We start from the raw sequence: 113237 nt of genomic DNA, 5'->3' as shown, positions 1-113237 counted from the left end.
TTAGCGTCGAACATAGCACTACCGTACGCCAGTGGCTGAAAAATGCCTCTATCCCGGTGATGGAGATGGGCGCGATTCGCAGCGATCCTATTGATATGAATATCGGTATTGATAACGTTGCGGCAATGTATGAGCTGACGGAAATGCTGATTCAGCGCGGTTATCAGAATATCGGGCTGCTATGCGCCAATCAGGAGCAGTGGATTTTTCAGCAACATCTGCACGGCTGGTACAAAGCGATGCTTCGCCACCATATGTCGCCAAACCGGGTGATTAATGCCGCCTTGCCGCCCAATTTTTCTACCGGCGCGTCGCAACTGCCGGAGTTTTTACTGGCGTGGCCGGAGCTGGACGCGCTGGTATGCGTATCGGATGAGCTGGCCTGCGGCGCGTTATACGAGTGCCAACGACGGCGGATCAAAGTTCCGGACGATTTAGCGGTGGTCGGGTTTGGCGATAGCGATGTCAGCCGGGTCTGCCAGCCGCCGTTAACCACCATGGCCGTACCGCACCGTAAGATTGGCAGTGAAGCCGGACGGGCGCTGTTGGAAAGGTTAAATCAGGGAAACTGGAGCGATCGAAAATCCATCGCCTCCAGTTTATGTATGCGGGAAAGCTGCTAAAACGCTTATTCCGTCTCTTCCGGTTTCTCCTGGAGCGCGGCTTCGTTTTTGGCGTTGCGGGTCATCCACAGCGCCAGCGCTTTGAGCGAGTCCGGCGTAAATTCATCACAGCGCGCGGTGATCTCCTCCGGAGTCAGCCAACACACTTCGCTGACTTCATCTTCCTGAAGCGCGAAAGGCCCGTGGGAAACGCAGCTAAACAGCGCGCCCCAAACCCGGCAATGTTGGTCTTCAAAGTAAAACAGACCGTGTTCGGCAAACGGCACGCCTGCAATACCCAACTCTTCTTCCGCTTCGCGGCGGGCAGATTCCAGTAGCTGCTCATCAGCCTGGACCACGCCGCCTGCGGTAGCATCTAACATACCGGGCAAAAAATCTTTTGTTTCGGTACGACGCTGCACCAGAATTTTACCCATACCATCATGAACGACGATATACGTCGCACGATGCCGTAAGCGTTGCGCACGCATCTGTTCCCGGCTGGACTGTGCAATGACTTCATTGTCTTCATTCACAATATCCACCCATTCCGTACTTGCCAAACGACGCTGTTCCACCATCAGGAAACCTTCTTATTTCTGGCGCTCTTACGGCGCATTTACGTTTGTGAGGTAAATTACGAGTTAATTGCAACCTGCGCAATGATACTTTGATCATTGAGTGCGATTACGCTCAACACATTATCATCCAGAATACCGTAGCTTGCCGCATACCCGCCTTTCGGGATGCTCACTGACCCAGGATTAAAGTGATACAGTCCTTCCTGCTGTTGCGCCACCGGCAGATGCGTATGACCATAGACCAACACATCGCCAGTATGCAGAGCGGGCAGATTCGTCGGCCCGAAGAGGTGCCCATGCGTTAAAAATAGCCGCCTCTCTTGCGTCAATATTTGCTGCCACGGCGCAGTTATCGGGAAATGCAGCAGCATCTGATCCACTTCGCTATCGCAGTTGCCGCGCACGGCAATGATTTGCGTCGCCACCGCGTTCAGGCGTTCGGCGACCTGGGCGGGCGCATAGCCTTCAGGCAGCGCATTTCGCGGCCCGTGGTTAAGGACGTCGCCTAATATCACCAGCCAACGCGCGCCGCTTTGCGCGAACCGCTCAAGCACGCGTTCCGTGGCGGGTAAAGAACCATGAATGTCCGATGCGAACATCAGTTTCATCGCTCACTCCTCGTTGTGAAAAACGGCGTTATGATACTGGAATATGAATAGATTTTCAGCCTGAACGCTTCGAGGAAAGCGCAATAAAACGCTGTACGGAAGCACGCTGCCACTGGAATGTCGCATACGCCGCCAGCGATGCCGGCACGTCATCGCCATGCAGCGCCAGACGATTGATCATCAATGCCAGATCGGTATCGGCAATGCACCATTCACCAAATAAATTTTGCGTCCCCTGCCCCAATAGCGCTTCAGCCGTCGCAAACAGTTTTGCCGCGCTGGCTTTTCCAGCCTCGCTTAGCGGCGCTTTTTTCGCCCCGGCAAACACCACGTCGGTAGGCCGTTCTTCGCGAAGCGGCAGTAAATCGCTGCGTAGCCACGCCTGAATCTGTCGCGCGCGGGCGCGTTTTTGTAAATCGTGCGGGTAGATACGCTCCCACTGCGGCGGCGCGAAACGCTCCTCCAGGTATTCCGCAATAGCGGACGACTCGCTCAGCTCAAAATTGTCGGCCTCAAGCACCGGTACGCGCTGCGTCAGCGCATATCCCCGCCAGCCAGGTTGCAGATGTTCTCCCTGGTCCAGATCGCGGGTTTTCAGAGTAAAGGAAAGCCCTTTTTCTTGTAATGCCACCCAGGCGGACAAGACGTAGGGAGAGAAAAAGTTCGCATCCGACCACAGCACAATAACAGGCTTACTCATAATGTCCTCTTGAGGGCGTATTAGGTTTCTTCCCAAAATATAGCGTCTTTCGCCTGCTGTCACCTGATGAAAACTCACACACATCAGGAGGCTTTCTATACTTAATTCAGCCCAGACTCTTTACGCACATGCAGGAGCCAAAATGATTGACCTTTACTACGCCCCCACGCCCAACGGGCATAAAATAACGCTGTTTCTGGAAGAGGCGGAGCTGGCGTATCGTTTGCTAAAAGTAGATATCAGCAAGGGCAATCAGTTTCGCCCTGATTTTTTGGCTATCTCTCCCAATAATAAAATTCCTGCCATCGTCGATCACGCCCCGGCAGACGGCGGTCAACCGCTTAGTCTTTTTGAATCCGGTGAAATTCTTCTCTACCTGGCGGAAAAAAGCGGCAAACTGCTTAGCGGGGAGCTGCGTGAACGCCATACCACGCTGCAATGGCTGTTCTGGCAGGTCGGCGGGTTAGGGCCGATGCTGGGCCAGAATCATCACTTTAACCACTTTGCGCCGCAGGCCATCCCCTATGCAATTGAACGCTATCAGGTTGAAACGCAACGCTTATACAACGTCCTGAATAAACGCCTGGAAACCTCCCCGTGGCTGGGCGGCGACCACTACAGTATTGCGGATATCGCCAGTTGGCCGTGGGTTAACGCACATCAGCGTCAGCGAATCGATCTTGATACCTACCCGGCGGTGTATAACTGGTTTGAACGCATTCGCACGCGTCCTGCGACAGCGCGCGCACTGTTACAAGCGCAACTGCACTGTAACAGTACGAAAGCGTAACGCGGTAGCATACATCATGTATGATGTAGAGGTGTATACACGGAAAAAACCTGCGTCCGGCACCCTTATTCGTATTAAAAACCTGACATTAGGGAAGAGGAAATCCTCCCTACTCTGGAGGTCATATGCAGATTCTGATTACCGGCGGTACGGGCCTGATAGGGCGTCATCTCATTCCCCGGCTGTTAACACTGGGGCACCAGGTGACGGTCGTTACGCGCAATCCCGATAACGCGCGTCAGATTCTCGATTCCAGAGTGACATTATGGAAAGGGCTGGCGGAACGTGAGCACCTCAATGAGATTGATGCCATCATCAATCTGGCGGGCGAACCGATTGCCGACAAGCGCTGGACGTCGCAACAAAAAGAACGGTTGTGCCAAAGCCGCTGGGCTATCACACAAAAGTTGGTGGATTTAATTCATGCCAGCGCAACGCCGCCCTCGGTGTTGATATCCGGCTCCGCCACGGGCTATTACGGCGATCTGGGTGACGTTGTCGTCACTGAAGACGAACCGCCGCACAACGAATTTACGCATAAACTTTGCGCCCGCTGGGAACAGATTGCCTGTCGTGCGCAGAGCGACCAGACCCGCGTCTGCCTGCTGCGTACCGGCGTTGTCCTGGCGCCGCAAGGCGGGATTCTGGGGAAAATGGTTCCGCCGTTTCGCCTCGGACTCGGCGGTCCGGTGGGTAATGGTCGGCAATATCTGGCCTGGATTCACATCGACGATATGGTCAACGGCATTCTGTGGCTGCTGGATAACGATCTTCGCGGTCCCTTCAATATGGTCTCGCCGTATCCCGTCCATAATGAGCATTTTGCTCATGCGCTGGGTCGCGCGCTGCGCCGTCCGGCGATTATTCGCATTCCGGCGACGGCAATTCGCTTATTGATGGGAGAGTCGTCAGTGCTGGTATTGGGCGGACAGCGGGCGCTGCCAAAACGGCTTGAAGCCGCCGGATTCGCATTTCGCTGGTATGATTTAGAAGAGGCGCTGGCGGATGTGATTCGCTAGTTCCTAAAGCGCCGTATCCTGCCCGGTAAGCGATGCGCCGCCGGGCTTCTTTTATTTCAGCGAGCCTTTCAGGAATTGCTGTAAACGCGGGCTTTGCGGATTGCCGAACACCTGCTCCGGATCGCCCTCTTCTTCAATTTTCCCCTGATGCAGAAAAATAACGTGCGAAGAGACATGGCGGGCGAAGCCCATTTCATGCGTGACCACCACCATCGTTTTGCCTTCTTCCGCCAGTTGTTGCATGATGCGCAACACTTCGCCGACCAGTTCAGGATCGAGCGCCGATGTGGGTTCATCGAACAGTAAAACGTCAGGTTCCATCGCCAGCGCGCGCGCAATAGAAACGCGCTGCTGTTGGCCGCCGGAGAGATGGACGGGATATTTGCCCTGAGCGCGCTCATCAATCCCCACCTTCGCCAGATATTTCAACGCCCGCTCGCGCGCGTCGTGCTTGCTTAATCCCAGTACCTGAATCGGCGCTTCCATCACATTTTCCAGCACCGTCATGTGGCTCCAGAGGTTAAAGTGCTGAAACACCATCGTCAGGCGGGTACGCAACAAGCGTAGCTGATTTTTATCCGCCACTTTGAGCTGCCCGTCTTTGTCGCGCACCAGATTAATGTTCTGACCGTTCACGATAATCGCGCCTTCGCTCGGTTTTTCGAGGAAGTTAATACAGCGCAAAAAAGTACTTTTACCGGAGCCGGACGAGCCGATAATGCTAATCACATCTCCGGCGCGGGCCTGCAGCGATACCCCTTTCAGCACTTCATGACCGCCGTAGCGTTTGTGCAAATCGATAACGTGTAATTTATTTTCTGACATCATGTTACTCGAATTATTTAGAGGATACGTGCTGCAACCAGCGTCTTTCCGCCCGACGGAACAGGCTTATCAGGACATACGAAATGAGTAAATACAACACGGCGGCAATGCCAAACGCGGTAAACGGCTGGTAAGTCGCTGAGTTAATATCGCGGGCGATTTTCAACAAATCCGGCACCGTCGCGGTAAACGCCAGCGCCGTAGAGTGCAGCATTAAAATCACTTCGTTGCTGTAGGCAGGCAAGGCGATGCGTAATGCCGACGGCAAAATAATGCAGCGATACATTTTAAATGACGAGAAGCCATAGGCCCGTGCCGCTTCAATTTCACCGTGCGGCACCGAGCGAATCGCCCCGGCGAAAATTTCCGTGGTGTACGCGCAGGTATTCAGTGTCAGCGCCAGTACGGTACAGTTCAGTCCGCTGCGGAAAAACGCGTTAAGAAGATCGGTGCCTTTGACTATCTCCAGCGTATACATCCCCGAATAGAACACCAGTAGCTGTACGTACAGCGGCGTGCCGCGAAAAATATACGTAAACAGCCAGATGGGAAAACGGATGAATTTATTACTGGAAACGCGACCTACCGCCAGAATCACCGCCAGAAGACCGCCCATCACCACCGATGAAATTAACAGCCACAGCGTAATCGCCACGCCGGTAAAACGATAGCCATCCGTCCACAGCAGGGATTTCCAGTACTCCTGAATGATCTCAATCACAAATCGGCCCTCTTCACGCCCACAGAATAGCGACGCTCAAGCAAGAGCAGCACACCATTGGAAACGGTGGTAAATACCAGGTAGATAAGTCCACAGACCACGGCAAAATAGAAAGGCTCCCAGGTGCTTTTACCGGCAAGCTGCGTGGCTTTGACGACATCTTCCAGGCCCAGCAGCGACACCAGCGCCGTCGCTTTGAGTATCACCTGCCAGTTATTGCCGATCCCCGGCAGGGCGTAACGCATCATCGCCGGGAACATAATCCGCCGGAAGGTTTGCCCGTGGGTAAAACCAAAAGCCGTCGCCGCCTCGATATGGCCTTTCGGCACCGCCATAAACGCGCCGCGAAAGGTTTCGGTAAAATAGGCGCCGTAGATGAAACCAAGGGTGATAATACCGGCCACCATCGGATCAATATCTATCTGGTCGATACCCAGCGAATCGGTCACCACGTTAAGCGCGATTTGCAATCCGTAAAATATCAGCAGCATTAAAACCAGATCCGGCACCCCGCGAATCAGGGTGGTGTATCCTTCAAAAATAAGCCCCGTTACCCGGTTTTGCGAAAGCTTCGCCCCCGCGCCGACAAGACCGATAAGCACGGCCAGCACCACGGAACTGAGCGCCAGTTCCAGCGTGACGATCGCGCCCTGTAAAATTACGCCTGAAAACCCGTACAACATGCAGCCTGTCCTGTTGTGTGTGGTGAAGTAAGAAGCCTCTTTTGCATTTTTGCCTCACATCACGCCGGATGGCGGCTGTGCCTTGCCCGGCCTACGATGCTCCGTAGGCCTGACACGCACAGCGCCATCAGGCAATGCAGACAGTCAACATTCTTTGGGCTTTATCTGCACCGACGGTGATTAACCGCCATAAACATCAAAATCAAAGTACTTTTTCGCCAGCTTTTCGTAAGTACCGTCAGCACGCATTTCAGCAAAGGCTTTGTTCAGCGCTTCGCGCAGCTCGTTATCCTCTTTGCGCAGCCCCATACCGGTTCCTACGCCGAATAACTTCTCATCTTTCACCGCCGGGCCGCCGAATTTATAGTCTTTTCCGACGGGCTGTTTAAGGAAACCTTCGCTGGCCGCGACCTCGTCCTGGAACGCTGCATCAATACGGCCAGCCGTCAGATCGGAATAAATGTTGTCCTGCCCCTGGTAAGAGACGATCTCAATCCCTTTCGGTGCCCAGTGCTCATTGCCGAAGGTCTCCTGCGTCGTCCCCTGTAGCACGCCGACGCGCTTGCCTTTCAGCGACGCGATGGTCGGCTGAATATCAGAGTTCTTCGCCACCACCAGACGGGAATCAGCGGCGTAAAGCTTGTCGGTAAACGCGATTTCCTGCTGGCGCTTTTCAGTGATGGACAGCGAGGACATGATGGCATCAATTTTCTTCGCTTTTAAAGACGGAATCAGCGCATCCAGCGGGTTTTCCACGAACGTACACTGTGTGTTGATACGTTTGCACAGCTCTTTGGCCAGATCGATATCAAAGCCGACCAATTCACCTTGTGCATTTTTGGATTCAAACGGTGCGTATGTAGGATCGGTACCGATACGAATCTTTTGTGGAATAGCGGCAAATGCTGCGGTGGCGCTGGAAAATGCCAGCACCAGAGAAAGGGATAACGCCAGTTTTTTCATAACTATCCTCAACAGACTGTCTTTCCAGGAGATCTTTACAGATCCGATGCGACTATCGTGCCATTAATCAGGCCGACAAGGCAAAGCATTCTACCTTGTCAGCCGGTTTATTTTGCATAAAAATCGATTAAGTATGCATTTATGCGCCTGTTCCGCAACGGCTTATGCACCAAAAAGGTGCAAAACATCTATTTTGCACCGTGATAGTTCCCCAGCGCGGCGCGTTATCCCCTTCCCTCAATCGCCGTAGACATTAAAATCGAAGTACTTTTTGGCCATTTTGTCGTAAGTTCCGTCCTGGCGCAGTTCGGTCAGCGCTTTATCAAACGCGGCTTTTAGCTCGGTATCGTCTTTGCGCAGCCCAACCCCCGTCCCGTCGCCAAAATATTTTTTATCCTTCACGGAAGGACCGGCAAACGCATACTCTTTGCCCGCTGGCTGCTTCAGGAAACCTTCGCTGGCGGCAACTTCATCCTGCAATGCGGCATCCAGACGACCGGCAGTTAAATCGGAATAGATAAGATCCTGGTTGGCATAAGCCACCACATCCACACCTTTAGTGCGCCAGTTATCATTGGCGTAAGCCTCTTGCGTGGACCCTTGCAGCACGCCGACATGCTTGCCTTTCAGCGATTCCAGCGTCGGCTGAATGGGAGACCCTTTTGCCGCAATCAGGCGTGAATCCGCCGCGTAAAGTTTGTCGGAAAACGCAATTTCTTGCTGGCGTTTATCGGTGATAGAGAGCGATGAAATAATGGCATCAATTTTTTTCGCTTTTAGTGAGGGAATAAGCGCATCAAAGTCGCTGGCGACCCAGGTACATTTCACCTGCATACGCTTACACATTTCATTACCGAGATCGATATCAAAGCCAATAAAGTCGCCTTTGGCATCTTTCGATGAGAAAGGCGCGTAGGTGGTATCTGTTCCAATACGAACCGTTTGCGGGAGCGCGGCGTAACTGGCCGCCGTCGCGCCCAGACCTATCAGCAAAGACAAAGCGAGAACGGTCTTCTTCATACATACCCCTCAAGTGGCGTCATTTTCTTATGTTTTACGTGGTGTTGTGTGTTTGCAGACTTTTTCATGCAGGTCTTATGCCATTTTCACGTCAGCAAAACGATTCGACGTTAAATTTGTTAATAAAACGTTGCAATATTGTCCTGATGTTGAAGATAGCAGGTATGACGGTTGAACCGCAGCGTTTCGGCGGCTTTTAACGAATTAAATGTTGAGGATATGATCGCGGTTACAAAATTGCCCTGAAACAGGGCAACAGGGACAATAATGCACGCTAAACAGACAACGCTATGCGCCCTGCCAGCGAACAAAAAGATCGTGCGGAAGGGGGATGTCAAACTGATCCAGTACTCGATTAACCGTTTGATTTATAACATCATCTAACGTCTGAGGAAGGTGATAAAAAGCCGGAACCGGCGGCATAATCACCGCGCCTATCTCAGCGGCCTGGGTCATTAAACGCAAATGCCCGATATGCAGCGGCGTTTCGCGCACACACAGCACCAGAGGTCGCCGCTCTTTTAATATCACATCCGCCGCGCGGGTAAGCAGTCCGTCAGTATAACTGTGGACAATCCCCGACAGCGTTTTAATCGAACAGGGCAGGATAACCATTCCCGCCGTCGGGTAAGAGCCCGAAGAAATGCTGGCGGCAATGTCGCGCGCATCGTGCGTCACATCGGCCAGCGCCTGCACCTCGCGCAGCGAAAAATGGGTCTCCAGCGCCAGCGTTTGCCGGGCCGCCTGGCTCATCACCAGATGCGTTTCCACGCTATCGACATCGCGCAAAATTTGTAATAAGCGCACGCCATAAATCGCTCCGCTGGCGCCGCTAATACCTACAATGAGTCGTTTCATGTTCTCTTACCGTTTACGAGCGCCGTTCATCCCACTGTGTTACGTAACCGGCTCAAAGTGGGTCTGAAGAGATACCATGACAAAAGAATCCCTATCATAAAAGCCAGCTCAACCAACATTATCACTACCCCCTGCTCACTAAACCAGGTGCCGACCATAATGGCAAAATTGGTGATAATGACAAATCGGGCCGTCCAGGGGAAAAGCGGCGATCGATAGCGTAGCAAATCGCTGGCGTACGTTCCATTACGCACCGATTGTCGGAAACGATACTGGCACCATCCGATGGTTATCCATGCCAGGCAACCCACCTGCCCGGTACTGGCGATCAGATATAAATAAAATTGCTGTGCGGGAATATAGCGGGTCAGCAACGACACCAACGCCAACAAGGCCGTGATTAAAATAGCATACACCGGCACGCCGCCGCCGTTCGTTTTACCAAAGCAGGCTGGCGCAAAGCGATCGCCCGCCATAGACCACAGCATACGCGAACTGGCGTAAATGGCCGAGTTAGCGGCAGAAACCGCGGCGGAAAAGATCACCAGCGTCATCAGCGTATCCGCCCCCGGAATGCCCGCGTGGGAGAATACCCATACAAAGGGACTTTGTCCATTTGGCGTCAGTTCATGCGGATAGACCAGCGCCAGCACCGCAATCGCCAGGCCGTAAAACAAAATGATTCTGAGACCGATCCCCAGGATCACTTTCGGTAAAATAATGTGCGGCGATTCGGTCTCCCCTGCCGCATTTCCTACCAGTTCCACCCCCTGGAAGGAGTAAATCACGATCGTCATACAGACCACAATTTGCTCCCAACCGTGGGGAAACCACATTCCGTCTGTTTTTAACGTCGGGTGCCAGTCACTATGGCCCATTAGCGAGTAGATCATGACCCCGCCCGCGCAGATAAACAGCACGATCGCGAAGACCTTAATGGCCGAAAGCCAGTATTCGCATTCGCCAAAACTTTTTGCGGAGGTAAGATTGATGGCCGTCAGGATGAGCAGAATCGCCAGGCAGAACATATATACCGGAACCGCGGGGAAAAACTGGTGAGCAATAAACCCTGCGGCAGTGAGGTCGGCTGCCAGGGAAAAGACCCAGCTAAACCAGTAAAGCCAGCCAATGGTATAGCTCCAGCAAGGTGACGGCATAAACATCAGCGCGTAATGTTGAAATGAACCGGAGTGAGGAAAGGCGCATGATAATTCGCCAAGACACATCATCGTCGCCAGCATAATGGTTCCGGCAAACAGATAGGCCAGTAAGGTTCCCGCCGGCCCGACGCTGCTTAACGGTTCGGCAATGCCGATAAATAAGCCGGTGCCAATCGTGCCGCCCAGCGACATCATCAGCAGGTGCCGCTTCTTCAGGTTACGCCGCAGACCGCCTTCAGGCTCTGCTGGCGGAGATTGTTGCAGGGTATCCATCGTTACTCCCTGTCTTTCGTGAGGTCAAAGATGCCGCCGCGACATAGCCGCGGCGGTTATGCGTTAACGCGTAAACCTCCAGGCGACGCCTTTGGTCTGGCAGGCCATTAACAGGCCCGTATAATCCAGCTCAAAGCGAACCACATCGCCTACTTTTAGCGACTGACGACAATCTTCAATATCCACCAGCGTATGATCGCTGGTTTGCCCTAAGATAGTGATAGCGTCGTCGCATGGCACACAGTTATCCGACGGCACATCCTGACGACCAAACGCCAGCAATGCGCGTCGGCGTATGCCACGATCGACAAAGGTTTTACTTTGCAAAAAGGCATCGACGCCCAGCTCCCCGACCGGGACGGTCGGTTTACTGTTCAGTTCGATGATTTCCGCTTCCAGGATATACATATCGGAACAGGCTTTATCGACCGGTTTTGCGGAGTGGTGAAATTCATTCAGGTATTTCATGTCCACATATTCAATGCCGAATTCATGCAGGCCGCCGATGCGCAGATGATTCAGCCCCTGCGGCCAGATACCTTTATCCAGCAGGTGATAGCTGGTGCAGTTTCCCGCAGAAAGCCGCCGGACAGGGATACCGCTGTCAGCTTCCAGCCGGGCGGCCAGCGCCAGAAAATCCTCGCCATTTTTTACCGTTGGCAACACGGTGCCGTAACAATTAAAGTTGGTGCCCAGTCCATATAATTCCAGACCGGGCAGACCAGTAATCAGAGTCACGGTCTCAAGAATGCGTTGATATTCACCAAACCAGATACCCTCGCGTAAATCGCCCATATCCACCATCAGTAATACCTGATGCGTTTTCCCCTGGCGTTGGGCTTCTTGCGATAATGCCCGTAATACCACCGGCTCGCTATTTAAACTAATATCCGCGTAGCGCACCACATCTTCGATTTCACTCAGACACGGGCTGCGTAACAGGCAAGTCGTACATCCTGTCTCGCGTATTTTTTTCAAATTATAGGTTCGTGATTCAGCAATAACGGTAATTCCGCCGTTGAACACCGCCTGTGCAGTTTCCACGCAGCCGTCAAAAACTTTATTGACAGCCATCACGTCAATACCGCTGCTTGCCAGCAGAGCTTTTTCCGTGCGGGCGTTTTCTTCCAGCTTGCGTAGATTTATTTCCAGAACTGGCATATACATTTTATTTTCCTCCCGCCATGCTTAAACGGGCATTACGTTTCTGCGCCCGATGGTAAATGTACTCCGCGACGACAACCGCCAGCACGGCTCCGCCAATAATTTTCCCGGCGTACTGGAAATATCCGCCCATATCAATTTGAGAAGGCGGAATAAATAACAGCGCAACGGCAAAGGCGATAGAAAGAAAGCCCAGCGCAGGTAAAATAGCCGGTAAAACCTTGCCCGGAATTTTAAAACTTCTTGGCGTATCCGGCTGAGTCTTACGTAAACGCCAGAACGCCGGGAACATCACCAGGTAAGGAATAAAATAGGTGATGGTCGTTAGCGCCGTTAACATCCAGTAAGCCGCCGCAACGCTTGGCGAAATAAAAGTCGAAAAACACAGGACCGTGACAATAATCGCCTGTACAGTCAAGGCAAAGGCGGGCGTTTTCCACACCGGATGTAATTTGCCGATTCGGTCCCCCAGCAGATTATCTTCACGCGAGGCTTCCTGGAGCATATAAATCGGCCCCACCAGCCAGGAGTTAATCTGCCCGAGAGCGCCAAAAAACATACAGATGGCCATAACAGGAATTAACCACGGCATATGCAGCGTATCCGCAGCAGCATGCATAGCCTGCATGACGCCTGCCACAATGTCGGTTTTCCCGGCGGGTAAAAGCGTGTTTAGCGCCCAGGTGCCGACCATATAGATCCCAACGATAACGGCGGCGGAGACGGCCATCGCTCGCGGAAAATCACGCTGTGGATTACGGGTACGCCCGGCAATCATCGGGGCGACCTCCAGTCCGGCAAACGCAAACATCATGCTGGATAAGAAAACGATCGTATCCCAGTGTCCGAGATCCGGAATCCAGTTTTTCGCTGTAGTGTAGTCCGTCTGCATCTGGTGTCCGGTACATAGCCATACCACCGCCAGTAAAATGAGGATGGCGGAGGGAATAAATACGCCGCACCAGGCGCTGATGCTATTAATAATTTTTGTCCATTCCATCCCGCGGATATTCATCAGCGTTAATAGCCAGAAAATTACCGCGGAACCAATACCGATAAATGCTTTATTTTCCGCCAGGCCGCCGCCGATCATATAGCCCAACGCGGTAAAGCCGAATTGCAGCATTAATGGGAAAAACAGTACGCAGGAAAAGAGAAAACAAACCACAACAATCCATGCAATACGTTTACCAAATGCCTCTTTAATCCAGACAAATATCCCGCCATCTTTCGGCCAGCCGGTTGACAGCTCGCCGCATACCATCGCTAAAGGAAAAAACAAGCAGAATGCGGCTATCACCCATAACAACATGGCCGATGCCCCGTAAGGCGCCACGTTAGGGATTTGCCGCAAACTCAGAATAGCGATGACATTCATAAAGACAATGTCTTTGATGCCAAGTAAGCCAGAATTCGTGTTACTCATGGCCATCTCCTGTTATGCATTCAGGCATCACTGCCCTCTTCTTATCATCTGACGACGGGCTTCAGCATGAAACTGAAGCCCAAAACAGTATTAATAAATGTCGTACTTGACCATATCTTCGTAACTGTCTTCCCGACGAATCAGACGCGTCTCACCATTTTTATCGATCATCACCACGCCCGTGCGCGGACGGTTGTTATAAACGGTTTGACTTTCAATGGTGTATGCCCCGGCATCAAGAAACGCGACAATATCGCCAACATGAGTCTCCTTCGGCAGTAAAAACTCTTCGCCTTTCACTCCCATGTGGAAATAATCCCCGCCATCACACAGCGGCCCGGCTAATTTTATCCAGGCGTCGTGCGCTGCCGTCATGCGAGAGGCGTTATAGACATAAAAGAACCAGTCAAAATGCTGGCTGTCAGAAAGTACGCTGTAACCAGCGTCGACAAATTTCCATTCAACGTGGCATTCCACATTGCCGTTAAGATCGTAATTTGTTTTACGTTTTTCGCAGGAGACTTCCGTCAGTAAAACCGCCGCCGACCCGGTCACTTTACGTCCCGGTTCAATACATATTTCCACATCGGTACGCCATTTATGCACTTCGCGAATGACCGCATCGGCAAAATCCTGGGCGGTAATACCGGCATACATATTATCTTTTAACGGGTCGCCATTCTCGTCGTCATATTTATAGGGAACCGGAATTCCGCCGCCCACGTTAATCAAATCAAATTTAATACCGAGCACCTCTTCCAGGCGACGGGATTCATCCACCAGCACTTTAGTCGCTTTTGCGAAAGGCTCTGACTCCGGCACCTGATCGCCTACATGCATATGCAAGCCGCGCAAATGCACATAAGGCATTGCCAGAATGCGGCGGCAGGTTTCTTCCGCCTGTTCCAGGTCGAGACCCGACTTCGCATGGAAAGCGGTAACCAGTTCCGCATGCGTCGCCGAGGGAACATTCGGCTCTACGCGGACGCAAACATTGGCGACTTTCTTCAGCTTGCGAGAGATGGCATCAATATGTTCCAGCTCATACAGGCTATCAACATTAATAAGATACAGATCGTTGGCGATAGCATATTCCAGATCGGCAGGCTTTTTCACCACGCCGTTGAAGACGATCTGATCGCCGCGAAAGCCTATCTCCAGACACTTGCGAACCTCATATTGTGAGTTTGCCTCCGCGCAAATTCCGGCGTCACGAATGGCTTTCAACACCCCCATGACCGAGCAGGTTTTTGACGCAAAGAAGGTTTTGGTATTTTTATGCGCCGCAAATGCCCGCTGGATTTCATGAATGTTACGAATAATCTCCGGCTCAGAAAACACATAGAACGGCGTGGGGTACTGGCGCGCCAGTGCGTCCAGATCGACCCCTTCAAAACACAAATGACCGTCTTTGTGCTGGAAACGGCGATCGCCGTTGATTACCTGCTCACGTAGCTGGTTGTAATTCTGCATAATCGAGTCAGTCATAACGCCCTCTGCTTAATGTTTATGGTAAAAATCCGCATTCTTTACAGGGATAAAGCAAAAGGCATGCCACTATTTTTTATCAAAATAATCAATTACTTATAAAAATAAGCTATTTCTCATTTTCGTCATTGAGTTTGCTATTCATCACAACGACGAAAATTCGTCACTTTTATAATGGCAATATGAACAATAGATATGAGGAATGCATGTATGGCATCCACCAATCAGGAACTGGCCTCGGCGCTCAGGATGTTTTCCCGCTTTTTCGATTTGATTCATCAGCCGTTGGCCGTCATTAATGAGCGTGGTGAATACGTTTACTACAATCAGGAAAGCGCGGATCTGGACGGCTACAGCATTGAACGGGCAATGGGAAAACATATGCTCGATGTCTATCCGGGCATGAAAGAGACGCAAAGTACGATGCTTTCATCGTTAAAAAAAGGCGTGGAATACATTGGCCATTATCAAATTTATTACAATGCGCGAGGCCAGGCCGTTGACTATCAGCACACCACCGCGCCGCTCTATGCAAGCGATGGCGGCATGGTCGGCGTTATCGAAATCGGCAGGAATATGTCCGGCGTCAGGCGGCTCCAGGAGCAGGTGGTAGAACTGAACCAACTGCTGTATGCCGATCGCCATGAGAAGCACCATGCCATTATTACCGAAAATCCGGAAATGCTCAGTAATATCGCCAAAGCCAAACGGCTGGCCGCCAGTAATATTCCGGTGACGATTGTCGGGGAGACGGGAACGGGTAAGGAGCTATTTTCCCGCCTGATACATCAATGCAGCAAGCGGGCGAATAAGCCATTTATCGCCCTGAACTGCGGCGCTCTACCGCCTACGCTTATCGAAAGTACGCTTTTCGGCACCGTGCGCGGCGCCTATACCGGCGCGGAAAATAGCCAGGGCTATCTGGAACTGGCAAACGGGGGAACGCTCTTTCTTGATGAGCTGAACGCCATGCCGATAGAGATGCAAAGTAAGCTGCTGCGATTCTTGCAGGATAAAACCTTCTGGCGGCTCGGCGGACAACAGCAACTCCACTCTGATGTCAGGATCGTTGCCGCCATGAACGAAGCGCCCGTCAAATTAATTCAACAAGAACGCCTGCGGGCGGATCTTTTTTATCGGTTGAGCGTCGGAATGTTGACGTTACCGCCGCTGCGCGCCCGCCCGGAAGATATTCCCTTACTGGCAAATTATTTTATTGATAAATACCGTAATGATGTGCCGCAGGACATTCACGGACTAAGCGAGACGGCGCGTGCTGATCTGCTCAATCACGCCTGGCCGGGTAATGTCAGGATGCTGGAAAACGCGATTGTACGCAGCATGATCATGCAGGAAAAAGACGGGCTGCTGAAACACATCATTTTTGAACAGGACGAGTTAAATTTAGGCGTACCGGAAACCGCGCCGGAAAATCCCCTTCCCTCGTCACCCGATCCGCAGTATGAAGGGTCGCTGGAGGCACGGGTTGCCAACTACGAAAGGCATTTAATAGAAACCGCGCTGGATACGCATCAGGGGAATATTGCCGCCGCGGCCCGTAGCCTTAACGTATCCCGCACCACGTTACAGTACAAAGTACAAAAATACGCTATTCGCTTCGGCGTGGTGCGTAATTGACATCGGCCAGCGGCATCGCGCCGCTGGCAAAGCCATTAGCCTTCGTTATGCATTTCCAGGTTTTCCATTTCGTTCTGGAACAGCACCGCTTTGGCGTCGTCATTACGTAATGAATCCAGGAAGTCGAGGTATTGCTGGTCTACGTCTTTGGTGACATATACCCCGTTAAATACCGAACATTCAAACTGCTGGATATCCGGGTTTTCCGCGCGTACGGCTTCGATCAGATCATTCAGATCCTGGAAGATAAGCCCGTCTGCGCCGATAATCTGCCGAATCTCATCCACCTCGCGACCATGCGCGATCAGCTCATTGGCGGTCGGCATATCAATGCCATAGACGTTGGGGAAACGAATTTCCGGCGCGGCGGACGCCAGATAAACCTTCTTCGCGCCGGCTTCCCGGGCCATCTCGATGATCTGCTCTGATGTGGTGCCACGCACGATGGAATCATCCACCAGCAGGACGTTCTTATCGCGGAATTCCGCGCGATTAGCATTGAGCTTACGGCGCACGGATTTACGGCGTAGCTGTTGGCCCGGCATGATAAAGGTACGTCCCACGTAACGATTTTTGACAAATCCCTGGCGGTACGGCTTGCCGAGAATACGGGCAATTTCCAGTGCGATATCGCAGGAGGTTTCCGGGATAGGGATCACGACGTCGATGTCCAGATCTTCCCATTCACGAGCGATTTTTTCGCCAAGTTTGGTGCCCATATTCACACGAGCGCTGTAGACGGAGATCTTGTCGATAAAGGAGTCCGGGCGAGCAAAGTAAACGTACTCGAACAGACAGGGATTACTGACCGGATTATCCGCGCACTGGCGCGTGAACAGTTGCCCCTTTTCGGTAATATAGATAGCTTCGCCCGGCGCGACATCGCGCAGAAACTCAAAGCCCAGCGTATCCAGCGCCACGCTTTCAGAAGCGACCATATACTCCGTACGACCATCGCCAACGTCACGCTTGCCCAGCACTAACGGGCGAATGCCGTGCGGATCGCGAAAAGCCACCATGCCGTGGCCGATAATCATCGCCACGCAGGCATAGGCGCCGCGGATTTGACGGTTAGTCGCGGCAATCGCGGCAAAAATATTGTCGGCTTCCAGCGGATAGTGACGGAAGTTGTCGAGCTCGCTGGCGAAAATATTGAGCAGGATTTCGGAATCGGAGGTGGTGTTGATATGACGGCGCTTTTCTTCAAACAGCTTTTTACGTAGCTCGTGCGCATTAGTCAGGTTGCCATTATGGGCCAACGTGATGCCATACGGCGAGTTAACGTAAAAAGGTTGCGCTTCGGAAGCGCTGGAGCTGCCTGCGGTAGGGTAGCGTACATGGCCGATCCCCATGTTGCCCTGCAAACGCTGCATGTGGCGAGCTTCAAAAATATCGTTCACCAGCCCGTTTGCCTTACGCAAGCGGAAGCAGTTATTCGCATCAATGGTGATGATACCGGCAGCATCCTGACCACGATGCTGGAGCACTGTTAACGCGTCATAAATCGACTGGTTGACCGGCATAACACCGGCGATACCGACAATACCGCACATACGTCATTTTCCTCGTTAAGCCACATCTCAGAACCTGTTACGTCCTGGGCAAGAAACTCGACGAGCTTTGCAGATAGTCAAAGAACCATCTGATGATGAAGCTGAACTGCGGGATGAGCTGCGATTTGCTCCAGTCTTCGCTTTTCGACAAGCCGGTAAAGGTATCAAGGAAGAACAGAATGGCGGCGACAATCAGCGCGCCTCGCAGTGCGCCGAAACAGATCCCCAACACCCGGTCAGTTCCCGACAGGCCGGTCTTTTCTACTAGCTGACCTATCACAAAATTCACGATAGCGCCGACGATAAGCGTCGCGATAAACAGTACCGCGATAGCAATCCCATTACGAACCAGTTCGTCTTCAAAGCCCGTAAACCAGACAGACAGGTAAGTGTAGTAGTGACTGGCGACAAAGAAAGCACAACCCCACGTCACCAGCGATAACGCTTCACGAACAAAGCCGCGGATCAGGCTAACCAGACAGGAAAAAGCAATCACCGCGATAATGGCGTAATCAATCCAGACCATAGATGTCCCACGATTTTACGCCCTGTCGTCCTGTTCGGGGCGCATTCTAACAGAAAAAGAAAACGTTTGCGTAGGGATTTCCTTCCCACGCGTAAATAAAAATGGCGCTGAAAAAATATTCAACGCCATCACACTTTTTATCTCTTCGGGCACGACCAGAAGAGCTGCCATCGGCCTGATAAGCGCAGGATACCAGGTTTATTCCTTCTGCCGGATGGCGACGTAAACGCCTTATCCTGCCTACAGAACTTCGGCTATTTACCAGGTGAACACCGTAGGCCTTAACGCTGCGCGCTCAGGCAAAACGCGCCTTAGTTCGGGCTATATCCCATCACCACGCCGCTTAACCCGGAAATCTGCTTGAGCTCGCCAAGCGATCCTTTCATCTTATCTTTCGACGCATCCGGCCCGACGAGAATACGGGTTATTTTACCCTGTACCGGCGTTGAGGGGGAAGTATAAACCCGGAACCCGGCGGAACGAAGCTTGCCGACTATCTCGTTGACTTTATCCGCATTTTTCAGCGCACCCAACTGTACGACATAGGCTTTGCCGGTCGGCGCAGGTTTATCGTCGGTAGCCGGTTGCGGCGCGGGCGTCGGCGTGGAAGCGGCGACAACCGGCTGTTGCGGTTTAGGCTGCGGCTTCGGCTTTTCAACCGGCTTCGGTTTAGGCGTCTCCACCGGTATCGGATCAAGCTCGACATTGTTAGACGCCATGCGCGACGGGTCCAGCGACGGCGCGGCCGCATCTCCCGCCCGCACCTCTTCAGCCGCCCCTTCCGGCGGCTGTGTCGGCAGCGCCTGCGTTGCGGCAGGCATCATATCCGGCTCATCACGGTCGCCAGGCTTCGGTACTAGTGGAATCGCAGCAAATTCATCCTGATAATGCTTTTTCTGTCCGTCCAACAGACCGGGAAGCACAATAACCCCCAGCGCGACTAACACAATCGTGCCGACTAAACGATTCTGAAACTTACTCGCCACCGATTCTCCCCGCGTCTATCACTTCCATAACATGTGCGACGGTGTGGAACGATCCGCACACCAGCACGGTATCTTCTGGCTGCGCCGCGTCGATAGCGGCCTGCCATGCCTGCGCGACGCTATCATAGACATTCCCTTTCCCCAGATGTTCCAGAAGTTGTTCCGCCGTCGCGCCGCGCGGCCCCTCTAACGGAGCACAATACCAGTCGTCAACCACGCTTTTCAACCAGGCTAACGTGCCGGCGATATCTTTATCATGCAGCATACCAATCACCGCAAGCACGCGCCCGCGTTTCGGCAACATTTTCAGACGACCCGTCAGGTATTCCGCCGCGTGGGGATTATGGGCGACATCAAAGATAACGCGCGGCGACTCACTCACGATTTGAAAACGTCCCGGCAAGGTAGCCTGCGCAATACCGTCGCGAATCGCCTGCTCATCAATGTTCAACCTGCTGGCGCGCAGCGCGGCCAGAGCGGTGGCGGCATTCGGCTGAGGAACCTGCGGCAACGGCAGTCCGGCAAGCGTGCCGTCACCATCGGTAAACGCCCAGTGGGTCGCTGTCACCTCATAACGCCAGTCAACGCCACGACGCCGCAACAGCGCGCCGGTCTCCTGCGCGACATCCGCGATGGTTGCCGGCATTTCCGGTTCGCCGACGATAGCGGGTTTTTCCGCGCGAAAAATCCCGGCCTTCTCGCGGCCGATACTTTCGCGATCCGGCCCCAGCCAGTCAGTATGGTCAAGCGCGATGCTGGTAATTACCGCTACATCGGCATCCACAATGTTCGTGGCGTCCAGGCGGCCGCCCAACCCGACCTCCAGAATCACCACGTCAAGGTTAGCCTGTTTAAACAGCCACAATGCCGACAACGTGCCATATTCAAAATAGGTCAATGAAATATCGCCGCGTGCCGCTTCTATTTCCGCAAAGGACGCGGTATGCGCGGATTCCGCTAATTCTTTCCCCTGCACGCGCACGCGCTCGGTGTAACGTACCAGATGAGGCGAACTATAGACGCCCACACGGTATCCCGCCGCGATTAACACCGACTCCAGCGTGCGACAGGTCGTACCTTTGCCGTTGGTTCCCGCAACGGTAAAAACGAACGGCGCAGGCTTGAGGATGTCCAGACGCGCTGCCACCTGGCTTACGCGCTCAAGGCCTAAATCGATACTCTTGCTGTGCAGGTTTTCCAGATAAGAAAGCCACGAGGCCAGGGGCGACGCAGCTTGAGGTATAGATTTGTTTTTCATTGTTTCCGCTGCTTCTTTACGGTGAAAAGCAAAAGGGCAGAGCCTGCGGCCCTGCCCTTTTCAGTTATCAGGCCTCAGACTCCTGATCCGGCGCCGGAGGCACCACCACGCCTTCACGCGGGGCGTCCGGGTTCGGCGCGGGCAGATTCATCAGCTTCGCCAGAATGCTCGCCAGCTTCAGGCGCATTTCCGGGCGGCGGACTATCATATCAATAGCGCCTTTTTCGATCAGGAACTCACTGCGCTGGAATCCTGGCGGCAGTTTTTCGCGAACGGTCTGTTCGATAACGCGCGGGCCGGCGAAGCCAATCAGAGCTTTTGGCTCGGCGATGTTGAGATCGCCCAGCATCGCAAAACTGGCGGAAACGCCGCCCATTGTCGGATCGGTCAATACCGAAATGTAGGGCAGACCACGTTCCTGCATTTTAGCCAGCGCCGCCGAGGTTTTCGCCATCTGCATCAGCGACATCAGCGCTTCTTGCATACGCGCGCCGCCGGAAGCAGAGAAACACACTAACGGACAGTTGTCTTCCAGCGCCTGTTCAACGGCGCGAACGAAGCGTGCGCCAACGACAGACCCCATTGAGCCGCCCATGAACGCGAATTCAAACGCGGCGGCGACAACCGGCATACCGTGAAGCGTCCCTTTCATGACCACCAGCGCGTCTTTCTCGCCGGTTTCTTTCTGCGCGGACGCCAGTCTGTCTTTATATTTTTTGGAGTCGCGGAACTTGAGCACGTCTTTTGGCTCCAGCTCGCTACCCAACTCCACAAGGGAACCTTCATCTAACAGGCTATGCAGGCGATTGCGCGCCGACATGCGCATATGATGGTCACACTTAGGACAGACCTCAAGATTACGTTCCAGCTCAGCGCGGTATAAAACCTGACCGCAGCTATCACACTTGGTCCACACCCCTTCAGGAATGCTAGCCTTGCGGGTGGGAGTAATGTTGCTTTTAATTCGTTCAATCCAGCTCATTGGTGACCTTTCTGCCTGAACCTTAGTCAGCTTTATTATAAGGGGCGCATAATGCCATTTTTGCCCCCAACAGACCATGAATGTTGCACATTAAAACATAACAGCCCGAAACTTTGGATAAAAAAGTGGTCGAACCGCTGAGTTACTTTCTATTTTGCGGCACGCGACGCAGCGCGCTTATGCCGGACAATCTCAATGACGCCAGGTAATATCGAAACCACGATAATCCCCACAATCAGCAGCTTAAGGTTATCCTGAATCAACGGTATCGTACCGAAGAAATAACCGGCGTAGGTAAAGAGCAGCACCCACAGCAGCGCGCCGATGACGTTATAAGCGGCAAAATGCCGATAGGACATGTGCCCCATCCCTGCCACAAACGGCGCAAAGGTTCTGACGATCGGCACGAAGCGAGCGAGAATGATAGTTTTACCGCCGTGTTTTTCATAAAACTGGTGGGTTTTATCCAGATAACTGCGGCGGAAAATTTTCGAATTCGGATTACTGAACAGTTTTTCGCCGAACAGTCGACCAATCGTGTAATTTACCGCATCGCCGACAATTGCGGCGATCAGCATTAACGCCACCATGACATGCACATTGAGATCGTTGGTTTCCAGCGAAGCCAGCGCCCCGGCGACAAACAGCAGCGAGTCGCCCGGCAGGAACGGCGTGACGACCAGGCCGGTTTCACAAAACAGAATCAAAAACAAAATAGCGTACACCCAGACGCCGTACTCCGCGACCAGCTCCGCCAGATGCACATCGATGTGCAGAATAAAATCAATAATAAAGTAGATCAGGTCCATATTTGTCTTTGCCTTTCTACCCGACACGTTTCGGGTGTGCGATTCGGATTAGTCCGCCAGAAATAGCGGGCCCATTGGCGGTTTTGGAAGGTCAAACCGGTCAGGGTAATCCACCGCAACCAAATATAGCCCTTCCGCCTTCGCCGTTGCCGCCGCCAGCGTTCTGTCCCTGGCCGCTAACAGCTCTGCGATCCAGCTCTCCGGCTGGTTGTGAGCGCCTACTTCCAGCAGGCTGCCGACAATATTCCTGACCATATGATGAACAAAGGCATTCGCTTTGATATCGACCACCACATAAGGGCCGTGGCGGGTAACGTTGATGTGCATCACATTACGCCACGGCGTGCGCGACTGGCACTGCACCGCGCGAAACGAGGTAAAATCATTTTCGCCAAGCAGACACTGCGCCGCGCGATGCATCCGCTCTGCATCCAGCGGCTCATAGTAATGCGTCACGCCTTTTGCTAACACCGCAGGACGCAGTCGATGATTGTAGATGATATAGCGATAACGGCGAGCCGTAGCGCTAAATCGCGCGTGAAAATCATCCGGTACAGTTTTCACCCAGCGCACGGCAATGTCACCAGGCAAATTCGCATTTACCCCCAGCGTCCATGCCGCATCTTTGCGCAATGCGGTCGTTTCGAAATGGACAACCTGCCCGGTGCCGTGAACGCCGGCATCGGTACGCCCGGCGCAGAACACGTTAATAGGTTCATTTGCCACCTGCGAGAGCGCTTTTTCCAGCTTTTCCTGCACGCTGCGCACTTCATTCTGACGCTGCCAGCCATAATACTTGCTGCCGTCGTACTCAATACCCAGCGCAATTTTATAGACCGGCGATGATTGCTGTCCGGACATCAGTACAGATACTCCTGCACCAGCTTCTCCGCAATTTTAACGGCCATCAGCGCGCCGCCGAAACGCACGTTGTCCGCCACTGACCAGAACTGAATTTGTTCCGGCATACCGTAATCATTATGCACACAGCCAATAGAAAGCTGTGGATTGCCGGAAGCGTCGCCCACCTGCGTCGGGTAATCCGTCTCTTCTGATAGTACGATATCTTCACCGCGGGAAAACGCCTCGCGCGCCTCTTCCGCCGCCAGCGGACGGAGCGCTTCAAAGCTCACCATCTGCGCATGGCCATAGAACACTGGCGACTGCACGACACTGGCGGAGATCATCACGCCATCGTCCTGCAAAATTTTACGCACTTCATCGACGATACGACGTTCCTGGCGCACGCTGCCTTCCCGATCCGGCAGCAGCGGCAGCATATTGAACGCCAACTGGCGGCCAAAGAAATCATCTTCATCAATCGGTATGCCGTTAAGCAACTTCGCACTCTGTCCGGCCAGCGCATCGACCGCTTTTTTCCCCTGTGCGGACGCTGATAACATACTGATGACGGCGATGCGCGACAGTCCCCCCTGATCGATTAACGGCTTGAGCGCCGCCAGCAGTTGACTGGTCAGACTATCGGCGACCGCAATCACATTACGGTTACGGTAATCCGCCAGTACATACGGGTTAACTTCCGGCACGACCAGCGGCACATCAGGCTCCAGCGCGAACAGACCGCTGGAATCTATCACCAGGCAACCTGCATTGGTCGCGTCGTCTATCCAGGCAGCCGATGCCTCTGCGCCGGCAACGAAAAACGCCAACTGCGCCTGCGTCCAGTCAAAGTCCGCCGCATCCTGGACAATGACCGACTTGCCACCAAAACGGAGGTGCTCGCCCGCGCTTTCATGACGCGCTAACGCATAAATTTCACCGACCGGGAACTGGCGTTCAGCCAGTGTTTCAAGCAGGGCTTCGCCTACGGCGCCCGTTGCGCCCAGAATGGCAATGTTCCAGCCTTCAGACATGGTGATTTACTCCAGAAATACATAAGCGTCCCTGTCGCATTATTCGACAGGGAGCATTAAGAAGACATTAATGTGCCGGGTGATGAACAGCGTTAAAACCTAGCTTACACAGCAAGGCGGCTGCCGTTTCGTCGTCACACATCACGTATAAAGACGACCATTCACGGCGCTCAAGATAATTTTTACGCAATTTATCAAATTCACCCGGAATTCCAGCGACTTTACGCAGCGGCGCATCGTCGCGGCGCACATCATACACCAAATGCGCCAGTCTTTTCAGCGTCGGTTGATCCAGCGGGCCATGAAGCGTAATACGACCAAACTCAGGCGCAGGCAGTAATGTCTCCAGCGCGACATGCTGCTCGCGACCGATAAACGCGCTATACGCCTCAAAGACCTGGGTGGTGCCGCGCGCTTTGCCTTCCAGCGTATAGCCGGCGATATGCGATGTGCCGATATCCACGGCCTCCAGTAGCGCGACGTTAAGATCCGGTTCGCCCTCCCACACATCAAGCACCACGCTCAGCGGCTGCCCGGCATTAAGTCGCGCCAGCAACGCAGCGTTATCCACCACCGGACCGCGGCAGGCGTTAATGAGAATGGCGCCGGGTTTCAGTCGACGGATCAGCGTCTCATCGGCCAGATGCAGCGTTTTATACGGTCCGTCTTTATAGAGCGGCGTATGGAAAGTCAGGACATCCGCTTCCTGCACCAGCTCATCCAGCGTACGAAAATCACCCTCGTCCCCGCGTGCGGCGCGTGGCGGATCGCACAGCAACGTACGGATACCCAACGCTTCAAGCCTGGTCTGTAGCCGGCTTCCAACGTTACCCACGCCGACAATCCCTATAGTGCGATCGCGTAACGAAAAGCCGTCACGTTCGGCCAGCATCAACAGCGCGGAAAACACATACTCCACCACGGCGATAGCATTACAGCCGGGCGCGGCTGAAAAACCGATGCCCGCCTGCTTCAGCCATGCCTCATCCACATGATCGGTGCCTGCCGTAGCAGTACCAACGAAGTTAATCGGCGTGCCGCTCAGCAGCGATTCATTCACTTTCGTGACCGAACGCACCATTAACGCATCGGCATGGTTCAATTCTTCAACGGGGATCGGGCGACCCGGCACTGCCTTTACCTCACCCAGGCGGCTAAATAATTCGCGGGCGTAAGGCATATTTTCATCAACGAGAATTTTCACGACTGTCGTACCTGTTTGAGAACGAGAGTTAACCGGACAAGTGTGCCATAATCTGGCCGCCAGGCATATATTGCTCAGATTTATGGTTAAAGGATAATTAATTATGCATCCCATCTCCGGCGCCCCTGCACAGCCTCCAGGCGAAGGGCGTAATCCTCTTTCCGCTGCGAGCGAGCAGCCGCTTTCCATGCAACAGCGTACGGTACTGGAAAGGCTGATCACGCGCCTGATTTCACTGACCCAGCAGCAAAGCGCGGAAGTATGGGCCGGAATGAAACACGATCTGGGGATAAAAAATGACGCGCCGCTACTGTCGCGCCACTTCCCCGCCGCTGAACAGAATCTTACCCAGCGTCTGGGCGTAGCGCAGCAAAATCATGCCAATCGTCAGGTGCTTTCACAGCTAACAGAGCTGCTTGGCGTCGGGAATAATCGTCAGGCCGTCAGCGATTTTATCCGTCAGCAATACGGTCAAACCGCGCTTAGCCAGCTTACGCCCGATCAACTCAAAAACGTGCTGACGCTCCTGCAACAGGGGCAGCTTTCCATTCCGCAGCCGCAGCAACGTCCGGCAACGGATCGGCCATTATTGCCTGCTGAACATAATACGTTGAATCAGTTGGTGACGAAGCTGGCGGCCGCGACCGGCGAGTCAAACAAACTTATCTGGCAATCAATGCTGGAACTCTCCGGCGTGAAAAGCGGCGAGCTCATTCCGGCAAAACAGTTTACCCATCTGGCGACATGGCTACAGGCGCGGCAGACGCTGTCACTACAACACGCGCCTACGCTACATACGCTGCAGGCTGCGTTAAAACAACCGCTGGAACCGGACGAACTCACAGCGATCAAAGAGTATGCCCAACACACTTATCAAATTCAGCCGCAAACGGTGCTGACCACCGCCCAGGTGCAGGATTTACTTAACCATATTTTCCTGCGTCGCGTAGAGCGGGAGACTGATGAGCTGGAACCGCTCTCTATTCAACCCATCTACCGCCCGTTTGCGCCGATGATTGAAACCGTGAAAAATCTGTCTGCGCGGCCAGGCCTGTTGTTTATCGCGCTAATAATTGTACTGGCGCTTTTCTGGCTGGTTTCTTAACCGCGCCGGAACGATAATATCGTCACCAGGATGCCAACCACCGCGGAGATCGCTCCCGCGAGGAATACGGAAGGATAGCCGTATGACGTGGCCAGCATGCCCGCCAGCGGGCCGGTAACGCCGTAGGAGATATCCTGAAACGCGGCGTAGCCGCCGAGCGCCGTACCGCGTACCTGTGCAGGTACGCGTTTCACAACCTCCACGCCCAGCGCCGGGAAAATCAGTGAACACCCTGCCCCGGTGAGCGCCGCGCCTACCAGCGCTATCCAGGCCGTCGGCGCCAGCCACAAGAGCAGCAACCCTGCCGTCTCAACCAGCAATGAGACAACGGCGACCTTCACGCCGCCAAAGCGGTCCGGCATCCAACCGAACAATATGCGCATCAGTACAAACGCACCGCCAAACGCGGTCAGGGTGAATCCCGCCATCGTCCAGCCATTGCTGACAAAATAAAGTGAAATAAACGTACCGATGACGGCAAAGCCCACGCCCTGCAATGCCAGGCCCAGGCCCGGTTTCCAGATAAGCCCGACCACGCTCCACAGTGAAGGTCGCTCCCCCGTATACGCAGGCACTTTACGCACGGTGCCGTTGAATGCCCAGGCCAGCAGCGGTAAAACCATCGTCGTCCCCGCCAGCGCCGCGAAGCCAAAGTGGCTATGGATCAGCAAGCCCAACGGCGCACCGGCCGCCAGCGCGCCGTAAATCGCCATCCCGTTCCACGACATCACCTTACCGGAACGCGTTGGGCCAACCAGCCCCAGTCCCCAGGTCAGGGTTCCGGTCAGCAGCTGGCTTTCGCCAAATCCGAGGATCAAACGCCCGACAATAAGCAGCGCGAATTTTATCGGCGCGGAAACCGGCAACAGCGCGGCCAGGAGCCAGGCGGCGCCCGCCAGCCCGCAGGCAAACATCCCCTGTAACGCCGATCGTTTAGCGCCATATTGATCCGCCAGCCGTCCGGCATAGCCGCGCGTCAGTACCGTCGCAAAAAACTGAATGCCCACGGCGATCCCAACCATCGTATTGCTATAGCCCAGTTCGTGATGAACAAAAAGCGGGATGACGGGTAACGGCAGGCCGACCGTCATATAGGTCAGGAAAACCGCAAAGGCGATGCGGAACAGCGAAAAATTCGCAGACGGGGTCGTTGTTTTTTGGCTAACTGCTGTCATGCATTACTCCAGAATGCAGAGTAAGGCGGGGAAATGCCACGCCCCCCCTCTACCTGAACGTCAGGATTAAGGTGCGTTGGATAACGTTAAACGCTTACGCATTATCGGAAGGATAATGTAGAGAGTGAAGTCTGCCTGTGAGACGCGAAACTTGTCAACCTTGAAATTGCAGCCAGGGTATCAACGTGGCGGCGTGTCATCAAACAGAAAGGGAAAGACCGCTTTCATCCCTCTCACCTTAAACCGTCCGGTCACCTGCTTGCGCTGTTCTGGCGTCAGTAACCTGAACATCATCTCCCAGATATCTTCAGGCTCCGCTTCCTGTAAGGAAATGGGTTCTGGCGTAGGTTCCTCTCCGCTGTCGTCCAGATAACGATGAACATAAAGAGGGAAAACAGATATATGAAACTCCTCGGCCTTTGATTTAACACGCTTACGCCTGACACCCTCTTTCCCTTCGCTGTACTTATACAAACGTTCGCGAACCGCAGGCTCGCTTCCCGGAAACCCCGGTAAGCCAAGACATTCCTTAACCGTGAACCATTCCTTTGCCATCGGTTTCTTTCCTTTCCCCTGATGAAATAAAAATATTTCTTCTTTTTCGCGAAATTTTGCTTTCTTTCTGGCACTATTCTTAGCGTGAAAAAGAAAGTAACTTCCTTTTCCATGCGATAATTTTCATCTTAAAAATATCGGCGCCGATAACACATCTTCTTAGGATTACAGAATGGAACCAAAAAGCCAAGACTGGCATCGTGCAGATATTAAAAGTGCACTGGAAAAAAGAGGTATTACGCTCAGAGATCTTTCTCGTCAGGCCGGTTTATCACCTGATTCACTGCGCAATGTCTTTACCCGTTCCTGGCCGAGAGCCGAACGGATTATTGCGGACGCGCTGGGCATCACGCCGCAGGAGATCTGGCCGTCGCGCTATGGCGATATGCAAATAAAAAATGATGCCGATATCGCAGAATAATAGTTAATGCTGAATAAATTGGCTTTAACTTATCAATCTCAACAATTAATAAATATTTAAACTTATTATATTGAAAATAGTAATGGCACGATCTGTCATGCTTCCCGAATCAAATACTGTTAAAGCATTACGTAATTGCTATTACGTATTTTATTAACAGGAATCATTATGAGTTGGGATAAAAGAGTGGCGGTTAATTATGCCAAAACGCATGCAGGTTCTCATTCTCAAGGCCGGTGTGCGGAATTTACCCGAAAGGCAATTCAGGCGGGCGGTATCACGCTGGGGCATACATATCATGCGAAAGATTATGGCCCAATGTTAAGAAGCGCCGGATTCACCGCTATTGGTACCTATGAAATGCCGCGCGAGGGTGACGTCATTATTATTCAACCTTACGCTGGCGGAAACCCGAGCGGTCACATGGCGATATACGATGGCACAGAGTGGTATTCAGATTTTAAACAACGCGATATGTGGGCCGGCCCGGGCTACCGGGCAGCCAGGCCCTCATATACCATCTACAGGAAGAATTAATGAAAACGTTCTCCCTTGTCGCGCTTATCCTGTTGCTTTGTAGTTGCTCTGCGCCTCATCACGACAGTACGCAGGCCGTGAAGCAGTTCTATACCTCATGGATGACGACGTTCACGAACGATGTGAATACCCCTGACGACACCACCGCCTTAATGCAACGTTACGTTGCTAAAGAGGTTATTCATCGCCTGGCGCTAATACAGTCCCTTTATGAACAGGAGATTGTGGGGGCAGATTATTTTATGTATGCGCAGGACTATGCGCCAGAGTGGATTCTACAGTTACGGGTTGGGAAGGCACACCCTTTCCTCGGCGGAGAAAAAGTGGATGTTCTGTTGGGCACAGAGTCAACGCCCATCCACCTGGAAGTTTATACCCGTTGGGAAGAGGGACGCTGGAAAATTTACCGCGTTCGGGATGCTGACAGGGGTTATGAACAGCCGATTTATGACGCAGGCGCCATCACCCAGGCTGAGGCCTGGTCAGCAAAAGTCGCGCCGGAATATAAGAAGCATTAAAAAAGGGAATCGCCATCGGTCTCTTGTTCGTACCGGAGAGGTTAAAGCGCCTATTTCATCAGGCTCTTATTCCGTCGCTGAAAACAGTAAGCCGAAAACAACCCAGGCATTATTTAAAATATGAAGTATTATCGGTATCATTAGCCCACGACTTCTCATTCGAACAACGCATAATATCGATGAAAAAACAAATAGATAAACAAAAGTCACCGCAAAGAGATATTGTGTATGCATAAATGCAAAAGCGAGTGAAGTAATAATAATACCGGAAACTCTTGAGTACCGACCCCAACCGATACTGCTGTTTAATAAAAACCCTCTGAATATAATTTCCTCCGCCACAGGAGCCAGAAAGCACATCGCCAGCGTGTTAAGAAATTTATGAAGAAAAAATTGCCTTGATAACTCGGCCATCCAGGGTTCCGGGCCACTAAAAACATTGTAGAGAACGGTAAGGCACACCAGGGCCAGCGCCGGAACAAAACACTCCACGAATGATAAGCGACCCAATGATAAAAACGGGTAATACTTTGAATAAATACTCCAGGCGGCAATCGCATAGACAAAAACAATACTATATATAAAAGGCGCAGCCAGACCTCCCAAATAAAGCCAGGCATAGGAAGGCGAAAATGAGGCAAAAACAAAAATGCCGAACAAACCAAATAAAACAGCCACACAACTCAAACTATGCCTAATTTTATCTAATGTATTAGTTGGCATTTATATAATATCCATATAATTTGTTGTTCCCTGAATGAAAAAACAGGTCGCATTAGCGACCTGTTTCATTGTTGATACTACAACGTAATAGTCAGGCTTACAACTTACGCATCACCAGCGTGGCGTTGGTGCCGCCAAAACCGAAGCTGTTAGACATTACGGTAGTCAGTTCACGCTCGGTCGTTTCGGTCACGATGTTCAGACCCGCAGCCTGCTCATCCAGCTCTTCGATGTTGATGCTCGGCGCGATAAAACCGTGCTCCAGCATCAGCAGAGAGTAGATGGCTTCCTGCACGCCAGCCGCACCCAGCGAGTGGCCGGTCATCGCTTTGGTCGCGGAGATAGCCGGGCTGTTATCGCCAAACACTTCACGGATTGCACCAAGTTCTTTCACGTCGCCTACCGGAGTAGAGGTACCGTGAGAGTTCAGGTAGTCGATCGGCGTGTCTACGCCGTGCATCGCCATCTGCATGCAACGTACTGCGCCTTCACCAGACGGAGCAACCATGTCTGCGCCATCGGATGTTGCGCCATAGCCGACGATTTCCGCATAGATATGCGCGCCGCGCGCCAGAGCGTGCTCCAGCTCTTCGACAACAACCATACCGCCACCGCCCGCGATGACAAACCCATCACGGTGCGCATCATAGGTACGGGACGCTTTTTCAGGCGTATCGTTATATTTGGTGGACAGTGCGCCCATCGCATCGAACTCACAGGCCATTTCCCAGCACAGCTCTTCGCCGCCGCCAGCAAAAACGATGTCCTGTTTGCCCAGTTGGATCTGTTCAACCGCATTGCCGATACAGTGTGCGGAGGTCGCGCAAGCGGAGCTAATGGAGTAGTTCACACCATAAATTTTAAACGGCGTAGCGAGGCAGGCGGAAACGCCGGATGCCATTGCTTTCGTCACCACATACGGGCCCACGGCTTTCAGACCACGCGGACTACGCATGGCGTCTGCGCCAAAGACCTGGAATTTCGGGGAGCCGCCGCCGGAACCTGCAATCAGGCCGACACGCGGGTTATTCTGATAGACTTCCGGCGCCAGACCGGCGTCGGCCACTGCCTGCTCCATAGACAGATAAGCATAGATGGAGGCGTCGCTCATAAAGCGCACGACTTTGCGGTCAATGAGGCCAGTGGTATCCAGTTTTACGTTGCCCCATACCTGGCTACGCATGCCGGCGTCCTTCAGCTCCTGAGAGAAAGTGATCCCTGAACGTCCTTCACGCAGAGATGCCAGGACTTCCTGCTGGTTATTACCGATGCTGGAAACGATGCCCAGGCCAGTAATCACTGCACGTTTCATTCAATACCTCTGTAATTCGCACTATTTTTAAGTTTCGATTGGCACAATAGCGTACACTTGTACGCCGAACAAGTCCGATCAGCCATTTAGTACGGAAATTTGCGCCATCAGGCACACATCGTTAAGATCGCGATACCGCCCGTCAGACGAGTAACTTACGTGAAACAATACGCCATACAACCCGCCACACTCGAATTTAACGCTGAGGGTACACCTGTTTCCCGAGATTTTGATGATGTCTATTTTTCTAATGACAATGGACTCGAAGAGACACGCTACGTTTTTCTTGGCGGCAATCGTCTTGCGGAGCGATTTCCCGTACATTCACATCCATTATTTATAGTCGCGGAAAGCGGTTTTGGCACCGGACTCAACTTCCTGACGCTGTGGCAGGCGTTTGACAGCTTTCGTTCTGCGCACCCACAAGCGACGCTGCAAAGGTTACATTTCATCAGTTTTGAGAAATTCCCGTTAACGCGCGACGATCTGGCGCTGGCGCACCAACACTGGCCGGAGCTCGCGCCCTGGGCAGAGCAGCTGCAGGCGCAATGGCCGCTGCCGCTCCCGGGGTGCCACCGCCTATTGCTGGATCGGGGCCGGGTGACGCTGGATTTGTGGTTTGGCGATATTAATGAACTGACCGACCAACTGGACGCCACGCTGAATCAAACAGTCGACGCCTGGTTCCTCGACGGTTTTGCCCCGGCGAAAAATCCGGATATGTGGACGCCAAACCTGTTTAACGCGATGGCGCGGCTGGCGCGGCCCGGCGCAACGCTGGCGACGTTTACCTCGGCGGGCTTCGTTCGTCGGGGATTACAGGAAGCCGGTTTTACCATGCAAAAACGCAAAGGCTTCGGACGTAAACGCGAGATGCTTTGCGGAGTGATGGAACAACACCTCATGCCGACCCTTTCCGCGCCCTGGTTTTACCGCAGCGGAAGCGAAAAACGTGAAACGGCAATCATTGGCGGCGGCATCGCCAGCGCGCTGTTATCACTGGCGTTACTGCGTCGCGGCTGGCAGGTGACGCTCTATTGCGCGGACGACCAGCCCGCCCAGGGCGCCTCCGGTAATCGACAGGGCGCGCTTTATCCGCTCCTTAGCAAACATGACGCCGCCATTAATCGCTTTTTCCCGACCGCATTCACCTTTGCCCGTCGCCTGTATGATGCCCTGCCCGTCTCTTTTGATCATGACTGGTGCGGCGTGACGCAGCTCGGATGGGATGAGAAAAGCCAGCAGAAAATCGCCCAGATGCTGTCCCTGGCGCTGCCCGCCGGACTGGCCTCGGCGCTCAATGCCGAAGAGGCGGAACAGGCGGTTGGCGTGACGACACGCTACGGAGGAATTACCTATCCGGCAGGCGGCTGGCTGTGCCCGGAACAATTAACTCGCGCAGTCATCGCACTGGCGACCGAACAGGGTTTACAAACGCGCTTTTGCCATACGCTCACGTCGCTCGTTGCGCAGGAGTCGCGCTGGCAACTGCGCTTTACGTCAGGTGAAACCGCCAGCCATGAGACCGTCGTTCTGGCGAACGGCCATCAGATTAACCGTTTTGATCAGACCCGGCCGCTACCGGTGTATGCCGTCGGGGGGCAGGTCAGTCATATTCCCACCACCCCCGCCCTCTCGGCGTTGCGTCAGGTGTTATGCTACGACGGCTATCTGACGCCGCAAAATCCGCATAATCAGCAGCACTGTATTGGTGCCAGCTATCACCGGGGCGACGAAAGCACCGTCTGGCGCGAAGAAGATCAGCGTCAGAACCGACAGCGTCTGCTTGACTGTTTTCCGGATGCGAAATGGGCCACAGAGGTTGACGTTAGCGGCAACAGCGCCCGTTGCGGCGTGCGTTGCGCCACCCGCGACCATCTGCCGATGGTGGGCAATGTCCCGGATTACCATGCCACGCTGACGCATTACGCCGATTTAGCCGATAATAAAACGTCGGCGGCGCCTGCGCCTGTGTATCCGGGTTTATTTATGCTCGGCGCGCTGGGATCGCGCGGTTTGTGCTCAGCGCCATTATGCGCAGAAATTCTGGCGGCGCAGATGAGTAACGAGCCGATTCCACTGGATGCCAGTACGCTGGCGGCGTTAAATCCGAATCGGTTATGGGTGAGAAAGTTATTGAAGGGAAAAGCGGTGAAGTAATGGGTCAATAACGGAAGGCGGCAAGCGTCGCCTTCCGGCCCACGGCGTTATTGTTTTGCCTTGTCGAACAAATTGTCCCACATCGCTTTGACTAACGCCTGATCGCGCGGCGACAGTTCGCCGGCGCCGATCGCTTTTTCCAGACTTTGGCTAACGTTGGCATAGACCGCCTCAACGGAGTGGTCATCACCGCTCTCCAGCTCGGCAATGGCTAACGTCAGGTGGCCACGCAGGTATCCACTGGCAAAAAGCTCATCGTCGCTGGCGTGCTCTACCATATCGTCAATTAATGCCAGAATGCGTGATTCAAACTCCGCGATCATCTTCTTTCCTCATTGTAAACGTGGCGCTGGCTTTAATTAAGCGCTTCCGGCCACGGGAACTGTTCCGCCTTAAGTTCGGGCGTGTGATAGTAATTCTGTAGCGCTTTGATGAAGCGGGCCGGACGTTCAGGAATGCCCTGCTCCAGATACGCCATTACCTGCGCATGAACCCGGCGCTGAAACGCCACGCGATCCGGCTCAATATCGCCTTCCAGATTGTCGCAACTGACGTTAAAGGGATACCCCGCCGCCACGCAAAACAACCAGTCGAAAGCCTGTGGCTTCACCTCGACGTCTTCAAATTGACTTTGGGTCTGCGCGTCGCGTCCATCCGGGCAGTACCAGTAACCAAAGTCAACCAGTTCGCGGCGCGCCTTACCGGCGATACACCAGTGAGAAATCTCATGCAGCGCGCTGGCGTAAAACCCATGCGCAAAGACGATGCGGTGGTACGGTACCTGCGCGTCAGCAGGAAGATAGATCGGTTCGTCGTCGCCTTTAATCAGACGGGTATTAAATTCTTCGGCAAAGCAGCCGTTAAAAATCTCAATTAACTGTTCGTAATGGTGCGTATTGTTCATTAATTCATCCCCAACCAGTGGAGGATCTCCTGTCCGTGGCTATCATAAAGTAACCTGGCGCTCATTACCGCCGAGACAATAACGATCATCGGTCTGATAAGCTTTTGGCCTTTGCTCAACACCAGACGCGACCCCATTCGCGCCCCTAAAAACTGACCAACCAGCATCACGAAGCCCGTCGCCCAGATCACTTTGCCGCCGATGATAAATAACAGCAGGCCGCCAACGTTGGAAGTAGCGTTAAGCACTTTGGCATGTGCCGTGGATTTCGCCAGGTTATAGCCACATAAGGTGACAAACGCCAGAGCGTAAAACGACCCGGCGGCAGGCCCGAAAAAGCCGTCGTAAAACCCGACGCATCCCCCGGCTATCAGCGCGAACGGTAATCCATACAGGCGGCGCTGGCGATCTTCCTCGCCCAGCTTCGGCATCAATAAAAAATAGAGGCCGATGAAAATCACCAGGATAGGCAAGATCTGGCGCAAAATATCCGCCTGCACGTGCTGCACCAGCAGCGCGCCGCTCATCGAGCCAATGAACGTCATCAGAATATTGAGCTTTTGCTCGGCCAGGTTTACCACTTTACGGCGAATAAAATAGAGCGAAGACGAGAGGGAGCCGCCGCACGCCTGTAATTTATTGGTCGCCAGCGCGTTTGCCGGCGACATCCCGGCGGCCATCAGCGCAGGGATAGTGAGCAGCCCTCCGCCCCCGGCGATAGAATCGATAAATCCTGCCAGTACGGCGACAAAAAACAGCACCACCAGCAGCAGCGGGGAGACCATAAACAGATCATAAAAATTGTCCATCAGAGTACATGCTCATCCAGTAGCGCCTGGCAGGAAGGCGGCAACGGCGGCGGTGTCTTCTTCTCAGGCTTTGTGGTGCCAGGTTTTGGCGGTTCGAACCAGCTTTGCAGTTCAGCGTCGCATCCATCGCCCGGCGGGGGTAAAGGTTGATCTTCGCACTCCAGGCTGTCGGCAGGGCAGCGTAAACGCACGTGCATATGCGCGCGATGCTGGAACCAGGGGCGTACTTTACGTAGCCAGTCACGATCGTTTCCGGCATCGAGGCAAAGCTGTTGTTTAATAGCCGGATTGACGAAAATACGGGTGACGTCATTGTCTTGTGCCGCCAGTTTGATCAGACTGGCGATATCCGACGACCAGCGCGACGGCACGACGTGTTTACCGTCGCGGGACACCAGATCTAACGCCTGCGGGCGCAATAGCTGCGCCTGGCTCCAGCGCGTTTTCGGCAACTGCAAGAAAATATCCACATCAAGCCCGGTCTGATGACTGGCGTGTCCGCCATTAAAGCGGCCTCCGGCAGGCATCCCCATGTCGCCTATCAGGACGGTTCCGAGCCCCCGTTGCTGCGCCTGATGACTCAACCGCTGGATAAACATGACCAGATCCGGGTGGCCGAAATAACGGCGCTGATCGGTGCGCATCACCTGATAATTATCGGACTGTACCGGCAACGTGTCGGCGCCGATGATACATCCGTTGGCAAAGCTACCGATAGACTGGGCGGCGCCGGGGACAGGATGGGTTATTTTCTGCCACGGCGTCGCCGCCAGGCTGGCGCTACTGACAAACCATGCCAGCAGCGCAATCGCGGTTTTTTTCATTTCTTACCAGCGTGGAATCTCTGTCTTTACATCCGCATTCTGTGCCCGATGGCGCAGCAGGTGATCCATCAGCACGATCGCCAGCATGGCTTCTGCGATCGGCACTGCGCGAATCCCCACACACGGATCGTGGCGCCCTTTGGTGATCATCTCGACTTCTTCGCCCATCCGGTTGATCGTACGTCCCGGCACGGTAATGCTGGAGGTAGGTTTCAGCGCCATATGCGCCACAATGTGTTGCCCGCTACTGATGCCACCGAGGATGCCGCCAGCGTGGTTGCTCTGAAAACCCTGCGCCGTGATTTCATCTCGATTCTGGCTGCCGCGCAGCGCCACCACGTTAAATCCTTCGCCGATCTCCACGCCTTTCACCGCATTGATGCTCATCAGCGCATGGGCGATGTCCGCATCCAGTCGGTCAAATACCGGTTCGCCAAGCCCTGCCGGCACGCCGCTCGCCATCACCGTCACTTTCGCGCCGATGGAGTCACCCTCTTTTTTCAGCGCGCGCATCAGTTCGTCCAGCGCGTCAAGTTTGTCCGCATCGGGGCAAAAGAACGGATTAAGCTCAACCTGACGCCAGTCTTTAATCTCCAGCGGAATGTCGCCCATCTGGGTCAGGCAACCGCGGATTTCGATGCCGAACTTTTCCGCCAGGTATTTCTTGGCGATCGCCCCTGCCGCTACGCGCATCGCGGTTTCACGCGCGGAAGAACGTCCACCGCCACGGTAATCGCGCAGGCCGTATTTCTGCTCATAGGTGTAATCCGCGTGTCCCGGACGAAAAACATCTTTAATCGCGCTGTAGTCCTGCGAGCGCTGATCGGTGTTTTCAATCAGTAGGCCAATGCTGGTGCCGGTCGTCACGCCATCAAACACGCCGGAGAGAATTTTTACCTGGTCCGGTTCGCGGCGCTGAGTAGTATAGCGCGAGGTGCCAGGGCGGCGTCTGTCGAGATCGTGCTGCAGATCGGCCTCCGTCAACGGGATGCCGGGCGGCACGCCATCGACGATACACCCAAGCGCCAGCCCGTGTGATTCGCCGAAAGTGGTTACGCGAAAGAGTTGTCCAATTGTGTTTCCTGCCATCACGGCTCCGTTATCGTTGTTGTCGTTTGCGTGTTTTAATCTTTATAAATATTGAAATGTTCACGGGCCGCGAGCAACTGCGCTTTGGTCAACATAAAGACGCCATCGCCGCCGTTGTCAAACTCCAGCCAGGTGAACGGCACATCCGGATACTGCTCCATCAGATGTACCATGCTGTTTCCGACTTCACAAATCAGAACGCCATCATCGGACAGATAATCCGGCGCATTTCCCAGGATACGACGAGTCAATTTGAGGCCGTCAGTGCCGGACGCCAGCCCCAGCTCAGGTTCGTGGCGATATTCGTTCGGCAGATCGGACATATCCTCCGCATCGACATAAGGCGGGTTAGTGACTATCAGATCGTACTGAACTTTCGGCAGATCGCGGAACAGATCGGAACGGATTGGCGTCACGTGATGGATAAGACCGTGTTCTTCAATGTTATGCTCGGCGACAGCCAGCGCATCCGGCGAAATATCGACCGCATCAACCTCTGCGTCCGGGAAAGCATAAGCACAGGCGATGGCGATGCAGCCGCTGCCGGTACACATATCCAGAATATATTTCGGCTGTTGGCTAATAAGGCCGGCGAAGTGGTTATTAATCAGCTCGCCAATGGGCGAACGCGGCACCAGCACGCGCTCATCGACATAAAATTCGTGGCCGCAGAACCAGGCTTTATTGGTCAGGTAGGCGACCGGGATACGCTCGTTAATGCGACGAATCACTCGCTCGACAATGCGGTGTTTTTCGCTGGACGTCAGCCGCGCGGTCCGCATATCCTCCGGAATATCCAGCGGCAGATAAAGAGACGGCAACACCAGTTGTACCGCTTCATCCCACGGGTTATCGGTACCGTGTCCATACCAGATATTCGCCGCGCTAAAGCGGCTTACCGCCCAGCGCAACATGTCCTGAATGGTATGCAGTTCACTTACTGCTTCATCGACGAAAATTTTATCCACGTATTCCTCCAGGGCATGCTCGCATTAAATTCGGCGGCTAGTTTGCCACGAAGACAGGGATAAATCAGCATTGACGCGGCGGGAGAATACGAAAAATCCGTTTTGACCGTTCGGATATCCTCCGGGTCGGGTAAACTAAGGCAAAAGATCAGACGAGACCCACGAATGAAAAAGAAAACATCGCTCAGCGAGGAGGACCAGGCGCTGTTCCGTCAGCTGATGGTCGGCACCCGAAAGATTAAACAGGATACTATCGTCCATCGGCCACTGCGCAAGAAAATCACGGAAGTCCCTACCCGAAGGTTAATTCAGGAACAGGCGGACGCCAGCCACTATTTTTCCGATGAGTTCCAGCCGCTGCTCAATACGGAAGGGCCGGTAAAGTATGTCCGTGAAGATGTCAGCCATTTCGAGCTAAAAAAAATGCGCCGCGGCGACTATTCGCCGGAACTGTTTCTGGATTTACACGGCTTAACGCAGCTTCAGGCCAAGCAGGAACTGGGAGCGCTGATTGCCGCCTGCCGTCGGGAACATATTTTTTGCGCCTGCGTCATGCATGGACACGGTAAACATATTCTGAAACAGCAAACGCCGTTATGGCTGGCGCAGCATCCGCATGTGATGGCCTTTCATCAGGCGCCGAAAGAGTACGGCGGCGACGCCGCGCTGCTGGTGTTGATCGAAGTGGAAGAGTGGCAACCGCCCGAATTACCCTGATGCAGAATTGCCGGATGGCGGCGCAAGCGCCTTATCCAGCCTACGAACAGCCAACGCTGTCATAGGCCTGATAAGCGAAGCGCCATCAAGCAGCAAAGATTAAATCGCTTTCGCCATTTTCAGATTGCAGGGACTCATTTGCCAGTTGAATGTCCCCTTGCCGCTTTCATCAAGCGTAACGTTGGCAATTGCGGACGTCGTGAACATCGGCGGCGTTTCGCCCGGACAAAGCTCAGATACCAGGTATCCGACCAGAGGTAAGTGAGAAATCACCAGCACCGATCCGATCTCTTCATTGGCCAGCGCCTGGAGGTAGGCGCTGACCAGACCGACATCGCCACAGGGCGTTAGCTCCGGCAGGACATCCACCTGAGCCGGCAGATTCATACAATCGCCGACCACATCTAACGTCTGTTCGGCCCGAAGAAACGGACTCACCAGAACACGTTCGATATCCACTTTTTGACCTTTCAGCCAGTTCGCCATCAGGCGAGACTCGTCACACCCACAAGGGGTCAAGGGACGAACCGAATCACTGGCGGCATCGAGGGCTGCGTCGCCGTGACGCATGATAAAAACTTGCATATTGCACCGCTTTTGTTAACCAGTTTCACCAACACGCTTACCACATGCCCCTATTGGCTGCGGCAAAAATGCGGTGGCCGGCATTGTGCCTTATCCATTCACTGAATGAAACGCTGTTTTTTACCTCAATGGCGTAAGTATAGTCAATCCTTGATTATTATTTCGCCACTAAGGAGGCATTCAGTGCGGATTCATATTCTCTTTGACCTCAATTTCCCTGGTCAGTTTCCCTATTCGTCCAGAAATGCTCCCTGCGCTCCGCCATGCGCACTAATTGTTCGCAAGGCGCGTAACGAGGACCGTAAAGTGCGGCCAGGCGCTGTAATGTCGCCACCATTTCACCCGGCCCGAGAGCATCCATATAGCGGAACGGGCCACCGAGAAACGGCGGAAAACCGATACCAAACACGGCGCCGATATCGCCATCGCGCGCGCTGCGAATCACTTTTTCGTCGAAACAGCGCGCCGCTTCGTTAAGCATTAACATGACACAGCGCTCTGCCACCTGCTGCGCAGACAGTCGACTCTGCCCTTGCACGCCAATAAGCTTATAAATAGCAGGGTCAACCTGTTTTTTGCTTTTACGCCCTTTTTCGCCATAAAGATAGAAACCGCGACCATTTTTTCTACCTTTGCGATCGTCATTCAAAATTGAAGCGACAACATTTGCAGGCGCGCTAAAACGTTCTCCATACGCCGCCTCAAGCACAGGAATAATTTTAGTGCCCGTGTCGATTCCTACCTCATCCAAAAGTTGGATTGGCCCCACCGGAAAACCAAATTTTACCAGGGCGGCGTCAATATGTTCGACGCGTTCGCCTTCAGTCAGCATCCGAATCGCCTCATTGATATATGGCGCAAGAATTCGGTTAACATAAAACCCGGCTTTATCACTGACGACTATCGGGGTTTTACCCTGTTTCTTCGCCAGCTTAACGGTCGTGGCGATGGTCTGCGCGGAAGTAGACGCGTGAGGAATGACCTCAACCAGCGGCATTTTTTCGACCGGGCTAAAAAAGTGCAATCCAATCACCTGTTCCGGTCTGGCCGCATTCGCCGCAATATCGCCAATCGGCAGGGAAGAAGTATTGGAGGCAAAAATGGTGTGAGCAGCGCAATTTTGCTCCACTTCCGCCACCATCTGTTGTTTTAACGGCAGATCTTCAAACACCGCTTCAATGACCACATCACGATGACTGAAACCACGGTAATCGGTCGAACCTGATATCAATGCCAACTGTTTATCGCGTTCGTTGGCTTTGATATGGCGGCGGCGTACTTTTGTTTCAAGCAGATCCCAGCTGTACTTCAGAGCATGATTGATTCCCTGAGTATTTATATCCTTAATTCGTACTGGCAAGCCGCCTTTACAGGCCGTAACCCAGGCGATACCGCCGCCCATTAACCCGCCGCCTAAGATGCCCACGCTGTTCAGCGGGCCGGGCGGCGCATCGCTACCGGGATCTTTTTTCACCTCGGTACTGGCAAAGAAAATAGCGCGCAGCGCCTGCGATTGAGGCGTCATCGCCAGCTCGCCGAAAGCGCGCGCTTCCGCGTCATAGCCGCTACTGCTGCCCTGCGCCAGTCCGGTTTCAATCACATCAATGATCCGCTCCGTCGCCGGATAATTACCCTGCGTTTTTTGCGCCGTCTTTTTACGCACCAGGCGAAATAACAGCGCGCGTCCCAGCGGCCCCGCCAGGATACGTTCCCGGACCGGCAATGTCCGTTGCGCCAGGCGTTCTTTTTTAGCCAGCTCGACAGCCGCTTCCAGTAAAATGGTTTGCGGCACCACATCATCAACCAGCCCGGCTTTAAGCGCCTGTCTGGCGCGAAGCTGTTTACCTGTCAGGATCATATCCAGCGCGGTACTGACCCCCACCAGCCGCGGAAGTCGCTGCGTTCCGCCCGATCCCGGTAAAAGCCCTAACTGTACCTCCGGCAGTCCGAGAACGGTTTTAACGTCGTCGGTACAGATGCGCCGATGGCAGGCCAGCGCCATTTCAAGGCCGCCCCCCAGACAGGCGCCGTGAATGGCGGCGATAACCGGAACAGGCAACGCCTGGATCTCCGCCATCAGTTGCTGTCCCTGACGCGCCAGCGTTTCCGCTTCCTGCGCGTTTTGGCAGTGACCTATCATGTTGATATCAGCGCCAGCAATAAAGTTATCTGCTTTGGCTGAGATAAAAACAACGCCCTGCAACGCTTTGTTTTCCCGGATCTGCTTCAGGATGGCGCGTACCTGCGTGGCAAACTCCGCTTTCAGGGTGTTCACCTTTTCTCCAGGGACATCAATAGCGACAACCGCGACATTATCCAGACGCACGTTAAGCATAAAAGCTGATGTGGTAGTCATTATTCCGCCTCCAGAACCATCGCCGCGCCAAGACCGCCAGCCGCGCAGGCCGTGACCAGGCCAAAACCTCCGCCCCGACGCCGTAATTCATGCAACGTTTGGGTTATCATCCGCGCGCCCGTTGCGGCAAAAGGATGCCCGTAGGCGATTGAGCCGCCGAGCACGTTGAATTTAGCGTCATCCACCTCCCCTGTCGCCTGCGCACGACCAAGCACCTCACGGGCAAATCGTTCGCTGCCCAGCAGTTGTAAGTTCGCCAGAGTCTGGGCGGCAAACGCTTCATGCATGTCAAAAAGCGTCAGATCGGCCATCGTCAACCCGGCCCGCTCCAGCGCCAGCGGCGTTGACCAGGCCGGCCCCAATAGCATGTCCTGCCAGACATCAATAGCGGTAAAGGCGTAGCTGCGCAGATAACCAAGCGGGTGCAGCCCCAGCTCTTTAGCGCGGGATTCGGTCATCAGAATAACGGCGGCAGCGCCGTCGGTCAGCGGTGTACTATTGGCGGCGGTCACAGAGCCATGTTTTCGGTCAAAAGCGGGACGCAGTTTGGCGTAGTCCGCCAGCGTGGAGGTGCCGCGAATGTTGTTGTCTTCTGCAAAGGGGTTTTTATACGGCGGCACATAGGTCGTCATCACTTCTTCCGCCAGTTTGCCCTCCGCCCATGCCTGCGCGGCGCGCTGATGTGAACGATGCGCCAGCGCGTCCTGCTGTTCACGCGTAATACCATACGTTTTCGCCATCTGTTCGGCGGTATCGCCCATGCGCAGACCGGTGGAATACTCAGCAACGGCGGGAGGAACGGGCAGCAGGTCGCGTAAGCGCAGACGAGAAAAAAGCGTCAGCCGTTGGCGGGTCGTCCGGGCTTTATTGACATCAACCAGTACCCGCGCCAGGGCTTTACTCACGCTTATTGGCAGTACCGACGACGAATCTGCGCCGCCAGCGATACCCGCGCGTATCGTGCCGGCCATCAGGCTTTCCGCCACATTCGCTACCGCCTGAAAACTGGTGGCGCAGGCGCGGCTTACGCTATAGGCATCGGTATGAACATTCATTCCCGTACCCAGCACAATTTCGCGCGCAATATTGGGGGCTTCCGGCATTTGTACTACCTGACCAAAAACCAGTTGCTCAATGGCATCGGCTGGAATTTCACTGCGCGCCAGCAGCTCGCCTACCACCATCTTGCCGAGATCAACAGCGGGAATACCATGAAATGCAGTGGCCTGACGAGCGAAGGGGGTTCGTAACCCACTGACAATAGCAATGCGATCGCCCTGGCGGGTGACCAACGGTAAAGCCTGACGCATAGTACTCCCCTGTAAAAAAATAAATTAGTGGTCTGACCTGATCACAGTCTTAACCAATTTTTTACATTTAGCCAAGCAGAGAGAAAAGAAAGTGGGAGCTAAGGCACAGTGAAGGGAAGCGACAAAAAAAGAAAACGCCTCCGCCAGATGATGACGGAGGCGTCGTGAATGAACGGATTAACGCAGGCCGAGCTGGAAGATCAGCGTTTCTGCTTCGCAGGCGAAAACAAAATCAATATCCAGACGAACGCCTTCGGATTCCTCGGTAAAGGTTGGCGTAATTTGGCAAGGTTCAGACTCCACGCTACGCGCTTTTTCGGTTAACGCCGCCAGCGTCTCTTCAGCCTCTGCGCGGGTAGCGAATACGCGGCTGTATGACGCGGTGCAATCGGAGTTGTCCATGATGGTTCCAACGTCCATACAGCAGCAAACCGGGGTTTCATCAGCACTGCATTTACTCATTGTAGATTTCCTCTGTATTTGCACCCAGGGTGCCAGATAAACGATGGGGATATTTTACGCTCCCGGCATTCGCCTCTCCAGTCGTTAATGGTGGGAAACGCGTTAAGTGACCGAAATCACACTTAAAAATGATCTAAAACAAAAATCGCGCGATCGGGTGACCGTTAAGCCCGCCGATTTTGCCAGCCAGATCTCGTTTCTAAGATCACAATTGAAAAAACTTATAAACATACTTGCAACATTCTAGCTGGTCAGACCTATACTCTCGCCACTGGTCTGATTTCTAAGTCGTACCGCAGACCCTACACTTCGCGCTCCTGTTACAGCATGTAACATAGTTTGTATAAAAATAATCAATGAGGTTATGGTCATGAGCCAGAAAACCCTGTTTACAAAGTCTGCTCTCGCAGTCGCAGTGGCAATCATCTCCACCCAGGCCTGGTCTGCAGGCTTTCAGTTAAACGAATTTTCTTCCTCTGGCCTTGGCCGGGCCTATTCGGGTGAAGGCGCAATCGCAGATGATGCGGGTAACGTTAGCCGCAACCCGGCGTTAATTACCATGTTTGACCGCCCGACGTTTTCAGCGGGCGCGGTTTATATTGATCCTGATGTTAATATTAGCGGGACATCGCCATCTCGTCGGACGTTAGATGCGGATAACATCGCGCCGACGGCCTGGGTGCCGAACGTCCATTTTGTCGCCCCGATTAACGATCAGTTTGGCTGGGGGGCTTCTATTACCTCTAACTATGGTCTGGCGACAGAGTTTAACGACACATACGCCGGCGGCTCGGTTGGCGGTACGACCGATCTCGAAACCATGAACCTGAATTTAAGCGGCGCTTATCGCTTAAATGAGGCCTGGAGCTTCGGCCTCGGCTTTGATGCGGTATACGCGCGTGCAAAAATCGAACGTTTTGCGGGCGATTTAGGCCAGTTGGTCGCGGCTCAGAATCCGGCGCTGGCGCCGGTTGCAGGTCAGATTCCCAGCGACACCAAGATTGCCCACCTGAACGGTAATCAGTGGGGCTTTGGCTGGAATGCCGGTATCCTTTATGAACTGGATAAAAATAACCGCTACGCGCTGACCTACCGCTCGGAAGTCAAAATTGACTTTAAAGGCAACTACAGTAGCGATCTTCCCATCGCTATAAACCGATTTAACCTGCCTATCCCAACGGCAACCGGCGGCGCGACGCAGTCAGGCTACCTGACGCTGAATCTGCCGGAAATGTGGGAAGTGTCCGGTTATAACCGTGTGGCGCCACAGTGGGCCATCCACTATAGCCTGGCCTATACCAGCTGGAGTCAGTTCCAGGAATTGAAGGCAAAATCGACCGCCGGCGATACGCTCTTTGAGAAGCATGAAGGCTTTAAAGACGCTTACCGCATTGCGTTGGGTACCACCTATTACTACGATGACAACTGGACGTTCCGTACCGGTATCGCCTTCGATGACAGCCCGGTACCAGCGCAAAACCGTTCTATCTCTATTCCGGACCAGGACCGTTTCTGGCTGAGCGCCGGTACGACTTACGCCTTTAACAAAGATGCGTCTGTCGACGTTGGCGTCTCTTATATGCATGGTCAGAGCGTGAAAATTAATGAAGGCCCTTATCAGTTTGAATCTGAAGGGAAAGCCTGGCTGTTCGGTACTAACTTTAACTACGCGTTCTAATCTCTTTCTGAAACGGATCAAAAAGGTGAGCATTGCGCTCACCTTTTTATTTACTGCCGTTTATTCCGAGTCGATCTCTTTGAGTTCGTCCTGAATCGCCTGCGCGTTCGGGTTTTCCTGCGGCTTGAGTTTTCCGCCATTGGCGATAAAGTCATGACGCTGGAAGTACGCCTCGCGCACCATAATATAAGGATCGGAAGACTGGCGCAGCAAACCATCGGAGTCCAGCAACTGCGCGCGGGTTTCTATCCCTTCGATAGTCCATTTTCCTATGGACATTGGCCAGGTCAACCACGAGAGCACCGGATACAAGGTATCCGCCATATCCCCGCCATCTTCACGCAGCGTGAAGCTGCCGTAGAACGGAAGTTGCATATAAGGCCCATACCCCACGCCATAATGGCCCAGGGTACTGCCAAAGCGATGCGGTTCAACGCGCTGCAGCTTAGGATTCGCCATTCCCGCGACGTCAATAAAGCCACCCATCCCTAATAAGGTATTCAGGAAGAAACGGGTGAAATGCACCATACCCTGATAAGGATCGCCCTGCAGGAAATAGTTCACCATGATCGCCGGTTCTTCGAGGTTGCCGGTGAAATTACTTAAACCGTTACGCGCAGGCTGTGGAACATAATCACGCCAGGCGACCGCGACCGGCCGAACAACATACGGGTCCAGCACATTAAAGTTGAAGTTGTACATGGTGCGGTTAAACCCTTCAAATGGGTCTGAACGCCCCTGCTGTTCCGTACCGGAACTCGCACACCCGACCAGCAGTGTGGTTCCCAGCGCCAGCGCCGACAGGCGAAGCTTCATAGATGTCTCCCTGTGAATTATGGCTATCGCTGATTGCCATCCATGACGGAACGCTACCGTATCCGCCTGTTTAGGTGTGAGCGATTTTAACAGCACGTCAAACGATGTCTATATGCGCGATCTCATTGCTTTGAGCATAGCCTGGTAACGCAACAACGTGACGGCCCTATTCTAACGAAACAGATAAAAACGAGCGTGATCATTTTTATTTTTTCGGAGAATGCCCCGGCCTGGGTAAATGAAAAACCGCTACGCTTTATTAATATGTGTTAATCAGCAAGGATCATCATGGATAGCCTTAACGACGATAAAATTAACCGGCACAGCAGTGACCTGGAAGTTGAAAGCGAAGAAAAACAAAGCGGTAAAGAGATTGAAGTGGATGAAGATCGTCTTCCTTCCCGCGCCATGGCGATTCATGAACATATTCGCCAGGATGGTGAAAAAGAGATGGAACGCGATGCGATGGCTTTGCTCTGGTCAGCCATTGCCGCAGGACTTTCTATGGGGGCATCACTCCTGGCGAAAGGGATTTTCCACGTGCAGCTTGAAGGCGTTCCCGGCGGCTTTTTACTGGAAAATCTCGGCTATACCTTTGGTTTTATCATTGTCATCATGGCCCGCCAGCAATTATTTACTGAAAATACCGTTACCGCCGTATTGCCGGTAATGCAAAATCCCACTCTGAGTAACGTTGGCCTGCTGATGCGCTTATGGGGCGTAGTCTTATTGGGCAACCTTATTGGCACCGGGGTTGCGGCGTGGGCATTTGAATATATGCCTATATTTGATGAAGAGACCCGCGACGCCTTTGTCAAAATTGGTATGGAGGTCATGAAAAATAGCCCAACGGAGATGTTTGCCAACGCGATTATCTCTGGCTGGATCATCGCCACAATGGTATGGATGTTTCCTGCAGCAGGCGGGGCAAAGATTGTGGTCATTATTTTGATGACCTGGCTTATCGCGCTGGGCGATACCACCCATATTGTCGTCGGTTCCGTTGAAATTTTGTATTTGGTTTTCAACGGCACGCTGCCCTGGAGCGACTTTCTCTGGCCCTTCGCCCTTCCCACACTTGCCGGAAATATCTGCGGCGGCACCTTTATTTTCGCATTGATGAGCCACGCGCAGATCCGCAACGATATGAGCAATAAGCGTAAGGAAGAAGCGAGGCTACGCGGCGAGCGCCTGGAACGGGAGCGGAAAAAAGCGGAAAAACAGCGCTGAGTGGCGACGGTTTAACCAGTCAGGCGGCGCTACACTTACTCCGGCGAATAAAAAACGCTATACTGGCGCCGCGTTGTCCCCTTAGTTAAATGGATATAACGAGCCCCTCCTAAGGGCTAGTTGCAGGTTCGATTCCTGCAGGGGACACCATTGATACCCAGGACATTCTCTTCTTGCTGCATAGTCTTTCGAGCGGTTCCCCTTTCATGTTGCTTTTATTGCCCCTATGCAATATCACCGGACATGCCATACGTTCAGCAAAAAGTCGTCATCGGCCGGTTATGACCGATGACATCCCGATGTGGTCTAGAAGCGGTACTGCAACCCCGCGGTAACCGTATAGTTATTATTAGCTATACCTGCGGCATCGCCACCAAAATACGCCGTATCACCGCTGGTTTTATCTATGATTTGCGTACCGCCCTTACCTTCTTCATATTTACTGTAAGCAAACTCAGCAAAGATTTTTGCATTACTGGTAATATAATATCCGGCGTCAATAGAAGCGCCATAATATCGTGAATTTTCCGTTTTTTCACGGAAGGTAAGTTTGCGCATGTAGTGTTCGTCATTATCATGCGCATTTACCCAGTCGCTGTATTTAAACAGTACATTACACTCAAAGTCATTAATACGATAATCACCCGCCAGCCCGATATAGGGCATTTCGAAACGCTGGCTATAACCTATGCCGCGCACGCCATGAGGAAAGTTACCAATATATCGACCATTATCATAAATATAAGACCCGCCTCTTGCCGTCCAGCTAAAACGGGTTTCCTGATAGCCCGCTGTTACGCCCGCCTTGTAGTTATCGCCCTGCAATAACCAACCTTTCACGTTCAAATCGTATTCATTAGCATAGTTGACGCTGGTGTCCGGATGAATTGAACGATCGGTCCAGCCTGGCTGCTCACTGCTCATCCAGTCATGGTCAACCATATGACCCGATCCCGACGCCAAAGACGTCCAGCCGCGGGCGTCCAGCGTCATGAACGAATAGGGTTCCCATGATAAATCCCCCTGCAACGTGGCGACATTTTTTATTTTCCAGTCCAGTTGACTCAGCTTCCGCCCGGTGTCGGTATCATAAACCAGCTCCCTGGATTTACCATTTAACACACCCACGGAAAGGGATGTCGTGACACTATCAGGAGAGACGTCCGGAATAAATAAGGTAGACTCCGCATAAACCGACTCAGAAAATACGGCGATCATCATTACTGCAATAGCATGTTTTTTCATTTCTCTTGTCCTCATATTCAGATGTAATCTGGAGAGGTGATGAAGTTTTCATCTTGTCAAATCGTCGGACAAGAGTACATTTATTACGCCAGAGAACTTGACGCATTTTTACCTTATATTGAAGTTAAGAAATAGAATTTGATGCTCAGGTGAATAATAAGCAATCTATAATCATGATGGAATGATTTACCATTACGGTGATGTGACGTTATCTGGCTAACGACATCGTTGCTGTTGTTGTCAGCCAGATTGAAAGTAACTGTAATATCAGAATTTATAATGCTCTTTACTTAGACCATATTTTTTCATGCGCAGATAAAGTTTTTTACGGGGAATTTGCAGATACTCCGCCACTTCATTAATTCGTCCCTGATGAATATTTAATGCTTCGGTAATAATTTGTCGCTCATACTCTTCAACGCGCCGGTCAAGCGGGCTCGGCTCCTGAAGAAGCAACTGCGGGTTGACCGTTTCCGCCAGCGGCAGCACGCCAACAGCAAAAAGCTCTGCCGCATTAGCCAGTTCGCGCACATTGCTTGGCCAGGCGCGTCGCATTATTCCTTTCAGTAATTCCCCCGCTATTTCCGGCACTGGATGATTGAGTCGCAGGCAGGCTTTTCGAAGATAATGGCGAAATAACGGCTCGATATCATCCGGTCGCTGAGAAAGAGACTGGCAGGCGATTTGGGTCATGGCGAAACAGTAGTACAGCTCGGCCGCAATCTGGTTAGCTGCCGCCTGCTCCACCAGCGAAGCGCTGCCAACGCCCACCAAACGAAAAGGCCGATGCTCCAGGCTTTGTAAACGCGCCAGATGGTGCTGCTGTTCGCGTGTCAGATATTCGGGATGGCTCAACACCAGCGTACCTCCTTGCGCCTGGTCGATGAATGTCTCCAACTGCCCGGCATTCTCCGGCGTAAGTTCATAGCGTACAAACGGCCCTTTCGCGTTACGCCCCAGTTGATGGAGATAACGGGCGCCAGTCATACGTCCAGTGCCATGCTCACCGTAAAACCATACGGCAATGTCCGTTTCCGCCAGTTGTTGTAACCGTTGTCGAAACTGATTCATCCACTCGCTGCGCCCAATCAGTTCAACCTGTAACGTCTGCTGGCAATATTGCCGCCGTGCAATGACCGACCGGCGCTGGCGTAGCGCGTCTTCAATTAATATCAACAGCTTGCCCGGATCGACGGGTTTTTGCAGAAAATCCCAGGCGCCCTTTTTCACCGCATCAACCGCCATCGGTACATCGCCATGTCCGGTAATCAATAAGATTGGCAGTTGATCGTCATCCTGATGAAACAGCGTCATCAGATCGATACCGGAACACCCCGGCATACATACATCGCTCAAAACGATCCCCTCCCAATCCGCTTCTACCCACTCTTTGGCCTCGAAAGGATGGGTAAAGCCACGCACGCGGTAGCCTGCCTGCTCAAGCATTTGGGTGTAGGCGTCAAGTACATCAACGTCATCATCAATCAGCAAAATAGAACATTCATCATTCAACATCATCGACATCCGTTACCGAGAATTGCAGCACCACGCAAGCGTTACGCGTCAGCGTCGACGCCAGACGCAGGTCGCCCTTCATTTGCGCCATCAGCGACACGCTAATCGACAGCCCAATACCCAACCCGACAGCTTTACTGGTGGTAAACGGCTTGAGTAAAGAGGGCAACAGCGCCACAGGCCAGCCAGGGCCGTTATCTGCAATATAAACCTCCAGCGCCTCTCCCTGCGTCTGCCACGTCACCGCGATCGCCGCATCATGCGAACAGGCGTCAAGCGCATTCGCCAGCACATTCACCAGAACCTGCTGAATACGCACTTCATCGCCGCTAACCCATACGGTGTCGGTTGGCAGTGAAAGCGCTCCCTGCCGGGATTGGTGGCGCATGGCTAATAACTCCCATGCCGCCACGAAGGTTTGGCGCAGATCAACGGGATACAATGGCGTTTCCAGCTCCGCCCGGCGGGTAAACTGCCGCAGCGAACGGATAATGGCGTCAATCCGGTTAATGAGCCCTTCCGCTTTGGTGAGCGTATTTCTCGCCTGTCCGCTCTGACCTTGTTCAATCGCGCGTCCCGCCGTAAATAAATACATTGAAAGCGCATTCAGCGGCTGGTTAATTTCATGCGCCAGCGTGGTCATGGTCTGGCCGACTACCGCCAGTTTCGCCGTCTGAATCAACTCATCCTGCATGGCGCGCAGGTCGGCTTCTATCTCTTTGCGTTCGGCGACCTCTTGTTCAAGCTGCCTGCGTTGCATATTGAGCTGGCCCAGCGTATGACGTAGCAAACGGGCTATCCGTCCTAGCTCATCGCGCCCGTAAACCGGGATAGTCGAGTCGGTTCTCCCCAGCCCTATCTGTACCACAGCCTGATTAAGCGCGGTAAAACGCTTCACCAGTCGGGAACGGATAAAATAGTGGTTGAGTCCCCAGGCCAGTAGCAACGCCAGGAGCGTCGCCACTAAAATAAGCCCGCCGCTAACGCGAACAATCTGTTCCAGGCGTTGATTGAACGTCTGCATTTGCTGGTGACTACTACCTAACTGCGCCTCAAGCAGCGTGCGAAAGCGCCCTAGCGTAGCCTCTCTGGCGCGGCTGGCGTCCAGTAAGGCTTTTTGCGCCGCAACATAATCGCGCATGGTATCGGGCATCTTATTTTTTACCATCCCGATTTCCAATAGTTCGTCGATGGTTTGCCGCAGCGTGATCGTACTGGGCCAGTCATCCAGCGCACGAATATTCTCATCCGCCGTTTTTTTTAGGTTTTCCAGATAGCGAATATGGGTCTCCACCAGCATCCCGTCATTATTGCCGGACTTGAGCTCATTCAATCTGTCGCGCAGGTCGTCAACAATCTGATTTTCAATTCGCGCCAGGGTATATACCTGCTGCTGCTCGTTCTGCACCTCGCGCGAACGTTGCAAATACTGCGCTGCATCGCCCTGATTCGCCTCAATTTGATCGAGCAGCGTCCCCTGCTGCCAGGTAAAATCCTGTACCAGCGAATTTAGCTCCGTGGTGAAATCATCATGGAGCCAGTCAATGCGAGCGGAAAGCTCGCTAACTTTCTCCCGCACCAAAAACATGTTGTAGAGGGCATTGTCCAGCTCCGCCAGCAAGGTCCGGCTATCCTGTAAAATGACGGCCAGTTGCCGGCGCTCAGCAAGCTGAAGCCCCTGACTGAGACGCTCAATCTTATCCAGATGCTGAATAATCTGCGTACGTAACTGCAAACGTACCGTCGTGTTCGGCGCCAGCAAAAATTCATTGAGTTGATCCACGGCCAGATTCAGGTTCCCCTCAATTAAAAAAGCGGAGTGGATGCGAGGAAAATATTCATCAAGCGAATAGCGAACCTGCGAACTTTGCTCATGCCAGGAATAAAGGCTGACCATACTGACAATCAGCGTCAGTAATGCGCCCGTTAAAAATGCGCCCCGTAAACTGTTGCTGATACTGAGCTGACGAAGCCGTTGCAATAATCTCCCCTTCATTTCAGCTCTTCCAGTTTGTGAATCGCCAGCCGCTGATTGTTCAGAAACCAGATCTGCCACTCCATCATTTTTTGTTCGGCAAAGCTTTTATTATCAAACTGCGCCAGCCAGGTTTCATCTTCGCTGCTTGCCGCATCCACCGGGACGCTGGTCAATAAGGCTCTGATTTCAGGTAAGGGGCGTTTAAGCCGCGTTTCTGCGCTGTGCAACGCTCGCCATGCATCTTTAAGCTGCGCGAGACGAAAACTGATCGCGGTATCAAACATGCGTTGTACCAGTTGTTGACGCTTCAGGATCAGACGATAGTTCAACGGCGGCTGGGCCATCAAACGCTGTTGTTGCGCGGCGCGAGGATTATCGGCGCTAAGCGGTGCGACGGGATACTTACCGGTATTCGCGTCAGCCAGTATCCTTTGCCCTTTCGGACTTAATAAGTAATGAATAAAAGCACGCGCTTCGTCTGCATGACGACTGTTTTTCAACACCGCGACGTAAGTGGGCGACACCGCAGAATATGGGAAATAGGTAAAAGCAAGATTAGGATCGTTAAGTAGCAAATTAGCATAGTTATCAATGACCGGCCCGGCAACGCCAAGCCCGCTTTTGATTTTATCCGCTACGCCGAAACTGCGAGAGGAAATCGTGACCAGATTACCCGAGATTGCCAGCAGCGTCGCCCATCCTGCCGTCCAGCCTTTTTGCTGCAACAGCGACTCCACCATCAAATGATTGGTGTCTGAACGTGACGGACTGCTCATTAATAGAGCGCCCTGGTAACTGGGCAGGCCCATATCCTGCCAGTCGGCAGGCGGCGGAAGATGGCGCGCAGCGAGCGCTGAACGATTGATCAATAGCCCAAATCCGGATACCGCTACCGCCACTGAAGTTGAGCGGATAGAACGCGGCACCAGCTTCTGGCTGGCGGCAGGCGCGCTATCCAATAGCGCCAGCTTTTGGTGCTCCTGAAGGTGTTGCAACAGCATGGGGGATGACGTCAGGATCAGATCGACATTTTCCGCATTCGCCGTATCAAGTAATTGCTCTAAAGAACCGCTGGTACGGTTGAGCGTACGAATCATGACGGAACCCGGCTCCGTCTGCCAGCGCTGGATAATCCAGGCGGTCGCGCTGGGTGAAAAGGTCGTTGCCATCACCAGCTCGCGGCTGTACGCCTGGCAAGAACCGAACATTGCCGCCAGCCATAGCGTAAAAGCGCCCACTCTGGCGAAACGACTACAGCATGAGAAAAGTCGATTTGTGATCCCGTTCATAAATATCGATATCACATAAAGAAAATATTGAGACAAAACTTACCCTTTTATTTCTGTTGGCATCCAGAACAACGTTATTTGAATAATAACGGGTCCGTCGCCCGAAAACATCAATAAAGCGTATCAGATCACTGGCAGCAAATTTGTTAATATCCGCACATGCTAACGATAAAACGGCCATGCCAATAATTAAAGTTTCACCACACCCTTCAGGATGGGTCAAAAATAACCTTTAAATTCACCCAATTGAGTCAATTTTGACACATTTCTTCGACTTGAATTTTATTGTCACTCCTTTCACTCTACCGACAAAACCTCCTGATGTTCATCTCACTATAAAATACAGGTGACTCCATGTTAACAATATTAAAAACAGGGCAATCGGCGCATAAAGTCCCACCGGAAAAAGTCCAGGCTACGTATGGTCGATATCGTATACAGGCATTGTTAAGCGTATTTCTGGGATATCTCGCTTACTATATAGTCAGAAACAACTTCACATTATCGACGCCTTATTTAAAAGAGCAATTGGATCTCAGCGCTACGCAAATCGGCCTGCTGAGTAGCTGTATGCTTATTGCTTACGGAATCAGTAAAGGCGTAATGAGCAGTCTGGCGGATAAAGCCAGCCCAAAAGTCTTCATGGCGTGCGGTCTGGTACTCTGCGCGATTGTTAACGTTGGGCTGGGATTCAGTAGCGCATTCTGGATATTTGCCGCTCTGGTGGTCTTCAATGGCCTTTTTCAGGGCATGGGCGTCGGCCCCTCGTTTATTACCATTGCAAACTGGTTCCCTCGTCGGGAGCGCGGACGCGTAGGCGCCTTCTGGAATATCTCGCATAACGTTGGCGGCGGGATCGTCGCGCCTATCGTCGGTGCGGCTTTTGCGATATTGGGCAGCGAACACTGGCAAAGCGCCAGTTATATCGTTCCGGCCTGCGTCGCCGTCATTTTTGCCTTAATTGTTCTGGTCTTGGGAAAAGGTTCGCCGCGCGAAGAAGGTCTTCCCTCCCTGGAACAGATGATGCCGGAAGAAAAAGTCATACTGAAAACGAAGAATACGGCAAAAGCGCCGGAAAATATGAGCGCATGGCAAATCTTCTGTACTTATGTGCTGCGCAATAAAAATGCCTGGTATATTTCGCTGGTCGATGTCTTCGTCTATATGGTGCGGTTTGGCATGATTAGCTGGTTGCCTATCTATCTGTTGACAGTAAAACACTTTTCAAAAGAACAGATGAGCGTCGCGTTTCTCTTTTTCGAGTGGGCGGCGATTCCCTCCACGCTACTGGCAGGCTGGCTGTCAGATAAACTGTTTAAGGGCCGCAGAATGCCGTTAGCCATGATTTGCATGGCGCTGATTTTTGTCTGTCTGATCGGATACTGGAAAAGTGAATCTTTGCTGATGGTAACGATTTTCGCCGCCATTGTAGGTTGTCTGATTTACGTCCCACAGTTCCTCGCGTCCGTACAGACAATGGAGATAGTCCCCAGCTTTGCCGTAGGTTCCGCCGTCGGATTACGTGGGTTCATGAGCTATATTTTCGGCGCCTCGTTGGGCACCAGCCTGTTTGGCGTCATGGTGGATAAACTGGGCTGGTACGGCGGATTTTATCTTCTGATGGGCGGCATCGTGTGCTGCATTCTATTCTGTTACCTCTCCCATCGCGGCGCGCTGGAACTGGAACGCCAGCGCCAGAATGCGTTACATAATCAGGACTCACTGCAGCTTGCGGACGCGCAATAAACGATTAGCCTTCCCGGGGAACAGAAGCGCCGACATTGTCGGCGCTATCTATTCGCTGACATCGTGTATACCCAAAATAATTCGAGTTGCTTAAAAGCGGCAAGGGAGTGAGTCCCCAGGAGCATAGATAACGATGTGACTGGGGTGAGCGACAAATCTGCCGGGAACAGATTTGAACGTCGCGTGCGACGGCCGTCAGGGCGAGGCCCATCGATGGGCCGAGTAATCCGTCGCCAACACATCAGCAACTTGAAGTATGAAGGGTATGTACTGACTAACGCTTACCGTATCCCACCATAAAGCGAATAATTAACCCACATGCCGGTGCGAGAAAAAGCAATAATCCGCTAACGATGTCATCGCCATCCTGCAACCATACATTGAGTAAATAAATCAGCGCGGCAAGGATAACCATTCCCGTAAAAGAAGAAACCGCAGAAAAAGCCCCCATCACCTGACCGATATAGCCACTCACGGCAAGTATACTTATTGCAAGAAATGTCCATAAATAGATCATCTATAATACCTCCTGTCTATGGCAAGGCTTCCATATAGCCTTACGGTCCCTCTCACTTCTCCTTTAAGATAAACCTTATCAGCCCGTCATTTCCATAACATTTATCTCACATTTTATTTTTTTAATCATTTTTCAATGACCTTCGTCTGAAATAAAATTATCACTGTAAAAACAATGCATTAAAAATAATGATTAGCTTATTTTTGCTACGGGAGAAATATTTACGCTTCTTGATAAAGAATTTCTGGGCGCGAGTAAATAACTGGTGGTACATTAGCCTGCCTGGCGTTCATGCCCTCGTGGTTTAGTACTGACTTAGTTTTACACTCCTTACGGGAACCATTGTCGTACATGATGGCCTAACTATACGTAAATCATTCAAGTTACCCTGATGAGCTTACTCAAGTAAGTGCTTCGGATAAGCGAACGCAACTTGAAGGATGATGCGTATTTCAGAGTGTACCGCTGCGGATAATGACTCTTCTGCGATACATTATTTTCGTATCTACAGAAGGTATTTTATGTTTCCTCAAAGCAAATTTTCACGCGCGTTTTTGCACCCGCGCTACTGGCTGACGTGGTTTGGCGTTGGCGTCCTCTGGTTACTGGTGCAGCTTCCCTACCCGGTTTTGCGTTTTCTGGGCACCCGCACCGGTAAACTGGCGCGCCCCTTCCTGAAGCGACGTGAGTCAATCGCCCAGAAAAATATTGAACTCTGTTTTCCGACCCTCTCCCGGGAAGAAAGGGAAAAACTGATCGCCGAGAATTTCCACTCTCTTGGCATGGCGCTGCTTGAAACGGGCATGGCCTGGTTCTGGCCTGATAACCGGGTTCGCAAATGGTTTGATGTGGACGGGCTGGACAACCTTACCCGTGCGCAGGCGCAAAATCGCGGCGTAATGGTCGTTGGCGTGCATTTTATGTCGCTGGAATTGGGAGGCCGGGTAATGGGTCTCTGCCAGCCGATGATGGCGACCTATCGTCCGCATAACAATCCGCTCATGGAGTGGGTGCAGACGCGCGGTCGTATGCGCTCAAATAAAGCGATGATCGGCAGAAACAATCTGCGCGGCATTGTGGGCGCGCTAAAAAAAGGGGAAGCCGTTTGGTTTGCTCCCGACCAGGACTACGGCCCTAAAGGCAGCTCCTTTGCGCCATTTTTCGCGGTTGAAAACGTCGCCACCACCAACGGCACCTATGTACTGTCCAGGCTGTCTGGCGCCGCCATGTTGACCGTTACAATGGTCAGGAAATCCGATAACTCGGGTTATCGTCTGTATATTACCCCTGAAATGGAAGGTTACCCGGCAGATGAAAATCAAGCCGCTGCCTATATGAATAAAATTATTGAGAAAGAGATCATGCGCGCCCCGGAGCAATATCTCTGGATCCATCGCCGTTTCAAGACTCGCCCGTTGGGGGAAGCGTCACTCTACATCTGAAAAAGGCCGCAAGGCCTTTTATTTTGGCATTTCGCATTGCCATAATATTCATATCGTAAATTACTCATTCCTGCTTTTAGCGATAAGTCTCCTGTTTACAGGCGATTTTTTACTGTGTCGGCGGCGTCGCTCAATAGCGATTCATCACTGTCAGAAATTAAACTGTCGCCGATTCCCGACACTTGTAAGTTACTAAAAGTAAATAAGAAAATGCCTCTTGTTTCACCTCATTTTTAGGCGTACATTAGCGCCGTCTGGAGCGATGACGCGCAGAATTCTGAGGTGATGCAGGCGGTCGAAACACGAATAATTCTCAATTTCGTATTGTCCGGCATCAACTCTCTATAATCAGGTAAGTGTAAGTTCATTTAGGCGTACGACAGGTACGCGGAGAGATGAAACGTGAAATATTTCTTTATGGGCATTTCATTTATGGTCATCGTTTGGGCCGGTACTTTCGCCCTGATGATTTAAAAGTACAATGCAAAGAAAAACAGGAGCCATGGGGCTCCTGTTTGCTTTTCTACTCCGTGCTCGCTTCAACGGGTTTTGGATGTGACGGCAGCACGCCATCGGCGCGGAACATCGCTTTAATCCCTCTGACGGCCTGGCGAATGCGGTCGCGATTCTCTATTAATGCAAAGCGTACATGGGTGTCGCCATAATCACCAAAGCCTATCCCTGGAGAAACGCAAACCTTCGCCTCATTCAGCAGCTTCTTGGCAAACTCAAGCGATCCCATCGCCGCATATTGCTCCGGGATTTTCGCCCAGACGTACATTGAGGCTTTCGGCATTTCAACCATCCAGCCCGCCTCATGCAACCCCTTCACCAGCACATCGCGACGACGTTTATACTGCTCGGCAATATCGCGCACGCACTGCTGATCACCTTCCAGAGCGGCGATAGCCGCCACCTGAAGCGGGGTAAAGGTGCCATAATCGTGATAACTTTTAATGCGCGCCAGCGCGCTGACCAGGGTTTTATTACCCACCATAAACCCAATACGCCAGCCCGCCATATTATAGCTTTTCGACAGCGTGAAAAATTCAACCGCCACGTCGCGCGCGCCGGGCACCTGCATAATGGATGGCGCTTTCCAGCCGTCGTACACGATATCGGCATACGCCAGATCGTGCACCACCAGCACATCATAACGTTTAGCCAGAGCGACCACTTTTTCAAAAAATTCCAGTTCGACGCACTGGGCCGTAGGGTTAGACGGAAAACCCAAAATCATCATTTTCGGTTTCGGATAACTTTCGCGAATAGCGCGCTCCAGCTCGTTGAAGAAATCCACCCCCTCTACCAATGGAACCGAACGCACCTGCGCCCCGGCGATAACGGCGCCATAGATATGAATTGGGTAACTGGGGTTCGGCACCAGAACCGTATCGCCATGATCCAGCGTTGCCAGCATTAAATGCGCCAGTCCCTCTTTGGAACCGATGGTCACAATCGCTTCGGTTTCCGGATCGATATCGACATCATAACGTTCCTGATACCAGTGAGAAATCGCGCGGCGTAAACGCGGTATGCCGCGGGACGTGGAATAACCGTGCGTATCCGGACGCTGCGCGACGGTGCAAAGTTTTTCGACAATGTGGGGAGGGGTTGCGCCATCAGGATTACCCATACTGAAATCAATAATATCTTCGCCGCGCCGACGCGCAGCCATTTTGAGTTCAGCGGTGATGTTAAAAACATAGGGCGGAAGGCGATCGATACGCGTAAAGCGACGTTCAGGGCGGAAGTCAGCCATAATATCCTCAGATTAACGTTAGCGCCCGGACCGTCCGAGCGACGCTGCCACGATGGTGGCTCCTTTAGAAAATAGCCTGAAAATTTTCTTCCTGTCGAGAGGCTAATGAAAATATTTTTTAGCGACGAAAAAAGAGGAACAAGCGTAAAAATTTACCTTTTAAGCATGTCAGTTATAGCATCAAACAAATCATATTATTAACAAATTGATATCATTGAATTTACGTAACGTGACGCAGCCGACGATAATTTCCTGTCAATAAACCTTATCTCAAATAATCCCCTTTTGATTTTGTGGTTTTTCCTCTTTAACCAAAATCCTTACTAATGATAATGGTATTCGATCATGTCATATTGCGGTATTTTTCAGGGACATTTCCCCGAAAATGAGGATCCTTTCCAGCAAGATGCCGCGATGAAACCGTAAATAAGGCAGCGAACCGGATACGTATAGTAAAATAAATCCCTGTTTTCGCCTGACTAACCGCCATGACATGATGACTCAACGCGCTGGTGTTTGACCTTTCGCTCAGCAAGAGTAAAGTGAAATAATTCAGACAGTTGAAGCATTCATGCACAGGAAAGGCAATGAAAAAAACCGCGTGAGGCAGGCGGTTTGAGACTGACAAGAGAATGTTTAATTGCCTGATGACGCTGCGCTCATCAGGCCTACAGATGACACACTTTTGTAGGCCGGATAAGGCGTTTATGCCGCCATCTGACTTATAGAATATGGCCTAATGTCTGGCGCAGATGCGCGCCGGAGCCTAACAAGCCAGGATTATCATGGACAATCAGATAGACCGGAATACCGTGTACATAATCTTTAAAGCGGCCTTTATCTTCAAAGCCACCACGGAAGCCGGACGCTTTAAAAAATTCCAGGAAGCGCGGGACAATACCGCCAGCGATATAAACACCGCCAAATGTCCCCATGGTTAACGCCAGATCGCCGCCAAATCGCCCCATGATGACGCAAAAGAGCGACAACGCGCGGCGACAATCGATACAGCTATCCGCCAGGGCGCGTTCGGTAATATCTTTCGGGCGCAGATTTTCCGGCAGACGGTTGTCGGACTTAACAATCGCCCGGTAAAGATTCACCAGCCCCGGGCCAGACAGCACGCGCTCGGCGGAAACGTGGCCAATTTCGGCGCGCAATATTTCCAGAATCATAGCTTCTTCTTCGCTATTAGGCGCAAAATCGACATGCCCGCCTTCGCCCGGAAGGCTAATCCAACGCTTATCCACATGCACCAGATGCGCCACGCCCAAGCCGGTTCCCGCGCCATACACCGCAATAGGTTTGCCGTCTACCGGTTCGCCGCCGCCGAACTGAATTAAATGCTCTTTTTTCAGCATCGGGATCGCCATCGACACGGCGGTGAAATCGTTGATGATTTCCAGATGGCTAAAGCCGAGATTTTTTTTCATTTCCGCAATAGAAAAAGCCCAGGTATGGTTAGTCATCGCTACCCAGTCACCGGTAATCGGGCAGGCTATGGCGATACAACCATCTTCCACGCTGACGCTATGCTCATCGAGATAAACGCGCACCACGGCCTCAAGACTGGGATAATCCAGGCCGGAATACGTTTTGGCCTGCGAGATTTCTCCACTGGCGATATCACACAGGGCAAGACGCGCATTCGTGCCGCCTACATCTCCTACTAAAGCATACTTTGTCATTCTTCTACTGCTCCGCTAAAGTCAAAATAAGTCTTTGTCACACTGTAAATTCATGGGGGCATAACAACAACGGCCATCAGGCTGACTGCCTATAAATATAGATCTTCATCACAGAATTACTTTCTTGTTTCAGCACCAATTGCAGCAATGCCGTCGGGCAGGCTGTGCAAAATAGGTATACGACCCCGTGTAAGGAAGAGATTATGTTCCACCCGCGTGCCCGAACGATGCTGCTGCTGTCGCTCCCCGCGCTGATTATTGGCGTAGCGTCAAGCCTGGTTTTAATCGCTGCGATGAAAGTCGCGTCGGTTTTTCAGCAATTTCTTTGGCAACGACTGCCCACCAGCATCGGCATCGCTTATGATTCGCCGTTCTGGATAGTGGGTATGCTCACGCTAACCGGGATCGTGGTGGGTTTGATTATCCGTTACAGTCCCGGACACGCTGGCCCCGATCCGGCCATCGAACCGTTAATCAGTATGCCGGTCTCGCCATCTGCGCTACCCGGGCTGCTTCTCGCCTTAATCATCGGCCTTGCTGGTGGGGTAAGTTTGGGGCCAGAGCATCCGATAATGACAATAAATATCGCGCTGGCGGCGGCTTTCGGCTCCCGCCTGTTTCCGCGTATCACGGCGTTAGACTGGACGATTCTGGCCTCTGCGGGCACCATCGGCGCGCTGTTCGGCACGCCCGTCGCCGCAGCGCTGATTTTTTCGCAAACGCTTAGCGGCTCTAACGATATTCCCATGTGGGATCGCCTGTTTGCGCCGTTAATGGCGGCAGCGGCGGGGTCACTCACCACCAGCCTGTTCTTTCATCCGCATTTTTCGTTACCCATCGCCCATTACACGCAGATGCGGCTGGTGGACATTGCCAGCGGAGCGATCGTCGCGGCGATCGCCATTGCCGCCGGGATGGTCGCCGTCTGGTGCCTTCCGCGTCTGCATGAGTTGCTGCACCGACTGAAAAATCCGGTCCTGATTCTCGGCATTGGCGGTTTTATACTGGGCATCCTGGGCGTCATTGGCGGGCCGCTTACCCTGTTTAAAGGCCTGGACGAAATGCAACAAATGGCGTTTAGCCAGACGTTGGGCGCGGGAGATTATTTTACCTTAGCCGTCGTCAAACTCGCCGCGCTGGTCATCGCGGCGGCGAGCGGCTTTCGCGGAGGGCGCATTTTTCCGGCTGTGTTTATCGGCGCGGCGCTGGGGCTCATGCTCCATGCCCATGTTGAGGCCGTACCCGCGGCGATTACCGTCTCCTGCGCGATTCTTGGCTTAGTGCTGGTAGTGACGCGCGACGGCTGGCTCAGTCTGTTTATGGCGGCAGTCGTCGTACCGGATACCAATCTGCTGCCGCTGCTCTGCATTGTGATGCTCCCCGCCTGGCTATTGCTGGCGGGAAAACCGTTGCTGGCCGCCAACCGTCACGAACCCTAATCCGGCGCAGCGGGGGCCATTATCCCCCGTTGCGGGCTTCCAGCGCCCGGGTGACGGTACGCAGTAATTCCGGCAGATCGGCTTTTGGCAACATCACTTCAATAAATGACAGACGTTGTGGGCGCGCCAACCGTTCGAGGACCTCCGCCAGTTGGATAGCCTGCGTCACCCGCCAGCACTCCGCCTGTTGCGCCGCGTTTAGCGCCGGTGGTATCTGCGTCCAGTTCCAGCTCGCGATGTCGTTATACCGCTGGGCCGCGCCGTGAATGGCGCGCTCTACGGTATAGCCGTCATTGTTGAGCAGCAGGATGACCGGCGCCTGCCCGTCGCGTAACATCGAGCCCATCTCCTGAATCGTGAGCTGCGCCGCGCCATCGCCGATAATCAGAATCACCCGCCGATCGGGACAGGCGGTTTGCGCGCCAAACGCGGCGGGCAAGGAATAGCCGATAGACCCCCACAGCGGCTGTACCACAACTTCCGCGCCGTCAGGAAGCGACAGCGCGGCAGCGCCAAAAGCTGCAGTCCCCTGGTCGACAAGGATAATATCGCCGGGTTTGAGATACTGCTGTAAGGTTTGCCAGAAGCTTTCCTGGGTCAGTTCTCCTTTATCAATCCGCACTGGCTGTCCGGCGGAACGCGTCGGCGGCGGCGCAAAAGCGCATTCCAGGCACAGTTCGCGCAGCGTAGACACCGCCTGCGCCATCGGGAGGTTGAACCAGGTTTCGCCGATGCGCGACGCGTAAGGCTGAATCTCCAGCGTGCGTTCCGCCGGTAATTGTTGGGTAAATCCGGCCGTAAGGGTATCGACAAAACGGGTGCCGACGCAGATAACCCTATCGGCGTCCTCTATGGCCTGACGCACTTCTTTGCTGCTGGCGCCAGCGCTATAGGTGCCAACGAAGTTCGGGTGCTGTTCATCAAAAAGCCCCTTCCCCATCAGTAGTGTCGCATGAGCGATGGGCGTTTCCGCCATCCAGCGCTGCAACAGTGGTCGTAAACCAAAACGCCCGGCAAGAAAGTCGGCCAATAGCGCAATACGCCGACTGTTCATCAGGCACTGACGGGCGTGGTAACGAAAAGCCGTCTCCACGCCGCTTTGCGCTTCATGCACGGGCAACGCCAGCGCCTGCGTAGGCGGGATGGCCGTTTTTTTCGCCACGTCGGCGGGCAACATGATGTATCCTGGCCTGCGTGCGGCAAGCATTTCACCCAATACGCGGTCAATCTCAAAGCAGGCGTTCTGTTCATCCAATATTGCGCTGGCAGCGGATATCGCCTGACTCATGCGATAAAAATGACGAAAATCGCCGTCACCGAGGGTATGGTGCATCAATTCGCCACGCTGCTGCGCAGCGCTACAGGGCGCGCCGACGATATGCAAGACCGGGACATATTCCGCGTAACTGCCCGCGATACCGTTAATAGCGCTAAGTTCTCCCACGCCAAAGGTGGTGAGTAGCGCTCCAGCGCCCGACATGCGCGCATAACCGTCCGCGGCATAAGCGGCGTTCAGCTCATTGGCGCATCCCACCCAACGCAAGGTCGGGTGGTCAATCACATGGTCAAGAAACTGCAAGTTATAATCGCCCGGTACGCCAAAAAGATGGCCAATGCCGCATCCTGCCAGTCTGTCCAGCAAATAGTCGGCCACGGTATAGGGGTTTTGCATGACAGCTTTCCTTCTGACGTTGACATTATGTTGAGTATTAAGGAATGCCGATGGCTGTCCAGCACGGCGGGGATGAAAGCCTGGAAAACAATGTTTACAGCGGCAAACAGTAAAAGCCGGATACCGCCTGGCGAGTGTAACCGTATACACTATTTATTCACGCCACAGGGGGAAAGGTCATGATTTATCAGCCCGATGAGAATCGTTATCACACAATGGAGTATCGCCGCTGCGGGCGCAGCGGCGTCAAACTTCCCGCCATTTCGCTGGGGTTATGGCACAACTTCGGCGATGCGACACGGGTAGAAAATAGCCGGGCGCTGCTGCAACGCGCGTTCGATCTGGGCATTACCCACTTTGATCTCGCCAATAATTATGGGCCGCCGCCGGGCTCCGCAGAATGCAATTTTGGCCGCATTCTGCAGGAAGATTTTTTACCGTGGCGTGATGAATTGATCATCTCCACCAAAGCGGGCTACACCATGTGGGATGGCCCTTATGGCGACTGGGGGTCACGGAAATACCTTATTGCCAGCCTCGATCAAAGCCTGAAACGTATGGGGCTGGAGTATGTCGATATCTTTTATCACCATCGTCCCGATCCCGAAACGCCGCTTAAAGAGACGATGAAAGCGTTAGATCACCTTGTGCGCCAGGGCAAAGCGTTGTACGTGGGGATCTCTAACTATCCTGCCGATCTGGCCAGACAGGCTATCGATATTCTGGAGGATCTCGGCACGCCTTGCCTGATTCATCAGCCTAAATATTCGCTTTTTGAGCGTTGGGTAGAGGACGGGCTGCTGGCGCTGTTGCAGGAAAAAGGCGTCGGCAGTATTGCCTTCTCGCCGCTGGCGGGCGGGCAGCTCACTGACCGTTATCTGAATGGCATTCCGGAAGATTCCCGCGCGGCGAGCGGAAGCCGTTTCCTTAAACCAGAACAGATTACCGCCGACAAACTGGAAAAAGTTCGCCGGTTGAATGAACTGGCTGCGCGACGGGGCCAAAAATTGTCTCAGATGGCGCTCGCCTGGGTGCTGCGTAACGATAACGTTACCTCGGTGCTGATTGGCGCCAGCAAACCGTCGCAAATCGAAGATGCCGTAGGAATGCTGGCCAATCGCCGTTTTTCAGCGGCGGAATGTGCAGAAATTGACGCTATTCTGGAGGGCCGTTTTTAGCAAAAAATGCTCTCCTTCATGATTTAAGAGTTAAGGCGATGAAACAAATCTTTACTGCTTTGTAATATTGCATTAACAGGCCGGCGACGGCTCGATCGTGAAGGAGAGAAAGTATGTTCAGGTCACTGATTCTGGCGGCAGCCTTGCTGGCTTTTACACCGCTTGCCGCGAATGCGGGCGAAATCACCCTGTTGCCCTCAATTAAATTACAGATTGGCGATCGCGATGATTACGGTAACTACTGGGACGGTGGTCGCTGGCGCGACCGGGATTACTGGCACAACCATTATGAATGGCGTAAAAATCGCTGGTGGCGCCATGACAACGGCTATCATCGCGGCTGGGATAAGCGTAAAGCGTATGAACGCGGTTATCGGGAAGGCTGGCGCGATCGCGACGATCATCGCGGGCGAGGCCGGGGTCACAAACATCATCACTAAGCCTCCTGCTGAATAACAGCCCGATGACGCCCACGCATCGGGCCTGCTATCTTTCTGTCTTTATGACAACCCCATCACCGTTCCAACCAGCAACCAAATATTCAGGGCGACGACCAGCACGACAATTATCCAGCCAATCTGTTTTACCCGCCGCGTGTTCACCAGCTCGCCCATTAGCGTAGCGTTACTGGTGAAAATCAGGAGCGGCACCAGCGCCAGCGCAATACCAAAACTCAGCAGCACCTGGCTCATCACCAGAATTCGGGTAGGGTCCAGCCCCATCAAAATCACAATAAATGAGGGCAGCATGGTAATGGTGCGCCGTACCCACAGCGGAATGTGAAAACGGACAAACCCTTGCATCACCACCTGCCCCGCCAGAGTCCCTACCACAGTGGAGGAAAGCCCTGCCGCTACCAGACTAAGACCAAACACCGTTGCCGCCGCATGGCTTAGTAACGGTTCCAGCGTCAGGTATGCCTGATCGAGATCGGCTATGCCGGTATGGCCGCTAAAATGAAACGCCGCAGCGGCGGTCGCCATCATTGCCAGATTGACAAAACCGGCAATCGTCATAGCAATAGCGACATCCCATTTCGTTGCTGAGTACCGTTGTTGCCGCGTTCCGCCGTGCAGATGCTGTGTTAATGACGAGTGCAGATAAATCACGTGCGGCATAATCGTCGCGCCAAGCACGCCGGCGGCTAAGAATACGGCTTCCGGGTTCGGTAGCGCCGGGATAACCATTCCTTTTCCGAGCTGCGCCATATCAGGCTGAGAGAAAAACAGCTCCACAATGTAAGCAGCGGCGACAAAAAGCAGTAAACCGCCGATGACTTTTTCAAGCGGTTTTTGACCGCGGCGCTGTAACATTAAAATCAGAAACGTCGCGATACCGGTCAATACCGCGCCCTGTAATAAAGAGACGCCCAGGATCAGCTTAAAACCTATTGCCGCGCCGATAAATTCAGCTAAATCGGTGGCCATCGCGATGATTTCCGCCTGTACCCAGTAAAACCAGACTACCGGGCGCGGATAATGGTCGCGAATTTGCTCCGCCAGGTTCTTGCCCGTGGCGATTCCGAGTTTTGCCGAGAGGATTTGAATCAGCATCGCCATCAGGTTCGCCCAGACCACCACCCAGAGTAGCTGGTAGCCAAAGCTGGCGCCAGCCTGAATATTGGTCGCGAAGTTACCAGGATCGATATAACCAATCGCGGCAATGAACGCAGGTCCCATTAATGCGAGCCTTAGCTTGCGCGCCGCCCGTCCGCTGCTATTCTCTACGCGATTGTCAGTCATCTTTTGCCTCAAAAACATAGCCTTTGCTATGTTTCATGCTATGTTTATTGATAATGATTATCAAGTGCATTTCAATGGGTACGGGTGATTACTTTGATAGTGTGAAACGATAGACCGATACGATGACGACCTGTATCAGAACAGTTTGGCTTAACATTACAAGATTAGCACACTGATATAACTTTTCATTTTCATATTCAGTACAGTAAAAGTGTATTACAGATCACTAATTTTGAATCTCGTCACAGGTCCTTATTATAGTGTGTGTTGGATCTCGTTTTCTTTACGGTTGTTGCATAGAATGTGCACGAAAATTAAACCTGCCTCATATTTGGAGCAAATATGGACCGCGTCCTTCATTTTGTCCTGGCGCTTGCCGTTGTTGCGGTACTCGCACTGCTGGTTAGCAGTGACCGTAAAAAAATTCGCATTCGTTATGTCATTCAGTTACTTGTTATCGAAGTGCTACTGGCCTGGTTCTTCCTGAACTCTGATGTTGGCCTTGGCTTCGTAAAAGGTTTCTCCGAGATGTTTGAAAAACTGCTCGGATTTGCCAACGAAGGGACAAACTTCGTCTTCGGCAGTATGAACGATCAAGGTTTGGCGTTCTTCTTCCTGAAAGTATTGTGCCCGATTGTCTTTATTTCCGCGTTGATCGGTATTCTCCAGCATATCCGTGTTCTGCCAGTGGTCATCCGCGCTATTGGTTTCCTGCTGTCCAAAGTAAACGGCATGGGCAAACTGGAATCTTTTAACGCCGTCAGCTCGCTGATCCTCGGCCAGTCTGAGAACTTTATCGCTTATAAAGATATCCTCGGCAAAATGTCCCGTAACCGCATGTACACCATGGCTGCAACGGCGATGTCGACCGTTTCCATGTCTATTGTGGGCGCGTATATGACCATGCTGGACCCTAAATATGTGGTCGCAGCGCTAGTTCTGAACATGTTCAGCACCTTTATCGTTCTATCGCTGATCAACCCCTATACCGTTGATGCCAGCGAAGAAAATATTCAGATGTCGAACCTGCATGAAGGCCAAAGTTTCTTCGAAATGCTGGGCGAGTACATTCTGGCAGGTTTTAAAGTGGCGATTATCGTCGCGGCGATGCTGATCGGTTTCATCGCGCTGATCGCGGCGCTGAACGCGCTGTTCGCAACGGTTACCGGTTGGTTCGGCTACAGCATCTCCTTCCAGGGCATTCTGGGTTACATCTTCTACCCGGTCGCATGGGTAATGGGCGTACCGTCCAGTGAAGCGCTGCAGGTAGGAAGTATCATGGCGACCAAACTGGTTTCCAACGAATTCGTGGCGATGATGGATCTGCAGAAAATCGCCTCTACCCTCTCTCCACGCGCTGAAGGCATTATCTCCGTCTTCCTGGTGTCCTTCGCGAACTTCTCTTCCATCGGTATTATTGCGGGCGCGATTAAAGGCCTGAACGAAGAGCAAGGCAACGTGGTTTCCCGTTTTGGTCTGAAACTGGTTTACGGTTCTACGCTGGTGAGCGTACTGTCCGCCTCTATCGCGGCGCTGGTACTGTAAGTCTGCGTTTAATGTAGAAACCGGGGAGCTATCCCCGGTTTTTTTATGCCGCTTATTTACCTAACGGGCGCGGGCGGCCAATCAGATATCCCTGCAAACTGTGTACGCCAAGCTGCAATAGCAGATCGCGCTGCGCAGGCGTTTCAACAAACTCAGCCACGACGCTCAACGATTTCGCTTTCGCTAAATCAGTGATGGATTTCACGATCATCGCATCCAGGGAGTCCGTCAGAATATCTTTTACGAAACAGCCGTCGATTTTAATGATGTCCGCCTTGAGGCGTTTTAGCCGTTCATAGTTTGCATAGCCGGTGCCGAAATCATCAATGGCGATTTTTAGACCAAACTTACGCAGCTGGTTGATATTGTGCATACTGATTTCGGAATGAGAGAAGGCCTGTTCTTCAGTAATTTCGATGATGACCGAAGCAGGCGGGACGCCATAGCGTTTAAAAAGCTGCATAATGCGCGACGCCGTCTCTTTTTGCAGCAGCGTCAGCGGCATCAAATTAACCGAGAAACGCGCCCCCTGCTCCGCCGAAGGATGCGCGGACAACCATTGCAGTAGCGCTTCCATCACCTGCATATCAAACCGTACGCTCAGGTTAAACTGGGCGATAAGCGGAATGAACTGATTCGGCATCATGATACCGTCGTCGCACCGAAGCCGCGTCAGAATCTCGTCATACCCTTTTCCCTGCGCGTCACGAATGGGTTGCGCATACAAAACCAGCGCGCCGCGCTCCAGCGCCTGACGGATTTTCTGCAACCGCAGCACCCGTTCCGTCGTCTGCCCGGAAGCGGCTTCAATACTCTGGGTCAGTGCAAGCACCCGACGGTGCGAACAGGATTGCTCCGCCAGCCAGCTTAATTGCCCCAACAGCGGTTGCAAGGTTTCCTGGCGACCATCGAATGTTCCCCACGATGCGCCGTATTCCATGTCCAGACCGGTATTGTTCCAGTAAATTTTGCGGTTATTAAGCACGTTGAGCATATATTGCAGGCGGGCTTCCGTCTCCGGTCCTGTCAGCACCAGCAATAATTCACTGCCCGGCAGATGGAAAATTTTCTCCTTTTCCAGCAGCAGCGGCTGCAACATGCGAAACACCTCGCGTTCGCAATGCACGCGCATCTGCATACCGTAATGACGGCTCAGAAATTCCAGGTTTTCCATGCGTAAATAACACACGCTTTGCCCGGCATCCTGTAAAAGAAACTGCTCCAGCGCACGCAGGTTAGGCAGTTGCGTCAACGGATCGGTCAATGCCTGCGAGTGCCATTGTCGATTCAACCATTCGCTACGCTGATTAATCCGCGCCATGTACAACAAACAAATACTAAAAGAAATGAGAACTGAAAGGATAAATGCCAGCGAATATTCTGAACCCACGCCCTGCAGAAAATTGCGGTTATAGCTAAGCAGGAATAGCGCAGTGAGAGCCCAACTAAAATTCAACAGCGGATAACTGATTTTCCCCACGCCGATGGTAAATCCAATGAACAGGACTGGCACCAGATAGCCAGCAATATACTTTGTCTCGAAAGGCGTACACAGCACCGCTAATAGCGTCGCCAGAGTGGCAAACCAGAGAAGCGTAAACAGGCGTTTTTCTTTGGCGAGATAAGGAGCGACATCCCTCCGCCAGAAAATACGAATATAATGAGGGCTGACTATCATCCGCAGCGGATAATAGAAAAAGAGGGTAAAAATAAGCGCGGCAGAAATCAGACTCAATAAATCAACAATCGAGAAAATAGCGGTGCCGGTGCCAAAGAAGGTAGAGATGGTCACCGGGAAAGCCAAGTAGTGCCCCGCCAGATGCATACTGATTTTTATGCCAAACGGCGTCATTAACCCTAACCAGAAAACGCGTAGCCAGATGCCTTGGTTGGGTATTCCGTAGCGCCAGCGCGCGCCCAACTGCCAGCGTACGATAGCGCAAACCAGCAACACGGGAAACGTCTGGCAAAATAGCAGCACCATCGCCTGTGGCAGAGGTAAATGAAAATTCCATTCATTAGTCAACATCATTCCGCCTACCATCGGCGCGACGCCACGGCGGCCAAATAAGAACAGCACGGCAAACATGACGCAGAGCGGTAGCCAGGCCAGAAAGATATAGCTGGAATCAATTGTGGCGCGGGGAGAAATGAGACGAGATAGCAGAATAGCCGGAACGGTCAGGCAGAAGGCCAGTAAGAATATTTTTATATTTTTTAATACGTTACACTTATCCGGCATTGCTTTAATGCTCACATCATTATATAAGGCGCATGAATAATAAGTATATTCGCATTATGAAGCAATCTAACAAAAGCTCATATTGACCGCAAAAGCAGCGGCAAACAAACGCACCTGAAGAGCAGATCAGAGGCCATAAATTTTGTGACAAAAAGCAAAAACCCCCGCTTTTCAGCGAGGGTTTGAATGTTGGTGGAGCTAAGCGGGATCGAACCGCTGACCTCTTGCATGCCATGCAAGCGCTCTCCCAGCTGAGCTATAGCCCCATAGTGCTTTTACGTATACGCCAAATTTATCGGGAGTAAATTTGGTGGAGCTAAGCGGGATCGAACCGCTGACCTCTTGCATGCCATGCAAGCGCTCTCCCAGCTGAGCTATAGCCCCACTACGTAAAGCTTGTCGAGTTGACGGGCGGCATCATATGAATTCCCTCGGCATGTGTCAACGGCAAAATGAACTTGCCGAATTCAATCGCTGAAAAAGCATTCAAATAAAGGACATTGCGGCACAACTCGCATTCAGTAGTTAAACACGTCACGGTTTCGACTAAAATGGTGCTATAAAATGAACCACTAATTAACCCCACGACTATTCAGGGAATCGTTATGTTCAAGGAACGGATGACGCCAGAAGAACTCGCTAATCTCACCGGTTACAGCCGACAAACCATCAATAAATGGGTACGGAAAGAAGGCTGGGCAACATCGCCCAAACCTGGCGTCCAGGGCGGTAAAGCCCGTCTGGTTCATGTAAACGAACAGGTTCGTGAATATATCCGCAGCGCTGAACGTTCAGTTGACCATCACGCAGACACATTCACGCCTGCCAGCAACGCATCGCTTGAAGCGCTGCTCATGACGCTCGCCAAAGAGATGACCTCATCCGAGCAGAAACAGTTTACCTCTCTCCTCGTGCGTGAAGGGATTACCGGTTTGTTACAACGCTTAGGGATACGCGATAGCAAATAATATGAAAAGATTACGCAGTAAAATGACCACTGAAGAGCTGGCTGAATGCCTCGGCGTGGCCAGACAAACCGTCAATCGCTGGATCAGAGAACAACACTGGAAAACCGAAAAATTTCCCGGCGTCAAAGGCGGACGCGCAAGACTCATCCATATTGATGCCAGCGTGCGGGAGTTTATTCTCAATATTCCGGCTTTTCGCAAACTGCCTGCGTTTTATCAGGCGGAAGAGGCTTTCGCAGAATATGCGAACGCGGCGCACAGTCATGCTTATCGACAAATTATTGATGCCGTTGAAAATATGTCTGCTCAGGAACAGGAAAAACTGGCGCTGTTTTTATCGCGGGAAGGTATTCGCGGATTTCTGACGCGTTTAGGTATCAATGAGGCGGACTAACAAATAATAAACGGCAGGCGTCTGCCCTGCCGTTTATTCTGTTTCAGCTGGCGTTACTGCTGACTTTCACGCTCGGCGATAAAGCCCAGCGCTTTGTTGATGCGCTCAATGCTGCGGGTTTTACCAATCGCATGTACGGTGACATCCAGCGCAGGCGACTGCCCGGCACCGGTCACAGCCACACGCAGCGGCATCCCCACTTTACCCATCCCCACTTCCAGCTCATCCGCCGTGGCCTGAATCGCGTGGTGGACGTTTTCTGCTGACCAGTCCGTAATCGCCGACAGCTTGTCGCGCACCACTTCCAGCGGCTGACGCGCCACCGGGCGGAGGTGTTTTTTCGCCGCATCGGCGTCAAACTCGCTGAAGTCTTCATAGAAGTAGCGGCAGCTCTGCGCCATCTCTTTCAGAGTCTTGCAGCGTTCGCCCAGCAACTTCACCAGCTCAGCAAGCTGCGGGCCGTTACGGGTGTCGATATTTTCCTGCTCGATATGCCACTGCAAATGCGTCGCCACATATTCCGGCGCCAGCGTATTGATATAGTGGTGGTTCAGCCACAGCAGTTTATCGGTGTTGAACGCGCTCGCAGACTTGCTCACCGCACCGAGGGAGAACAGCTTGATCATCTCTTCGCGGGTGAAGATTTCCTGATCGCCGCTGGACCAGCCCAGACGCACCAGATAGTTCAGCAACGCTTCCGGCAGATAACCGTCATCGCGATACTGCATCACGCTCACCGCACCGTGACGTTTAGACAGCTTTTTACCGTCGTCGCCGTTAATCATCGACACATGCGCGTACATCGGCACCGGCGCGTTTAACGCTTTCAGAATGTTAATCTGGCGCGGAGTATTGTTGATATGGTCTTCGCCACGAATCACATGGGTAATTTCCATATCCCAGTCGTCCACCACCACACAGAAGTTGTAGGTTGGGGAACCGTCGGTACGACGAATGATCAGATCGTCCAGCTCCTGATTGCTGAATTCGATCGGGCCACGGATCTGATCATCAAAAATAACGGAACCGTCCTGCGGGTTGGCAAAGCGCACCACGCATGGCTCATCGTCGGCATGATGTTCGTGGCTGTGACGGCAACGCCCGTCATAACGCGGCTTCTCGCCTTTCGCCATCTGATCTTCACGCAGTTGCTCCAGACGCTCTTTAGAGCAGTAGCATTTATAGGCTGTTCCCGCCTCCAGCATCTCGTCAATCACCGCGTTATAGCGATCAAAACGTTTGGTCTGGAAATAGGGGCCTTCGTCCCATTCCAGGTTCAGCCAGTTCATACCATCCATGATGGCCTCAATGGCTTCCGGCGTGGAACGCTCAAGATCGGTGTCTTCAATACGCAGCACGAATTCACCGCCGTGGTGACGTGCGAAAAGCCAGGAATAAAGAGCAGTACGCGCGCCGCCGACGTGCAGATAACCTGTCGGGCTAGGCGCGAAGCGAGTTTTGATTTTCATGAAATGGCCTTACGTTTATAAAGATGCCGACAACCGGCAAATCCTGGAAAGATGAATAGCCTTGTATTCTATCACTGTGGCTTGATTCCTCAATGTTGATCCGGTCAGAACGCTGCGCTTTGCTATTTCCGTATAGAAATCATGCAGCGCGGGGTAATTCACGATCGTTTTGTTTAATTTTACGACGAACAAACAAAAACTTTAGAAAATGCGTTGACTCATTTTCAACTCTCCCTATAATGCGACTCCACACAGCGGGGGTGATTAGCTCAGCTGGGAGAGCACCTCCCTTACAAGGAGGGGGTCGGCGGTTCGATCCCGTCATCACCCACCAACTACTTTATGTAGTCTCCGCCGTGTAGATAAGAAATTGAGAAGTGGGTGATTAGCTCAGCTGGGAGAGCACCTCCCTTACAAGGAGGGGGTCGGCGGTTCGATCCCGTCATCACCCACCACTTTCTCGCCAGCTAAATTTCTTATTGTGAAGTACCGAAGTGGGTGATTAGCTCAGCTGGGAGAGCACCTCCCTTACAAGGAGGGGGTCGGCGGTTCGATCCCGTCATCACCCACCACTTCGGGTCGTTAGCTCAGTTGGTAGAGCAGTTGACTTTTAATCAATTGGTCGCAGGTTCGAATCCTGCACGACCCACCAATGTAAAAAAGCGCCCTAAAGGCGCTTTTTTGCTATCTGCGATTTATAAGATTCGAACCTGCCGCAGGTTCGGGTCTTGCCTGATGCGCTGCGCTTATCAGGCCTACAGACAACACCGCACACGTAGGCCGGATAAGACGTTAGTCGCCATCCGGCACAGACGACACCGCACACGTAGGCCGGATAAGACGTTAGTCGCCATCCGGCGCAGACGACACCGCACGCGTAGGCCGGATAAGGCGAAGCCGCCACTCGGCATAAATACCGCAGCAACGCTACCGGCTCACTTACCGTCTATAGCTGATACAGCGGATCTTTCGCCCTCGCGGCGGTTAATTCGCTGGCCTGAGTACGCACCACGTCCCACAACGCCTGCGCCGCCGTGGAGAGCGATCGGTTTTTTCGCCGCGCCAGCATGAGCTGCCTTTCAACTACGGGCGTCAGCCGTTTAACCTGTAAGTGGCTGCCCTGCGGGAGCGGTAACGCCAGCGCGGGCAGCACGCTGATGCCGATTCCCGCTTCCACCATTGGAAACAGCGTGGCCGGGTGACCAATCTCCTGCACGATATCCGCCTCAATAGCAAAATGGGCCAGCGCCGCATCAATCAGCGGTCGACTGCCGGAAGCATAATCCTGTAAGACCAGCGAGGCCTGTTTAAGATCCTGCCAGCTCACCCATTCCTGATGCGCCAGCGGATGATCCTGGCGACACAACAGTAAAAAAGGCTCTGATAAGATGGCTTCACACTGTAAATCCACCGCTGCGCCGGGATCGATAACGATGCCAAAATCCACTTCACCCTGGCGGATGCTCTCCAGCACCCACTGCTGCGGACGATCGTGCAATACAAAATCAATAGCGGGATAAAGTGAATTACTTTGGGCAATGCATTGCGGAATAAGATGCGCAGAAATGGTTTGGCTCGCGGCAACGCGCACGGTGCCGGTTAATTGTGTCCCTACTCTGCCTGCATCGCGCAGTATGCTGTTCAGTTCATCAAGCACCCGCTCCAGACGCGTCGCCAGCTGTTGCCCCGCCTCGGTCAGCACCACCTCACGCGTGGTGCGATCCAACAGTCTGACGCCGGTTTGCCGCTCCAGCTCTTTTACGCTATGACTGACCGCAGACTGGCTCAGTCCAATCCTGTCCCCTGCCCGACTAAAACTTTTGGCCTGGGCGACGGTAATAAAAATCCGCAGTTGACGCAGTGAATAGTTCATCGACTAGATTCATATATAGATGCAATAAATCAATTTTATTTCTCAAAGCGAAAAACGCAAAATGGCAGCACCGACTTTCAGGAGTTTTTATGAAACTTTTTCGTATTCTTGACCCTTTCACGCTGACACTTATCACCGTGGTGCTACTGGCCTCTTTTTTCCCGGCGGAAGGTGGCTTTGTGCCTGTCGTTGAAGGCATTACGACAGCGGCTATCGCTCTGCTGTTTTTTATGCATGGCGCGAAGCTTTCGCGTGAAGCGATCATCGCTGGCGGCAGCCACTGGCGGTTGCATCTGTGGGTCATGTGTAGCACTTTTGTGCTCTTTCCTGTCCTCGGCGTACTGTTTGCCTGGTGGGCGCCTGTCAATGTCGACCCTATGCTCTACAGCGGCTTTCTGTATCTGTGTATTTTGCCCGCCACCGTGCAGTCGGCGATTGCATTTACTTCACTCGCGGGCGGTAACGTCGCGGCCGCGGTGTGCTCAGCGTCTGCGTCCAGTCTGCTGGGCATTTTCCTGTCGCCGCTGCTGGTCGGTCTGGTAATGAATATTCATGGCGCGCAGGGCAGTCTGGAAGAGGTGGGCAAAATTATGCTGCAACTGCTGCTGCCTTTTGTGCTGGGACACCTGTCTCGCCCGTGGATCGGCAACTGGGTCGCGCGCAACAAAAAGTGGATCGCGAAAACAGATCAGACCTCTATTTTGCTGGTGGTCTACTCGGCGTTCAGCGAAGCGGTGGTCAACGGCATCTGGCACAAAGTCGGCTGGGGATCGTTGCTGTTTATCGTCGTGGTCAGCCTCATACTGTTGGCGATCGTCATCGCCATTAACGTCTTTGTCGCCCGTAAATGCGGCTTCAATAAAGCCGACGAAATCACTATTGTTTTCTGCGGTTCGAAAAAAAGCCTGGCCAACGGGATCCCGATGGCCAATATTCTGTTTCCGACGTCAGTGCTGGGTATGATGGTATTACCGCTGATGATCTTCCACCAGATCCAACTGATGGTCTGTGCGGGGCTGGCACGGCGCTACAAACGCCAGACCGAGAAGTTACAGGCGCAGCAGGAAAGCCGCGCCGCGAAAGCTTAAAGCGGGCGTTTCAGGGGCTGCACCAGTTGCGTCAGCCCCTCGGTTTTAATCAGCAGCGTGATTTGCATCAACTCCCCCAGTTTACCCGCCGGAAACTGATCTTTACGGGCAAACCACAGCAAATACTCTTCCGGAAGGTCGATCAATCGACGTCCCTGATATTTGCCGAACGGCATCACGGTGTTGGCGATTTCAACCAGCTGCTCTTTTTCCATCTCAGGCACCCAGTAAGCGGATCATTTCCGCTTCATCAATCACGGTAATACCCAGTTCCTGCGCTTTGGCAAGTTTGGAACCCGCCGCTTCACCGGCAATCACCAGATCGGTTTTCTTCGATACGCTGCCTGCCACTTTCGCGCCCAGCGCCACTAAACGCGCTTTAGCGTCATCGCGAGACATCTGGCTCAGGCTACCGGTTAGTACCACGGTTTTACCGGCAAACGGGCTATCGATCTCTTGCGCATTAATGACTACCGGCGCGGGCCAGTGAACCCCTTCCGCCAGTAGCTGCCCAATCACGTCACGATTACTCTCTTCGGCAAAAAAGTTAAAGACGTGCGTAGCGACCACAATCCCCACGTCGGGTACTTTCTGCAACTCGTCAATGGTGGCAGCCTGCAGCGCCTCCAGCGTGCCGAAATAAGCTGCCAGCCCCGCCGCCGTCGCTTCACCCACTTCACGGATGCCCAGCGCATAGAGAAAACGCGCAAAGGTCGTCGCTTTGGCTTTTTCCAGCGCGTTAACAACATTTTGCGCGGACTTTGGCCCCATTCGGTCCAGGCCGGTCAGTTTACCCGCCGTCAGACGGAACAGATCCGCTGGCGTATGGACATACTCCCTTTCCACCAGTTGGTCGATGATCTTATCGCCCATCCCGTCTACATCCATCGCCCGGCGCGACACAAAATGTTTCAGAGACTCTTTACGCTGCGCGCCGCAAATCAGCCCGCCGGTACAACGGGTAACGGCTTCGCCTTCAACGCGCTCTACGTCCGATCCGCACACCGGACAGTGCGTTGGAAACACAATCGGACGCGTCTCTTCAGGGCGTTCGGACAGAACCACGTTGACCACCTGAGGGATCACATCGCCTGCCCGACGGATAACCACCTTATCGCCAATACGCAAGCCAAGCCGTTCAATTTCATCGGCATTATGCAACGTGGCATTGCTGACCAGCACACCAGCCACCTGAACCGGTTCCAGACGCGCCACCGGCGTAATCGCCCCGGTGCGCCCGACCTGAAACTCAACATCACGCACAAAAGTCATCTGCTCCTGAGCAGGGAATTTAAACGCCACCGCCCAGCGCGGCGCGCGGGCCACAAAGCCCAGCTGTTCCTGCAAAGCCAGCGAGTTGACCTTAATCACCACGCCGTCGATATCAAAACCGAGCGTGGGGCGATCTTTTTCGACGTTGCGATAAAAATCCAGTACCGCCTGGGGAGAATCGCACAGCGTCACGCGATCGCTGACCGGTAACCCCCACGCTTTAAATTGCAGCAAACGTCCCAGATGCGTATCCGGCAACTCGCCGCCTTCCAGAATACCGACGCCGTAGCAGAAAAATGTTAGCGGTCGCTTCGCCGTAATACGCGGATCGAGCTGACGCAACGAGCCCGCCGCCGCGTTACGCGGATTAGCAAACACTTTGCCGCCAGTACGGCGCGCGTCTTCATTGATCTTTTCGAACCCGGCCTGCGGTAAAAATACCTCTCCGCGAACTTCAAGACGCGCCGGAATATTATCGCCGTGCAGCTTTAACGGAATGGCGCGAATCGTGCGCACGTTTGAAGTAATATCTTCACCGGTGGTGCCGTCGCCACGCGTCGCAGCGCTCACCAGCACGCCGTTTTCATACAGAATGCTGACCGCCAGGCCATCCAGTTTTAGCTCGCAGCACCAGATGACATTTTCCGTGCTTTTTAGACGATCCTGCACTCGCTTGTTAAACGCCAGGAAGCTTTCTTCATCAAATACGTTATCGAGCGACAGCATCGGTACTTCATGGCGAATCTGGTTGAATGCCGTCAGCGGCGCCGCGCCAACGCGCTGCGTGGGCGAATCCGGCGTGATAAGGTCCGGACGTTGCGCCTCCAGCTCTCGCAGTTCCCGCATCAGGCGGTCATATTCGGCGTCGGGAATCTCGGGCGCATCCATCACATGATACAGATATTCATGATGGCGAAGCGTGGTTCGCAGTTCTGTCAGTTGTTGTTCGATTGGTTCCATATCACACCATCAATGATAAAAAACCCCCGACAGGCGGGGGTTACGTTAAAAATGTCACACCTGCGTTAACCTCAGGCGTTAGCGTCCATCACCTCGCGGATGCGGTCCTGATATTCGCGCAGTTTCTGCGGCGTCATCATCCGACGCTGGTCATCCAGCACGACGCCACCGACCTCATCAGCGATATGCTGCGCGGATTGCAGCATCAGCTTGAAATTCTGCAGCGCATCGCCGTAAGACGGTACCTGCATAAAGATAGTGACGCCAGGCGTAGTGAAGTCCGTCATTTCAGGATCGAACGTTCCCGGATTGACCATATTCGCGAGACTGAACAAGGCCGGGCCGCTGCCGTCCGGGCTCAAATGACGATGGAAAATATTCATATCGCCAAATTTAAAGCCTGACTGCTGAATACTGTTCAGTAACACTTCACCATTAAGCTCGCTGCCATGATGGGCCGCGACGTTCATAATGATGACCGCCTCTTTACGCTGCGGTTTTTCCACAACCGGCGCTTCTTCCACTACCGGTTCCGCCTCAACCACAGGTTCCGCAGGCTGGAAGGTTTGCGCTGATGGCGGCGGCGCGGGCTGCGCAACAGGCTGCGGCGCTTGCGACGGCGGTGCAGGCTGCTGTTGCGGCGGCTGTACCGGCGGCGCAGATGGCTGAACCTGCTGAGGCTGCGGCGCAGGTTGGACCGGTTGCTGAACCGGCTGTTGCATCGGCGCTTGCGGCTGCGGCGGCGCCGCTGGACGCGGTTGCGCAGACGCATAAGGCGGCTGGTACTGGTGTTGCGGCGACTGACGAGGGGCATCATGCTCCTGCGACTGGCCGGGGGCATGATTTACGCGGTGAACACGAACTTCACCCACGCCTTCGTCTTCTTCGACATCGTCGTCATACGAGTCGTCGTCGCGTTTCGATTTCATGCGTTTTAGTGGACGATCGCGGAACATAGAAGATCGTTCTTTACGGCTGGTCCAGAAACCATGTACCAGTAAAGCGATTATGGCGATCGCGCCAACAATGATTAATATCAGACGCAAATCCTGCATCATTATATTCTCTGTTGTTCTAACACCTTGCCACCACGGCAAACATTTACTCACTAAGAGTATTTGCCGATTACGTCAAGTGCAAGTGTACTGTTGGCTTTCGCAGCATAAAGATGAAGGAAAATGTGCTTTTTGCTGTTTTTTCGAACATTTCCGAACTATCCACCGTCTGATAACCGGGTAAGATATCCCACGTTTACCCAGGGCTTTAAGAAAAAGGAGTATGTCCTGAATATGGTTTCATCATCCACAACCGTACCACGTAGCGGCGTCTATTATTTCTCGCAAGGATGGAAGTTAGTCACCCTACCGGGAATCCGCCGCTTTGTTATTTTACCTTTGCTGGTCAACATTGTGCTGATGGGCGGCGCATTTTGGTGGCTGTTTACCCAGCTTGACGCCTGGATACCTTCGTTGATGAGTCATGTGCCGGACTGGCTGCAATGGCTGAGCTATCTGCTGTGGCCGATTGCAGTTATCTCTGTTCTGTTGGTCTTTGGCTATTTTTTCTCTACCCTCGCCAACTGGATCGCCGCGCCGTTTAACGGCCTTTTAGCCGAACAGCTTGAGGCGCGGTTAACCGGCGCCACGCCGCCAGATACCGGCATACTCGGCATCATGAAAGATGTACCGCGCATTATGAAACGTGAATGGCAAAAGCTGGCGTGGTATCTGCCGCGTGCTATTGTGCTGCTGGTTCTCTATTTTATTCCTGGCATTGGCCAAACCATCGCGCCGGTGCTGTGGTTTTTGTTCAGCGCCTGGATGCTGGCGATCCAGTATTGCGACTACCCGTTCGATAACCACAAAGTGCCGTTTAAAACGATGCGCGCCGCGTTGCGCACGCAGAAGGTGGCGAATATGCAATTTGGCGCGCTCACCAGCCTCTTTACGATGATTCCGGTGCTTAACCTGTTCATTATGCCTGTCGCCGTCTGTGGCGCGACGGCAATGTGGGTTGATTGCTGGCGTGCTAAGCACGCGTTATGGAAATAACGTAAAAATGTATAAATAAGAGATGGCTTATGCTGTCTCTTATTCCATACTGATAACCATTATTCCCCATCAGCATATAGATATGCGAAATCCTTACTTCCCCATATCTGGCTGGGAGGTATGCTGGGAAGGTATCCCAATTTCATACAGTTAAGGACAGGCCATGAGTAAGATTTATGAAGATAACTCGCTGACTATCGGTCATACGCCGCTGGTTCGACTGAACCGTATCGGTAATGGACGCATTCTGGCGAAGGTGGAGTCGCGCAACCCGAGCTTCAGCGTCAAGTGCCGTATCGGCGCCAATATGATTTGGGATGCCGAAAAGCGTGGCGTACTGAAACCTGGCGTGGAACTGGTGGAGCCGACCAGCGGCAACACCGGTATTGCGCTGGCGTATGTCGCCGCCGCGCGCGGTTACAAACTCACCCTGACCATGCCGGAAACCATGAGCATTGAACGCCGCAAGCTACTCAAAGCATTAGGCGCGAATCTGGTGCTGACCGAAGGGGCGAAAGGGATGAAAGGCGCTATTCAGAAAGCCGAAGAAATTGTCGCCAGCGATCCGCAAAAATATCTCCTGCTCCAGCAGTTCAGCAACCCTGCCAACCCGGAAATCCATGAAAAAACCACCGGCCCGGAAATCTGGGAAGACACCGATGGTCAGGTGGATGTGTTTATCTCCGGCGTCGGCACTGGCGGTACGTTAACCGGCGTCACGCGTTATATCAAAGGGACGAAGGGTAAAACCGATCTTATCACCGTTGCGGTAGAACCCACTGACTCCCCGGTTATCGCCCAGGCGCTGGCTGGTGAAGAGATCAAACCGGGCCCACATAAAATTCAGGGCATCGGCGCAGGCTTCATCCCGGGCAACCTGGATCTGAAACTGATTGATAAAGTGGTTGGCATCACCAATGAAGAAGCCATTTCTACCGCGCGCCGTCTGATGGAAGAGGAAGGTATTCTGGCGGGAATTTCTTCCGGCGCCGCGGTTGCTGCAGCGCTTAAGCTGCAGGAAGATGAAAGCTTTACCAATAAGAATATTGTGGTTATCCTACCTTCATCAGGTGAGCGTTATCTGAGCACCGCGTTGTTCGCCGATCTCTTTACTGAGAAAGAACTGCAACAGTGATGCCAGCATGTTAAAAACGCGTAAAAAAGCACCTTTTTGGGTGCTTTTTTGTGGCCTGCTTCAAACTTTCACCTCACCTGGCATTGATTCACCCTGCCGGAACTGGTATTTAACCAGACTAATTATTTTGATGCGCGAAATTAATCGTTACAGGAAAAGCGTTAGCTGAATCGATTTTATGATTTGGTTCAAATCTTCCTTTCGCGGCATAATGTTTAATGACGAGCGAAACGTCAGCGGCCATAAGTTGCCAGCAACGGATTGCGTAGAACACCTTTTGTGTCGCGTCCCGTTTACGCCGGCGCTAACAATACAGGCTAAAGTTGAGCCGCCAGGCTAGACTTTAGTTCCACAACACTAAACCTATAAGTTGGGGAAATACAATGTTCCAGCAAGAAGTTACCATTACCGCTCCGAACGGTCTGCACACCCGCCCTGCTGCTCAGTTTGTTAAAGAAGCAAAAGGCTTCACTTCTGAGATTACTGTGACTTCCAACGGCAAAAGCGCCAGCGCGAAAAGCCTGTTTAAACTGCAGACTCTGGGCCTGACTCAAGGCACCGTCGTCACCATCTCCGCAGAAGGTGAAGATGAGCAGAAAGCGGTTGAACATCTGGTCAAACTGATGGCGGAACTCGAGTAAGTTTTTTTCCGGGTTCTTTTAAAAATCAGTCACAAGTAAGGTAGGGTTATGATTTCAGGCATTTTAGCATCCCCGGGTATCGCTTTCGGCAAAGCACTGCTGCTGAAAGAAGACGAAATCGTCATTGACCGGAAAAAAATTTCTGCCGACAAGGTTGATCAGGAAGTTGAACGTTTTCTGAGCGGTCGTGCCAAGGCATCTGCGCAACTGGAAGCGATCAAGACAAAAGCTGGTGAAACGTTCGGTGAAGAAAAAGAAGCCATCTTTGAAGGGCATATTATGCTGCTCGAAGATGAGGAGCTGGAGCAGGAAATCATAGCCCTGATTAAAGATAAGCACATGACGGCTGACGCAGCCGCACATGAAGTTATCGAAGGTCAGGCCACTGCCCTGGAAGAACTGGATGACGAATACCTGAAAGAGCGTGCGGCTGACGTACGTGATATCGGTAAGCGCCTGCTGCGCAACATCCTGGGTCTGGCCATTATCGATCTGAGCGCGATTCAGGAAGAAGTTATCCTGGTTGCCGCTGACCTGACGCCGTCAGAAACCGCGCAGCTGAACCTGCAGAAAGTGCTGGGCTTCATCACCGACGCGGGCGGACGCACGTCTCATACCTCCATCATGGCGCGTTCTCTGGAACTGCCGGCGATCGTAGGTACCGGTAGCGTCACCGCTCAGGTGAAAAACGGCGATTATCTGATTCTGGATGCCGTAAACAACCAGGTTTACGTCAACCCGACCAACGATGTTATTGAGCAACTGCGCGCCGTCCAGGAGCAGGTTGCGACCGAGAAAGCGGAACTGGCTAAACTGAAAGATCTGCCGGCAATCACGCTGGATGGACATCAGGTTGAAGTTTGCGCCAACATCGGTACCGTTCGCGACGTTGAAGGCGCTGAGCGTAACGGCGCGGAAGGCGTTGGTCTGTATCGTACTGAATTCCTGTTCATGGATCGCGACGCGCTGCCGACAGAAGAAGAGCAGTTTGCCGCCTATAAAGCGGTCGCTGAAGCGTGCGGCTCGCAGGCGGTTATCGTCCGTACCATGGACATTGGCGGCGACAAAGAGCTGCCGTACATGAACTTCCCGAAAGAAGAGAACCCGTTCCTGGGCTGGCGCGCCGTGCGTATCGCCATGGATCGCAAAGAGATCCTGCGTGACCAGGTTCGCGCGATTCTGCGTGCCTCCGCTTTCGGTAAATTGCGCATTATGTTCCCGATGATCATCTCTGTTGAAGAAGTTCGCGCGCTGCGCAAAGAGATTGAAATCTACAAACAGGAACTGCGTGACGAAGGTAAAGCATTTGACGAAAGCATTGAGATTGGCGTGATGGTGGAAACACCGGCTGCGGCGACAATTGCGCGTCATTTAGCCAAAGAAGTTGATTTCTTTAGTATCGGCACCAATGATTTAACGCAGTACACCCTGGCAGTTGACCGTGGTAATGATATGATTTCACACCTTTACCAGCCAATGTCACCGTCCGTACTGAACTTGATCAAGCAAGTTATTGATGCTTCTCATGCAGAAGGTAAATGGACTGGCATGTGTGGTGAGCTTGCAGGCGACGAACGTGCTACACTTCTGTTGCTGGGGATGGGTCTGGACGAATTCTCTATGAGCGCCATTTCTATCCCGCGCATTAAGAAGATTATCCGTAACACGAACTTCGAAGATGCGAAGGTGTTAGCAGAGCAGGCTCTTGCTCAACCGACAACGGACGAGTTAATGACGCTGGTTAACAAGTTCATTGAAGAAAAAACAATCTGCTAATCCACGAGATGCGGCCCAATTTACTGCTTAGGAGAAGATCATGGGTTTGTTCGATAAACTAAAATCTCTGGTTTCTGATGATAAGAAAGACACCGGAACTATTGAGATTGTTGCCCCGCTCTCTGGCGAGATCGTCAACATCGAAGACGTGCCGGATGTAGTTTTTGCTGAAAAAATCGTTGGTGATGGCATCGCTATCAAACCAACCGGTAACAAAATGGTCGCCCCTGTTGACGGTACCATCGGCAAAATCTTTGAAACCAACCATGCGTTCTCTATCGAATCCGATAGCGGCATTGAGCTGTTCGTTCACTTCGGTATCGACACCGTTGAGCTGAAAGGCGAAGGCTTCAAGCGTATTGCTGAAGAAGGTCAGCGCGTGAAAGTTGGCGATCCGGTCATCGAGTTCGATCTGCCGTTGCTGGAAGAAAAAGCCAAGTCTACCCTGACTCCGGTTGTTATCTCCAACATGGATGAAATCAAAGAACTGATCAAACTGTCCGGTAGCGTGACCGTGGGTGAAACTCCGGTTATCCGCATTAAGAAGTAATTCTTGCCGCAGTGAAGAATGGCGCCTTTGGGCGCCATTTTTTTTGCCTGTAGGCCGAATAAGGCGCTTGCGCCGCCATCCGGCGATGGTGTGGCGCACTGCCTGATGGCGCTACGCTTATCAGGCCTACAAGGTTGCGAACATTTCAGCGCCAATCCACGGGTTACAACTGCGAGGTCACCGGGCGAAAGCACTTCTCGCGCATCAGGATCTTCATCCCCTCCGGGCCACTCTCCAGCATCCTGCGTTCGGAATCGGACACTTGCAACTCGCACTGATAGCCGCCAGTGATGCCAAACATCGCCCGCGCCACGCAGATATCTTCCAGCGCGTCCAGCCCGCTCGTTTCAAAATGCCCCACGATACGTCCCTGCTGGCGAACCACCAGCCGATAACTCTTCATCGCGCCTCCCCTGCCGGCGGCAGAATTAACTCATCACAGCCACACTGCTGTGTCCAGGTCATCACCTCCAGCACGCGCTGCGCCGCATCTTTTGCCGCGGTCGTCAGTTTTTTCCCCTGCACAATACCGCTGACCAGCTCGGCGCAGAAGAGATCTCCCGTCCCTTTTAACTCCGTCGCCACCCGCGGATGGGCAAAGACCTCCACGACCTGCGCAGTAACGACCGCAACCGTTATGGTCTCCAGAGACTCGCCCGGCGCGCTGGTGATAACCACCCATTTCAACGTATCGGAAAGCAGCGATTGCGCCGCCGCCACCGCCTCTTCCAGCGTGCGGCACGGTTTACCACTCAGCATCTCCAGCTCAAATACGTTCGGCGTTAGCCCCTGCGCCTGCGGCAACAAATGTGTGCGATAAGCCTGCGGAATTTCCGCCTGCACATACATTCCACTGTCGGTATCGCCAATGACCGGATCGACAAGAATACACACCTCCGGATGCGAAGCCCGGATCGCCATTAGCCACTTCGACAGCAAGACAATTTGGTCTGCGCTGCCCATGTAACCGGTGGTAATCGCTTTTAATTCACGTAACGCATCGCGCTCATTCAACGCCGTAAGGTAGCCTGCAAACCACTCGGCGGGAATAATGCCGCCATAAAACGTTTTATAGTGCGGCGTATTGCTGAACAGCACCGTCGGGACCGCCGTCACGCGTAATCCCTGCGCTTTAATGGCCGGAACAGCGATGCTGTTGCCTACGCTGCCGTACACGACCTGTGACTGGACGGCGACGATATCGGTCTGTAACGCCCGATGGTTGTCGTCGAAGAGCACTGACTGAATATCACTCTCTTGTCCCATAAAATTTTCCTCTCGCTGGACAGCAGGCTACCGCCTCATTATCATTGTCATATGCTAAAATTCATTTTGTCATAGGTCAATAATGATCGACGGAAAAACCGCTAACGAAATTTTTGACAGTATCCGTCAACACATTATCGCCGGCACGTTACGGGCGGAGGATTCGCTCCCGCCGGTACGGGAGCTGGCAAGCGAATTAAAGGTGAACCGCAATACCGTCGCAGCGGCGTATAAACGGCTGATAATGGCGGGACTGGCGCAAAGTTTAGGCCGCAATGGGACGGTGATTAAAGGCAGTCCGTCTCCCGTAGCGCTGGAAGGCGGCGATCCACATACGCCTCTGCACGACCTTTCCGGCGGCAATCCCGATCCGCAGCGTCTGCCTGACCTTAGCCGTTATTTTGCCCGTCTCAGCCGCACGCCGCATCTCTACGGCGATGCGCCCGTTTCCCCTGAACTACACGCCTGGGCGGCGCGCTGGCTACGAGATGCCACCCCCGTCGCAGGCGAAATTGATATCACCAGCGGAGCTATCGACGCCATTGAAAGACTGCTTTGCGCGCATCTGCTGCCGGGCGACAGCGTCGCGGTGGAAGATCCCTGTTTTTTAAGCAGTATCAATATGCTGCGCTATGCCGGTTTTAGCGCCAGCCCGGTCAGTGTGGATAGCGAAGGAATGCAGCCTGAAAAGCTGGAACAGGCGCTAAACCAGGGCGCGCGGGCAGTGATCTTAACGCCGCGCGCGCACAACCCTACCGGCTGTAGCCTGAGCGCTCGCCGTGCCGCTGCGCTGCAAAATATACTGGCGCGTTACCCTCAGGTAGTAGTCATTATCGACGATCACTTCGCCCTGCTTTCTTCGTCGCCCTGGCAGCCGGTTATTGCGCAGACAACGCAACACTGGGCGGTGATACGCTCCGTTTCCAAAGCCCTCGGCCCCGATTTACGTCTTGCTATTGTCGCCAGCGACAGCGCGACCTCGGCAAAACTTCGGCTGCGGCTAAATGCCGGTAGTCAGTGGGTCAGCCATCTGTTACAGGATCTGGTCTACGCCTGCCTGACCGACCCTGAGTATCAGCACAGGCTGACGCAAACGCGGCTGTTTTACGCCGTCCGGCAACAAAAACTGGCCCGCGCCCTACAGCAATATGGCATCGCCATTTCTCCCGGCGACGGCGTGAATGCCTGGCTCCCACTGGACACCCATAGCCAGGCTACCGCGTTTACGCTGGCAAAATCCGGCTGGCTGGTACGTGAGGGAGAAGCCTTTGGCGTAAGCGCGCCGTCTCACGGTCTACGTATCACGCTGTCGACATTAAATGACAGCGAGATCAACACGCTGGCGGCTGATGTCCATCAGGCGCTAAATCGCTAACAGGAGAAAATAACGTGCGAGTTCATTTTGTTGTCCATGAGTCGTTTGAATCCGCTGGCGCTTATCTGAAATGGGCTGAAGATCGCGGTTATACCATTTCATGGTCGCGCGTCTATGCCGGAGAAGCGCTACCGCCCAATGCCGATGAGTTCGATATGCTCGTGGTATTTGGCGGTCCGCAGTCGCCGCGCACCACCCGCGAAGAGTGCCCGTACTTTGACTCTCGCGCCGAACAGCACTTAATTAATCAGGCGATTACGGCCCGGCGAATGGTTATCGGCATTTGTCTTGGTTCGCAGCTCATTGGCGAGGCGCTGGGCGCCGCGGTGTGCCAAAGTCCGGAAAAAGAGATTGGCCACTACCCTATTACGCTCACTGAAGCCGGTCTGCGGCATCCGCTTATCGCCCACTTTGGCTCACCGTTAACCGTCGGCCACTGGCACAACGATATGCCAGGACTCACCGATCAGGCGACCGTGCTGGCCGAAAGCGAAGGCTGTCCACGTCAGATAGTGCAGTACGGTAATTTTGTCTACGGTTTCCAGTGCCATATGGAATTTACCGTCGAGGCGGTTGAAGGATTAATCCAACATTCGCAGCAGGAGCTGGCCGACGCGCAAGGGAAGCGTTTTATCCGCTCGGTTGCCGAAATGCGCGCATGGAATTACCAGCAAATGAATGAAAAGCTGTGGCGTTTTCTGGATGAACTCACGCTGGCGCACTCACAAAAATAACCCCACCAGGAGTGCAACTTATTACCCGGCTAACGGTCTGAGGTGCAGTGATTATCGCATGAAAAAGGATTTTACCATGAAGAAAATTGTCTGCGCCGTCGTTGCGCTCCTGCTGACCCTACCCGCCTGGGCGAAGCTAAACGCCCACGAAGAAGCGCGCATTAACGCCATGCTGAATGCGCTGGCGCAGAAAAAGGATCTGACCTTCGTTCGTAACGGTGATGCGCATAACTGCGAGGAAGCCGTATCGCACCTGCGCTTAAAACTGGGTAACACGCGCAATCGTATCGACACCGCCGAACAGTTTATCGATAAAGTCGCGTCGTCGTCGTCCATCACCGGAAAGCCCTATATCGTTAAAATTCCCGGTAAAAGCGATGAAAACGCGCAGCCTTATTTACATGCGCTTATTGCGGAAACGGATAAGAATGTTGAGTAAGAAAAAATCATAATGCCAGGCGTGTTACTGTGGTTTTTTAAAGGCGTTATCGCGCTTCTGTTAGCGTTTGCTGTAGGGTTAACCGTTTACTATTATCTGGAAATTCGTCCCATAGCCCAGACCGCATTACAGAGCGCCTCTTTCTGGTTGTCCGAATCGCCGCAGACGCGTTTTTTGCGCCGCGCTGCGGCCAAAATACATCCCAAATCTTATACTGCCAGATTGCTCTATACCCAAGCCGGCGTGGATGGGCATTTCAGGACCGCGATCTGGGTGTTCTGGTTGGACAGCCTGTACCGCGACGACGAGCTATATGCCATGATGCTGGCGCAAGCGTATTATGGCCGGGATTCGCAGGGTAACGCGGTTTACGGTACGAAAAATGCGGCGTTAACGTTATTTCACGTACCAGTGACAGAGATGGCCTGCCAGCAACAAGTACAACTGATTTATATGTTTAAAGCGCCGTCACTTTACCGGCCTGGTTCAGCCAGGCTGGTAGAAAGCAGCAAGCATTACATGACGCTTTGCCAGGAACAAATACAACAATAAGAACAACAGACGAGCTTTTATTATAAAAGACGACGGTAATGCGCTGGCGCACATAGAAAATCGGCAAGATATTCCCGCTTGTCAAAGGCGCCGTTGCCTGTGTATATCCCAACCAGCTAAACCTGTTAGTTTAAATCCCTGCCCCCTGGCTGAAATGCTCTTCACCAAACACGCCGGTAGACAAGTAACGGTCGCCGCGATCGCAGATGATCGCCACCACTATCGCGCCGGGCGTGGCTCGTGCGACGCGTAACGCGCCCGCTACCGCGCCGCCGGAACTCACGCCGCAGAAAATGCCTTCACGAACTGCCAGTTCACGCATGGTGTTTTCGGCATCATTCTGATGAATATCCAGCACCTCATCTACCAGCGAGGCGTTAAAAATGCCCGGCATATATTCCGCAGGCCAGCGTCGAATGCCCGGAATACTGCTGCCCTCTTCCGGCTGTAGGCCAACGATGGTGACCGGTTTTTCCTGCTCGCGCAGAAAACGCGACACGCCGGTAATGGTGCCGGTCGTGCCCATGCTGGAGACAAAATGGGTGATGCGACCTGACGTTTGCCGCCAGATTTCCGGGCCGGTGGTCGTGTAGTGGGCGTAGGGATTATCAGGATTATTAAACTGATCGAGCAGTTTGCCCTCGCCTCGTTCAGACATAGCGAGCGCTAAATCGCGCGCCCCTTCCATTCCCTGCTCTTTAGTGACCAGAATCAGTTCCGCGCCATAGGCCCGCATTGCCGCCCGACGCTCCTGACTCATGTTGTCCGGCATCAACAGCTTCATGCGATAACCTTTCAGCGCGGCGATCATCGCCAGCGCAATGCCAGTGTTGCCGCTGGTCGCTTCAATCAGGACATCGCCCGGTTTAATTTCCCCGCGCTTTTCCGCCTCGACAATCATCGATAGCGCCGCGCGATCTTTCACCGATCCTGCCGGATTATTGCCTTCCAGCTTGACCCAGATTTCACTGCCGTTATCCGGCCCCAGCCGTTGTAATTTGACCAGCGGCGTATTGCCGATGGTTTGTTCTAATGTATTCACGTTTTCAGCTCAATAAAAATGCCGGGTGGCGCTGTGCTTACCCGGCCTACAAAATCACGATATACGCTGTAGGCCCGGTAAGCGAAGCGCCACCGGGCGATAACTATGCAAATTAACCTATCAGGCAGACTCCGCAAGAGCAAGCGCCTCATGGGGCTCAATACGCTGGTCGCCATGATAGAGACGTGCGTTCTGTAAGCCGACAAACAAACGCTCGCCGCGCTGCGGGACGTCGTCACCCGCCATCACCACCGTCAGCGGATCGTGATACCACCCCAGCGGCTGTACCACTAACTGTGTATAGTGACCTTTCGGGCTGGCCTCAATGACCTGTACTGGTAGCGGAGAATCCAGGCTGGTGCGGCGGCTAATATCCACCTCCCACGGACGCAGGAACAGATCGACCGGCCCCTGGTACGCGGGCGTATAACCCAGCGGCCAGCGATGCGCGCCAACGTGAAACTGCCCGCCGCGGACGGTGCCTGTCAGGCGGTTCACCTCGCCCATAAACTCCAGTACGAAGCGGGTTGCCGGTTCACGCCACACCCGATCCGGCGCATCAGCCTGTTCGATATTGCCCTGACTCATCACCACTACCCGATCCGCCACTTCCGTCGCTTCTTCCTGATCGTGGGTGACAAAGACGCTGGTGAATTTCAGTTCTTCATGTAGCTGGCGCAACCAGCGACGTAACTCTTTACGTACCTGGGCATCCAGCGCGCCAAACGGTTCATCCAGCAGTAGAATTTGCGGTTCCACGGCAAGCGCGCGCGCCAGCGCCACGCGCTGTTTTTGTCCGCCGGAAAGCTGGGCGGGGAAGCGATCCGCGAGGTGCGCCAGTTGCACCATCTCCAGCAATTGCGTCACTTTCGTTTTAATCGCCGCCGCAGTTGGGCGGTCGCGTCGCGGCAGCACCGTCAGGCCAAAAGCGATGTTGTCAAACACCGTCATATGGCGAAACAGCGCATAGTGCTGAAACACAAAACCGACTTTACGCTCACGCGCGTGCAGGCGGCTAACGTCCGTACCGTGGAAACGAATATGACCGCTGGACTGATGTTCCAGCCCGGCAATAATGCGCAGCAGCGTCGTTTTGCCGGAACCTGACGGCCCCAACAAGGCAACCATCTGGCCGGAAGGAATATCCAGCGAGATATCATTCAGTACCTGAGTGCGACCAAACGATTTCTTAATTCTGGCGATCTCAATGCTCATGATTTTCCTCCTGTTGCGCGCGTTTTTCCTGATTCTCCAGACGCCATTGCAACATGCTCTTCAAAAACAGGGTAATAATCGCCATTAGCGTCAACAATGCGGCGGCGGTAAAGGAGCCGACGGTGTTGTAGTCCTGCTCCAGCAATTCAATCTGTAACGGTAGCGATAACGTTTCGCCGCGAATCGAGCCGGACACCACCGACACCGCGCCAAACTCGCCAATCGCGCGGGCGTTGGTTAATACCACGCCGTAGAGTAGCGCCCAGCGAATATTCGGCAACGTCACACGGCGAAACATTTGCCAGCCGGATGCGCCCAGTAAAATCGCCGCCTCATCTTCCTGACTGCCCTGGCTGAGCATCACTGGCACCAGTTCGCGCACCACAAACGGACAGGTGACAAAAATAGTGACCAGTACCATCCCCGGCCAGGAGAACATCATTTGCAAATTATGTTCATCCAGCCAGCCGCCCAACGGGCCGTTGGAGCCATAAAACAACAGATAGACCAGACCGGCCACCACCGGCGAGACGGCAAAGGGAATATCCAGCAGGGTCAGCAGTAGCTGACGTCCGGGGAAGTTAAAGCGCGTCACCAGCCACGCCAGCAGAATGCCGAACACCAGATTCACCGGCACTGCGATCAAGGCAATCAACACCGTCAGCCAGATGGCGTGCAGCATGTCCGGATCGGCCAGATTTTGCAGTACCGGCATTAACCCTTTGCTGAACGCCTGCACGAAGATGTAAATCATCGGCACCAGCAGGATAAACGCCGAAACCAGCATCCCGACGCCAATCAGAAACCATTTTCCCCAGTTAATACGGGGGACGTCGTATCGCTTCAATTGAGTCACTTCCGCCATTAATGACCTACCACACGTCGACCAAAGCGACTTTGCAAGGTATTGATAGAGAACAGCAGCAGCAAGGATGCCGCAAGGATCACCGAGGCAATGGCGCTAGCGGCCGGGTAATCAAACTCCTGCAAGCGCACAAAAATCATCAGCGAGGTCACTTCTGTTTTCCAGGCAATATTTCCAGCGATAAAAATCACCGCGCCAAACTCGCCCAGGCTACGGGTAAAAGAGAGCGCCACGCCGGCAATCAGCGCAGGCGACAGCTCAGGCAGCACGACTTTGCGAAAACTTTGCAGCCGGGTGGCCCCCAGCGTTTGTGCCGCTTCTTCATATTCCGGCCCCAGCTCTTCCAGTACCGGCTGGACGGTGCGCACCACAAATGGAATGCTGGTAAAGGCCATCGCCACCGCAATACCGAGCCAGGTATAGGTCACTTTGATATCAAACTGCGCGAGAAACTGACCGTAGAAACCGTTCACTGAGAACAGCGAAGCCAGCGTCAGACCCGCCACCGCTGTCGGCAGCGCAAACGGCAGATCCATCAGCGCATCCAGCAACGTGCACCCTGGAAAACGGTAGCGGGTTAAAATCCACGCCATCAACAGGCCAAACACGCCGTTAAAAATCGATGCCACAAATGCCGCCAGTAGCGTCACTTTATAGGCAGCCACCACCTGAGGGTTGGTCACGACATCCCAGTATTGCGCCCAGCTCATCTGTGAGAGCTGCATCACCAGCGCGCTCAACGGCAACAGTAGGATCAGGCAGACAAACAGCAAACTGGTGCCGAGGCTTAACGTAAAGCCGGGCAGCACGCGTCGGGAAGAAACGGCAAGCATTACTTACGCCCCGCCGCCAATAGTTTGTCCAGCTCGCCGCCGCTGGCAAAGTGCGTTTTCATCACTTCCGGCCAGGAACCAAACTTGTCTTCCACGCGGAACAGTTCGGTCTGCGGGAATTTATCTGCTTGCTTGCCCATGATTTCCGGGTTATTCACGCGGTAGTAGTAATGGGTAATGATGGTCTGCGCCTGCGGGCTATACAGCCAGTTCAGGTAAGCTTTGGCGGCTTTTTCTGTGCCGTTGGCCTGCACGTTTTTATCCACCCAGGCGACCGGGAATTCAGCAAGAATGTTCGTTTTCGGGATCACCACTTCAAATCCCTGGGCTTCATATTGTTTGCGGATGTTGTTCACTTCCGATTCAAAACTAATCAGCACATCGCCCAGACCACGCTCGGCAAAGGTAGTCGTAGCGCCGCGACCGCCGGTATCAAACACTTCGACGTTTTTCAGGAACTGGGTCATAAACTGTTCGGTTTTGGCTTTATCGCCGCCGTCCGCGTTATCCGCCGCGCCCCATGCCGCCAGATACGTATAGCGGGCGTTGCCGGAGGTTTTCGGGTTAGGGAAAATCAGCTTCACGTCGGAACGTACAAGATCGCTCCAGTCGTGAATATTTTTCGGGTTCCCCTTGCGCACCAGGAAGCCCATCGTGGAATAGAATGGCGAACTGTTGTTCGGCAGACGGCTTTGCCAGTCGGCAGGGATCAGTTTGCCTTTATCATGAAGAATCTGTACGTCGGTCACCTGATTGTAGGTCACGACGTCTGCCTTCAGTCCCTGCAAAATCGCCAGCGCCTGTTTTGATGACCCGGCATGAGACTGCTTAATCGTCAGCTTATCGCCGCCGTTATCCTTCGCCCATTGTTGCTCAAACGGCGGGTTAAGGGCGGCAAACAGCTCGCGGGAGACATCGTATGAGCTGTTCAGCAGCTCTGTTGCCTGCGCCTGCCCTGCCAGTAACAGCATTGCTGCCAGCGTCAGGGGTCTCTTTTTCAGTAAGTTAACGGCCATTGCGCACCCTTATAAATTTAATGACTTTCTTATGGTCATCATATTTATAACCAGCGCTAAAGGAGTAACGGTTTTATATACCGTTTGATGATTTGAAAGTTGAAAAGGGAATAAGAGAATCCCTCCCCACGCGGCGCGGGGAGGAGACCGGCATCAATCAGACACCTACGCTTACGCTTTCAGGCAGGGTACTGCCGCCATCAATGACGTTTTGCGTTCCGGTAAGATAGCTGGACTCATCGGAAGCCAGAAATGCCGCCAGTTCCCCTACTTCCAGCGGATCGGCAAGACGGCGTAGCGGAATGGCTTTTGCCATTTCCGTTAATACCGATTCCGGATCGTCAGGGTTAGACTGACGGGCAATGCTTTCCGCCATCGGCGTTCTTACATAACCGGGGCAAATGGCATTCACGCGAATACCGGACTGCGCATACTCTACCGCCAGCGATTTGGTTAAACCGACAATGGCGGCTTTTGACAGCGCATAGGCCGTTTCACCCGGGTCCGCCACCATATCTCCCGTGACGGAAGACATCATCACAATGCGGCCATCTTTACGTTTAATCATCTCCGGCAGGACGGCTTTGGTGACGTTCCAGACACCTTTAATATTAATATCAATGTGGAAATCGCGATCTTCTTCACTCATATCGAGGAAGTTGCCCAGACGGCACACGCCAGCGTTATTCACCAAAATATCAATTCTACCTTCAGTCTCTTTGGCGCGCGCAACCGCCGCCTGCACCGAAGCAAAATCTCTGACGTCAGCCTTAACGGCAGTACAGCGATGCCCGCGCCCGCCCAGCTCATCCGCCAGCTTTTCAATCTCATCGGAGATATCCAGCAAGATTAAGTTCGCGCCGTGGCGTGCGAATACGCGAGCGATCCCTTCGCCAATCCCCTGCGATGCGCCCGTAATCAATGCTGTCTTGCCCGTGAGTTTACCCATTTTCAATGTCTCCTTTTGAATATGGAGTCTTACACTCCATTAACACTGAAAATACAGTAATAACAAATAAGTGCTGAGGAATAGCTCACTAATTCAGGTAAATATTAGGTAAAAAAATCCCCGCGGAGGCGGGGATGGGTATTTTTATGCTGTTCTGCCTGATGGCGCTGCGCTTATCAGGCCTACCAATCGTAGGTCAGATAAAGCGGCTGCGCTGCCATCCGACAGGGTTTTACCTTATAGCGCTAACAGGCGATCCAGCGACGGCGCAAAATAGTAGCCGCCAGTTACCGGCTTGGTGAAGCGCAGCATCGCGTCGCGTTTACCGTCGGTATCGCCGAACATACTCAGAAGCTGCTGTTCGATATTGTGCAGACGCGCGCAGTAAGCGCAGAAATAGAGACCATGAGTGCCGCTGGCGGTGCCGTATGGCAGGCTCTGACGCACAATCTTCAGCCCTTTGCCATCTTCTTTGAGATCGACGCGGCTCAGGTGAGATGTTGCCGGACGCGCATCGCCGTCAATCTCTTCATTGGCTTCTTTGGTACGCCCGATCATCATCTCCTGATCGTGAATACTCATCCGGTTAAGTTGCTTGAGATTGTGTTCCCAACGCTGCACGAACACATAACTGCCGCCGGCATCCACGCCATCTTTGATCACCGCCACTTCACGACGCGTCTCTTCGCCTGCCGGGTTCTCTGTCCCGTCGACAAAGCCGCTCAGATCGCGTTCTTCCACCCAACGGAAGCCGTGAACTTCTTCTTTCACGTCGATACAGTCGCCGAAGGCTTCCATCGCCGCCTGGGCAACAGAAAAATTCACATCGTGGCGCAGGGAAAGGATATGGATCAGCACGTCATACTGCGTGGCCGGCGCCAGCCCTTTACCATAAGGAATAAAATCTTTCAGTTCTTCCGCCCCGACGCCGCCGCTCAGGGCGCGCCAGGTGTTGTTGCCAAACGCCACAACGGCCCCAAGATGGGCGTCCGGAAATTTGACTTCGAAGGTCGCCAGTTTATCGGCAAATGTTCTGCTGGCCGCGCGCAGGGCGTCCAGGTCGCCTTTTACATTGGCTTCAATCCAAATTGCCGCACGGCAATGTTCCGGCAAAATGCCACTTTGAACCTGAGACATGATTCCTCCTGAAAATGAGAATGCCACGCAGTCGTGGCATTAATGGAGGCTATTTTACCTTGTTTTTAAGCGGAGCGGTTTGTTCAGGCGCAAATTAACGACGCCAGATAATTTTGCGCACGTCCCAGTTTTTTAAGACGTCATCAGGAGGCATTAAGCCTTCCGGTCCGCTCCACTCTCCGGAGAAAACATAGCTAATATGCTGACTTCCCTCGGCTTTACATTCGACGCTGGTATGGCTATCGCTGGAAACCGGCTCGCAGTGGCCAAACGCTTTGCTGTAAAGGTCACTAAACGGCGTACCGATTTTGCCCCCCGCGGCGGTTGGGATATCGCTGTCCAGCACATCAATACGGCTCACGGTTCCCTGCTCGCCGTTGATCACCATCGCGACGCTGTCGCCCTTCATCGCTTCGAAAAAGCGCACCACGTTGCCGTTATCGGTTTTCATACCGCTACGCAGGCGATAATCGCCATCTAATGCCTCTGCAATAGCCGGCTCTTCCAGCGGCGTGGCGGCGGTCAGCGCTCCCACGCCTTGCTCAGTGACTTCTGTCGAGGAACCAAACCAGTTCCATGGATTTGCGGCAGACCAGTTGACCGAGGAGAGCGTCGAACAACCAGTCAGCGCCAGCGGCAGTGCGAGTAAAGTCAAACGCAGCGATTTCATCTCACTTCCTTTCTTTTATTAATTAACGTTGGTTGGAGTACGGGTTCGCCAAAAAGTGCCGTTATTCTTTCTCAAGGGAAAAACAGGCACGCAAACGTTGATTGGTTAACAGCCAGATCAGCGCGACGATGTCCGCCAGCAGCAGCGCCAGCCCGACGCCGCTGACCGGGTCGCCACCCAGCCACATCACCGGCAGCCAGCACAACGACACCAGTTGAGCAAGAATCAGGAGTCCGCGCAGCCAGCGCCACACACCAGGAAACGCTTCACGCCGCCCGCTGAGCAAAAACGCCACTACCGCCGGAACGCCGGGCAACAGCCCCAGCCAAAAATTGTCATGGTCGGGATAAAAAAAGTTTAACAAAGTATTACCCTGTCCACGGGATGAACCGGCAATGACAAAGAGTACCCAGGCGCGCGCCTGAAGTAGCAGTACGCACCAGAACAGAAACGGCAGGCGTAAACGTCCGTGTACATCATAATCGGCTGGATGAAACTCAGTACTCTTCATCTTCAATCAGGCGTTTACCCAAACTTAGGGCGTCAGAATGCTCATACCCCAGACGTTCATACATGCCCAGCACAACGTCGTTATCATCGCGCACCATAATTTGGATTTTCGGACACCCGCGGGCGATGAGTTTTTTTTCCAGCCGGTTAAGCAACGCATTCGCAATGCCGCGCCCACGGAACTCCGGGTGAACGCCCAGGTAATACGCAGAGCCGCGATGCCCGTCATAACCGCCCATTACCGTACCGACGACTTCGCCGCTAACTTCCGCAACGAGGAACAAGCTGACATCGTGATTCACCTTGCGTTCAATATCCATTTCAGGATCGTTCCATGGACGCAGCAGGTCGCAACGCTCCCAGAGGGTGATCACCTCTTCGAAATCTTCCTGGCGAAAAACGCGTATTTCCATGGTATTCGTTGCCTTTTCGGGTGGAAAAACCAAGATTATGGCGCAAACATCTGATTCAGCCAATATCTGACGCGATGTAGCGGAAAAAATGGCATAATGGCGATGTGTCACGTATTGAAATGAAAAGTAAAACAATTCTCATCACCAACCGTCGTAACGGATTACGCGATACGATATAACATCTTGAACTTAATTTTCACAACTCAGGCCGTATGAGCACTTTTAAACTCCTAAAAACTCTCACATCGCGCCGCCAGGTACTCAAAACAGGTCTGGCGGCCCTGACGCTGTCAGGTATGTCGCACGCAGTAGCCAAAGAAGAAACGCTAAAAACCAGTAATGGTCACAGCAAACCCAAAACCAAAAAAACCGGCAGTAAACGGTTGGTGATGCTCGACCCCGGACACGGCGGCATCGATACCGGCGCGATTGGCCGCAACGGTTCTCAGGAAAAACACGTCGTACTGGCAATTGCCAAAAACGTACGCGCTATTTTGCGCAATCACGGAATCGATGCGCGTTTAACCCGGACAGGGGATACCTTTATTCCGCTGTACGATCGGGTGGAAATCGCCCATAAGCACGGCGCGGATCTGTTTATGTCTATTCATGCCGATGGTTTTACCAACCCGAAAGCAGCGGGCGCTTCCGTTTTTGCGCTTTCCAACCGCGGGGCCAGTAGCGCCATGGCGAAGTATCTCTCCGAGCGTGAAAACCGCGCGGACGAAGTGGCGGGTAAAAAAGCCACTGACCGGGATCATCTATTACAACAAGTTTTGTTTGATCTGGTGCAAACCGATACGATTAAAAACAGTCTGACGTTGGGTTCGCATATTCTCAAGAAAATCAAACCTATACATAAATTACACAGCCGCACTACCGAACAAGCGGCTTTCGTGGTGCTAAAATCACCGTCAATTCCGTCGGTGCTGGTCGAAACCTCGTTTATTACCAATCCGGAAGAAGAACGCCTGCTGGGCACGACGGCGTTTCGCCAGAAAATCGCTACGGCGATCGCCAACGGCATCATCAGTTATTTTCACTGGTTTGATAACCAGAAAGCACACACGAAGAAACGGTAATCATGAAACCCGATGCACATCACGTAAAACAGTTTCTGCTACGCCTGCAGGATGATATTTGCCAAACGTTATCCGCTGTGGATGGCGCAAACTTTGTCGAAGATAGCTGGCGACGCGAAGCGGGCGGCGGCGGACGCAGCCGGGTATTACGCAACGGCGGGATTTTCGAACAGGCGGGCGTTAATTTCTCTCACGTTCACGGCGATGCAATGCCCGCGTCCGCCACCGCGCATCGGCCAGAACTCGCCGGGCGTAGCTTTGAAGCGATGGGCGTATCGCTGGTGGTGCATCCACACAATCCGTATATTCCCACCAGCCATGCTAACGTGCGCTTTTTTATTGCCGAAAAACCGGGCGCCGATCCGGTGTGGTGGTTTGGCGGCGGGTTCGATTTAACGCCCTACTACGGCTTTGAAGAGGATGCCGTTCACTGGCACCGCACCGCCCGCGACCTGTGTCAGCCGTTTGGCGACGATGTGTATCCGCGCTATAAAAAGTGGTGCGACGACTACTTTTTCCTCAAGCATCGTAACGAGCAGCGCGGCGTTGGCGGACTGTTTTTTGACGATTTGAATACGCCGGATTTCGACCACTGTTTTGCTTTTATGCAGGCGGTCGGTAACGGCTACACCCGGGCGTATTTACCGATTGTCGAACGACGCAAAGCGATGGTCTGGGGAGAGCGGGAGCGTAATTTTCAACTTTATCGCCGCGGGCGCTACGTGGAGTTCAATCTGGTGTGGGACAGAGGCACCCTGTTTGGTCTGCAAACCGGCGGGCGCACTGAATCTATCCTGATGTCGATGCCGCCGCTGGTGCGCTGGGAGTACGACTGGCAGCCGGAAGCGGGTAGCCCGGAAGCGGCGCTGAGCGAGTTTATTCAGGTACGCGACTGGATTTAACTTATTTATAAAGTAAAACAATGCAAACAAATACACGGAAAGTAGTAACCAGTGACGCCAAATGGCATCCCCATCTGGGTATAAGTTTTATTGGCTGCCTGCTTGCCATTACGCTAGAAATATATTTTGAAGAAAGAATATTCATCCCTCATAGCGGAGGGGTGAGCTTCGGTCTGATCGTGCTTCTGGTTATCAATATGGTGACCATCCCTGTGGTCATGGCCCTGATAGCATTACTCTGCTTTATTGTTCATATTCCGCGTAAAAGCGTTAACTGTATCTTGCTATGCATACTGGCATGTATTCTGACGATAGCCGGTTTGTTTATCGCCTATCCGGTTGGCCGTTGAATAAAAGCAGGCTCGTAGAAATAAACGAGTTCATTGTAGATAAAGAATTCGGATAACCGCCCGCTGCCGTTATCATTAGTAAAACAGTACAGTAAACACTCGTAGAATTTGCAGTGGAGCACTACCGCATGGACGAGCGTATTCCTTGTAAAAACCCGCAATGCTCACATTTCATCCTGCCAGCAACGGCTGCCCGCACGGAGGGCTATTGCATGCCCTGCGTCCAGGCGCGCTATCGGCAAGAGCAGGAAGAATATATCCGGAAAAACAGAAAAACGATCGACGCGTTCAGTGGCATTACCAACCCTGTTGAAATGCTTAAACTCGTTCATGAACCCCGGGAACACGATCCGTTAATCGAGTGGATTCCCTGCCCCATTCCGACCGATGAGCTTTACAAAAAGCTCTCCGATGATGAAAGCCGCGACATGGTCGATTATGCAGAAGAATTATTTGATTCCGGATGGCAGGAGGAAGCTCAGGAAATTGCGCTGTGCCTGGCGGCATTTACCCGGGCCAATCTGGATAATTTCCTGCGCCAGGTAATAAATGAAGAAGAACTGGAGCTCTCTTCACCCCTACCTTTTCACCGTGCGCCGCCTGACGTACGCGACGCGCTTTTGCAGAAGGTGGAAACCGATGACGAAAACCGTGACGGCATTCTTTGTGCCCTGGCCTGGATTGGCGATGAGGTTGTCGTTGAGCATTTTAACCGCTGGCACCAGGAACCACCTGCGTGGAGTGCTTCACTTCATATCCTCCCTCATCGCTATGCTCACCAGGCGGGATGGGAGCTCACTGAAAATGGCCGCAGGCGCGATCTTTACTTTACGCAATGTACCCATCTGGTAAAACAGGCACCTGAACAGCCTGCCGTTTTTCGCGCCGTCGCAGAATATGGTGAAAACTGCCCACACTGTTCCCTGCCGCTAATCAATCTGTTTGAGGTTGCGCCGAGCGCCGTCGGCCTCAGCACGCAGGGTTGGCCCGGTCAAATTCGTATTCTGACCTGTCAGTGTTGTACGGCATATAACACCGTTTTCGCCACCGTCGATCCGCAAGGCCAGCCGCGATGGTACGAAAAAAATGCGCTCTCGACGCTGGCGGTGGAGAATTCCTCTGACTGGATAACGCTACCGCTTGATATTCTGCACCCCGGGGAATCCCGTTTGCCGCTATTCGCTGCTGAAATATTTTTACCCACCACCTTCTCACAGCTCGGCGGCCATCCCGCATGGGTTCAGGATGCAGACTACCCCACGTGCCCAACGTGCGCGCAAACGATGATGTTTCTTGCGCAGCTAAGCTATGAAGATATTGAGGAAGAGGAATATGCGGAAGGAATGCTTTACGGGTTTATCTGCCCCTCCTGCCAAACAACGGCAACGTCTTATCAGCAAACATAAACGCTCATCCTCATGACCTGATGACAAAACTGTTTTGCACGTTGTGCGCGCGCGGTTCCCCGGAGGCGGCGCTGGCGCGCCTTGTCCGGGCTACCAACCACAGACGGCAGCGAATCCGTAGGCCCGGTAAGGCGCCAGCCGCCACCGGGCAATTCCCGACACGCGCACGTTATCAGCAACCGGAGAGCCTACCCATCAATATCAAGCCCATTGCCGCATCCGTTGATGCAGCGTCAACGACGGTTTTTCGGCAAATAATTGCTGATAATCGGTGGCAAACTGCCCCAGATGCCAGAATCCCCACTGCATCGCGGCATCTTTGACCGTGGCGCTCTGCGACCACGGGCTAATCAGTTCCCGGCGTACTGCGTTTAAACGAATACGTTTCAGCCACGCATTGGGGCCAATGCCCAAAATGGCGTGAAACGCATTTTGCAGCGTGCGACGGCTTACGTGTAGCTGGTTACATAAGTCGAGCACCGTCAGCGGCTCCGACATATTTTCCAGCACATATTCCCGCGCCCGCGACAGTAGCCTACGATATCCCTGATGGCTGATGCTCTCAGCGCTATGAATCGGCTTCGCCTCTTCCAGCATCGTGCCCATCGCCAGCAATAAATTATCACTCAAGACCTTACGCACCGCAGGTTGATGCAGGGTTTCAGGACTCTCGCTGAAGGTGGCCAGCGCCTGCTGCACAAAGCCCCACAGCGCCGCTTTATGCTGCTCTTTTACCTCCAGCGCTAACTGGTTACGTAGCATATGCAGCACCCTTTCCGGGTTATGCAAAAACGTGGCCTGACGGGAAATAACATCTTCCGAGATAACGACGCCCAGAATGGTGTAATCATCCGGCGTACTCAGTTCAAACTCGGTGCCTCCCGGCCGGGTGGCAATCTCGGCGCTGCCGAGCCCCTGCGCGCCGATAAATCCCTGTTCGCCGCGCGTCGCCGGAATACCAAACCAGAAAGAGTTTGGCCAAACCAGACACGACTGACGCAGCGCCAGGCCGGTGTATTCACGGAACACCTGAATCTCATCAAGCAGGATTTCCGTGAACTCGCCATGAAATTTACCCGGGTGTAACTGATCGTAGATCTGCTGCCAGGCGGTGATAGTCAGAGCATGTTCATAGACATCCGTCGTCCGTCGCTGATGAACATTGTCCACCTCGACTCTGGGCGTAAGTTTAACGTCTTCGGGTAACGCTTCATGATAAAGATGGTGCAAATTCGCTGTACGGGTCTTTTTCATGATCTTCTATGCCGGACGCCCGCCAGGACGCCCGGCCCTCCGACAGATTAATTTTTGATGCGATAGCGACTACTGCGTTTACGCAACGCTCCGTCAGAAAAGAGTTGTTCCAGCACGTTTCTGGCCTGCTCCAGCGGCCAGCCAAAATGCGCGGCAACCTCTCCCGCCGTCATTCCCTGGCGTACTGATGCCAGCAGCGCCAGTAACGCTTCAGCGAACTCAGGCGTTGCGGGTACCTGGGGCGCTTTCTCAGTCGGCGTTGTCGCACGCGCAAACCCGCCAATCAGCCACTGGGTGTCCTCTTCCGGGCGACCAATTTCTTTGCGGCTAATCACACGGCCTGTGCGCTGCGCGGCGGCGCTTCCGGCATCCAACGCCGCACGACACGCCGCCAGATCGCCCTCCACCACCAGAGTGAGCCTGCCAGGGTCGAGCACTTGATGACTGAGCAAACGCACGTTGGCCGCTTTCAGCATGGCATCCGCCGCATCGACGGCGGCGACCATTCCGTCCACTTCCAGTAATCCCAGGGCATTGATCATTGGCAACCTCCGTTACGCACGCTGGACAGGGTTACGAGCGATATCCAGCACGGCGTCGGTAAAGGCGTTGCAGGCGGCTTTACACGCGGCCTGGCTTCCCGTTAAGAACGCGGCCGAATAGTTGGTTTCCGACGGCGGCGGCACGTAAGTCACCAGTTGAACGTCAGCGGATTTCATCGCCGCGTCAATGCCGAATGTCGCTTCCAGCGGCGGCGCCACCAGGTAGGCCATTGGATCGCCCAGCGCGATACCTGCGGTAGACGAGAGGTACGAACCGGTACGCGAAACCACATGCGCCAGGAACGCGGTATTTTCCGCATCGTTCGCCCACTGGAACGCCGCGCCGTTTTCAATACTGGCGACCATCGCATCCAGACCGGCGCGCACTTCCGCCGGGTTCGGGCCGCCCAGCATAATCAACACCTCACCGGCGGTAGGCGACGGCCCGTGAGCCGCCCCGGCATAGAGGGAGCGGCCATAGACCACTTCCACCATCGCCTGTTTTGTCGCTTCGTCAGCGGCAATATAGGTCACATCATCAGAATCTGCCGTGATGAGTCCGAGACTACGTATATGTGGCGGTAATTTAAGTTCCCGCGCAAAGCCGTCATTCACGGAGGCAATCACGCGCATGGCAGTCACTGAAGGTCGAATCAAATCTAATGCAGGCATGATGTCTCCTTAACGGGTCATGTTGATGCCGGACGCTTTCTGCTCCAGCATCCGTTTGGCCAAATCCACAATCACGGCGGCGGCTTCTACCGGCGGCGTCCCCCCCTGATGAATGTTTGAAATACAGGTTCTGTCGGCCTCGACGGTGGTCGCCACGCGCGGGGAATAGACGGCGTAGCAGGAAAGACTTTCCGACTGCCCCAGCCCCGGACGTTCGCCCACCAGCAGGATGACGACCTTCGCGCCGAGAATTTCGCCAATCTGATCTTCAATCTTCACGCGGCCATAGCGCACAAAGAACGGCGTGCCGACGTTCAGCCCGGCCTGCTTCAGACCGGCAAGCAGCGGCGGCAGGATCTCTTCATAGTTGGCGGTGATCGCATCCGTAGAGAGGCCATCGGAGACCACTACCTGCACATCCGGGTTCATCACGCACTGCGACTTCAGCGCGTCAATGGCTTCCGGGCTCAGGCGACGCCCCATATCCGGGCGCGTCAGGTACAGGTTTTTGTCGCTGATCTCCGAACGTACTTCCAGCAGCCCTTGCGCTTTGACCCACTCTTCCGGCACTTCTTTGAGCACGGTGTCTTTCGAACGGGAGTGATCCGCCAGAAAGCGCAGCAGCGCCTGGGTGCGCGGACGCGGCCCGGCACGACCCGTGCAGACGCGTGCCGCAGTACTGCGACGCAGTTCGGTCAACACGTCCGCACGATGTGGGTTCTCGACGCCAATCCAGGCTTTTGCCTCTGCGGAACCTAAATCCAGCGCGCAGCTTTCGGTCACCGTCGGCGCGGCGCACTGCGGCTTTGCGCCTTCCTGCGTTGACGGCGCGACGGGCTGCGGTACGTCCTGTCCCATTGACACCATCACGCTACGTACAATTTCTTCAATCTGTTTTTGATCCATGGTGTTATCCCCGCGTCATCAGAAGAACAGTGACGGATCGCCCGCCCGTTTGGTCAGACGACCGTTTGCCATAATGCCCATCGTTTCCAGCCAGCGTTCAAACTCCGGCGACGGCCGTAAATTCAGCAACTGACGGACGGTGGCGGTATCGTGGAAAGCGGTGGTCTGGTAGTTGAGCATGATGTCGTCGCCGAGCGGCATCCCCATGATGTAGTTACAGCCGGCAGTGGCGAGCAGAATCATCAGGTTTTCGTTAAGGTTCTGGTCGGCGTCGGCATGGTTGGTATAGCAGCAGTCGCAGCCCATCGAGATGCCGCTCAGCTTGCCCATAAAGTGATCTTCGAGACCGGCGCGGATAATCTGCCTGTCGTTGTAGAGATATTCCGGCCCGATAAAGCCCACCACGGTGTTCACCAGGAACGGATCGTAGTGGCGCGCCAGCCCGTAGTTACGCGCTTCCATTGTCACCTGGTCGGCACCAAAGTTCGCGCCAGCCGACAGCGCCGAGCCCTGTCCGGTTTCAAAGTACAGGCAGTTTTCCCCGGCGATGCGGTTGAACTCCGCCCCCACGGCCCGCGCTTCATCGAGCATAGCCAGCTCGACGCCGAACTCTTTTAAGCCCTTCTCGCTGCCGCAAATGCTCTGGAAAATCAGTCCGCCCGGCGCGCCGCGGCGAATCGCTTCAATCTGGGTGGTGACATGCGCCAGCACGCAGCCCTGGGTCGGAATATTGAATTTATCGATAACGCCGTAAACGGTGTCGAGCACGCGGGTCAGGTTCTCCACGTCATCGGTCACCGGGTTAACGCCGATCACCGCATCGCCTGCGCCGAAAGAAAGCCCTTCGTAGATTTGCGCGGCGATACTCTGTACATCGTCACGGGTATCGTTCGGCTGCAAACGGCAGCTAAAGGTGCCCGGAATACCGATGGTGGTATTGGCTTTTTTGATCACCGGCATTTTCTTGCCGCCGTAGATCAGGTCAGCGTTGGAGCAGATTTTCGCTACTGCCGCCACCACTTCGGAGGTCAGCCCTTTGCGGGTAAACGCGATGTCGTCCACGGAGGTTTCATCGCTCAGTACGTATTCGCGCAGTTCGCTGATGCTCCAGTTTTTAATCCGGTTATAGGCCGTTTCGTTGACGTCATCCTGAATCAGGCGCGTCACGCAGTCCTCTTCATAGGCAATCACCGGATTGTTGCGGATATCCGCCACCGTCATTTCCGACAGTACCTGTTTTGCCGCTACGCGCTCCTGCGAACTTGCCGCGGCAACCCCGGCCAGCACATCCCCCGAACGCAGTTCGTTGGCTTTAGCCAGTACCTCTTTTACATCCTTAAACTGATAAACATTGCCGAACAATGTGGTCTTTAGTTTCATAAGTCGTTCCCTCAGGAAGGAAATGCGAGTGATTTCACCGTCACCGGCACAACCGATCCGCCAAAAAGAGGCGTACCAATGTCGATATAGTCTCCCGCCCGCACGACCACCTCATCGATGACCGCCAGCGGAAGTTGCGGTAACTGTGGGCGCAATAACATGCCCAGCGCTTTACCAAAATCCTGCTCGGCCACCACCAGCAGGGGATGTGGATTGGGATAACGCGCGACAAAAGCCGTCAGCGCGTTGATGACCGTGAGTAATGCGGCGTAACGCACCGGAAGCGTGGCGGGAAGCGCCAGCACGTAAGCGTCGGTTTGCGGGTCGAGATCAAGCTGGAGAAGCGCCTGCCGCCAGGCGTTCACCAGATCGGCGTCATCCTGCGGGATCGCCACCGGCAGGTTGCGCAGCGGCAGTTGGACGTCTTCCAGCCAGATAGTACTGCCGGAAAGCGACAGCGTATGGGCCCCCGCGCCAATCACCGTGGCGCGCACGGTTTGCGCCGGAAACTGCACGTTCATCTCGCGCAGACGCGGGTGCTCATGCAGCGCGGTCGCCAGCAGCGGCCCGATATCAGAAAAGCAGAACGGATCGGCAGGTTGGTTGCGGTAGCATTCACCTACCCCACCGGAAAGGGTGATCACCTCCGGCGTAATATCGGCGGGCAGCAGCCCGGTTTGCATCAGCGATTGCGCCAGCGGCGAGAGCGCGCCAGTGATAACCTCGACGATGAGATCCGCCATCCGCCGCGCCACCTGCCCCAACTGTGCGGCAGCTAAGGCGCGAGCATCAGTACCCGAACCGAACACCTCATCGATAATCATCTGCCCCGGCTGATGGGCATAAACCACGCGCCCCTGAGCATCGGTTTCCAGCAGGCGACCACCGACGTTAAGGCAAGCGGTACCGCTGACTTTTCCCGCGTCAAACAGCGCGTAGTTAGACGTGCCGCCGCCGATATCAATATTCAGCACCCGGCACATCCGCTGCTCAGACAAGCTTTGCGCTCCGGCGCCGTAACCGGCAATGACCGATTCCAGATGCGGCCCGGCGCTGGCGACCACAAAGTCGCCCAGCGACTGCGAGAGCGTCATGACCGCCGGACGGGCGTTGCGGGTTTTGGCGCTTTCGCCGGTGATAATGATAGCCCCTGAGTCCACCGATTCAGGCGCGATGCCTGCGGCCTGATACTGGGCCAGAATCAGCGCTTTAAGTTCGGCCTCTTTCAGACCGCCCTGCTTATCCACGGGCGTAAAGAAGACCGGGCTTTGCCAGCTAATGTCGCGTTTGATGAATTCGTAGCGCGGCACCTGCGACACCGCCGCACGGTTAACCAACTCCAGGCGCGAGAAGATCACCTGCGTGGTGGTGGTGCCGATATCGATACCGACGCTCAGTAGCTGGCGAGTGTTCACGATTGCGCCTCCGCTTCGGTTTTCACCTGGGCGGCGTCATCTTTCGGCACCAGCATCATCGCCACGCCAATCGCCGTCACGCCGCCGATCAGCTTGCCGACAATCATCGGGAAGATCATGGCGTTCATGTTGGCGGCGGCGAAGCCTAAATGGTCGCCCAGCGCGAACGCCGCAGAGACGGCAAATGCGCAGTTAATCACTTTGCCGCGGGTATCCATCTGCTTCATCATGCCGAACATCGGGATATTGTTCGCCAGGGTCGCTACCATGCCTGCCGCCGCAATATTATTTACGTTCAGCAGCTTACCGACATTCATCAACGGTTTTTCAAACCAGCGGGTCAGTAACAGCACCATCGGATACGCGCCGAGCAGCACGCAGGAGATAGAGCCGATCACTTCAATGGCGCGCATCACTTCGCCGGGTTTGTCGCCTGGCGCCATAAAGATCGGGTCGAGCCCCGGAATCAACTCCCAGCCCAACAGGAATTTAATCACCGCAGCCGCCAGACCGATGGTGATCAGCGCCACCAGAAATTTGGCGAAAATCTGGAAACCGTTGATCATTTTTTCCGGGATGAACTTCAACCCCAGCGCTACCAGCACCGCGACAATCAATACCGGGATCATGTTCATCAGGATCAGCGCGAAGGTAAACTCCACTGGCTGACCATTGATCTGCACGCCTGAGTACATGGCGATCAATCCCCCCGCAATGCAGCCAATGGGAATGGTGACGATACCCGCGAGTACGCCAAGCGCCAGGTAGCGGCGGTCAGACGGTTCGATAATGCCGAGCGCCACCGGAATGGAGAACACAATGGTCGGCCCCATCATCGACCCAAGTATTAACCCTGAGTATAGCCACGCCGCGACATCACCGCCGGCCAGCTCTTTGGCGAGGAAGAATCCGCCCATATCACAGGCCAGCAGCGTACCCGCGAACATGGATGGGTTCGCGCCCAGCATTTCGTATACCGGGATAATAACCGGCCCCAGTACATGCGCCAGCACCGGCGCCAGCGCGGTCATACCGACCATCGCCAGTCCCAACGCGCCCATCGCCATAAAGCCCTCTTCAAACTGGCCGCCAGACCCCTCGATACTCTTGCCAAATTTACCGAGGAAGCGCGCCGACCCGCCGAACTGCGACAGGATTCTGTCCACGGCGGCAATCAGCATAAAGAACATCATGATGTACATGATGATTTCGTTAATTCCCATAGCCCCTACTCCCTGTCATTTTTGATTTGTAAGCCGGATAAGACGTTTACGTCGCCTCCGGCATTAACGCCGTGTTATTGCCGGATGGCGGTGCGAGCACCTTATCCGGCCTACAGGCATTACCCGGCAGCCGCGTACAGGTCGATAATCTGTGCCTGTGTGGCGGTGCGTGGGTTACTGCGCAGACAAATATCCTCCAGCGCGGCTTGCGCCCACGCGCTGTAGTGTTCGGGTTTGGCGCCAGCGTCAGCCAGCCGTTTGCTCTGCCCTACTTCGGCAATCAGCTCGCTCACCGCCGCAATTGCATCGCGATCGTCCGATTTCTTATTGGTTAACGCCCGGCCGATTTGACTGAAGCGTTCGCGGCATACCATCCGGTTAAAGCCCATGACCGTTGGCAGCAGCATGGCGTTGGCCTGGCCGTGCGGAATATGCAGCGCCGCCCCTGGCTGGTGCGCCATCGCATGACACAGCCCCAAACCGGCGCTGGAAAAAGCCATTCCCGCCATACAGGAGGCCAGTAACATATTTTCACGCGCCGCCAGATCGTGGCCGTAACCCACGGCTTTCGGCAGCGATTTGCCAATCATTGCTATCGCGCCAATCGCCAGGCTGTCGGTAAACGGCGTGGCGTTGAGCGCGCTGTAGGCCTCAATCGCATGCGTCAGCGCATCGATACCGGTCATCGCCGTCACGTTTGGCGGAACGCCTTCGGTCACGGCAGCATCAAGAATCGCCACGTCCGGCATTAGTGACGCGTGCGCCAGCACCTGCTTGCGCCCGCTGACCGCGTCGATAATCACCGTCACGTTGGTGGTTTCTGAACCGGTTCCGGCGGTGGTCGGCACCGCAATCAGCGGCAGACGCGGGCGTAATGTACTGTGCTCGGTCATGGCGCTCAGCGTCTGGTCAGGGTTAGTCACCAGCAGGGCGACCGCTTTCGCCGCGTCCAGCACCGAACCGCCGCCAAAGGCCACTACGCCGTCGCACGCCGCCTCACGCAGTTGCGCCACCGCCGCGCAAACATCGGTGATGCACGGCTCGCCTGGCGGACACGGCCAGACCGTCATCGCCACGCCTTTCATCGCCAGGCTGCGTGCCAGCGGCGCGGTCATTCCCGCCTGATGCAGGAAGCTGTCGACCATCACAAACAGATGGCTTACGCCTCGCGCTTGCGCTTCCTGGCCGCAGGCGCCGAGCGCCCCAAGTCCGCACAGCGTGACCGGCGGTACGCTGAACGTTTTCACCCGTTGCAGATTCAGGGTGTCGAATGCCTGAAATAGCGCCGTCTGTAGTTCAGCTTGCATAGAGTCCCTCCGCTTTCGCTCTCCCGCTGTTGGCTATCGCCAGCGGGGTCATAAACAGGCTGTGCTGCGGCAAATGCACCTGTAACTCCGGGAAACGCTGGCGAAATAACGCCTCCACGCCCGGCTGCATACAGGAACCGCCCGCCAGCCATAAATCAGCAATTCCTTGCCCTTCAATGTGGCGAGCAACGATCTCCGCCATCTTTTCGTACACCGGCTTCACTACTGGCCAAATCTCCTGCGCATTGCTGCGCTTGTACTGTTCCGCCTCTTCCAGGGGAATATGGCGGTTGCCCGCCAGCGTCAGGGAGATATGGTGCCCGCCAGTGGCTTCATCGGCGGAGTAAGTCACCTTGCCCTGTTTGACGATGGCAATGCCGGTAGTGCCGCCGCCAATATCCACCACGCCTGCATTATCAAGCGCCAGCAGATCCGCCACCGCCGTCGGCTCATCCAGTACGTGGCTGACTTCTAACCCGGCAGACTCCAGCACGTTGTTCGAAATACGCTGGTCGGTGCCCGGCGGGAACGAGGTCGCCGCGTGGGTAAAGCGGCAGCCGAGCTGCTGTTCAAGGGTGTCGAGATGGCGGCGCACGAGGGTGACGGCGCCGAAGAAATCCCAGACGATGCCGTCACGCACAACGTCGGCCCAGTCAAGGCATACCGCCACCGGCTGGGCGTTGCCGTCGACCACCATCGACACCACGTCGCAGGTGCCCAAATCGACGCCCAGCCACAGCGGTGTATCGCTGGCGGCGGGCGTCTGGTTACACAGGGCCGCCGCTTTTTGCAGTCTTGGGGTGAGCCAGAGTTGTTCGTCGTGCGCCATGAGTCATCCCTTATACAATGCGAAACGCATCCACCAGCACGCATCGACGCAGCCGCACAAAGGTACGCGCGCTGGTCACCCCTTCGCCGGTTGGCGTGGTGATGGTCATGGTGGTCCAGCCTTCACCGCCCAGTCCGAGACCAGCAATGCACGGACCGTTTTTGACGAAAATACTGGTATCAATGGCGTTCGCCATCTGGTTCATATTGTCGATATTGCGCGAGTGCATTGCCGCGGTGTGGTGGCAGCCGCCCTCAAGCTGGACCGCCAGCGCAATGGCTTCTTCAACGTTGGCAACGCGTACGACAGGAAGCACCGGCATCATCAGTTCGGTCACCGCGAACGGATGGTTAGCGGGCGTTTCCACAAATAGCAGGCGCGTTTGATCCGGGACGTTCAGGCCGATGGCTGCGGCGATCTTGCCCGCGTCACGACCGACCCAGTCACGGCTGACGGTGCCTTTACCGCGTTCATCGATATTCTTCAGCAGCACCGGCTGGAGCTGTTCGGCCTGAGCGGCAGTCAGTTTCACCGCGTGCTGACCTTCCATCAGACGCATCAGCTCGTCGGCGACGCTATCCACCACAATCAGCACTTTTTCGTCGGCACAGATGATGTTGTTATCAAACGACGCGCCTTTGACGATGGATTGTGCAGCGCGCGGCAGGTCGGCGGTCTCATCCACCACCACCGGGGGATTACCGGCACCGGCGGCGATCAGGCGTTTATTAGTATGTTTACGCGCCGCGTCCACCACCGCTTCGCCGCCAGTCACCACCAGCAGGCCAATACCGGGATATTTGAACAGCCGCTGGGCGGTTTCGATATCCGGGGTCGCCACGGTGACCAGCAGATTTTCCGGGCCGCCGGCGGCGACCACCGCCTGATTGAGGAGGGTGATTGCCCGCTGAGAGACCTTTTTCGCCGCCGGATGCGGGGCAAACACGACGCTGTTGCCTGCGGCAATCAGGCTGATGGCGTTATTAATCACCGTCGCCGCCGGATTGGTGGACGGCGTGACCGAGGCCACCACGCCCCACGGCGCATTTTCAATCAGCGTCAGGCCGTTATCGCCGGTCAGCACCTGCGGAGATAAACACTCGACGCCCGGCGTGCCGCGCGCCTGCGCCACGTTTTTAGCAAATTTATCGTCAACGCGTCCCATGCCGGTTTCGCTGACGGCAAGCTCCGCTAATTCTCGGGCGTGTTTTTCGCCCGCTTCGCGAATGGCATGAATGGCAAGCTGGCGCATCGCCACGCTCTTCAGCCCCTGCTGGGCCCGTTTTGCTGCCGCCACTGCGTCATCCAGGGAGGCAAAAACGCCCATCTCATGAACAGTGCTGGCCGGCTGGCTGCTGTCTTTCATTTTCAGCAGTACCGCTTTCACCACCTGTTCAATATCCTGTTGATTCATGATGTTCAGTCCTATTTATGGAAAACCACTTTCCCGCCAGCCACCACTTCATCGACGATGCCAATGACGCACAGATCGACCGGTGATAATTCGCTGCGATGCGCCTGGCGTGCGGAACTGCCGCTGACCAGCAGTACCCACTCTCCGGTTCCCGCCCCGATACTGTCGATAGCGACGGCACACTGCCCGTCGGGGTTGCCCTGGGCATCGATCATTTCCACCATCAGCAATTTGTCATGCGCCAGTCCCTGATGGCGGACGGTACATACGATTTGTCCTGTGACGACTGCCAGTTTCATATCCGCCTCCATGGATTGCCCGTTGGGTCGTAGGCCTTGAATCTGCGCACCATCAGGCAATGGCGCGCATTCATGCCGGATGGCGACGCTGCGCGTCT

At 53.7% G+C, this 113237-nt stretch carries 110 protein-coding genes and 7 tRNA genes (1 of these 117 running past the window's edge); 40 read left to right on the top strand and 77 right to left on the bottom strand.

Features of this window, described 5'->3' with window-relative positions; translation table 11 throughout:
* Positions 1-623, top strand: the 3' portion of a protein-coding gene (locus tag HV477_RS09205; protein ID WP_000026949.1) for a LacI family DNA-binding transcriptional regulator. 397 nt of this gene lie to the left of the window's left edge; only the last 623 of its 1020 coding nucleotides appear in the window; its start codon lies beyond the left edge, outside the window; its stop codon occupies positions 621-623.
* Between the two features lie 5 nt (positions 624-628).
* Here the strand turns inward: HV477_RS09205 and yfcD are convergent, their stop codons facing one another.
* The 3 genes from yfcD to yfcF are packed head-to-tail and all read right to left on the bottom strand — an operon-like array spanning position 629 to position 2491.
* Positions 629-1183: an NUDIX hydrolase YfcD gene (yfcD, locus tag HV477_RS09200; RefSeq protein WP_000230215.1), complete on the bottom strand. Its 555-nt coding sequence runs from the start codon at positions 1181-1183 to the stop codon at positions 629-631.
* Between the two features lie 56 nt (positions 1184-1239).
* On the bottom strand, positions 1240-1791 hold the full coding sequence (yfcE, locus tag HV477_RS09195; RefSeq protein ID WP_000772458.1) for a phosphodiesterase: 552 nt from the start codon (positions 1789-1791) through the stop codon (positions 1240-1242).
* Between the two features lie 55 nt (positions 1792-1846).
* Entirely contained in the window at positions 1847-2491 is a 645-nt protein-coding gene (gene yfcF / locus HV477_RS09190) for a glutathione transferase (RefSeq protein ID WP_000043010.1), read from the bottom strand.
* A gap of 142 nt (positions 2492-2633) precedes the next feature.
* Here yfcF and yfcG point away from each other — a divergent pair, with 142 nt between their 5' ends.
* Positions 2634-3281, top strand: coding sequence for a GSH-dependent disulfide bond oxidoreductase (gene yfcG, locus HV477_RS09185; RefSeq protein ID WP_000566563.1), 648 nt, complete (start codon positions 2634-2636; stop codon positions 3279-3281).
* 125 nt (positions 3282-3406) lie between these two features.
* Entirely contained in the window at positions 3407-4300 is an 894-nt protein-coding gene (locus tag HV477_RS09180; protein ID WP_001166274.1) for a TIGR01777 family oxidoreductase, read from the top strand.
* A 51-nt stretch (positions 4301-4351) separates the two neighbouring features.
* Here HV477_RS09180 and hisP read toward each other — a convergent pair whose 3' ends face one another.
* From hisP to HV477_RS09130, 10 genes are all read right to left on the bottom strand, one after another.
* The gene (gene hisP, locus HV477_RS09175; protein WP_001293591.1) at positions 4352-5125 is read right to left on the bottom strand and encodes a histidine ABC transporter ATP-binding protein HisP; all 774 of its coding nucleotides are present in this window, start codon (positions 5123-5125) and stop codon (positions 4352-4354) included.
* A 13-nt stretch (positions 5126-5138) separates the two neighbouring features.
* Positions 5139-5846, bottom strand: coding sequence for a histidine ABC transporter permease HisM (gene hisM / locus HV477_RS09170; RefSeq protein WP_000569771.1), 708 nt, complete (start codon positions 5844-5846; stop codon positions 5139-5141).
* The gene (locus HV477_RS09165; RefSeq protein WP_000965498.1) at positions 5843-6529 is read right to left on the bottom strand and encodes a histidine ABC transporter permease HisQ; all 687 of its coding nucleotides are present in this window, start codon (positions 6527-6529) and stop codon (positions 5843-5845) included. The genes hisM and HV477_RS09165 overlap by 4 nt, the downstream gene beginning before the upstream one ends.
* A 180-nt stretch (positions 6530-6709) precedes the next feature.
* On the bottom strand, positions 6710-7492 hold the full coding sequence (gene hisJ / locus HV477_RS09160; protein ID WP_000731865.1) for a histidine ABC transporter substrate-binding protein HisJ: 783 nt from the start codon (positions 7490-7492) through the stop codon (positions 6710-6712).
* A 237-nt stretch (positions 7493-7729) separates the two neighbouring features.
* Positions 7730-8512 carry a lysine/arginine/ornithine ABC transporter substrate-binding protein ArgT gene (argT, locus tag HV477_RS09155; protein WP_000754418.1) on the bottom strand — a complete coding sequence of 261 codons (783 nt, stop codon included), beginning with the start codon at positions 8510-8512 and terminating at the stop codon, positions 7730-7732.
* A gap of 288 nt (positions 8513-8800) precedes the next feature.
* Complete coding sequence (locus HV477_RS09150) at positions 8801-9370, bottom strand: UbiX family flavin prenyltransferase (RefSeq protein WP_000825682.1); 570 nt, start codon at positions 9368-9370, stop codon at positions 8801-8803.
* 26 nt (positions 9371-9396) lie between these two features.
* Complete coding sequence (locus tag HV477_RS09145) at positions 9397-10803, bottom strand: amino acid permease (protein ID WP_000380356.1); 1407 nt, start codon at positions 10801-10803, stop codon at positions 9397-9399.
* Between the two features lie 63 nt (positions 10804-10866).
* A complete protein-coding gene (locus HV477_RS09140) occupies positions 10867-11970 on the bottom strand; it encodes an alanine/ornithine racemase family PLP-dependent enzyme (RefSeq protein ID WP_000281907.1) in 1104 nt (367 codons plus the stop codon).
* A 1-nt stretch (position 11971) separates the two neighbouring features.
* The gene (locus tag HV477_RS09135; RefSeq protein ID WP_000072512.1) at positions 11972-13393 is read right to left on the bottom strand and encodes an APC family permease; all 1422 of its coding nucleotides are present in this window, start codon (positions 13391-13393) and stop codon (positions 11972-11974) included.
* A gap of 90 nt (positions 13394-13483) precedes the next feature.
* Entirely contained in the window at positions 13484-14881 is a 1398-nt protein-coding gene (locus HV477_RS09130) for an alanine racemase (protein WP_023226609.1), read from the bottom strand.
* Positions 14882-15091: 210 nt separating this feature from the next.
* Here HV477_RS09130 and HV477_RS09125 point away from each other — a divergent pair, with 210 nt between their 5' ends.
* Positions 15092-16519, top strand: coding sequence for a sigma-54-dependent Fis family transcriptional regulator (locus tag HV477_RS09125; protein WP_000168928.1), 1428 nt, complete (start codon positions 15092-15094; stop codon positions 16517-16519).
* A 35-nt stretch (positions 16520-16554) separates the two neighbouring features.
* Here HV477_RS09125 and purF read toward each other — a convergent pair whose 3' ends face one another.
* The 9 genes from purF to pdxB form a co-directional block, all read right to left on the bottom strand.
* Positions 16555-18072, bottom strand: a complete 1518-nt coding sequence (purF, locus tag HV477_RS09120) for an amidophosphoribosyltransferase (RefSeq protein WP_000334205.1) — start codon at positions 18070-18072, stop codon at positions 16555-16557.
* Between the two features lie 37 nt (positions 18073-18109).
* Complete coding sequence (gene cvpA, locus HV477_RS09115) at positions 18110-18598, bottom strand: colicin V production protein (RefSeq protein ID WP_000262102.1); 489 nt, start codon at positions 18596-18598, stop codon at positions 18110-18112.
* Between the two features lie 311 nt (positions 18599-18909).
* Positions 18910-19584, bottom strand: a complete 675-nt coding sequence (dedD, locus tag HV477_RS09110) for a cell division protein DedD (RefSeq protein WP_000157036.1) — start codon at positions 19582-19584, stop codon at positions 18910-18912.
* Positions 19574-20842: a bifunctional tetrahydrofolate synthase/dihydrofolate synthase gene (gene folC / locus HV477_RS09105; RefSeq protein ID WP_000792275.1), complete on the bottom strand. Its 1269-nt coding sequence runs from the start codon at positions 20840-20842 to the stop codon at positions 19574-19576. The genes dedD and folC overlap by 11 nt, the downstream gene beginning before the upstream one ends.
* Positions 20843-20909: 67 nt before the next feature.
* A complete protein-coding gene (gene accD, locus HV477_RS09100) occupies positions 20910-21824 on the bottom strand; it encodes an acetyl-CoA carboxylase, carboxyltransferase subunit beta (RefSeq protein ID WP_000118383.1) in 915 nt (304 codons plus the stop codon).
* A gap of 149 nt (positions 21825-21973) precedes the next feature.
* The gene (locus HV477_RS09095; protein WP_000364318.1) at positions 21974-22633 is read right to left on the bottom strand and encodes a DedA family protein; all 660 of its coding nucleotides are present in this window, start codon (positions 22631-22633) and stop codon (positions 21974-21976) included.
* Between the two features lie 48 nt (positions 22634-22681).
* The gene (truA, locus tag HV477_RS09090; RefSeq protein ID WP_000016631.1) at positions 22682-23494 is read right to left on the bottom strand and encodes a tRNA pseudouridine(38-40) synthase TruA; all 813 of its coding nucleotides are present in this window, start codon (positions 23492-23494) and stop codon (positions 22682-22684) included.
* The gene (locus tag HV477_RS09085) at positions 23494-24507 is read right to left on the bottom strand and encodes an aspartate-semialdehyde dehydrogenase (RefSeq protein WP_001289138.1); all 1014 of its coding nucleotides are present in this window, start codon (positions 24505-24507) and stop codon (positions 23494-23496) included. The genes truA and HV477_RS09085 overlap by 1 nt, the downstream gene beginning before the upstream one ends.
* A gap of 67 nt (positions 24508-24574) precedes the next feature.
* On the bottom strand, positions 24575-25711 hold the full coding sequence (pdxB, locus tag HV477_RS09080) for a 4-phosphoerythronate dehydrogenase PdxB (RefSeq protein ID WP_000699176.1): 1137 nt from the start codon (positions 25709-25711) through the stop codon (positions 24575-24577).
* A gap of 103 nt (positions 25712-25814) precedes the next feature.
* Between pdxB and flk the strand changes: the two genes are divergently transcribed.
* Positions 25815-26816, top strand: a complete 1002-nt coding sequence (gene flk, locus HV477_RS09075) for a flagella biosynthesis regulator Flk (RefSeq protein ID WP_000553397.1) — start codon at positions 25815-25817, stop codon at positions 26814-26816.
* On the opposite strand, the gene HV477_RS09070 is transcribed toward flk, so the two are convergent.
* Positions 26813-27991 carry an MFS transporter gene (locus HV477_RS09070; protein WP_000127721.1) on the bottom strand — a complete coding sequence of 393 codons (1179 nt, stop codon included), beginning with the start codon at positions 27989-27991 and terminating at the stop codon, positions 26813-26815. The genes flk and HV477_RS09070 overlap by 4 nt on opposite strands.
* Positions 27992-28171: 180 nt before the next feature.
* Positions 28172-28546, bottom strand: coding sequence for a hypothetical protein (locus HV477_RS09065; protein ID WP_001051266.1), 375 nt, complete (start codon positions 28544-28546; stop codon positions 28172-28174).
* A 172-nt stretch (positions 28547-28718) separates the two neighbouring features.
* Here HV477_RS09065 and HV477_RS09060 point away from each other — a divergent pair, with 172 nt between their 5' ends.
* The 3 genes from HV477_RS09060 to HV477_RS09050 all read left to right on the top strand — a co-directional run bounded on the left by HV477_RS09060 (position 28719) and on the right by HV477_RS09050 (position 30022).
* Positions 28719-28967 carry a transcriptional regulator gene (locus tag HV477_RS09060; protein ID WP_000433427.1) on the top strand — a complete coding sequence of 83 codons (249 nt, stop codon included), beginning with the start codon at positions 28719-28721 and terminating at the stop codon, positions 28965-28967.
* A 168-nt stretch (positions 28968-29135) separates the two neighbouring features.
* The gene (locus HV477_RS09055; protein WP_000118258.1) at positions 29136-29504 is read left to right on the top strand and encodes an NlpC/P60 family protein; all 369 of its coding nucleotides are present in this window, start codon (positions 29136-29138) and stop codon (positions 29502-29504) included.
* A complete protein-coding gene (locus HV477_RS09050) occupies positions 29504-30022 on the top strand; it encodes a YbjP/YqhG family protein (RefSeq protein ID WP_079899006.1) in 519 nt (172 codons plus the stop codon). The genes HV477_RS09055 and HV477_RS09050 overlap by 1 nt, the downstream gene beginning before the upstream one ends.
* Before the next feature lie 66 nt (positions 30023-30088).
* Here HV477_RS09050 and HV477_RS09045 read toward each other — a convergent pair whose 3' ends face one another.
* Complete coding sequence (locus HV477_RS09045) at positions 30089-30745, bottom strand: CPBP family intramembrane glutamic endopeptidase (protein WP_079899005.1); 657 nt, start codon at positions 30743-30745, stop codon at positions 30089-30091.
* A 97-nt stretch (positions 30746-30842) separates the two neighbouring features.
* Positions 30843-32057, bottom strand: a complete 1215-nt coding sequence (gene fabB, locus HV477_RS09040; protein ID WP_000817161.1) for a beta-ketoacyl-ACP synthase I — start codon at positions 32055-32057, stop codon at positions 30843-30845.
* A gap of 159 nt (positions 32058-32216) precedes the next feature.
* Between fabB and mnmC the strand changes: the two genes are divergently transcribed.
* Positions 32217-34217 carry a bifunctional tRNA (5-methylaminomethyl-2-thiouridine)(34)-methyltransferase MnmD/FAD-dependent 5-carboxymethylaminomethyl-2-thiouridine(34) oxidoreductase MnmC gene (gene mnmC, locus HV477_RS09035; RefSeq protein WP_175064952.1) on the top strand — a complete coding sequence of 667 codons (2001 nt, stop codon included), beginning with the start codon at positions 32217-32219 and terminating at the stop codon, positions 34215-34217.
* Positions 34218-34264: 47 nt separating this feature from the next.
* Here mnmC and HV477_RS09030 read toward each other — a convergent pair whose 3' ends face one another.
* The 6 genes from HV477_RS09030 to prmB are packed head-to-tail and all read right to left on the bottom strand — an operon-like array spanning position 34265 to position 38811.
* Positions 34265-34540 (bottom strand): YfcL family protein, encoded by a 276-nt coding sequence (locus tag HV477_RS09030; RefSeq protein WP_000559749.1) that lies wholly within the window; start codon positions 34538-34540, stop codon positions 34265-34267.
* A gap of 32 nt (positions 34541-34572) precedes the next feature.
* Positions 34573-35121 (bottom strand): elongation factor P hydroxylase, encoded by a 549-nt coding sequence (locus tag HV477_RS09025; RefSeq protein WP_001066345.1) that lies wholly within the window; start codon positions 35119-35121, stop codon positions 34573-34575.
* The gene (locus HV477_RS09020) at positions 35121-35930 is read right to left on the bottom strand and encodes a sulfite exporter TauE/SafE family protein (RefSeq protein ID WP_000368599.1); all 810 of its coding nucleotides are present in this window, start codon (positions 35928-35930) and stop codon (positions 35121-35123) included. The genes HV477_RS09025 and HV477_RS09020 overlap by 1 nt, the downstream gene beginning before the upstream one ends.
* On the bottom strand, positions 35930-36754 hold the full coding sequence (gene mepA, locus HV477_RS09015) for a penicillin-insensitive murein endopeptidase (RefSeq protein WP_079825307.1): 825 nt from the start codon (positions 36752-36754) through the stop codon (positions 35930-35932). The genes HV477_RS09020 and mepA overlap by 1 nt, the downstream gene beginning before the upstream one ends.
* 3 nt (positions 36755-36757) lie before the next feature.
* Positions 36758-37843 (bottom strand): chorismate synthase, encoded by a 1086-nt coding sequence (aroC, locus tag HV477_RS09010; protein WP_000918457.1) that lies wholly within the window; start codon positions 37841-37843, stop codon positions 36758-36760.
* Between the two features lie 35 nt (positions 37844-37878).
* On the bottom strand, positions 37879-38811 hold the full coding sequence (prmB, locus tag HV477_RS09005; RefSeq protein WP_001542329.1) for a 50S ribosomal protein L3 N(5)-glutamine methyltransferase: 933 nt from the start codon (positions 38809-38811) through the stop codon (positions 37879-37881).
* Positions 38812-38976: 165 nt separating this feature from the next.
* Between prmB and smrB the strand changes: the two genes are divergently transcribed.
* On the top strand, positions 38977-39528 hold the full coding sequence (gene smrB / locus HV477_RS09000) for an endonuclease SmrB (protein WP_000730794.1): 552 nt from the start codon (positions 38977-38979) through the stop codon (positions 39526-39528).
* Positions 39529-39627: 99 nt separating this feature from the next.
* On the opposite strand, the gene sixA is transcribed toward smrB, so the two are convergent.
* The 4 genes from sixA to HV477_RS08980 form a co-directional block, all read right to left on the bottom strand.
* Entirely contained in the window at positions 39628-40113 is a 486-nt protein-coding gene (gene sixA, locus HV477_RS08995) for a phosphohistidine phosphatase SixA (protein ID WP_001195800.1), read from the bottom strand.
* Positions 40114-40321: 208 nt separating this feature from the next.
* Positions 40322-42469, bottom strand: coding sequence for a fatty acid oxidation complex subunit alpha FadJ (fadJ, locus tag HV477_RS08990; protein WP_114063920.1), 2148 nt, complete (start codon positions 42467-42469; stop codon positions 40322-40324).
* Positions 42469-43779 (bottom strand): acetyl-CoA C-acyltransferase FadI, encoded by a 1311-nt coding sequence (gene fadI / locus HV477_RS08985; protein WP_079899002.1) that lies wholly within the window; start codon positions 43777-43779, stop codon positions 42469-42471. Before fadI ends, fadJ begins: the two co-directional genes overlap by 1 nt.
* A 177-nt stretch (positions 43780-43956) precedes the next feature.
* Complete coding sequence (locus HV477_RS08980; RefSeq protein ID WP_000030904.1) at positions 43957-44241, bottom strand: YfcZ/YiiS family protein; 285 nt, start codon at positions 44239-44241, stop codon at positions 43957-43959.
* A gap of 370 nt (positions 44242-44611) precedes the next feature.
* On the opposite strand from HV477_RS08980, the gene fadL reads away from it, so the two are divergent.
* Positions 44612-45919: a long-chain fatty acid transporter FadL gene (gene fadL / locus HV477_RS08975; RefSeq protein WP_001518618.1), complete on the top strand. Its 1308-nt coding sequence runs from the start codon at positions 44612-44614 to the stop codon at positions 45917-45919.
* Between the two features lie 60 nt (positions 45920-45979).
* Here fadL and mlaA read toward each other — a convergent pair whose 3' ends face one another.
* Positions 45980-46735: a phospholipid-binding lipoprotein MlaA gene (gene mlaA / locus HV477_RS08970; protein ID WP_000776787.1), complete on the bottom strand. Its 756-nt coding sequence runs from the start codon at positions 46733-46735 to the stop codon at positions 45980-45982.
* Between the two features lie 288 nt (positions 46736-47023).
* Here mlaA and HV477_RS08965 point away from each other — a divergent pair, with 288 nt between their 5' ends.
* Both HV477_RS08965 and HV477_RS08960 read left to right on the top strand, forming a co-directional pair.
* On the top strand, positions 47024-47965 hold the full coding sequence (locus HV477_RS08965; RefSeq protein ID WP_000377772.1) for a formate/nitrite transporter family protein: 942 nt from the start codon (positions 47024-47026) through the stop codon (positions 47963-47965).
* Between the two features lie 75 nt (positions 47966-48040).
* Positions 48041-48115 (top strand) — tRNA-Arg (locus HV477_RS08960).
* A gap of 156 nt (positions 48116-48271) precedes the next feature.
* Here HV477_RS08960 and pgtE read toward each other — a convergent pair.
* The 4 genes from pgtE to pgtC form a co-directional block, all read right to left on the bottom strand.
* Entirely contained in the window at positions 48272-49210 is a 939-nt protein-coding gene (pgtE, locus tag HV477_RS08955; RefSeq protein ID WP_000716014.1) for an omptin family outer membrane protease PgtE, read from the bottom strand.
* A 267-nt stretch (positions 49211-49477) separates the two neighbouring features.
* A complete protein-coding gene (gene pgtA / locus HV477_RS08950) occupies positions 49478-50725 on the bottom strand; it encodes a two-component system response regulator PgtA (RefSeq protein ID WP_052932207.1) in 1248 nt (415 codons plus the stop codon).
* Entirely contained in the window at positions 50715-52721 is a 2007-nt protein-coding gene (gene pgtB / locus HV477_RS08945; RefSeq protein WP_000678493.1) for a two-component system sensor histidine kinase PgtB, read from the bottom strand. Before pgtB ends, pgtA begins: the two co-directional genes overlap by 11 nt.
* Complete coding sequence (gene pgtC / locus HV477_RS08940; protein ID WP_000467983.1) at positions 52718-53911, bottom strand: phosphoglycerate transport regulator PgtC; 1194 nt, start codon at positions 53909-53911, stop codon at positions 52718-52720. The genes pgtB and pgtC overlap by 4 nt, the downstream gene beginning before the upstream one ends.
* 435 nt (positions 53912-54346) lie before the next feature.
* Between pgtC and pgtP the strand changes: the two genes are divergently transcribed.
* On the top strand, positions 54347-55738 hold the full coding sequence (gene pgtP, locus HV477_RS08935; RefSeq protein ID WP_000955744.1) for a phosphoglycerate transporter PgtP: 1392 nt from the start codon (positions 54347-54349) through the stop codon (positions 55736-55738).
* Positions 55739-56012: 274 nt separating this feature from the next.
* On the opposite strand, the gene HV477_RS08930 is transcribed toward pgtP, so the two are convergent.
* Positions 56013-56255, bottom strand: a complete 243-nt coding sequence (locus tag HV477_RS08930) for a YfdY family protein (RefSeq protein WP_000639889.1) — start codon at positions 56253-56255, stop codon at positions 56013-56015.
* Positions 56256-56776: 521 nt separating this feature from the next.
* Between HV477_RS08930 and lpxP the strand changes: the two genes are divergently transcribed.
* Both lpxP and ypdK read left to right on the top strand, forming a co-directional pair.
* On the top strand, positions 56777-57697 hold the full coding sequence (lpxP, locus tag HV477_RS08925; protein WP_000484428.1) for a kdo(2)-lipid IV(A) palmitoleoyltransferase: 921 nt from the start codon (positions 56777-56779) through the stop codon (positions 57695-57697).
* 402 nt (positions 57698-58099) lie between these two features.
* Positions 58100-58171, top strand: coding sequence for a membrane protein YpdK (ypdK, locus tag HV477_RS08920; protein ID WP_010723117.1), 72 nt, complete (start codon positions 58100-58102; stop codon positions 58169-58171).
* 49 nt (positions 58172-58220) lie between these two features.
* Here ypdK and alaC read toward each other — a convergent pair whose 3' ends face one another.
* Both alaC and glk read right to left on the bottom strand, forming a co-directional pair.
* On the bottom strand, positions 58221-59459 hold the full coding sequence (alaC, locus tag HV477_RS08915) for an alanine transaminase (protein WP_000763118.1): 1239 nt from the start codon (positions 59457-59459) through the stop codon (positions 58221-58223).
* A 722-nt stretch (positions 59460-60181) separates the two neighbouring features.
* Positions 60182-61147, bottom strand: coding sequence for a glucokinase (gene glk / locus HV477_RS08910; RefSeq protein WP_000170380.1), 966 nt, complete (start codon positions 61145-61147; stop codon positions 60182-60184).
* Positions 61148-61350: 203 nt separating this feature from the next.
* Between glk and HV477_RS08905 the strand changes: the two genes are divergently transcribed.
* A complete protein-coding gene (locus HV477_RS08905; protein ID WP_000468920.1) occupies positions 61351-62586 on the top strand; it encodes an ion channel protein in 1236 nt (411 codons plus the stop codon).
* A 19-nt stretch (positions 62587-62605) separates the two neighbouring features.
* Here HV477_RS08905 and HV477_RS08900 read toward each other — a convergent pair whose 3' ends face one another.
* Positions 62606-64258, bottom strand: a complete 1653-nt coding sequence (locus HV477_RS08900) for an alpha-keto acid decarboxylase family protein (protein ID WP_001180856.1) — start codon at positions 64256-64258, stop codon at positions 62606-62608.
* Positions 64259-64437: 179 nt separating this feature from the next.
* On the opposite strand from HV477_RS08900, the gene mgrA reads away from it, so the two are divergent.
* Both mgrA and ypeC read left to right on the top strand, forming a co-directional pair.
* Positions 64438-65436 (top strand): L-glyceraldehyde 3-phosphate reductase, encoded by a 999-nt coding sequence (gene mgrA, locus HV477_RS08895; protein WP_000640285.1) that lies wholly within the window; start codon positions 64438-64440, stop codon positions 65434-65436.
* A gap of 113 nt (positions 65437-65549) precedes the next feature.
* Entirely contained in the window at positions 65550-65876 is a 327-nt protein-coding gene (gene ypeC / locus HV477_RS08890; RefSeq protein WP_000490091.1) for a DUF2502 domain-containing protein YpeC, read from the top strand.
* 60 nt (positions 65877-65936) lie between these two features.
* Here ypeC and HV477_RS08885 read toward each other — a convergent pair whose 3' ends face one another.
* A complete protein-coding gene (locus HV477_RS08885; protein ID WP_000131734.1) occupies positions 65937-67178 on the bottom strand; it encodes an Nramp family divalent metal transporter in 1242 nt (413 codons plus the stop codon).
* A 342-nt stretch (positions 67179-67520) separates the two neighbouring features.
* On the opposite strand from HV477_RS08885, the gene nupC reads away from it, so the two are divergent.
* Complete coding sequence (gene nupC / locus HV477_RS08880; protein WP_000376343.1) at positions 67521-68723, top strand: nucleoside permease NupC; 1203 nt, start codon at positions 67521-67523, stop codon at positions 68721-68723.
* A gap of 52 nt (positions 68724-68775) precedes the next feature.
* Here the strand turns inward: nupC and HV477_RS08875 are convergent, their stop codons facing one another.
* The 3 genes from HV477_RS08875 to HV477_RS08865 form a co-directional block, all read right to left on the bottom strand.
* Positions 68776-70965: a sensor domain-containing phosphodiesterase gene (locus tag HV477_RS08875; RefSeq protein WP_064001189.1), complete on the bottom strand. Its 2190-nt coding sequence runs from the start codon at positions 70963-70965 to the stop codon at positions 68776-68778.
* Positions 70966-71155: 190 nt separating this feature from the next.
* A tRNA-Ala gene (locus tag HV477_RS08870) sits at positions 71156-71231 on the bottom strand.
* A 42-nt stretch (positions 71232-71273) separates the two neighbouring features.
* Positions 71274-71349, bottom strand: a tRNA-Ala gene (locus tag HV477_RS08865).
* Between the two features lie 221 nt (positions 71350-71570).
* Between HV477_RS08865 and HV477_RS08860 the strand changes: the two genes are divergently transcribed.
* The gene (locus HV477_RS08860) at positions 71571-71933 is read left to right on the top strand and encodes a YfeC-like transcriptional regulator (protein ID WP_000472034.1); all 363 of its coding nucleotides are present in this window, start codon (positions 71571-71573) and stop codon (positions 71931-71933) included.
* 1 nt (position 71934) lies between these two features.
* Positions 71935-72327, top strand: a complete 393-nt coding sequence (locus tag HV477_RS08855; protein ID WP_000826514.1) for a YfeC-like transcriptional regulator — start codon at positions 71935-71937, stop codon at positions 72325-72327.
* A gap of 53 nt (positions 72328-72380) precedes the next feature.
* On the opposite strand, the gene gltX is transcribed toward HV477_RS08855, so the two are convergent.
* Positions 72381-73796: a glutamate--tRNA ligase gene (gltX, locus tag HV477_RS08850; protein WP_000695623.1), complete on the bottom strand. Its 1416-nt coding sequence runs from the start codon at positions 73794-73796 to the stop codon at positions 72381-72383.
* A gap of 258 nt (positions 73797-74054) precedes the next feature.
* On the opposite strand from gltX, the gene HV477_RS08845 reads away from it, so the two are divergent.
* The 4 genes from HV477_RS08845 (at position 74055) to HV477_RS08830 (ending at position 74448) form a co-directional block, all read left to right on the top strand.
* Positions 74055-74130: transfer RNA gene (locus HV477_RS08845), tRNA-Val, on the top strand.
* A 45-nt stretch (positions 74131-74175) separates the two neighbouring features.
* Positions 74176-74251, top strand: a tRNA-Val gene (locus HV477_RS08840).
* Between the two features lie 41 nt (positions 74252-74292).
* Positions 74293-74368, top strand: a tRNA-Val gene (locus tag HV477_RS08835).
* A 4-nt stretch (positions 74369-74372) separates the two neighbouring features.
* A tRNA-Lys gene (locus HV477_RS08830) sits at positions 74373-74448 on the top strand.
* Positions 74449-74742: 294 nt separating this feature from the next.
* Here HV477_RS08830 and HV477_RS08825 read toward each other — a convergent pair.
* Positions 74743-75669, bottom strand: a complete 927-nt coding sequence (locus HV477_RS08825; protein ID WP_001109831.1) for a LysR family transcriptional regulator — start codon at positions 75667-75669, stop codon at positions 74743-74745.
* Between the two features lie 89 nt (positions 75670-75758).
* On the opposite strand from HV477_RS08825, the gene HV477_RS08820 reads away from it, so the two are divergent.
* Positions 75759-76757, top strand: coding sequence for a bile acid:sodium symporter family protein (locus tag HV477_RS08820; RefSeq protein ID WP_000765569.1), 999 nt, complete (start codon positions 75759-75761; stop codon positions 76755-76757).
* On the opposite strand, the gene HV477_RS08815 is transcribed toward HV477_RS08820, so the two are convergent.
* The 3 genes from HV477_RS08815 to zipA form a co-directional block, all read right to left on the bottom strand.
* The gene (locus HV477_RS08815; RefSeq protein WP_001519708.1) at positions 76754-76972 is read right to left on the bottom strand and encodes a DUF3820 family protein; all 219 of its coding nucleotides are present in this window, start codon (positions 76970-76972) and stop codon (positions 76754-76756) included. The genes HV477_RS08820 and HV477_RS08815 overlap by 4 nt on opposite strands.
* A 1-nt stretch (position 76973) precedes the next feature.
* The gene (gene ligA / locus HV477_RS08810) at positions 76974-78989 is read right to left on the bottom strand and encodes an NAD-dependent DNA ligase LigA (RefSeq protein WP_079899001.1); all 2016 of its coding nucleotides are present in this window, start codon (positions 78987-78989) and stop codon (positions 76974-76976) included.
* A 71-nt stretch (positions 78990-79060) separates the two neighbouring features.
* Complete coding sequence (gene zipA, locus HV477_RS08805; RefSeq protein WP_000983126.1) at positions 79061-80047, bottom strand: cell division protein ZipA; 987 nt, start codon at positions 80045-80047, stop codon at positions 79061-79063.
* 231 nt (positions 80048-80278) lie between these two features.
* On the opposite strand from zipA, the gene cysZ reads away from it, so the two are divergent.
* The 5 genes from cysZ to crr all read left to right on the top strand — a co-directional run bounded on the left by cysZ (position 80279) and on the right by crr (position 85142).
* Complete coding sequence (gene cysZ / locus HV477_RS08800) at positions 80279-81040, top strand: sulfate transporter CysZ (RefSeq protein ID WP_000255008.1); 762 nt, start codon at positions 80279-80281, stop codon at positions 81038-81040.
* 163 nt (positions 81041-81203) lie between these two features.
* Positions 81204-82175: a cysteine synthase A gene (cysK, locus tag HV477_RS08795; protein WP_000036904.1), complete on the top strand. Its 972-nt coding sequence runs from the start codon at positions 81204-81206 to the stop codon at positions 82173-82175.
* 383 nt (positions 82176-82558) lie between these two features.
* Positions 82559-82816 (top strand): phosphocarrier protein Hpr, encoded by a 258-nt coding sequence (gene ptsH, locus HV477_RS08790; RefSeq protein WP_000487600.1) that lies wholly within the window; start codon positions 82559-82561, stop codon positions 82814-82816.
* A gap of 48 nt (positions 82817-82864) precedes the next feature.
* The gene (ptsI, locus tag HV477_RS08785; RefSeq protein ID WP_000623114.1) at positions 82865-84592 is read left to right on the top strand and encodes a phosphoenolpyruvate-protein phosphotransferase PtsI; all 1728 of its coding nucleotides are present in this window, start codon (positions 82865-82867) and stop codon (positions 84590-84592) included.
* Positions 84593-84632: 40 nt separating this feature from the next.
* The gene (gene crr, locus HV477_RS08780; RefSeq protein ID WP_000522253.1) at positions 84633-85142 is read left to right on the top strand and encodes a PTS glucose transporter subunit IIA; all 510 of its coding nucleotides are present in this window, start codon (positions 84633-84635) and stop codon (positions 85140-85142) included.
* A gap of 163 nt (positions 85143-85305) precedes the next feature.
* Here crr and HV477_RS08775 read toward each other — a convergent pair whose 3' ends face one another.
* Positions 85306-85545 carry a hypothetical protein gene (locus HV477_RS08775; RefSeq protein WP_000844542.1) on the bottom strand — a complete coding sequence of 80 codons (240 nt, stop codon included), beginning with the start codon at positions 85543-85545 and terminating at the stop codon, positions 85306-85308.
* Complete coding sequence (pdxK, locus tag HV477_RS08770) at positions 85542-86408, bottom strand: pyridoxine/pyridoxal/pyridoxamine kinase (protein ID WP_000529613.1); 867 nt, start codon at positions 86406-86408, stop codon at positions 85542-85544. The genes HV477_RS08775 and pdxK overlap by 4 nt, the downstream gene beginning before the upstream one ends.
* 82 nt (positions 86409-86490) lie before the next feature.
* Here pdxK and ptsJ point away from each other — a divergent pair, with 82 nt between their 5' ends.
* Genes ptsJ through HV477_RS08750 form a run of 4 tightly spaced genes read left to right on the top strand, consistent with a single transcriptional unit; the run spans position 86491 to position 89508 of the window.
* Positions 86491-87783 (top strand): transcriptional regulator PtsJ, encoded by a 1293-nt coding sequence (gene ptsJ, locus HV477_RS08765; protein WP_000565104.1) that lies wholly within the window; start codon positions 86491-86493, stop codon positions 87781-87783.
* A 14-nt stretch (positions 87784-87797) separates the two neighbouring features.
* The gene (locus HV477_RS08760; protein ID WP_001263753.1) at positions 87798-88517 is read left to right on the top strand and encodes a GMP synthase; all 720 of its coding nucleotides are present in this window, start codon (positions 87798-87800) and stop codon (positions 88515-88517) included.
* Between the two features lie 58 nt (positions 88518-88575).
* On the top strand, positions 88576-88956 hold the full coding sequence (locus tag HV477_RS08755; protein WP_000710730.1) for a YfeK family protein: 381 nt from the start codon (positions 88576-88578) through the stop codon (positions 88954-88956).
* 12 nt (positions 88957-88968) lie between these two features.
* Positions 88969-89508: a transglycosylase domain-containing protein gene (locus HV477_RS08750; RefSeq protein ID WP_001119689.1), complete on the top strand. Its 540-nt coding sequence runs from the start codon at positions 88969-88971 to the stop codon at positions 89506-89508.
* Between the two features lie 130 nt (positions 89509-89638).
* Here HV477_RS08750 and cysM read toward each other — a convergent pair whose 3' ends face one another.
* From cysM to HV477_RS08700, 10 genes are all read right to left on the bottom strand, one after another.
* A complete protein-coding gene (gene cysM, locus HV477_RS08745) occupies positions 89639-90550 on the bottom strand; it encodes a cysteine synthase CysM (RefSeq protein ID WP_001093886.1) in 912 nt (303 codons plus the stop codon).
* Between the two features lie 120 nt (positions 90551-90670).
* Complete coding sequence (gene cysA, locus HV477_RS08740) at positions 90671-91765, bottom strand: sulfate/thiosulfate ABC transporter ATP-binding protein CysA (protein ID WP_000021072.1); 1095 nt, start codon at positions 91763-91765, stop codon at positions 90671-90673.
* Positions 91755-92630 carry a sulfate/thiosulfate ABC transporter permease CysW gene (gene cysW / locus HV477_RS08735; protein ID WP_000852705.1) on the bottom strand — a complete coding sequence of 292 codons (876 nt, stop codon included), beginning with the start codon at positions 92628-92630 and terminating at the stop codon, positions 91755-91757. Before cysW ends, cysA begins: the two co-directional genes overlap by 11 nt.
* Entirely contained in the window at positions 92630-93463 is an 834-nt protein-coding gene (cysT, locus tag HV477_RS08730) for a sulfate/thiosulfate ABC transporter permease CysT (RefSeq protein ID WP_175064951.1), read from the bottom strand. Before cysT ends, cysW begins: the two co-directional genes overlap by 1 nt.
* A complete protein-coding gene (gene cysP / locus HV477_RS08725; RefSeq protein WP_000290273.1) occupies positions 93463-94479 on the bottom strand; it encodes a thiosulfate/sulfate ABC transporter substrate-binding protein CysP in 1017 nt (338 codons plus the stop codon). Before cysP ends, cysT begins: the two co-directional genes overlap by 1 nt.
* 157 nt (positions 94480-94636) lie before the next feature.
* Entirely contained in the window at positions 94637-95428 is a 792-nt protein-coding gene (gene ucpA, locus HV477_RS08720) for an SDR family oxidoreductase UcpA (protein ID WP_000517460.1), read from the bottom strand.
* A gap of 237 nt (positions 95429-95665) precedes the next feature.
* Complete coding sequence (yfeX, locus tag HV477_RS08715; RefSeq protein ID WP_000084583.1) at positions 95666-96565, bottom strand: porphyrinogen peroxidase; 900 nt, start codon at positions 96563-96565, stop codon at positions 95666-95668.
* A gap of 94 nt (positions 96566-96659) precedes the next feature.
* Positions 96660-97235: an RpoE-regulated lipoprotein gene (locus tag HV477_RS08710; RefSeq protein WP_000838971.1), complete on the bottom strand. Its 576-nt coding sequence runs from the start codon at positions 97233-97235 to the stop codon at positions 96660-96662.
* 61 nt (positions 97236-97296) lie between these two features.
* The gene (locus HV477_RS08705; protein ID WP_058656115.1) at positions 97297-97746 is read right to left on the bottom strand and encodes a DUF2919 domain-containing protein; all 450 of its coding nucleotides are present in this window, start codon (positions 97744-97746) and stop codon (positions 97297-97299) included.
* Positions 97733-98158: a GNAT family acetyltransferase gene (locus HV477_RS08700; protein WP_000406008.1), complete on the bottom strand. Its 426-nt coding sequence runs from the start codon at positions 98156-98158 to the stop codon at positions 97733-97735. Before HV477_RS08700 ends, HV477_RS08705 begins: the two co-directional genes overlap by 14 nt.
* 212 nt (positions 98159-98370) lie before the next feature.
* Between HV477_RS08700 and amiA the strand changes: the two genes are divergently transcribed.
* The 4 genes from amiA to HV477_RS08680 all read left to right on the top strand — a co-directional run bounded on the left by amiA (position 98371) and on the right by HV477_RS08680 (position 101898).
* Positions 98371-99240 (top strand): N-acetylmuramoyl-L-alanine amidase AmiA, encoded by an 870-nt coding sequence (gene amiA, locus HV477_RS08695; protein ID WP_000102881.1) that lies wholly within the window; start codon positions 98371-98373, stop codon positions 99238-99240.
* Positions 99241-99242: 2 nt separating this feature from the next.
* On the top strand, positions 99243-100142 hold the full coding sequence (hemF, locus tag HV477_RS08690; protein WP_079899000.1) for an oxygen-dependent coproporphyrinogen oxidase: 900 nt from the start codon (positions 99243-99245) through the stop codon (positions 100140-100142).
* 20 nt (positions 100143-100162) lie between these two features.
* On the top strand, positions 100163-100492 hold the full coding sequence (locus HV477_RS08685) for a hypothetical protein (RefSeq protein ID WP_001194345.1): 330 nt from the start codon (positions 100163-100165) through the stop codon (positions 100490-100492).
* 128 nt (positions 100493-100620) lie between these two features.
* Positions 100621-101898, top strand: coding sequence for a DUF1963 domain-containing protein (locus HV477_RS08680; RefSeq protein ID WP_079898999.1), 1278 nt, complete (start codon positions 100621-100623; stop codon positions 101896-101898).
* Positions 101899-102099: 201 nt separating this feature from the next.
* Here HV477_RS08680 and eutR read toward each other — a convergent pair whose 3' ends face one another.
* The 11 genes from eutR to eutN all read right to left on the bottom strand — a co-directional run bounded on the left by eutR (position 102100) and on the right by eutN (position 113139).
* On the bottom strand, positions 102100-103152 hold the full coding sequence (gene eutR / locus HV477_RS08675) for an HTH-type transcriptional regulator EutR (protein WP_000753665.1): 1053 nt from the start codon (positions 103150-103152) through the stop codon (positions 102100-102102).
* A gap of 47 nt (positions 103153-103199) precedes the next feature.
* Positions 103200-103694: an ethanolamine utilization microcompartment protein EutK gene (gene eutK / locus HV477_RS08670; protein ID WP_000606266.1), complete on the bottom strand. Its 495-nt coding sequence runs from the start codon at positions 103692-103694 to the stop codon at positions 103200-103202.
* 12 nt (positions 103695-103706) lie between these two features.
* Entirely contained in the window at positions 103707-104366 is a 660-nt protein-coding gene (gene eutL, locus HV477_RS08665; protein ID WP_001111056.1) for an ethanolamine utilization microcompartment protein EutL, read from the bottom strand.
* A gap of 9 nt (positions 104367-104375) precedes the next feature.
* Entirely contained in the window at positions 104376-105272 is an 897-nt protein-coding gene (gene eutC, locus HV477_RS08660) for an ethanolamine ammonia-lyase subunit EutC (protein WP_079898998.1), read from the bottom strand.
* An 18-nt stretch (positions 105273-105290) separates the two neighbouring features.
* Positions 105291-106652 carry an ethanolamine ammonia-lyase subunit alpha gene (gene eutB / locus HV477_RS08655; protein WP_000769990.1) on the bottom strand — a complete coding sequence of 454 codons (1362 nt, stop codon included), beginning with the start codon at positions 106650-106652 and terminating at the stop codon, positions 105291-105293.
* Between the two features lie 11 nt (positions 106653-106663).
* The gene (eutA, locus tag HV477_RS08650; RefSeq protein WP_001097530.1) at positions 106664-108067 is read right to left on the bottom strand and encodes an ethanolamine ammonia-lyase reactivating factor EutA; all 1404 of its coding nucleotides are present in this window, start codon (positions 108065-108067) and stop codon (positions 106664-106666) included.
* Complete coding sequence (eutH, locus tag HV477_RS08645; RefSeq protein WP_000512357.1) at positions 108064-109290, bottom strand: ethanolamine utilization protein EutH; 1227 nt, start codon at positions 109288-109290, stop codon at positions 108064-108066. Before eutH ends, eutA begins: the two co-directional genes overlap by 4 nt.
* Before the next feature lie 119 nt (positions 109291-109409).
* A complete protein-coding gene (eutG, locus tag HV477_RS08640) occupies positions 109410-110597 on the bottom strand; it encodes an ethanolamine utilization ethanol dehydrogenase EutG (protein WP_001147501.1) in 1188 nt (395 codons plus the stop codon).
* Complete coding sequence (gene eutJ, locus HV477_RS08635) at positions 110587-111426, bottom strand: ethanolamine utilization protein EutJ (RefSeq protein ID WP_079898997.1); 840 nt, start codon at positions 111424-111426, stop codon at positions 110587-110589. The genes eutG and eutJ overlap by 11 nt, the downstream gene beginning before the upstream one ends.
* Positions 111427-111436: 10 nt before the next feature.
* Positions 111437-112840, bottom strand: a complete 1404-nt coding sequence (locus HV477_RS08630) for an aldehyde dehydrogenase family protein (RefSeq protein WP_079898996.1) — start codon at positions 112838-112840, stop codon at positions 111437-111439.
* An 11-nt stretch (positions 112841-112851) separates the two neighbouring features.
* Entirely contained in the window at positions 112852-113139 is a 288-nt protein-coding gene (eutN, locus tag HV477_RS08625) for an ethanolamine utilization microcompartment protein EutN (RefSeq protein ID WP_001522340.1), read from the bottom strand.
* Positions 113140-113237: the final 98 nt, after the last annotated feature.

This window comes from Salmonella sp. SG203 (assembly GCF_013350575.1).
GTDB lineage: Bacteria > Pseudomonadota > Gammaproteobacteria > Enterobacterales > Enterobacteriaceae > Salmonella > Salmonella enterica.
Note: the sequence above shows the minus strand (reverse complement) of the source record. Positions and strands in the feature narration are given on the sequence as shown.

What these genes read in the sequence shown, in the direction of transcription:
- yfcD (WP_000230215.1), bottom strand. Translation starts at nt 1,183, where the DNA reads ATGGTGGAACAGCGTCGTTTGGCAAGTACGGAATGGGTGGATATTGTG.
- yfcE (WP_000772458.1), bottom strand. Translation starts at nt 1,791, where the DNA reads ATGAAACTGATGTTCGCATCGGACATTCATGGTTCTTTACCCGCCACG.
- yfcF (WP_000043010.1), bottom strand. Translation starts at nt 2,491, where the DNA reads ATGAGTAAGCCTGTTATTGTGCTGTGGTCGGATGCGAACTTTTTCTCT.
- yfcG (WP_000566563.1), top strand. Translation starts at nt 2,634, where the DNA reads ATGATTGACCTTTACTACGCCCCCACGCCCAACGGGCATAAAATAACG.
- HV477_RS09180 (WP_001166274.1), top strand. Translation starts at nt 3,407, where the DNA reads ATGCAGATTCTGATTACCGGCGGTACGGGCCTGATAGGGCGTCATCTC.
- hisP (WP_001293591.1), bottom strand. Translation starts at nt 5,125, where the DNA reads ATGTCAGAAAATAAATTACACGTTATCGATTTGCACAAACGCTACGGC.
- HV477_RS09165 (WP_000965498.1), bottom strand. Translation starts at nt 6,529, where the DNA reads ATGTTGTACGGGTTTTCAGGCGTAATTTTACAGGGCGCGATCGTCACG.
- hisJ (WP_000731865.1), bottom strand. Translation starts at nt 7,492, where the DNA reads ATGAAAAAACTGGCGTTATCCCTTTCTCTGGTGCTGGCATTTTCCAGC.
- argT (WP_000754418.1), bottom strand. Translation starts at nt 8,512, where the DNA reads ATGAAGAAGACCGTTCTCGCTTTGTCTTTGCTGATAGGTCTGGGCGCG.
- HV477_RS09150 (WP_000825682.1), bottom strand. Translation starts at nt 9,370, where the DNA reads ATGAAACGACTCATTGTAGGTATTAGCGGCGCCAGCGGAGCGATTTAT.
- HV477_RS09145 (WP_000380356.1), bottom strand. Translation starts at nt 10,803, where the DNA reads ATGGATACCCTGCAACAATCTCCGCCAGCAGAGCCTGAAGGCGGTCTG.
- HV477_RS09140 (WP_000281907.1), bottom strand. Translation starts at nt 11,970, where the DNA reads ATGTATATGCCAGTTCTGGAAATAAATCTACGCAAGCTGGAAGAAAAC.
- HV477_RS09135 (WP_000072512.1), bottom strand. Translation starts at nt 13,393, where the DNA reads ATGAGTAACACGAATTCTGGCTTACTTGGCATCAAAGACATTGTCTTT.
- HV477_RS09130 (WP_023226609.1), bottom strand. Translation starts at nt 14,881, where the DNA reads ATGACTGACTCGATTATGCAGAATTACAACCAGCTACGTGAGCAGGTA.
- HV477_RS09125 (WP_000168928.1), top strand. Translation starts at nt 15,092, where the DNA reads ATGGCATCCACCAATCAGGAACTGGCCTCGGCGCTCAGGATGTTTTCC.
- purF (WP_000334205.1), bottom strand. Translation starts at nt 18,072, where the DNA reads ATGTGCGGTATTGTCGGTATCGCCGGTGTTATGCCGGTCAACCAGTCG.
- cvpA (WP_000262102.1), bottom strand. Translation starts at nt 18,598, where the DNA reads ATGGTCTGGATTGATTACGCCATTATCGCGGTGATTGCTTTTTCCTGT.
- folC (WP_000792275.1), bottom strand. Translation starts at nt 20,842, where the DNA reads ATGAAAAACAAATCTATACCTCAAGCTGCGTCGCCCCTGGCCTCGTGG.
- accD (WP_000118383.1), bottom strand. Translation starts at nt 21,824, where the DNA reads ATGAGCTGGATTGAACGAATTAAAAGCAACATTACTCCCACCCGCAAG.
- HV477_RS09095 (WP_000364318.1), bottom strand. Translation starts at nt 22,633, where the DNA reads ATGGACCTGATCTACTTTATTATTGATTTTATTCTGCACATCGATGTG.
- truA (WP_000016631.1), bottom strand. Translation starts at nt 23,494, where the DNA reads ATGTCCGGACAGCAATCATCGCCGGTCTATAAAATTGCGCTGGGTATT.
- HV477_RS09085 (WP_001289138.1), bottom strand. Translation starts at nt 24,507, where the DNA reads ATGTCTGAAGGCTGGAACATTGCCATTCTGGGCGCAACGGGCGCCGTA.
- flk (WP_000553397.1), top strand. Translation starts at nt 25,815, where the DNA reads ATGCATCCCATCTCCGGCGCCCCTGCACAGCCTCCAGGCGAAGGGCGT.
- HV477_RS09070 (WP_000127721.1), bottom strand. Translation starts at nt 27,991, where the DNA reads ATGACAGCAGTTAGCCAAAAAACAACGACCCCGTCTGCGAATTTTTCG.
- HV477_RS09065 (WP_001051266.1), bottom strand. Translation starts at nt 28,546, where the DNA reads ATGGCAAAGGAATGGTTCACGGTTAAGGAATGTCTTGGCTTACCGGGG.
- HV477_RS09060 (WP_000433427.1), top strand. Translation starts at nt 28,719, where the DNA reads ATGGAACCAAAAAGCCAAGACTGGCATCGTGCAGATATTAAAAGTGCA.
- HV477_RS09055 (WP_000118258.1), top strand. Translation starts at nt 29,136, where the DNA reads ATGAGTTGGGATAAAAGAGTGGCGGTTAATTATGCCAAAACGCATGCA.
- HV477_RS09050 (WP_079899006.1), top strand. Translation starts at nt 29,504, where the DNA reads ATGAAAACGTTCTCCCTTGTCGCGCTTATCCTGTTGCTTTGTAGTTGC.
- HV477_RS09045 (WP_079899005.1), bottom strand. Translation starts at nt 30,745, where the DNA reads ATGCCAACTAATACATTAGATAAAATTAGGCATAGTTTGAGTTGTGTG.
- fabB (WP_000817161.1), bottom strand. Translation starts at nt 32,057, where the DNA reads ATGAAACGTGCAGTGATTACTGGCCTGGGCATCGTTTCCAGCATCGGT.
- HV477_RS09030 (WP_000559749.1), bottom strand. Translation starts at nt 34,540, where the DNA reads ATGATCGCGGAGTTTGAATCACGCATTCTGGCATTAATTGACGATATG.
- HV477_RS09025 (WP_001066345.1), bottom strand. Translation starts at nt 35,121, where the DNA reads ATGAACAATACGCACCATTACGAACAGTTAATTGAGATTTTTAACGGC.
- HV477_RS09020 (WP_000368599.1), bottom strand. Translation starts at nt 35,930, where the DNA reads ATGGACAATTTTTATGATCTGTTTATGGTCTCCCCGCTGCTGCTGGTG.
- mepA (WP_079825307.1), bottom strand. Translation starts at nt 36,754, where the DNA reads ATGAAAAAAACCGCGATTGCGCTGCTGGCATGGTTTGTCAGTAGCGCC.
- aroC (WP_000918457.1), bottom strand. Translation starts at nt 37,843, where the DNA reads ATGGCAGGAAACACAATTGGACAACTCTTTCGCGTAACCACTTTCGGC.
- smrB (WP_000730794.1), top strand. Translation starts at nt 38,977, where the DNA reads ATGAAAAAGAAAACATCGCTCAGCGAGGAGGACCAGGCGCTGTTCCGT.
- sixA (WP_001195800.1), bottom strand. Translation starts at nt 40,113, where the DNA reads ATGCAAGTTTTTATCATGCGTCACGGCGACGCAGCCCTCGATGCCGCC.
- fadJ (WP_114063920.1), bottom strand. Translation starts at nt 42,469, where the DNA reads ATGACTACCACATCAGCTTTTATGCTTAACGTGCGTCTGGATAATGTC.
- fadI (WP_079899002.1), bottom strand. Translation starts at nt 43,779, where the DNA reads ATGCGTCAGGCTTTACCGTTGGTCACCCGCCAGGGCGATCGCATTGCT.
- HV477_RS08980 (WP_000030904.1), bottom strand. Translation starts at nt 44,241, where the DNA reads ATGAGTAAATGCAGTGCTGATGAAACCCCGGTTTGCTGCTGTATGGAC.
- fadL (WP_001518618.1), top strand. Translation starts at nt 44,612, where the DNA reads ATGAGCCAGAAAACCCTGTTTACAAAGTCTGCTCTCGCAGTCGCAGTG.
- mlaA (WP_000776787.1), bottom strand. Translation starts at nt 46,735, where the DNA reads ATGAAGCTTCGCCTGTCGGCGCTGGCGCTGGGAACCACACTGCTGGTC.
- HV477_RS08965 (WP_000377772.1), top strand. Translation starts at nt 47,024, where the DNA reads ATGGATAGCCTTAACGACGATAAAATTAACCGGCACAGCAGTGACCTG.
- pgtE (WP_000716014.1), bottom strand. Translation starts at nt 49,210, where the DNA reads ATGAAAAAACATGCTATTGCAGTAATGATGATCGCCGTATTTTCTGAG.
- pgtA (WP_052932207.1), bottom strand. Translation starts at nt 50,725, where the DNA reads ATGTTGAATGATGAATGTTCTATTTTGCTGATTGATGATGACGTTGAT.
- pgtB (WP_000678493.1), bottom strand. Translation starts at nt 52,721, where the DNA reads ATGAAGGGGAGATTATTGCAACGGCTTCGTCAGCTCAGTATCAGCAAC.
- pgtC (WP_000467983.1), bottom strand. Translation starts at nt 53,911, where the DNA reads ATGTTCGGTTCTTGCCAGGCGTACAGCCGCGAGCTGGTGATGGCAACG.
- pgtP (WP_000955744.1), top strand. Translation starts at nt 54,347, where the DNA reads ATGTTAACAATATTAAAAACAGGGCAATCGGCGCATAAAGTCCCACCG.
- HV477_RS08930 (WP_000639889.1), bottom strand. Translation starts at nt 56,255, where the DNA reads ATGATCTATTTATGGACATTTCTTGCAATAAGTATACTTGCCGTGAGT.
- lpxP (WP_000484428.1), top strand. Translation starts at nt 56,777, where the DNA reads ATGTTTCCTCAAAGCAAATTTTCACGCGCGTTTTTGCACCCGCGCTAC.
- alaC (WP_000763118.1), bottom strand. Translation starts at nt 59,459, where the DNA reads ATGGCTGACTTCCGCCCTGAACGTCGCTTTACGCGTATCGATCGCCTT.
- glk (WP_000170380.1), bottom strand. Translation starts at nt 61,147, where the DNA reads ATGACAAAGTATGCTTTAGTAGGAGATGTAGGCGGCACGAATGCGCGT.
- HV477_RS08905 (WP_000468920.1), top strand. Translation starts at nt 61,351, where the DNA reads ATGTTCCACCCGCGTGCCCGAACGATGCTGCTGCTGTCGCTCCCCGCG.
- HV477_RS08900 (WP_001180856.1), bottom strand. Translation starts at nt 64,258, where the DNA reads ATGCAAAACCCCTATACCGTGGCCGACTATTTGCTGGACAGACTGGCA.
- mgrA (WP_000640285.1), top strand. Translation starts at nt 64,438, where the DNA reads ATGATTTATCAGCCCGATGAGAATCGTTATCACACAATGGAGTATCGC.
- ypeC (WP_000490091.1), top strand. Translation starts at nt 65,550, where the DNA reads ATGTTCAGGTCACTGATTCTGGCGGCAGCCTTGCTGGCTTTTACACCG.
- HV477_RS08885 (WP_000131734.1), bottom strand. Translation starts at nt 67,178, where the DNA reads ATGACTGACAATCGCGTAGAGAATAGCAGCGGACGGGCGGCGCGCAAG.
- nupC (WP_000376343.1), top strand. Translation starts at nt 67,521, where the DNA reads ATGGACCGCGTCCTTCATTTTGTCCTGGCGCTTGCCGTTGTTGCGGTA.
- HV477_RS08875 (WP_064001189.1), bottom strand. Translation starts at nt 70,965, where the DNA reads ATGCCGGATAAGTGTAACGTATTAAAAAATATAAAAATATTCTTACTG.
- HV477_RS08860 (WP_000472034.1), top strand. Translation starts at nt 71,571, where the DNA reads ATGTTCAAGGAACGGATGACGCCAGAAGAACTCGCTAATCTCACCGGT.
- HV477_RS08855 (WP_000826514.1), top strand. Translation starts at nt 71,935, where the DNA reads ATGAAAAGATTACGCAGTAAAATGACCACTGAAGAGCTGGCTGAATGC.
- gltX (WP_000695623.1), bottom strand. Translation starts at nt 73,796, where the DNA reads ATGAAAATCAAAACTCGCTTCGCGCCTAGCCCGACAGGTTATCTGCAC.
- HV477_RS08825 (WP_001109831.1), bottom strand. Translation starts at nt 75,669, where the DNA reads ATGAACTATTCACTGCGTCAACTGCGGATTTTTATTACCGTCGCCCAG.
- HV477_RS08820 (WP_000765569.1), top strand. Translation starts at nt 75,759, where the DNA reads ATGAAACTTTTTCGTATTCTTGACCCTTTCACGCTGACACTTATCACC.
- HV477_RS08815 (WP_001519708.1), bottom strand. Translation starts at nt 76,972, where the DNA reads ATGGAAAAAGAGCAGCTGGTTGAAATCGCCAACACCGTGATGCCGTTC.
- ligA (WP_079899001.1), bottom strand. Translation starts at nt 78,989, where the DNA reads ATGGAACCAATCGAACAACAACTGACAGAACTGCGAACCACGCTTCGC.
- zipA (WP_000983126.1), bottom strand. Translation starts at nt 80,047, where the DNA reads ATGATGCAGGATTTGCGTCTGATATTAATCATTGTTGGCGCGATCGCC.
- cysZ (WP_000255008.1), top strand. Translation starts at nt 80,279, where the DNA reads ATGGTTTCATCATCCACAACCGTACCACGTAGCGGCGTCTATTATTTC.
- cysK (WP_000036904.1), top strand. Translation starts at nt 81,204, where the DNA reads ATGAGTAAGATTTATGAAGATAACTCGCTGACTATCGGTCATACGCCG.
- ptsH (WP_000487600.1), top strand. Translation starts at nt 82,559, where the DNA reads ATGTTCCAGCAAGAAGTTACCATTACCGCTCCGAACGGTCTGCACACC.
- ptsI (WP_000623114.1), top strand. Translation starts at nt 82,865, where the DNA reads ATGATTTCAGGCATTTTAGCATCCCCGGGTATCGCTTTCGGCAAAGCA.
- crr (WP_000522253.1), top strand. Translation starts at nt 84,633, where the DNA reads ATGGGTTTGTTCGATAAACTAAAATCTCTGGTTTCTGATGATAAGAAA.
- HV477_RS08775 (WP_000844542.1), bottom strand. Translation starts at nt 85,545, where the DNA reads ATGAAGAGTTATCGGCTGGTGGTTCGCCAGCAGGGACGTATCGTGGGG.
- pdxK (WP_000529613.1), bottom strand. Translation starts at nt 86,408, where the DNA reads ATGGGACAAGAGAGTGATATTCAGTCAGTGCTCTTCGACGACAACCAT.
- ptsJ (WP_000565104.1), top strand. Translation starts at nt 86,491, where the DNA reads ATGATCGACGGAAAAACCGCTAACGAAATTTTTGACAGTATCCGTCAA.
- HV477_RS08755 (WP_000710730.1), top strand. Translation starts at nt 88,576, where the DNA reads ATGAAAAAGGATTTTACCATGAAGAAAATTGTCTGCGCCGTCGTTGCG.
- HV477_RS08750 (WP_001119689.1), top strand. Translation starts at nt 88,969, where the DNA reads ATGCCAGGCGTGTTACTGTGGTTTTTTAAAGGCGTTATCGCGCTTCTG.
- cysA (WP_000021072.1), bottom strand. Translation starts at nt 91,765, where the DNA reads ATGAGCATTGAGATCGCCAGAATTAAGAAATCGTTTGGTCGCACTCAG.
- cysW (WP_000852705.1), bottom strand. Translation starts at nt 92,630, where the DNA reads ATGGCGGAAGTGACTCAATTGAAGCGATACGACGTCCCCCGTATTAAC.
- cysT (WP_175064951.1), bottom strand. Translation starts at nt 93,463, where the DNA reads ATGCTTGCCGTTTCTTCCCGACGCGTGCTGCCCGGCTTTACGTTAAGC.
- cysP (WP_000290273.1), bottom strand. Translation starts at nt 94,479, where the DNA reads ATGGCCGTTAACTTACTGAAAAAGAGACCCCTGACGCTGGCAGCAATG.
- ucpA (WP_000517460.1), bottom strand. Translation starts at nt 95,428, where the DNA reads ATGGGTAAACTCACGGGCAAGACAGCATTGATTACGGGCGCATCGCAG.
- yfeX (WP_000084583.1), bottom strand. Translation starts at nt 96,565, where the DNA reads ATGTCTCAGGTTCAAAGTGGCATTTTGCCGGAACATTGCCGTGCGGCA.
- HV477_RS08710 (WP_000838971.1), bottom strand. Translation starts at nt 97,235, where the DNA reads ATGAAATCGCTGCGTTTGACTTTACTCGCACTGCCGCTGGCGCTGACT.
- HV477_RS08705 (WP_058656115.1), bottom strand. Translation starts at nt 97,746, where the DNA reads ATGAAGAGTACTGAGTTTCATCCAGCCGATTATGATGTACACGGACGT.
- HV477_RS08700 (WP_000406008.1), bottom strand. Translation starts at nt 98,158, where the DNA reads ATGGAAATACGCGTTTTTCGCCAGGAAGATTTCGAAGAGGTGATCACC.
- amiA (WP_000102881.1), top strand. Translation starts at nt 98,371, where the DNA reads ATGAGCACTTTTAAACTCCTAAAAACTCTCACATCGCGCCGCCAGGTA.
- hemF (WP_079899000.1), top strand. Translation starts at nt 99,243, where the DNA reads ATGAAACCCGATGCACATCACGTAAAACAGTTTCTGCTACGCCTGCAG.
- HV477_RS08685 (WP_001194345.1), top strand. Translation starts at nt 100,163, where the DNA reads ATGCAAACAAATACACGGAAAGTAGTAACCAGTGACGCCAAATGGCAT.
- HV477_RS08680 (WP_079898999.1), top strand. Translation starts at nt 100,621, where the DNA reads ATGGACGAGCGTATTCCTTGTAAAAACCCGCAATGCTCACATTTCATC.
- eutR (WP_000753665.1), bottom strand. Translation starts at nt 103,152, where the DNA reads ATGAAAAAGACCCGTACAGCGAATTTGCACCATCTTTATCATGAAGCG.
- eutK (WP_000606266.1), bottom strand. Translation starts at nt 103,694, where the DNA reads ATGATCAATGCCCTGGGATTACTGGAAGTGGACGGAATGGTCGCCGCC.
- eutL (WP_001111056.1), bottom strand. Translation starts at nt 104,366, where the DNA reads ATGCCTGCATTAGATTTGATTCGACCTTCAGTGACTGCCATGCGCGTG.
- eutC (WP_079898998.1), bottom strand. Translation starts at nt 105,272, where the DNA reads ATGGATCAAAAACAGATTGAAGAAATTGTACGTAGCGTGATGGTGTCA.
- eutB (WP_000769990.1), bottom strand. Translation starts at nt 106,652, where the DNA reads ATGAAACTAAAGACCACATTGTTCGGCAATGTTTATCAGTTTAAGGAT.
- eutH (WP_000512357.1), bottom strand. Translation starts at nt 109,290, where the DNA reads ATGGGAATTAACGAAATCATCATGTACATCATGATGTTCTTTATGCTG.
- eutG (WP_001147501.1), bottom strand. Translation starts at nt 110,597, where the DNA reads ATGCAAGCTGAACTACAGACGGCGCTATTTCAGGCATTCGACACCCTG.
- eutJ (WP_079898997.1), bottom strand. Translation starts at nt 111,426, where the DNA reads ATGGCGCACGACGAACAACTCTGGCTCACCCCAAGACTGCAAAAAGCG.
- HV477_RS08630 (WP_079898996.1), bottom strand. Translation starts at nt 112,840, where the DNA reads ATGAATCAACAGGATATTGAACAGGTGGTGAAAGCGGTACTGCTGAAA.
- eutN (WP_001522340.1), bottom strand. Translation starts at nt 113,139, where the DNA reads ATGAAACTGGCAGTCGTCACAGGACAAATCGTATGTACCGTCCGCCAT.